At 70.0% G+C, this 113235-nt stretch carries 109 protein-coding genes and 1 pseudogene (1 of these 110 only partly in view); 63 read left to right on the top strand and 47 right to left on the bottom strand.

Annotated elements, in window-relative coordinates; translation table 11 throughout:
- The first annotated feature begins 110 nt into the window (after nt 1–110).
- The 5 genes from pqqA to pqqE all read left to right on the top strand — a co-directional run bounded on the left by pqqA (nt 111) and on the right by pqqE (nt 3220).
- A complete protein-coding gene (gene pqqA, locus GKO32_RS14070) occupies nt 111–206 on the top strand; it encodes a pyrroloquinoline quinone precursor peptide PqqA (protein ID WP_154757309.1) in 96 nt (31 codons plus the stop codon).
- 73 nt (nt 207–279) lie between these two features.
- Nucleotides 280–1167 carry a pyrroloquinoline quinone biosynthesis protein PqqB gene (pqqB, locus tag GKO32_RS14075; protein ID WP_154757310.1) on the top strand — a complete coding sequence of 296 codons (888 nt, stop codon included), beginning with the start codon at nt 280–282 and terminating at the stop codon, nt 1165–1167.
- 4 nt (nt 1168–1171) lie between these two features.
- Nucleotides 1172–1858 (top strand): pyrroloquinoline-quinone synthase PqqC, encoded by a 687-nt coding sequence (gene pqqC, locus GKO32_RS14080; RefSeq protein ID WP_312867906.1) that lies wholly within the window; start codon nt 1172–1174, stop codon nt 1856–1858.
- Nucleotides 1859–1863: 5 nt separating this feature from the next.
- Nucleotides 1864–2148 (top strand): pyrroloquinoline quinone biosynthesis peptide chaperone PqqD, encoded by a 285-nt coding sequence (pqqD, locus tag GKO32_RS14085; RefSeq protein WP_154757311.1) that lies wholly within the window; start codon nt 1864–1866, stop codon nt 2146–2148.
- Entirely contained in the window at nt 2141–3220 is a 1080-nt protein-coding gene (pqqE, locus tag GKO32_RS14090) for a pyrroloquinoline quinone biosynthesis protein PqqE (protein ID WP_154757312.1), read from the top strand. The genes pqqD and pqqE overlap by 8 nt, the downstream gene beginning before the upstream one ends.
- On the opposite strand, the gene GKO32_RS14095 is transcribed toward pqqE, so the two are convergent.
- Nucleotides 3217–4272, bottom strand: a complete 1056-nt coding sequence (locus GKO32_RS14095; protein ID WP_154757313.1) for a sodium:calcium antiporter — start codon at nt 4270–4272, stop codon at nt 3217–3219. The genes pqqE and GKO32_RS14095 overlap by 4 nt on opposite strands.
- A gap of 168 nt (nt 4273–4440) precedes the next feature.
- On the opposite strand from GKO32_RS14095, the gene GKO32_RS14100 reads away from it, so the two are divergent.
- From GKO32_RS14100 to GKO32_RS14110, 3 genes are all read left to right on the top strand, one after another.
- A complete protein-coding gene (locus GKO32_RS14100) occupies nt 4441–4980 on the top strand; it encodes a hypothetical protein (RefSeq protein WP_154757314.1) in 540 nt (179 codons plus the stop codon).
- Nucleotides 4981–5016: 36 nt separating this feature from the next.
- Complete coding sequence (locus GKO32_RS14105) at nt 5017–5244, top strand: hypothetical protein (RefSeq protein WP_208024402.1); 228 nt, start codon at nt 5017–5019, stop codon at nt 5242–5244.
- A gap of 325 nt (nt 5245–5569) precedes the next feature.
- Nucleotides 5570–6271 (top strand): LysM peptidoglycan-binding domain-containing protein, encoded by a 702-nt coding sequence (locus GKO32_RS14110; RefSeq protein ID WP_312867907.1) that lies wholly within the window; start codon nt 5570–5572, stop codon nt 6269–6271.
- Between the two features lie 180 nt (nt 6272–6451).
- Here GKO32_RS14110 and GKO32_RS14115 read toward each other — a convergent pair whose 3' ends face one another.
- Nucleotides 6452–8089 (bottom strand): phospholipid carrier-dependent glycosyltransferase, encoded by a 1638-nt coding sequence (locus GKO32_RS14115; RefSeq protein WP_312867908.1) that lies wholly within the window; start codon nt 8087–8089, stop codon nt 6452–6454.
- Between the two features lie 105 nt (nt 8090–8194).
- The gene (locus tag GKO32_RS14120) at nt 8195–8731 is read right to left on the bottom strand and encodes a VOC family protein (protein WP_312867909.1); all 537 of its coding nucleotides are present in this window, start codon (nt 8729–8731) and stop codon (nt 8195–8197) included.
- Between the two features lie 150 nt (nt 8732–8881).
- On the opposite strand from GKO32_RS14120, the gene GKO32_RS14125 reads away from it, so the two are divergent.
- From GKO32_RS14125 to GKO32_RS14155, 7 genes are all read left to right on the top strand, one after another.
- The gene (locus tag GKO32_RS14125) at nt 8882–10000 is read left to right on the top strand and encodes a sugar ABC transporter substrate-binding protein (protein ID WP_166459544.1); all 1119 of its coding nucleotides are present in this window, start codon (nt 8882–8884) and stop codon (nt 9998–10000) included.
- Entirely contained in the window at nt 10000–11538 is a 1539-nt protein-coding gene (locus GKO32_RS14130; RefSeq protein WP_154757317.1) for a sugar ABC transporter ATP-binding protein, read from the top strand. The genes GKO32_RS14125 and GKO32_RS14130 overlap by 1 nt, the downstream gene beginning before the upstream one ends.
- Nucleotides 11535–12509, top strand: coding sequence for an ABC transporter permease (locus GKO32_RS14135; RefSeq protein WP_166459545.1), 975 nt, complete (start codon nt 11535–11537; stop codon nt 12507–12509). The genes GKO32_RS14130 and GKO32_RS14135 overlap by 4 nt, the downstream gene beginning before the upstream one ends.
- Complete coding sequence (locus tag GKO32_RS14140) at nt 12506–13507, top strand: ABC transporter permease (protein ID WP_154757319.1); 1002 nt, start codon at nt 12506–12508, stop codon at nt 13505–13507. The genes GKO32_RS14135 and GKO32_RS14140 overlap by 4 nt, the downstream gene beginning before the upstream one ends.
- Complete coding sequence (locus GKO32_RS14145; RefSeq protein WP_154757320.1) at nt 13508–14392, top strand: NAD(P)-dependent oxidoreductase; 885 nt, start codon at nt 13508–13510, stop codon at nt 14390–14392.
- A 14-nt stretch (nt 14393–14406) separates the two neighbouring features.
- Complete coding sequence (locus GKO32_RS14150; RefSeq protein WP_154757321.1) at nt 14407–15270, top strand: enoyl-CoA hydratase/isomerase family protein; 864 nt, start codon at nt 14407–14409, stop codon at nt 15268–15270.
- Between the two features lie 65 nt (nt 15271–15335).
- Entirely contained in the window at nt 15336–15851 is a 516-nt protein-coding gene (locus tag GKO32_RS14155; protein WP_154757322.1) for an SMI1/KNR4 family protein, read from the top strand.
- A 55-nt stretch (nt 15852–15906) separates the two neighbouring features.
- Here GKO32_RS14155 and GKO32_RS14160 read toward each other — a convergent pair whose 3' ends face one another.
- From GKO32_RS14160 to GKO32_RS14170, 3 genes are read right to left on the bottom strand one after another with little or no spacing between them, the layout of a single operon-like run.
- Nucleotides 15907–17310, bottom strand: a complete 1404-nt coding sequence (locus GKO32_RS14160) for an aldehyde dehydrogenase family protein (RefSeq protein ID WP_154757323.1) — start codon at nt 17308–17310, stop codon at nt 15907–15909.
- A 24-nt stretch (nt 17311–17334) separates the two neighbouring features.
- On the bottom strand, nt 17335–18036 hold the full coding sequence (locus tag GKO32_RS14165; protein ID WP_154757401.1) for a GntR family transcriptional regulator: 702 nt from the start codon (nt 18034–18036) through the stop codon (nt 17335–17337).
- Between the two features lie 14 nt (nt 18037–18050).
- Complete coding sequence (locus GKO32_RS14170) at nt 18051–18575, bottom strand: VOC family protein (protein ID WP_154757324.1); 525 nt, start codon at nt 18573–18575, stop codon at nt 18051–18053.
- A gap of 207 nt (nt 18576–18782) precedes the next feature.
- Here GKO32_RS14170 and GKO32_RS14175 point away from each other — a divergent pair, with 207 nt between their 5' ends.
- Both GKO32_RS14175 and GKO32_RS14180 read left to right on the top strand, forming a co-directional pair.
- Nucleotides 18783–20933: an alpha-ketoacid dehydrogenase subunit alpha/beta gene (locus tag GKO32_RS14175; RefSeq protein WP_312867910.1), complete on the top strand. Its 2151-nt coding sequence runs from the start codon at nt 18783–18785 to the stop codon at nt 20931–20933.
- A complete protein-coding gene (locus GKO32_RS14180; RefSeq protein ID WP_154757326.1) occupies nt 20933–22195 on the top strand; it encodes a dihydrolipoamide acetyltransferase family protein in 1263 nt (420 codons plus the stop codon). Before GKO32_RS14175 ends, GKO32_RS14180 begins: the two co-directional genes overlap by 1 nt.
- A gap of 24 nt (nt 22196–22219) precedes the next feature.
- Here GKO32_RS14180 and GKO32_RS14185 read toward each other — a convergent pair whose 3' ends face one another.
- Nucleotides 22220–22804: a TetR/AcrR family transcriptional regulator gene (locus GKO32_RS14185; protein WP_312867911.1), complete on the bottom strand. Its 585-nt coding sequence runs from the start codon at nt 22802–22804 to the stop codon at nt 22220–22222.
- Nucleotides 22805–22963: 159 nt separating this feature from the next.
- On the opposite strand from GKO32_RS14185, the gene GKO32_RS14190 reads away from it, so the two are divergent.
- On the top strand, nt 22964–25069 hold the full coding sequence (locus GKO32_RS14190; protein ID WP_154757328.1) for a 2Fe-2S iron-sulfur cluster-binding protein: 2106 nt from the start codon (nt 22964–22966) through the stop codon (nt 25067–25069).
- 167 nt (nt 25070–25236) lie between these two features.
- Here the strand turns inward: GKO32_RS14190 and GKO32_RS14195 are convergent, their stop codons facing one another.
- Nucleotides 25237–26244, bottom strand: a complete 1008-nt coding sequence (locus GKO32_RS14195) for a hypothetical protein (protein ID WP_312867912.1) — start codon at nt 26242–26244, stop codon at nt 25237–25239.
- Here GKO32_RS14195 and GKO32_RS37975 point away from each other — a divergent pair.
- The 4 genes from GKO32_RS37975 (at nt 26207) to GKO32_RS14210 (ending at nt 29011) form a co-directional block, all read left to right on the top strand.
- Nucleotides 26207–26680, top strand: coding sequence for a hypothetical protein (locus GKO32_RS37975; protein ID WP_166459543.1), 474 nt, complete (start codon nt 26207–26209; stop codon nt 26678–26680). The two genes, GKO32_RS14195 and GKO32_RS37975, sit on opposite strands and share 38 nt — an antisense overlap.
- Before the next feature lie 320 nt (nt 26681–27000).
- Entirely contained in the window at nt 27001–27600 is a 600-nt protein-coding gene (locus GKO32_RS14200; protein ID WP_312867913.1) for a ferric reductase-like transmembrane domain-containing protein, read from the top strand.
- Nucleotides 27597–27803: a ferredoxin gene (locus tag GKO32_RS14205; protein ID WP_312867914.1), complete on the top strand. Its 207-nt coding sequence runs from the start codon at nt 27597–27599 to the stop codon at nt 27801–27803. The genes GKO32_RS14200 and GKO32_RS14205 overlap by 4 nt, the downstream gene beginning before the upstream one ends.
- Nucleotides 27800–29011, top strand: a complete 1212-nt coding sequence (locus tag GKO32_RS14210) for an NAD(P)/FAD-dependent oxidoreductase (protein WP_312867915.1) — start codon at nt 27800–27802, stop codon at nt 29009–29011. The genes GKO32_RS14205 and GKO32_RS14210 overlap by 4 nt, the downstream gene beginning before the upstream one ends.
- Here the strand turns inward: GKO32_RS14210 and GKO32_RS14215 are convergent.
- The 15 genes from GKO32_RS14215 to GKO32_RS14285 all read right to left on the bottom strand — a co-directional run bounded on the left by GKO32_RS14215 (nt 29001) and on the right by GKO32_RS14285 (nt 45716).
- Complete coding sequence (locus tag GKO32_RS14215; protein WP_154757330.1) at nt 29001–29621, bottom strand: sugar transferase; 621 nt, start codon at nt 29619–29621, stop codon at nt 29001–29003. The two genes, GKO32_RS14210 and GKO32_RS14215, sit on opposite strands and share 11 nt — an antisense overlap.
- On the bottom strand, nt 29622–30287 hold the full coding sequence (locus GKO32_RS14220; RefSeq protein WP_154757331.1) for a PIG-L deacetylase family protein: 666 nt from the start codon (nt 30285–30287) through the stop codon (nt 29622–29624).
- Nucleotides 30284–31306 carry a methionyl-tRNA formyltransferase gene (locus GKO32_RS14225; RefSeq protein WP_166459546.1) on the bottom strand — a complete coding sequence of 341 codons (1023 nt, stop codon included), beginning with the start codon at nt 31304–31306 and terminating at the stop codon, nt 30284–30286. The genes GKO32_RS14220 and GKO32_RS14225 overlap by 4 nt, the downstream gene beginning before the upstream one ends.
- Before the next feature lie 17 nt (nt 31307–31323).
- Nucleotides 31324–32601, bottom strand: coding sequence for a metallophosphoesterase (locus GKO32_RS40145; protein ID WP_154757333.1), 1278 nt, complete (start codon nt 32599–32601; stop codon nt 31324–31326).
- Nucleotides 32598–33920 (bottom strand): lipopolysaccharide biosynthesis protein, encoded by a 1323-nt coding sequence (locus GKO32_RS14235; RefSeq protein ID WP_154757334.1) that lies wholly within the window; start codon nt 33918–33920, stop codon nt 32598–32600. Before GKO32_RS14235 ends, GKO32_RS40145 begins: the two co-directional genes overlap by 4 nt.
- The gene (locus GKO32_RS40150) at nt 33917–35212 is read right to left on the bottom strand and encodes an O-antigen ligase family protein (RefSeq protein ID WP_154757335.1); all 1296 of its coding nucleotides are present in this window, start codon (nt 35210–35212) and stop codon (nt 33917–33919) included. Before GKO32_RS40150 ends, GKO32_RS14235 begins: the two co-directional genes overlap by 4 nt.
- Nucleotides 35209–36435, bottom strand: a complete 1227-nt coding sequence (locus tag GKO32_RS14245; RefSeq protein WP_154757336.1) for a phosphotransferase family protein — start codon at nt 36433–36435, stop codon at nt 35209–35211. Before GKO32_RS14245 ends, GKO32_RS40150 begins: the two co-directional genes overlap by 4 nt.
- A complete protein-coding gene (locus tag GKO32_RS14250; RefSeq protein ID WP_154757337.1) occupies nt 36432–37871 on the bottom strand; it encodes an RtcB family protein in 1440 nt (479 codons plus the stop codon). The genes GKO32_RS14245 and GKO32_RS14250 overlap by 4 nt, the downstream gene beginning before the upstream one ends.
- Nucleotides 37862–39019, bottom strand: coding sequence for a glycosyltransferase family 4 protein (locus GKO32_RS14255; protein ID WP_154757338.1), 1158 nt, complete (start codon nt 39017–39019; stop codon nt 37862–37864). The genes GKO32_RS14250 and GKO32_RS14255 overlap by 10 nt, the downstream gene beginning before the upstream one ends.
- On the bottom strand, nt 39016–39978 hold the full coding sequence (locus tag GKO32_RS14260) for a hypothetical protein (RefSeq protein WP_154757339.1): 963 nt from the start codon (nt 39976–39978) through the stop codon (nt 39016–39018). The genes GKO32_RS14255 and GKO32_RS14260 overlap by 4 nt, the downstream gene beginning before the upstream one ends.
- An 8-nt stretch (nt 39979–39986) precedes the next feature.
- The gene (locus GKO32_RS14265; protein ID WP_154757340.1) at nt 39987–41480 is read right to left on the bottom strand and encodes a polysaccharide biosynthesis protein; all 1494 of its coding nucleotides are present in this window, start codon (nt 41478–41480) and stop codon (nt 39987–39989) included.
- Nucleotides 41471–42655, bottom strand: coding sequence for a DegT/DnrJ/EryC1/StrS family aminotransferase (locus GKO32_RS14270; RefSeq protein ID WP_154757341.1), 1185 nt, complete (start codon nt 42653–42655; stop codon nt 41471–41473). Before GKO32_RS14270 ends, GKO32_RS14265 begins: the two co-directional genes overlap by 10 nt.
- Nucleotides 42652–43584 carry a glycosyltransferase gene (locus GKO32_RS14275; RefSeq protein WP_246243727.1) on the bottom strand — a complete coding sequence of 311 codons (933 nt, stop codon included), beginning with the start codon at nt 43582–43584 and terminating at the stop codon, nt 42652–42654. The genes GKO32_RS14270 and GKO32_RS14275 overlap by 4 nt, the downstream gene beginning before the upstream one ends.
- Before the next feature lie 5 nt (nt 43585–43589).
- Complete coding sequence (locus tag GKO32_RS14280; protein WP_154757343.1) at nt 43590–44915, bottom strand: GumC domain-containing protein; 1326 nt, start codon at nt 44913–44915, stop codon at nt 43590–43592.
- 72 nt (nt 44916–44987) lie between these two features.
- Entirely contained in the window at nt 44988–45716 is a 729-nt protein-coding gene (locus tag GKO32_RS14285; RefSeq protein WP_154757344.1) for a LuxR C-terminal-related transcriptional regulator, read from the bottom strand.
- Between the two features lie 191 nt (nt 45717–45907).
- Here GKO32_RS14285 and GKO32_RS14290 point away from each other — a divergent pair, with 191 nt between their 5' ends.
- The 4 genes from GKO32_RS14290 to GKO32_RS14305 all read left to right on the top strand — a co-directional run bounded on the left by GKO32_RS14290 (nt 45908) and on the right by GKO32_RS14305 (nt 49070).
- The gene (locus GKO32_RS14290) at nt 45908–46675 is read left to right on the top strand and encodes a hypothetical protein (RefSeq protein ID WP_154757345.1); all 768 of its coding nucleotides are present in this window, start codon (nt 45908–45910) and stop codon (nt 46673–46675) included.
- Nucleotides 46676–46775: 100 nt separating this feature from the next.
- Entirely contained in the window at nt 46776–47447 is a 672-nt protein-coding gene (locus tag GKO32_RS14295; RefSeq protein ID WP_154757346.1) for a sensor histidine kinase, read from the top strand.
- Entirely contained in the window at nt 47447–48103 is a 657-nt protein-coding gene (locus GKO32_RS14300; protein ID WP_154757347.1) for a response regulator transcription factor, read from the top strand. The genes GKO32_RS14295 and GKO32_RS14300 overlap by 1 nt, the downstream gene beginning before the upstream one ends.
- A 157-nt stretch (nt 48104–48260) precedes the next feature.
- Entirely contained in the window at nt 48261–49070 is an 810-nt protein-coding gene (locus GKO32_RS14305) for an esterase/lipase family protein (RefSeq protein ID WP_312867916.1), read from the top strand.
- On the opposite strand, the gene GKO32_RS14310 is transcribed toward GKO32_RS14305, so the two are convergent.
- From GKO32_RS14310 to GKO32_RS14340, 7 genes are all read right to left on the bottom strand, one after another.
- On the bottom strand, nt 49060–49893 hold the full coding sequence (locus tag GKO32_RS14310) for an ABC transporter permease (RefSeq protein ID WP_154757348.1): 834 nt from the start codon (nt 49891–49893) through the stop codon (nt 49060–49062). The two genes, GKO32_RS14305 and GKO32_RS14310, sit on opposite strands and share 11 nt — an antisense overlap.
- Complete coding sequence (locus GKO32_RS14315) at nt 49890–50801, bottom strand: ABC transporter ATP-binding protein (RefSeq protein ID WP_154757349.1); 912 nt, start codon at nt 50799–50801, stop codon at nt 49890–49892. Before GKO32_RS14315 ends, GKO32_RS14310 begins: the two co-directional genes overlap by 4 nt.
- Nucleotides 50798–51910 carry a hypothetical protein gene (locus GKO32_RS14320; protein ID WP_154757350.1) on the bottom strand — a complete coding sequence of 371 codons (1113 nt, stop codon included), beginning with the start codon at nt 51908–51910 and terminating at the stop codon, nt 50798–50800. Before GKO32_RS14320 ends, GKO32_RS14315 begins: the two co-directional genes overlap by 4 nt.
- Before the next feature lie 19 nt (nt 51911–51929).
- Complete coding sequence (locus GKO32_RS14325; protein ID WP_154757351.1) at nt 51930–53549, bottom strand: L-lactate permease; 1620 nt, start codon at nt 53547–53549, stop codon at nt 51930–51932.
- 98 nt (nt 53550–53647) lie between these two features.
- Nucleotides 53648–55111, bottom strand: coding sequence for an FAD-dependent oxidoreductase (locus GKO32_RS14330; RefSeq protein ID WP_166459547.1), 1464 nt, complete (start codon nt 55109–55111; stop codon nt 53648–53650).
- Nucleotides 55112–55157: 46 nt separating this feature from the next.
- Complete coding sequence (locus GKO32_RS14335; protein ID WP_154757353.1) at nt 55158–56093, bottom strand: fumarylacetoacetate hydrolase family protein; 936 nt, start codon at nt 56091–56093, stop codon at nt 55158–55160.
- On the bottom strand, nt 56090–56668 hold the full coding sequence (locus GKO32_RS14340; RefSeq protein WP_208024404.1) for a VOC family protein: 579 nt from the start codon (nt 56666–56668) through the stop codon (nt 56090–56092). The genes GKO32_RS14335 and GKO32_RS14340 overlap by 4 nt, the downstream gene beginning before the upstream one ends.
- A gap of 182 nt (nt 56669–56850) precedes the next feature.
- On the opposite strand from GKO32_RS14340, the gene GKO32_RS14345 reads away from it, so the two are divergent.
- The 6 genes from GKO32_RS14345 to GKO32_RS14370 are packed head-to-tail and all read left to right on the top strand — an operon-like array spanning nt 56851 to nt 63600.
- Nucleotides 56851–57174: a DUF485 domain-containing protein gene (locus tag GKO32_RS14345; RefSeq protein WP_154757355.1), complete on the top strand. Its 324-nt coding sequence runs from the start codon at nt 56851–56853 to the stop codon at nt 57172–57174.
- Nucleotides 57171–58694 carry a solute symporter family protein gene (locus GKO32_RS14350; RefSeq protein WP_154757356.1) on the top strand — a complete coding sequence of 508 codons (1524 nt, stop codon included), beginning with the start codon at nt 57171–57173 and terminating at the stop codon, nt 58692–58694. Before GKO32_RS14345 ends, GKO32_RS14350 begins: the two co-directional genes overlap by 4 nt.
- 28 nt (nt 58695–58722) lie before the next feature.
- The gene (locus GKO32_RS14355; RefSeq protein ID WP_154757357.1) at nt 58723–59673 is read left to right on the top strand and encodes an alpha/beta hydrolase fold domain-containing protein; all 951 of its coding nucleotides are present in this window, start codon (nt 58723–58725) and stop codon (nt 59671–59673) included.
- Complete coding sequence (locus GKO32_RS14360) at nt 59666–60433, top strand: dienelactone hydrolase family protein (RefSeq protein WP_166459548.1); 768 nt, start codon at nt 59666–59668, stop codon at nt 60431–60433. The genes GKO32_RS14355 and GKO32_RS14360 overlap by 8 nt, the downstream gene beginning before the upstream one ends.
- Entirely contained in the window at nt 60434–62731 is a 2298-nt protein-coding gene (locus GKO32_RS14365) for a CaiB/BaiF CoA-transferase family protein (protein WP_154757359.1), read from the top strand.
- Nucleotides 62728–63600 (top strand): MaoC/PaaZ C-terminal domain-containing protein, encoded by an 873-nt coding sequence (locus tag GKO32_RS14370; RefSeq protein WP_154757360.1) that lies wholly within the window; start codon nt 62728–62730, stop codon nt 63598–63600. The genes GKO32_RS14365 and GKO32_RS14370 overlap by 4 nt, the downstream gene beginning before the upstream one ends.
- Here the strand turns inward: GKO32_RS14370 and GKO32_RS14375 are convergent.
- Complete coding sequence (locus tag GKO32_RS14375; RefSeq protein WP_312867917.1) at nt 63570–64574, bottom strand: RNA polymerase subunit sigma-70; 1005 nt, start codon at nt 64572–64574, stop codon at nt 63570–63572. The two genes, GKO32_RS14370 and GKO32_RS14375, sit on opposite strands and share 31 nt — an antisense overlap.
- 92 nt (nt 64575–64666) lie before the next feature.
- Between GKO32_RS14375 and GKO32_RS14380 the strand changes: the two genes are divergently transcribed.
- On the top strand, nt 64667–65581 hold the full coding sequence (locus tag GKO32_RS14380; RefSeq protein ID WP_154757361.1) for an SDR family oxidoreductase: 915 nt from the start codon (nt 64667–64669) through the stop codon (nt 65579–65581).
- 7 nt (nt 65582–65588) lie between these two features.
- Here the strand turns inward: GKO32_RS14380 and GKO32_RS14385 are convergent, their stop codons facing one another.
- The 5 genes from GKO32_RS14385 to GKO32_RS14405 form a co-directional block, all read right to left on the bottom strand.
- The gene (locus tag GKO32_RS14385) at nt 65589–66350 is read right to left on the bottom strand and encodes a trypsin-like serine peptidase (RefSeq protein ID WP_154757362.1); all 762 of its coding nucleotides are present in this window, start codon (nt 66348–66350) and stop codon (nt 65589–65591) included.
- 94 nt (nt 66351–66444) lie between these two features.
- Nucleotides 66445–68151, bottom strand: a complete 1707-nt coding sequence (locus GKO32_RS14390; protein WP_246243700.1) for a N,N-dimethylformamidase beta subunit family domain-containing protein — start codon at nt 68149–68151, stop codon at nt 66445–66447.
- A 142-nt stretch (nt 68152–68293) separates the two neighbouring features.
- A complete protein-coding gene (locus GKO32_RS14395) occupies nt 68294–69154 on the bottom strand; it encodes a class II glutamine amidotransferase (RefSeq protein WP_154757363.1) in 861 nt (286 codons plus the stop codon).
- A gap of 36 nt (nt 69155–69190) precedes the next feature.
- The gene (locus GKO32_RS14400; RefSeq protein WP_154757364.1) at nt 69191–70855 is read right to left on the bottom strand and encodes a tannase/feruloyl esterase family alpha/beta hydrolase; all 1665 of its coding nucleotides are present in this window, start codon (nt 70853–70855) and stop codon (nt 69191–69193) included.
- 10 nt (nt 70856–70865) lie between these two features.
- A complete protein-coding gene (locus GKO32_RS14405) occupies nt 70866–72254 on the bottom strand; it encodes an MFS transporter (RefSeq protein ID WP_154757365.1) in 1389 nt (462 codons plus the stop codon).
- A 144-nt stretch (nt 72255–72398) separates the two neighbouring features.
- Between GKO32_RS14405 and GKO32_RS14410 the strand changes: the two genes are divergently transcribed.
- Together GKO32_RS14410 and GKO32_RS14415 are read left to right on the top strand one after the other, a co-directional pair.
- A complete protein-coding gene (locus tag GKO32_RS14410; protein ID WP_312867918.1) occupies nt 72399–74174 on the top strand; it encodes a helix-turn-helix domain-containing protein in 1776 nt (591 codons plus the stop codon).
- 105 nt (nt 74175–74279) lie between these two features.
- On the top strand, nt 74280–75284 hold the full coding sequence (locus tag GKO32_RS14415) for a lysylphosphatidylglycerol synthase domain-containing protein (protein WP_154757367.1): 1005 nt from the start codon (nt 74280–74282) through the stop codon (nt 75282–75284).
- A gap of 12 nt (nt 75285–75296) precedes the next feature.
- Here GKO32_RS14415 and GKO32_RS14420 read toward each other — a convergent pair whose 3' ends face one another.
- Entirely contained in the window at nt 75297–75527 is a 231-nt protein-coding gene (locus tag GKO32_RS14420; RefSeq protein ID WP_154757368.1) for a hypothetical protein, read from the bottom strand.
- A gap of 200 nt (nt 75528–75727) precedes the next feature.
- Between GKO32_RS14420 and GKO32_RS14425 the strand changes: the two genes are divergently transcribed.
- On the top strand, nt 75728–76585 hold the full coding sequence (locus tag GKO32_RS14425; protein WP_154757369.1) for a universal stress protein: 858 nt from the start codon (nt 75728–75730) through the stop codon (nt 76583–76585).
- A gap of 44 nt (nt 76586–76629) precedes the next feature.
- The gene (locus GKO32_RS14430; protein WP_246243702.1) at nt 76630–77256 is read left to right on the top strand and encodes a CBS domain-containing protein; all 627 of its coding nucleotides are present in this window, start codon (nt 76630–76632) and stop codon (nt 77254–77256) included.
- 217 nt (nt 77257–77473) lie between these two features.
- On the opposite strand, the gene GKO32_RS14435 is transcribed toward GKO32_RS14430, so the two are convergent.
- Nucleotides 77474–79000, bottom strand: a complete 1527-nt coding sequence (locus GKO32_RS14435; RefSeq protein WP_312867919.1) for an AMP-binding protein — start codon at nt 78998–79000, stop codon at nt 77474–77476.
- Between the two features lie 392 nt (nt 79001–79392).
- Between GKO32_RS14435 and GKO32_RS14440 the strand changes: the two genes are divergently transcribed.
- From GKO32_RS14440 to GKO32_RS14470, 7 genes are read left to right on the top strand one after another with little or no spacing between them, the layout of a single operon-like run.
- Nucleotides 79393–80691, top strand: a complete 1299-nt coding sequence (locus tag GKO32_RS14440) for an amidohydrolase family protein (protein ID WP_246243739.1) — start codon at nt 79393–79395, stop codon at nt 80689–80691.
- Nucleotides 80692–80717: 26 nt separating this feature from the next.
- Entirely contained in the window at nt 80718–82070 is a 1353-nt protein-coding gene (locus GKO32_RS14445; protein ID WP_166459550.1) for an MFS transporter, read from the top strand.
- A 14-nt stretch (nt 82071–82084) separates the two neighbouring features.
- Nucleotides 82085–83020, top strand: a complete 936-nt coding sequence (locus tag GKO32_RS14450) for an MBL fold metallo-hydrolase (RefSeq protein ID WP_154757373.1) — start codon at nt 82085–82087, stop codon at nt 83018–83020.
- 12 nt (nt 83021–83032) lie between these two features.
- Nucleotides 83033–83947, top strand: a complete 915-nt coding sequence (locus tag GKO32_RS14455) for an SMP-30/gluconolactonase/LRE family protein (RefSeq protein ID WP_154757374.1) — start codon at nt 83033–83035, stop codon at nt 83945–83947.
- Nucleotides 83944–84891 (top strand): fumarylacetoacetate hydrolase family protein, encoded by a 948-nt coding sequence (locus GKO32_RS14460; protein WP_312867920.1) that lies wholly within the window; start codon nt 83944–83946, stop codon nt 84889–84891. The genes GKO32_RS14455 and GKO32_RS14460 overlap by 4 nt, the downstream gene beginning before the upstream one ends.
- Complete coding sequence (locus GKO32_RS14465) at nt 84888–85415, top strand: cupin domain-containing protein (protein ID WP_154757375.1); 528 nt, start codon at nt 84888–84890, stop codon at nt 85413–85415. Before GKO32_RS14460 ends, GKO32_RS14465 begins: the two co-directional genes overlap by 4 nt.
- Nucleotides 85412–86260 carry an amidohydrolase family protein gene (locus tag GKO32_RS14470; RefSeq protein WP_154757376.1) on the top strand — a complete coding sequence of 283 codons (849 nt, stop codon included), beginning with the start codon at nt 85412–85414 and terminating at the stop codon, nt 86258–86260. Before GKO32_RS14465 ends, GKO32_RS14470 begins: the two co-directional genes overlap by 4 nt.
- Here GKO32_RS14470 and GKO32_RS14475 read toward each other — a convergent pair.
- Nucleotides 86257–87165, bottom strand: a complete 909-nt coding sequence (locus tag GKO32_RS14475; RefSeq protein WP_166459551.1) for a LysR family transcriptional regulator — start codon at nt 87163–87165, stop codon at nt 86257–86259. The two genes, GKO32_RS14470 and GKO32_RS14475, sit on opposite strands and share 4 nt — an antisense overlap.
- 138 nt (nt 87166–87303) lie before the next feature.
- Here GKO32_RS14475 and GKO32_RS14480 point away from each other — a divergent pair, with 138 nt between their 5' ends.
- From GKO32_RS14480 to GKO32_RS14500, 5 genes and pseudogenes are all read left to right on the top strand, one after another.
- Entirely contained in the window at nt 87304–87897 is a 594-nt protein-coding gene (locus GKO32_RS14480; RefSeq protein WP_166459552.1) for a TetR/AcrR family transcriptional regulator, read from the top strand.
- A gap of 1 nt (nt 87898) precedes the next feature.
- Nucleotides 87899–88717, top strand: a complete 819-nt coding sequence (locus GKO32_RS14485) for a LuxR C-terminal-related transcriptional regulator (RefSeq protein WP_154757379.1) — start codon at nt 87899–87901, stop codon at nt 88715–88717.
- An 88-nt stretch (nt 88718–88805) separates the two neighbouring features.
- Nucleotides 88806–89582, top strand: a complete 777-nt coding sequence (locus GKO32_RS14490) for an enoyl-CoA hydratase-related protein (RefSeq protein ID WP_154757380.1) — start codon at nt 88806–88808, stop codon at nt 89580–89582.
- 423 nt (nt 89583–90005) lie between these two features.
- A pseudogene (locus GKO32_RS14495) lies at nt 90006–90933 on the top strand (SDR family oxidoreductase).
- Between the two features lie 83 nt (nt 90934–91016).
- Complete coding sequence (locus GKO32_RS14500; protein ID WP_154757381.1) at nt 91017–91880, top strand: alpha/beta fold hydrolase; 864 nt, start codon at nt 91017–91019, stop codon at nt 91878–91880.
- Between the two features lie 81 nt (nt 91881–91961).
- On the opposite strand, the gene GKO32_RS14505 is transcribed toward GKO32_RS14500, so the two are convergent.
- The gene (locus GKO32_RS14505; RefSeq protein ID WP_154757382.1) at nt 91962–93368 is read right to left on the bottom strand and encodes an MFS transporter; all 1407 of its coding nucleotides are present in this window, start codon (nt 93366–93368) and stop codon (nt 91962–91964) included.
- A 170-nt stretch (nt 93369–93538) separates the two neighbouring features.
- On the opposite strand from GKO32_RS14505, the gene GKO32_RS40155 reads away from it, so the two are divergent.
- The 3 genes from GKO32_RS40155 to GKO32_RS14520 all read left to right on the top strand — a co-directional run bounded on the left by GKO32_RS40155 (nt 93539) and on the right by GKO32_RS14520 (nt 100017).
- Nucleotides 93539–96187 carry a winged helix-turn-helix domain-containing protein gene (locus tag GKO32_RS40155; RefSeq protein WP_166459553.1) on the top strand — a complete coding sequence of 883 codons (2649 nt, stop codon included), beginning with the start codon at nt 93539–93541 and terminating at the stop codon, nt 96185–96187.
- A gap of 66 nt (nt 96188–96253) precedes the next feature.
- On the top strand, nt 96254–98833 hold the full coding sequence (locus GKO32_RS40160; RefSeq protein ID WP_166459554.1) for a winged helix-turn-helix domain-containing protein: 2580 nt from the start codon (nt 96254–96256) through the stop codon (nt 98831–98833).
- Between the two features lie 53 nt (nt 98834–98886).
- A complete protein-coding gene (locus tag GKO32_RS14520; RefSeq protein ID WP_154757385.1) occupies nt 98887–100017 on the top strand; it encodes an AI-2E family transporter in 1131 nt (376 codons plus the stop codon).
- A gap of 14 nt (nt 100018–100031) precedes the next feature.
- Here the strand turns inward: GKO32_RS14520 and GKO32_RS14525 are convergent, their stop codons facing one another.
- A complete protein-coding gene (locus GKO32_RS14525) occupies nt 100032–100463 on the bottom strand; it encodes a DUF7144 family membrane protein (RefSeq protein WP_154757386.1) in 432 nt (143 codons plus the stop codon).
- 138 nt (nt 100464–100601) lie between these two features.
- Here GKO32_RS14525 and GKO32_RS14530 point away from each other — a divergent pair, with 138 nt between their 5' ends.
- Nucleotides 100602–101033 (top strand): DUF7144 family membrane protein, encoded by a 432-nt coding sequence (locus tag GKO32_RS14530; protein WP_154757387.1) that lies wholly within the window; start codon nt 100602–100604, stop codon nt 101031–101033.
- A 5-nt stretch (nt 101034–101038) separates the two neighbouring features.
- On the opposite strand, the gene GKO32_RS14535 is transcribed toward GKO32_RS14530, so the two are convergent.
- On the bottom strand, nt 101039–101602 hold the full coding sequence (locus GKO32_RS14535; RefSeq protein WP_246243704.1) for an HD domain-containing protein: 564 nt from the start codon (nt 101600–101602) through the stop codon (nt 101039–101041).
- An 87-nt stretch (nt 101603–101689) separates the two neighbouring features.
- Between GKO32_RS14535 and GKO32_RS37980 the strand changes: the two genes are divergently transcribed.
- From GKO32_RS37980 to GKO32_RS14550, 3 genes are read left to right on the top strand one after another with little or no spacing between them, the layout of a single operon-like run.
- The gene (locus GKO32_RS37980) at nt 101690–101929 is read left to right on the top strand and encodes an amphi-Trp domain-containing protein (RefSeq protein ID WP_166459555.1); all 240 of its coding nucleotides are present in this window, start codon (nt 101690–101692) and stop codon (nt 101927–101929) included.
- A gap of 3 nt (nt 101930–101932) precedes the next feature.
- Entirely contained in the window at nt 101933–103366 is a 1434-nt protein-coding gene (locus GKO32_RS14545) for a DUF2252 domain-containing protein (RefSeq protein ID WP_312867921.1), read from the top strand.
- Nucleotides 103363–103863, top strand: a complete 501-nt coding sequence (locus GKO32_RS14550; protein WP_154757389.1) for a hypothetical protein — start codon at nt 103363–103365, stop codon at nt 103861–103863. Before GKO32_RS14545 ends, GKO32_RS14550 begins: the two co-directional genes overlap by 4 nt.
- Before the next feature lie 16 nt (nt 103864–103879).
- Here GKO32_RS14550 and GKO32_RS14555 read toward each other — a convergent pair whose 3' ends face one another.
- Together GKO32_RS14555 and GKO32_RS14560 are read right to left on the bottom strand one after the other, a co-directional pair.
- A complete protein-coding gene (locus tag GKO32_RS14555) occupies nt 103880–104116 on the bottom strand; it encodes a DUF8691 family protein (protein WP_154757390.1) in 237 nt (78 codons plus the stop codon).
- Between the two features lie 5 nt (nt 104117–104121).
- Entirely contained in the window at nt 104122–104457 is a 336-nt protein-coding gene (locus GKO32_RS14560) for a DUF7144 family membrane protein (protein WP_154757391.1), read from the bottom strand.
- A gap of 323 nt (nt 104458–104780) precedes the next feature.
- Here GKO32_RS14560 and GKO32_RS14565 point away from each other — a divergent pair, with 323 nt between their 5' ends.
- The gene (locus GKO32_RS14565) at nt 104781–106625 is read left to right on the top strand and encodes a glycoside hydrolase family 15 protein (RefSeq protein ID WP_154757392.1); all 1845 of its coding nucleotides are present in this window, start codon (nt 104781–104783) and stop codon (nt 106623–106625) included.
- Here GKO32_RS14565 and GKO32_RS14570 read toward each other — a convergent pair.
- A complete protein-coding gene (locus GKO32_RS14570) occupies nt 106573–107925 on the bottom strand; it encodes a diacylglycerol/lipid kinase family protein (protein WP_154757393.1) in 1353 nt (450 codons plus the stop codon). The genes GKO32_RS14565 and GKO32_RS14570 overlap by 53 nt on opposite strands.
- A gap of 92 nt (nt 107926–108017) precedes the next feature.
- On the bottom strand, nt 108018–108563 hold the full coding sequence (locus GKO32_RS14575) for a hypothetical protein (RefSeq protein ID WP_154757394.1): 546 nt from the start codon (nt 108561–108563) through the stop codon (nt 108018–108020).
- A gap of 300 nt (nt 108564–108863) precedes the next feature.
- Here GKO32_RS14575 and GKO32_RS14580 point away from each other — a divergent pair, with 300 nt between their 5' ends.
- Genes GKO32_RS14580 through GKO32_RS14600 form a run of 5 tightly spaced genes read left to right on the top strand, consistent with a single transcriptional unit; the run spans nt 108864 to nt 111890 of the window.
- Nucleotides 108864–109325 carry a DUF7144 family membrane protein gene (locus tag GKO32_RS14580; RefSeq protein ID WP_376765960.1) on the top strand — a complete coding sequence of 154 codons (462 nt, stop codon included), beginning with the start codon at nt 108864–108866 and terminating at the stop codon, nt 109323–109325.
- Between the two features lie 14 nt (nt 109326–109339).
- A complete protein-coding gene (locus tag GKO32_RS14585; RefSeq protein ID WP_312867922.1) occupies nt 109340–109564 on the top strand; it encodes a DUF8691 family protein in 225 nt (74 codons plus the stop codon).
- 10 nt (nt 109565–109574) lie between these two features.
- Nucleotides 109575–110939, top strand: coding sequence for a hypothetical protein (locus GKO32_RS14590; RefSeq protein ID WP_154757395.1), 1365 nt, complete (start codon nt 109575–109577; stop codon nt 110937–110939).
- Between the two features lie 13 nt (nt 110940–110952).
- Nucleotides 110953–111363 carry an SHOCT domain-containing protein gene (locus GKO32_RS40165; RefSeq protein ID WP_312867924.1) on the top strand — a complete coding sequence of 137 codons (411 nt, stop codon included), beginning with the start codon at nt 110953–110955 and terminating at the stop codon, nt 111361–111363.
- On the top strand, nt 111360–111890 hold the full coding sequence (locus GKO32_RS14600; protein WP_312867925.1) for a hypothetical protein: 531 nt from the start codon (nt 111360–111362) through the stop codon (nt 111888–111890). The genes GKO32_RS40165 and GKO32_RS14600 overlap by 4 nt, the downstream gene beginning before the upstream one ends.
- Here the strand turns inward: GKO32_RS14600 and GKO32_RS14605 are convergent.
- Nucleotides 111847–112485 carry a TetR/AcrR family transcriptional regulator gene (locus GKO32_RS14605; RefSeq protein ID WP_246243705.1) on the bottom strand — a complete coding sequence of 213 codons (639 nt, stop codon included), beginning with the start codon at nt 112483–112485 and terminating at the stop codon, nt 111847–111849. The two genes, GKO32_RS14600 and GKO32_RS14605, sit on opposite strands and share 44 nt — an antisense overlap.
- Nucleotides 112486–112534: 49 nt before the next feature.
- Between GKO32_RS14605 and GKO32_RS14610 the strand changes: the two genes are divergently transcribed.
- A protein-coding gene (locus GKO32_RS14610; protein ID WP_154757396.1) for an SDR family oxidoreductase crosses the window boundary here: on the top strand, nt 112535–113235 show its 5' portion. The gene runs 232 nt beyond the window's last position; only the first 701 of its 933 coding nucleotides appear in the window; it begins with the start codon at nt 112535–112537; its stop codon lies beyond the right edge, outside the window.

A 113235-nucleotide genomic window follows, 5' to 3' on the forward strand; every position in this document is an offset into this window, starting at 1 on the left:
CCGGCATGCTGGGTGCGGGGCACGGAAGCACCCTGTTCGTCTTCGCCCTCCCGGAAACGTCGTGACCCTTGCTAGGAACCTGCCGCGAGAAAGGCAGAGGAGGTGAATCCATGGAGTCTCAGCTCGCTGTATGGGAGACGCCCGAGTTCGACGAGATTCCCGTCGCGCCCGAGGTGACCATGTACGTCGCTCAGCTGGAGGACTAAGGGGGACGCGGAGGGCGCCAGGACCCCTGGGCCTGGCGCCCTCCGGCGGCTCCGGGACGACCACGGAGGAACGATGTTCGTGCGGGTGCTGGGTTCGGCGGCGGGGGGTGGCTCCCCGCAATGGAACTGCGGTTGCCCGGTGTGCGCCGCGGTCCGCTCCGGGGCCGGCCCGCCGCGCACCCAGTCGTCGATCGCGGTGAGTGCCGACCGGCGACAGTGGTTCCTCGTCAACGCCTCGCCCGACGTTCGCACGCAGATCGAGGCGTTCCCGGGCCTGCACCCGCGTGGCGACCGGACAACGCCGCTGGAGGCGGTGCTGCTCACCGATGCCGAGCTCGACCACACACTGGGTTTGCTGCTGCTGCGGGAGGCCCGCGCCTTGCGGCTCTACGCCACGCCCGCGGTGCACAAGGTGCTGTGCGACGGCTCGGGGCTGGTGCGCACACTGGAGCGCTACTGCTCGGTCGAGTGGCGCCCGGTGGTCCCCGGCGCGGGCGTGTCCCTCGGCGGCGGGCTTTCCTGCCGGGCGTTCGACGTGCCCACCACCAAACGGGACCGCTTCGGATCCGGGGAAAACCACGGCCGCGTCGTGGGCTACCGGCTGACCGGCGAACGCGGTGGCGGGACGCTGGTGTACCTGCCCGGCGTGCAGGCGCTGACACCGGCGCTGCGCGCGGAGATCGAGGGCTGCGACTGCCTGCTGGTCGACGGGACCTGCTGGCGCGACGACGAACTCATCCGTCTCGGCCTGGCCGGCAAGACCTCCCGGGAGATGGGCCATCTGCCCATCGACGGTGCGGACGGCAGCCTGGCCCAGCTGGCGTCGATGGGCGTGCGGCGGACGATTTTCGTGCACCTGAACAACACCAACCCGATCCTGCTCGAGGACACGCCCGAGCGGCGCGTCGTCGAGGACAACGGCATGGAGGTGGCCATGGACGGCCTCGAGGTCGAGGTGTAGAGCCGTGCCGACCACGACGACCGACGGCTTCGTGGAGGCCTTGCGGGCGAACTCCCGGCGGTACCACGACCAGCACCCGTTCCACGTCCGGATGAATGCGGGCCGGCTCAGCCGGCGGCAGCTCCAGGGCTGGGTGGCCAACCGCTTCTACTACCAGGAGAACATCCCCCGCAAGGATGCGGCGATCCTGTCCCAGTGTCCCGATCTCGAGGTCCGCCGGCGCTGGATCCGCCGGATCATCGACCACGACGGCCGGCACCCCGGTGAGGGCGGCATCGAGGCGTGGCTGCGGCTCGGCGAGGCCGCCGGGCTGACCCGCGAGGAGGTCATGGACCACCGCCATCTCGTGCCCGGGGTGCGGTTCGCGGTCGACGCCTACGTGACCTTCGCCCGGACCCGCCCGTGGGTGGACGCGGTCGCGTCCTCGCTCACCGAGTTGTTCGCCCCCGATCTGATGGCGCAACGGCTGGCCGCGTTCGAGCGGTGGTACCCGTGGATCGACCCCGAGGGTCTCGCCTATTTCCGCGCCCGCCTCGAACAAGCGCCCCGCGACAGCGAACACGCGCTCGAGGTGGTCACCGCGCACTGCCTGTCCGCCGAATCCCAGGCACGCGCCGTCGACGCGCTCTCGTTCAAGTGTGACGTCCTGTGGAGCCTGATGGACGCCATCGACCAGGCGTATCCGGAGTGACCACAATGGACTCGATTACACTGTCCACATCGGACCGTCCCAGGCTGGCCCGGCATGTCCGGCTGACGTTCAGTGCGGCCCGGCAGCGCCATGTGTTGCTGCACCCCGAAACAGTGGTGGTGTTGAACACCAGCGGCGCGGACATCCTCGAACTGTGCGACGGGCGGCGTACGGTAGCCGAGATCGAGACCGAACTGCGCTCGCACTACCGGGAAGTCCCCGACGACGAAGTGCGGCGGTTCCTGACCCAGCTCGTCGCCCGGCGTTGCGTGGAGCTCACCGATGGATAATCCCTTCGGGCTGCTGGCCGAACTCACCTACCGCTGCCCACTGGCCTGCCCGTACTGTTCCAACCCGATCAACCTCGCCGGTTACGCCGACGAGCTGGACACGGACGAATGGCGCCGGGTGCTCGTGGAGGCCCGCGATCTCGGGGTGCTGCAATGCCACCTCTCCGGCGGAGAACCGTTGCTGCGGCGCGATCTGGTGGAGATCGTGGCGCAGGCCCACGATCTCGGCCTCTACACCAATCTCGTGACCAGCGCCGTCGGATTCTCGCGACCGAGGGCTGCGCACCTGCGCGCCGCTGGTCTGGACCATGTGCAGGTCAGCATTCAGGCCGACGAGCCCGCGCTGTCCGATGCGATCGCCGGGACCCCGTCCTACGACCGCAAGATCGAGGCCATGCGCGTGGTCAAGGAACTGGGCTGGCCGCTCACCGTGAACGTGGTGCTGCACCGGCGCAACATCGACCGCGTCGCCGAGGTGCTCGCGCTGGCCGAGCAGGTGGGTGCCGACCGGGTGGAGCTGGCCAACACCCAGTACTACGGCTGGGCGTCGCGCAACCGTGCCGCGTTGCTGCCGAGCCGGGCGCAGCTCGACGCTGCCGAGGTCGTGGTGCGGGCCGCCCGGACGCGGCTACGGGATCGCATGGACGTCAGCTACGTCATGCCCGACTACTACAGCCGCTACCCGAAGCCGTGCATGGGCGGCTGGGCCGCGCGGCAACTGACCGTGACACCGAACGGTGACGTGCTGCCCTGTCCGGCCGCCCAGTCCCTGCCGTTGCCGCGGGCCAGCGTGCGCGCGGACTCGCTGGCCCGGATCTGGGCCGACGCCCCGGTGATGACCGCGTTCCGGGGAACGGACTGGATGCCGGAACCCTGCCGTAGCTGCGACCGCCGGGAGCTGGACTTCGGTGGGTGCCGCTGCCAGGCGTTCCAGCTCACCGGCGATGCCGCCCGCACCGACCCGGTCTGCCACCTCTCACCCGATCACGGCCTGGTTGCGCGGGCGGTCGAGGCCGCCAACGCCGGGGCGGCGATCGACGATGCTCCGCTGGTTCCGCGTCCGCACCGTTAGCTGGTTTCGATGGGTGCACCGCCGAAAACGGTGAAGCTGACGGCCCAGTAGGCGATGTAGAGCGCGAGCAACGCGAATCCGTGCCAGCGCTTGAGACGGCCGGTGGTGAGGAAGTACGCGGCGAGGGCCGTCATGCCGATGAGGACCGGGAGGTGCCAGGAGAGCACGTTTTCGTCGACGACGATGCTGCCGCCCGCGAGCACGATGATGCCGAGCTTCGCGGTGACACCGAAAACGACGCTGCCGATGACGTTCCCGACGCCGAGCTCGGGCGCGCCCTTGCGGGTGGGTTCCACGGTCAGGAATATGTCCTCGAGGGTGAGCACGAGGGTGGCGATGGTGGCGCCGAACAACGCACCCTGGATGTGGTAGTCCTCCAGGATGTTCTTCGTGCCGAAGCTGGTGATCCCGGCGCCGGCGACGAGGCCGGCCAGCGCGATGACGGCCAGCGCGATCGCGGCCCACCCGGGGATCGGGCGTTCCTTGTTGAACGGCATCGTCACGGTGAACGGTGGTCTGTCCGTGGGTGGGTCGGCGGGGCCGAGGGCGCCGGCGCGGCCGGAGTCACCGCCGACTTCCAGTTTCTCGAGTATTTCCGCGTTGCGGAAAACAGGGGTGCTCCGCCTGAGTTCGCGGGTGGCCACATAGCCGATGAAGAACACGAACAGCAGCACGAGCACCGCACCGTAAAGCGGGGTGAGGAGCCCGAAGACGAGGAAAGGAATCAGCACCAACGGCGCGGCCGTGAACAACGCCAGGTACGGGCGCGGGATGTTCACCTTCGTCGGGGAAATGATCGCGGCGAGCGCGAGCACTATTCCGATCATCGAGATCGCCGTGCCGAACACGGTTCCGAGGGCGACGTCGCTGAGATCTTCCACGTTCAGTGCGACACCGAGCGCGACGTCGTCGAATTCGATTCCGGTGAAGATGATCGCGAGCAGGAATACCGAGATTCGCAGGCCGGCCGCCGCACCGACGAGGTAGATGATCAGCTTTTCGGCGCTGTAGATCAGTAACGCCGCACCAGCGATGAAAATCAGTATCGACATTGGTACTGGTCTTCCTTTCCGAGAGGGCCGAAAAGGTGAGTCGCTGTCCCCGTCATCCGATGGTCGCACGTCCGAAGACAGCGGGCCCGGCGGAAAAGCGCGGCCGATTCTCCCGGTCTACAATGGACGGGTACGTCAGTTCGCCGCCTCACCCGCTGGAGCGTGCGCATGGCCGACGAGATCGACAACGAGGAAGAACCCGGGGAAGACTACGCCGAAGAGGCGGAACCGGACGTTCTCCTCGACGTACCGCGCCTGGCGGTCGAAGAGATTTCTCTGGATGTCGAAAGTCTGCGCGCACGGGTGTCATTGCAGGCCGAAGTGCTCGATCTGCTCAAGCTCGGGGTAGGCGTGGATGCCGAACTGACGGGACTCCACCTCGAGATCAAAGGGGTGGAAGCGGAGGTTCTGCTGAAGGCCCGGCTGGACAACGTCGCCGACATCATCAACCGGGTGCTGACGACCGTCGACCACAATCCGGACATCGTCGCACGGGCGGCGGGCGCCGCTCTGCCGAGCCAGGACGGGGGAGCGGAACCCGACGCGGTGGAGGGGGGCACCGACGTTGCGGGGGACGCCGTCGAGGGCGTGGGCAAGGTCCTCGACACGTCGGGTCATCTGGTGGACAAGGTTCTCGGTGGCGGCGGTGAGGCGCCGAAAACCGCGCGGCACAAGCGTGTTCGCGGGCGGGACGAGCAGCCGCCGTGAACTCCTGGTGCGCCTGACATCGAGTTCACCGCCACGGTGCGGGCCGGCGAACTGCGGTTCGACGAGAAACCCCATACGGATATCCGGTTCAGCGGCACCCCAGGCCATCAGCCGCTGACGCGCAGCGACCGCACCAACCTCCCGGACCGAGTCGACGCGGGAGTCGAATACCGAGACGTGCGAATCGAATACCGGCTGGAGAACCAGATCACGCCGAGCGCACCGGCAGTAATTGACCATGAGCGGGTCGATGGGAGAAATTAACGATTCTTCTCGTCCGCCGGGAAAATCCGCCGCTGCATTCTCCGGCTTTCGACGCGGTTGAGCCAAGATCTATTGTCGAAGTAAGTGTCCGTGAACGTGACGGACGGTTGTGAGCCCAATACCAGTTTTGATGATCTGTGTCCATTGCCACGGAATCTGTACACCGGTTGTTTCTTCTTCGTAATCTTCTCGCGCTTTTGCGGTGACCTGCGATCTACCCCGAGGATCAGCGGCCGCAAGCCACCGCGAACCCCCGATGGCTGCGGTCCTGAACCGGACGCGCAACGGCTGCCGCGGTGCGAGATGGAGAAGGAGCCCACCCCCCGTGGGACGTCACAGCAAACCCAGCAAGACGGCAGTTGTTCTCAAGCGAACCGGTGCGACCGCGGCTATCGCGGGCGCCACCATCGGCGGTATCGCGATCGCCGGCGGCGGTACGGCCAGCGCCTTCCCCGGGCAGGCCGGCATCGTCAAGTGCGAGAGCGGTGGCAACCCGACGATCGTCAACAACACCGCGGCGGGCCAGGCCGCCGGCCGCCCCGCCGGCCTGTTCCAGATCGTGACCAAGACCTGGCTGGCCAACGGCGGCGGCCAGTTCGCGCCGACCGCGGACAAGGCCAGCCCGGCTCAGCAGCAGATCGTCGCGGACCGCATCTACGCGAAGCAGGGGACCGCGCCGTGGGAGTGCCACGCAGGTGCGGGCCCGGCCAATTTCTCGTCGTTCGCCGGCCAGGGCGGCGGCGGGGCGGCCTCGCCCGAGGCCGCCAAGGTCAAGCCTCAGGCCAAGCCCCAGGCGAAGCAGGCCAAGCCCCAGGCCAAGGGCGGCGAAGTCCGGAAGTCGAGCCCGCAGGCCGCCCCGCGGCCGAGCCACGGCGGCGACTACACCGTCGTCGCGGGCGACACCCTGTCGGGCATCGCGAAGAAGCTCGGCATCCCCGGCGGCTGGCGGCACCTGCAGCAGCTGAACGCGCAGAGCATCCCGAACGCCGACCTGATCCTGGTCGGCCAGGAAATCGCGACGCGGTAAGGCAGCCGAAGACCGCCGTCCGCGCCCGTATCGCTTTCCCCCGGGCGATACGGTCGCGGACGGCGAGCCGCCGGGGATCTTCCGAGGGCCGGTCCGCTCGGGTCCCGTCCCGGAAATCCGGCGGCGAAATCGCGGGGTAGGCGGGGGCCTCGGCGGGAGCACGGCCCGCCTACCCCGCTCCTATGGCCGGTGGTAGATCGTGATGGAGTGGCCGACCTCGTCGATCGGTGTGCTGCCGGTGATCAGCGACGCCAGGTGGTCGTCGGCCTTGGCGATCGCCGAATCCGACACGGCGAGCAGTCCGTGCACCTGGTCCGGGGGCACGGTGAGCGGGTCGGCGGCGTTGATGCCGTAGTACGACGGCAGGCCGCTGCCCTTGTAGACGAGCCACGTCGGCTCGCCCGGGTAACGCTGCCTCAGCCGGTCCGCCAGCCGGCCCAGATCCTGGCCCCAGTCGACGTTCGAGTCGTGCAGGCGCAGGTGGGTCTGTGCCGGACCGCCGAACGCCTCGTTGGAGTAGGGCAGGTAGTACGGGAACGTCCGCAGCGAGCTGACCGCGGCGAACACGACCAGGGCCGCCGCCGCGACGGGTATCCATCGCCGGCGCAGGGCGACCACGCCCGCCGCCGCGACCGCCAGGAACATCGGCACGAAGATCGCGTACCGGACGCCGAGGTCGCGGGAGCCGGTCATGGCCGCGGCCAGCAGCACACCCGCCGGAACGAGTACATAGGGCGCCGCCGGGCGCAGCCGGGGCACCGCCACCATCGCGACGGCACCGGCCGGCCACAGCGCCACCATGCCCAGCGGTGTCTTCACCAGCAGCGCGGCCGGAAGGTAGTACCACAGCGAACCGAGGTACTGCCTTCCGAACAGGAACCCGCCCCACACCTGGTCTTCGAAGCCGAACTGCACACGCATGCCGTCCCGGTATGGCGCCGGGAGCGGCAACCGGCCGGCGAGCGAGCGCAGGCCGTGGAGCGCCGGCAGGCCCGGTGGCGTCGTCCACCGCAGCCCCGGATCCACGGCCAAGTAGGAGGCCCACACCACGGCGATCGCGATCAGCGCCACCCCCGCTGCCGCCGCCGCGCCGAGTCCGAGCCGACGGAGAAACCGATCGTGGCGGGCATACCAGACGGACAGCACGACCAGGAGCAGCAACACCGGAACCGCGGTCAGGGTGCTCATCTTCGTGGCAACGGCCGCGCCGAGGGCAAGCCCCGCCAGGGGGAGATAACGGACAGGACGGCGCCGGGCCCGCCACAACAGCCAGACCGAGGTCAGCAGGAAACCCGCGGCCGGCACGTCGAGCGTGGCCAGCGACCCTTGTGCGATGAGGTCGGGTGAGAACGCGTACAGAGCGAGCGCCGCCGACCCGCCGACAGGGCCGGTGAGGTCCGTGGCGAACGCGAAGACGACCAGGCCGAACAGCAGCGTGAGCACGATGACGGGCAGCCGCGCCAGCAGCATCAGCCGTCCCGGATCGTTGCCCGACTCGTACAGCACCTGCCGGCCGAGCTGTGTCTGATCACCGGCGAAGGCCGGGTCGAGCCGCACACCGGCGAAGGCCACCCCGCTCGCGATGATCAGCTTGCCCAGCGGGGGATGCTCCGGGTTGTACCGCAGGCTGTGCTGCTCCAGGTAGACCACCGCCGTTCCCACGTACACCGGCTCGTCGATGGTCGGGGTCTGCTCCACCGCCGTCGTGATCATCGCGAACGCCATCTGTACGAGAAGCGCGGCTACGACGAGCGCGAAACACCACCGCCGGTGCCGCCGGAGCCAGTCGAACCGGCCCGGCGGACGGTCCACGGTCACCGGCCGCACCTGGTGACCCGGCAGCTGGCTCGTCGAAGGCGGCAACCCGGAGGTCCTTTCCGTGCACAGGGAACACCTATGTCACGGCGTGGCCGCCGGTCGAGTTCACCGCCCGGGCCGTGGCACGAGGGTCGGCGGGACGGTCTGGCCGGGCTGGGGCCAGTTGGCGAACGCTTCGGCGTAGCTGTGGCTCATGATCTCCAGCACGGTGCCCCACGGATCGGTGGCGTAGGCGAGGATCCACGGCCGTCCCGGCACGAACTCGTACGGCGCCGCGATGAGGGTGCCGCCGGTCTCGGTGATGCGGTCGATCGTGGCCTGGACGTCCGGGTGCGTGAGACACAGGTGCCACGGCCCGCGGTCGAGGTAGGGCACCAGCTCGTCCCGCCGGTCATGGGTGGGCGGGTCGATGAACTGGAACAGCTCCAGTCCGACCGAGTTCCCGGCGAGCAGGTGCGCCTGCCACGCCCGGCGGAACCGGGGTCCGAGCACGGTTGCCGCCTCGCCGTGGCCGGCCGCCTCCAGCACCCGCGGGCCCATGATGCAGCGGAAACCGAAGACCTCCCCGTACCAGTCGATCGCGGCATGGACATCGGGGACGGTCAGCCCGACATGGTTGACCGCCAGCGCGGGTCCGGACACGGCTGCCTCACTTTCCAATCCTGGCGAATGGATACGATCGAGCTCGTTTTCGCCGACATCAGTGGGATATCGGCGAGTATTGCACCTCGAATGTATCCAATGCTAGCCTTCGGGCTCCGGCTGGCTGCACTGGTGCAGAAAGGATCAATGATGACCCGCTGGTACCGAGCCGTGCTCCTCGCGGCGGTCACCGCGACCGCCTTCCTCCTATCGGGCTGTGGTGGCGCGGTCGTCGTGCCGGCGAAGGTCACCGGCACCGGAACCGTGGAGGGGAGGGGAGCGACGATCGTGGCTTTCACCATCTCGACGGCCAACAGCTACGTCAACACGGAGATCAAGGCCATGCAGGCCGAGACCGCCCGCCTGGGTTACCGGCTCGAGGTCATCGACAACAACTTCGACCAGACCCAGCAGAACCAGCAGGTCCGGCAGTTCCTCGCGTCGGGCAAACCCGCCGCGGCGTTCGTGTACTGGCCCGCCAACAACGACACCGGGGTCAACTCCGCGCGCCTGCTGGCCGCGCGAGCGCCGGTCATCCAGCTCAACGGCCGGGTGCTGCCGCAGGCCCAGCCCTACATCACCGCCCGCCCCGGCCAGGACAACGAGGCGATCGGCGCCGAGATGGGCACGATGGCGTTGCAGGCGGTGGCCGAGGCGCGGGCCCGTGGCGTCGCTTTCCATGGCCCCGGCGGAAAACCGAATCTGCTGGAGATCACCTATCCGACCGGATACGAAACGGGCGTCGTGCGGCATCAGGCCTTCTTCGGCCGGGTCGGTGACACCTTCAACGTGCTCGCGACCGAGAACGTCAAGAGCCCGGACGCGCAGGGCGGATTCACCGCGGCGAGCCAGGTGCTGTCGAAGTACAAGGCGGCGGGCATCGACATCGTCGTTGCCGGGTCGAACAACATCGGCACCGGCGTGGTCAAGGCACTGCAGCAGGGCGGGCTGCACCCGGGCAAGGACGTCACGGTCGTGGTGGGTGACTTCTCCGGTGATCAGCAGCCGCTGAAGAAGGGGCTGATCTATTCGGCGGTTCTGCAGTCGCCCGTCATCGAAGGGATTCTCGCCGTGCAGACCGCGGCGCGCTACCTCGCCACCGGCAAGGTCGTCGACGGTGTCGACCGCCTGCCCACCGCGGCCGGCCAGCCACCGATGGCCGGCGACGCGCCGGCCCGCTTCACCTACATGCCGAACCCGGCGATCACCCCGCAGAACGTGGACACCTTGCGGGTGTGGGGCCGCAGCATCCAGGAGTTGCAGTTCTGATGGCCACACAACGGGTTCCGCGCCTGGAAGTCGAAGGCGTGTCGAAGAGATACGGCGCTGTGCGGGCGCTCGACGGGGTCCGCCTCGAAGTGCGTCCCGGCGAAGTCATGGCTCTGCTGGGCGAAAACGGCGCGGGCAAGAGCACTATCGTGAAGGTCCTTTCCGGACTGGTGCGCCCCGATTCGGGCGCCGTCCGGGTCGGTGGGCGGACGGTGGAACTGTCGTCGTCGGCGGCGTCGCAGGCGGCCGGAATCGCTGTCGTGCAACAGGAATACAGCACCGTCGGCGCGCTCAGCGTCGCCGAGAACCTGGTACTGGGTCAGCGTGGCGTGCGGCCGTGGTGGAGCGGTGGTTTCCTGCGCCGCCGGGCGGGCGAGCTGTTGTCCAGGGTCGGCCTCGGCTACCTCGACCCGCGCACGCCCGCGGAGGAGCTTTCGGTCGCGGAGCTGCAACTGCTCGAGATCGCCCGGGTGCTCGCGAGATCGGCGACGGTGCTGATCCTGGACGAACCGACGGCGGCGCTGTCCCAAGCGGAAGCGGCCCGTGTGCTCGAGATCGTCCGGTCGCTGGCCGACGAAGGCACCAGCATCCTCTACATCACCCACCGGCTCGACGAAGTCTTCTCGATCAGCGACCGGGTCACGATCTTCCGCAATGGCACCAGTTTCGCCCCGGCCGTCACCGGGGAGCTGACCCCGCAGGAGATCGTGCGGCGCATGCTGGGCCGCGATCTGGGCGAGATGTTCCCCGGACGCGGGGACACCGGCGGCGCGCCGGTGCGGCTGAAGATCACCGGGCTCACCGCCCCGGGTGTCGAGGCTCCGGTTGGTCTGGACATCCGGCGGGGCCAGATCGTCGGGCTGACCGGGCAGGTCGGTGCCGGTGGTTCGGCGTTGCTGCGGGCGCTGGCCGGTTTCGTGCCGTCACTGACGGGCACCGTCGAGCTCGACGGTGCGCGCGTCGACCTCGGCAACCGCCAGGCCGGCATCGCCGCCGGAATCGCTTACTGCTCACCGGATCGCAAGCGGGACGGCATCTTCGCCGGGCTGTCGATCGAACGGAATCTGTCCTCGGCATGGCTCGGGCAGGTCGCCCGGCTCGGGGTGGTGTCGCGGCGCCGGGAACGTGAGGTCGCGACCCGCTCGGCAAGGCAGTTCGCGATCGACGCGGCGCGGTTGACCTCGCCGGTCGGCACACTTTCCGGTGGTAATCAGCAAAAAGTCGTCGTCGGCAAGTGGCTGGGCCGCGCGCCGCGGGTCCTGCTCGTGGACGAACCGACTCGCGGTGTGGACGTCGGTGCGCGTGCCGAGATCTACCGGCAGCTGCGCGCGCTGGCCTACGAGGGCATGGCGGTCGTGGTGTGCTCGTCGGACACCGGCGAGGTCTACGGATTGTGTGACGTCATCGGCACTTTCCACCGGGGAGTGCTGTCCTCGGTGCGGCCGGGTTCGGAATGGACGGAGGAGGCGCTGGTGCGCGAGGTCATGCACAACGGCAGCTCGCGACTCGCGCCACGGAACGAAGAGGTACTGCCATGACCGAGATTTCCTATGCGGTCCCGGTCGCCGGACGCACCGGGACCGCAAGAGCGCTGAGCCGGTGGGCGATGCCGGTCGTCTTCGTGGTGCTGGTCGCCGTCGCGACGGCCACGACCCCGGCCTTTCTCACTTTCGACAACCTGCGCGGGGTCCTGATCAACACGTCGGTGACCGGCATCGCCGCGGTCGGGATGACGACGATCACCTTGTCCGGCAACCTTTTCTCCCTCGGCATGGGGCAGTCGGCCATGCTGGCGTCGATCCTGTTCATGTCGGTCGCCGCGCACGGTGGCTCGCTCGTGGTGGGCGCGTTGCTCGCGCTCGCCGCCCTCGTCGTCATCGGGCTGGCGCAAAGCCTTGCCGTGGCGGCGGGACTGAACCCCGTGGTCACCACGCTCGCCGCGGGAGCGCTGATCTACGGCGTGGTCGCCGCGGTGACCGGTGGTGCCGTCGTTTCGGCCCCGACGTCGAGCGCCGGTGTCCTCGCGGCCACGACCTTGCTCGCGATCCCGTTGCCGGTCTGGGTGTTCGTCGTGTTCACCGGGCTGGTCTGGCTGTTCGCCGAGCGGACGGTGCCCGGGCGCAGGCTCGTCCTGGTCGGGGCGAACCGGCAGACCGCGGTCACCAGCGGTATTTCCGTGCGCTCGGCCACCGCGTGGGCGTTCGCGATCATGTCGATCGGGCTGGCCGTTGCGGGCGTGTTCTCCGCGAGCCAGCTCGGGCAGGTCACGGTGAACAACCTGTCGGATCTGACGGTCGACGCCGTCGCCGCGGTACTGGTCGGCGGCACGGCGGTCAGTGGCGGTGAGGGGTCACCGGTCCGCTCCGCCGCCGGGGCGCTGGTGATCGTCGTGCTGCAGAACGTGTTGCTGCTGCACGGGTTGACGACCGGGGTGCGGGTTCTCGGTGAGGGAATCCTGATCGTCGCGGTGGTCGCCGTGCTGCACCTGGCCCGGAGGTGGGCGTCATGACTTCGCAAACCCTCGGCCGGACCACCCGCGCCTACGGCGTCCAGGCAGGTGTGCTGGTCGCGACGGTGGTGTTCCTCGCGTTGACGGTGCCGGACTTCACCCCCTCGTCGGCGGTGTTCGGCACGCTGGACGGCATCGCGCTCATCGGTATCGCCGGCGCCGGTGTCGCGGTCACGATGATCGCGGGCGAGCTCGACCTTTCGATCGGTTCGATGGCGGCGCTGGCCGGGGTCGTCGCGATCCGGGCCGGCGGACTCGGGCTGGTCCCGGCGATCGCGCTGGGCACCGCGACCGGGCTCGTGTTCGGGCTCGGCCAGGGGTTGCTGATCGCGTGGCTGCGGATCAGCTCGCTGGTCGTCACGGTCGGGTCGCTGATCGGGCTGAGCGGGATCGCCTTGCTGCTGGCCGGTGAACGGCCGATCGGGCTGGCGCAGCTGACCACGACCGATCCGCTGCTGCGCCAGTGGTGGCTGCTCACGCCCGCGACGCTCACCGGTGTCGCCGTGCTCGTACTGCTCGGTGTGTTTCTCGCGTTCACCCGGTGGGGCAGGGAGATCTATGCGATCGGCGGGGCCCGTCAGGAAGCGCGGGCGGCCGGGGTGCCGGTGACCGGTGCACTGACGCTGGCGTTCGGGATTTCCGGGGCGTGCGCGGGACTTTCCGGCGCACTGGCCTGCCTGCAGGGGGCGTCGGCGGACCCGCGTGGGTTCACCACGTTGCTGCTGGGCGCGGTGTCTGCTTGCCTGATTGGTGGAGTCAGCCTGTACGGCGGCCGCGGTAATGCCGTCAACGTCGTGCTGGGTGTGGTGATTCTGGGCGTGGTCAGTGCCGGGGCGACGGCCGCCGGCGCGCCGACCTACGTCACGGGACTGGTGACCGGGGCACTGTTGCTGCTGGTCGTCGGAATGCAGTTCGTCATGGATCGCACGGTCGCGGTGCGGCGCTTGCACGCCGCGCGCGCCCGCAACGCGACGGCATTTCTGGGAGGAGAACAGTAAATGTCCACAAAGGATCAGCGGGTCGGTTTCATCGGGCTCGGTCACATGGGCTCTCCGATGGCGGCGCGCCTGATCGACGCCGGCTACGACGTGACTGTCTGGAGCCGGACGCAGAGCAAGGCCGACGGGCTCGTCGAGCGGGGCGCCACCCGGGCGGCCGCCCCGCAGGACGCGGTCGCCACCGGGGTGGTTTTCTCGATGCTCAGCAACGAGAATGCGATGCGGGACGTCTTCACCGGTGAGCTGCTGCGGGCCGCGCCGGAAGGCTTCACGCACGTGTGCCATGCGACGATCAGCCCGGGCGCGGCCACCGAGTTCGAGGCGCTGGCCGGCGAACACGGCACCCGTTATCTGAGCGCGCCGGTGCTGGGGCGGCCGGACGCGGTCGAGGCGGGACGGATGACCGTCCTCGCGTCCGGTGATCCGGAGGTCCACTCCGCGGTGCGGCCGATGCTCGAAGCGATGGGCAAGCGGGTCTGGGACTACGGGCCGTCCGCAGCCGCGGCGCCCACCGTCAAGATCGCGGTCAACTACCTGATCGTGCACGCCCTGCAGGCGCTGGCGGAATCGGTCACCATCCTGGAAAAGGCGGGCCTGGACACCGGCCGGTTCGTCGAGATGATCAACGACTCGCTCTTTCCCGGCCCGGTCTACGGCGGTTACGGCAAGGCGATCGCCACCGGCACCTATACCCCGCCGGGGTTCACCACCACGCTGGGACACAAGGACCTCATGCTCGCTGTGCGGGCCGCCGAGGACCTCGGCGTCGAGCTGCCCACCGGGCCGGTGCTGCGCGAAGTGTTCGAGCATGCCATCGAGCACGTCGGCGCGGACCTGGACTGGGCCTGCGTCGCCGAGGTCACCAGGCGCCGGGCCGCCCACTGAAACGGAGAACTCTCATGTCACTTCAGGAATTCCTGCCCACACCCGAATTCGACGAGTACAAGGAGCATTTCAAGGATTTCTTCCTGCTCGATCGCCGGGACGACGGCGTGCTGTTCGCCCGCGCCCACACCCGCGGCGATTCGGTCAAACTCAGCGTGGAGAACCATCGCGCGCTCGGCCAGTTTCTCAAGACCGTCGGTGCGGATCCGGAAAACGAGCTGCTGGTCCTCACCGGCAGCGGCCGTGACTGGATGATGGGCTCGGACCCGAAGGGATTCGAGATCGAGGAGCGCGATCTCGAATACTGGGCCTACGAATACGCCTACAAGGACGGCCGGATCAACGTCAGCAGCCTCGTCAACGATCTGGAGATCCCCACCATCGGCCTGATCAACGGGGATGGTTATCACTCCGAGGTGCTGCTGATGTGCGACCTGACGCTGATGGCCGACGACGCGCGTATCTACGACCTGCACTACGGCATCAGCTCCGTGCCCGGCGACGGGATCCACAGCGCTTTCCAGGAGCTGCTCGGCGTCAAGCGGGCCGCTTATGCGCTGCTGACCGGTGAGGCGATCGACGCGGCCACGGCGCTGGAATACGGCATGGTCAACGAGGTCCTGCCGCGCGACGAACTTGTCCCGCGCGCACATGTCATCGCCGACCACATCATGCGGCAGCCACGCACGGTCCGCCGGCTGACCACGCAGATCATCCGCCGCCCGTGGAAGAAGCGCATCGTCGACGACCTCGACGGCGGTTTCGGGATCCAGATGTTCGGTCACCTGGCCAAGGGCAAGGCCGTGCACAGCGACGACCACATCTCCGGCAGCGGCGACTACGTCCGTGAAGGCCGCCGGACACCGTTCGACCAGTAGCCGGTACCGCCACGCGGGTCTGCCAGGATGTCCTCCGGGTATTCACTGTCGAAGGAGTCTCACGCATGCCCTCATCCGCACCGTCGACTGTCGGCGAGTGGCGCGATTTTCTGCGTCGCCACAGCTCGGAGTTCGGCTACGAGCCGGCGAGCGAGGACGCGATCCGTGCCGCGGAAGAGCGCCTCGGGGTGCGGCTGCCACCGGCCTACCGCAACTTCCTGCTCGTCAGCAACGGCTGGAGTAGCAGCCTTAGCGAGCTGTCTTTGCTCGACGTCGATCACATCGGCTGGTTTTCCGAAGCGGAAGCCGATCTCCTCGCGGCTTGGTCCGAGCCGGGCATGGAGCATTTCGCCGAATGGATCGGTGTGCTCGAGCGCTGTCTGCTGATTTCCCAGGGTGAGGGTGGCAGCGGTGGCCATTGGCTGTTGCGGGTGGGCGACCCTGCGGGCGGCGGCGAATGGACGGCATACGAGTGGTGGCCCGGCGACGGGGCAGATCCTGAACCGTACGACAACTTCGCTGTGCTGGTGACGAGTACCTGCTCGGACTCCGCGGAGTCCGATAGCGAGAATCTCCGCTGACGAAAGGAAAAACCGCCGGCCCCCGAGTGCGGGGCCGGCGGTTTCCGTTGTGCGGTCAGCCGATCCAGACCGTCTTGAGGTTGCAGAACTCCCGGATGCCCGCCGCGCCCAGTTCGCGGCCGTAGCCGGAGTCGCGGACCCCGCCGAAGGGGAGTTCCGGGTAGGACACCGACATGCCGTTGACGAACACGGCTCCGGCTTCGAGCGCGTCGACGATCCGCCGTGCCTGGTCGTCGTCGTTCGTCCACACCGCGGAGCTCAAGCCGAACGGCGTGCCGTTGGCCAGCGCGACGGCCTCCTGCTCGTCAGCCGCCCGGTAGAGCACCGCCACGGGGCCGAATGCCTCCTCCAGGAACAGCCGCGAGTCCGGGCCCACGTTCTCCAGCAGGGTGGGCGGGTAGTACCAGCCGGTGCCCTCGGCAGGCGTGGCGGCCTTGGCCAGCACCCGTGCGCCATGGGTGACCGCATCGTCGACCTGTCCGGCGAGCTCGTCGCGGCCACTGAGTGTCGCAAGTGGACCGATGTCCGTGGTCTCCTGCAGCGGATCGCCGACCGAAAGCGCGGCGATCTTCCGGGCGAACAGCGCGGCGAACTCGTCGTACACATCGGTGTGCACGATGAAACGCTTCCCGGCGATACAGGACTGGCCGTTGTTGTTCATCCGCGCCGCCACGGCGGTCTTCGCGGCCTTTTCGAGATCGGCACCGGGCATGACGAGGAACGGGTCCGAGCCGCCGAGTTCGAGCACGGTCTTCTTGATCGCGCGCCCGGCGTGCTCACCGACGCTGCGCCCGGCGCCTTCGGATCCGGTCAGCGTGACGGCCGCGATCCGCGGGTCGGCGATGATCGAGGCGACGGCGCCCGAGCCGATCAGCAGCGAGCTGAACGAGCCGGGCGGGAACCCGCCGCGGGTGAACAGCGAATCCAGATACAGCGCGGACTGCGGGACGTTCGAGGCGTGCTTGAGCACCCCGGCGTTGCCCGCCATGAGTGCCGGTGCGGCGAACCGCATCGCCTGCCAGATCGGGTAGTTCCACGGCATCACCGCCAGCACCACGCCGAGCGGCTGGTACTTCGTGAGCGCCTGGCCGGCGCCGACCCGCTCGGGCGCGGCCAACGGCTGATCCGCCAGGAATTCCTCGGCGTGGTCGGCGTAGAAACGCATGGTTCGCGCGCTCTTGGTGACCTCCGCGCGAGCCTGGACGATGGTCTTGCCCATCTCGGTCACGACGGCGCGGGCCACTTCCTCGCGGTCGGCCTCCAGGAGGTCGGCCGCCCGCCGCATCCAGGCCGCGCGCGTGGCGTAGCCGGTGGCGCGAAGCTGCCGCGCCGCCTCCTGCGCCGTGCGGATACAGGTCTCGATCTCGGCCGGGCCCTGGGTGTCGAACTGGGCGAGCACCTCACCGGTGGCCGGGTTCGTCACGGCGATGGAGCGGGTGGCGGGGGCGGCTGTCGTCATCTGCTGCCTTTCTCATTGCGGGGTTCAGGGTGAGTGGTGAACGGTGAACAGTTCGGGATGGCGCGCCAGTTGCAGCCGGGTCCGGCGGATGTGGCCGGTGGCGACCAGCGCCGCCTGGTCCGCATCGCGTTCCCGCAGCGCGCGCACCAGCATGCGGTGCTCGTCGTGCACGATGGTGTCGCCTTGTTCGAGGAAGACCCGGGTGAACATCAGGCGGTAGTGATGGGTCATGTTCCACATCCGCTGCACGATTTCGTCGAGCACCACGGTTTTCGCGCCGGAATAGGACAGGCTGTGGAATTCCCGGTCCAGCCGGAGGAACTCCTCGGCGCTGTCCGTGCTCGCCATCTGTTCGGCCAGCGACTCCATCTGATCGAAGATCTCGGCCGCGAGGCCGGGCAGGCTCGCGCGCAGCAGCAGCGGCTCGATCTGCTCGCGGATGCGGTAGAACTCCTCGCATTCGGACAGGTCGAACTGCGATACCCAGGCACCGGAGTTGGCGACGAGCTTCACCAGGCCGTCGGCTTCGAGGATGCTGAGCGCGCTGCGGACGGGGATGCGGCTGGCGCCGTAGCGCGCGGCGAGCTCCTCCTGCCGGATCCGGCTGCCGGGCGGCAGCTCACCGGAGAGGATGGCGGCCCGCATCGCGTCGGCGATGCGGCGGCTGGTGTTGCCGATGCCCGTTTTCTCGGCGCCGGGCGCCGGGGTGCCGTTTTCGTCGGTCATGGCGCTCATGATGCCTAACGTGCCGGATCCGCGGGGTGCCACAGGGTCACCGGCGAGTCCGCTTCGTACGCCTTGCCGTGCGGGAAGCTGACCAGTTCGAACTGCATTCCCCACGGGGCAAGGAAATAGACCCAGCGCTGCCCCTTGCTGGCGCCCCGGCTCTCGACGGGCTCACCGAGGATCCGGACGCCCTGGCCGCGCAGATAAGCGACCGCGGTGTCGAGATCGTCGACATACAAGGCGATGTGGTGACCCCCGATGTCGCTGTTGCGTGGCTGCGGTCGCCGGCCGTCGGCCGGCTCCCATTCGAAGACCTCGAAATTGGGGCCGAATCCACAGCGGTAGAAGGACAGCCTCCGCATCACCGACCGGGGGTGCACGCCCAGCTGCGTGCGCATCCACTCGTCGTCGTGCACGAACGGGCCGAGCTGGTAGACGCGTTCACAGCCGAGCACCCCGGTCAGGAAGGCGTCCGCCTCGTCCAGATCCGGGACGGTGAACCCGATGTGTTCCGCGCCCCGCAGGCCGGGCAGTGGCATGGATTCCTCCTCAGATGGTAATTGGATACACTACAACCAGTTCAAGGCGTGTCAAGCCGCGATATGCCGCGAACAGGCTTGTGATTGTATCCGATCGCTGGGTATGGTTGGCGACGCACGGCCCGGCGCGAAGCGCTTATCGGGGATCGACAGCCGCTAGGAAAGCTGATGCCACGACAACGACGTTTAGAACCGATCCGGCCCTGGGTGCAGCTGAGCACCACGAAGGCCGACTGGCAGGAGGCGGATCCCGCCCTGCTGGCCGGGATGCTCGGCCAGCTGCACCTGATCCGGGCGTTCGAGGAGACCGTGCTCGAGCTCGCCTCCGAGGGCCTGGTGCACGGCCCGGCGCACTCGAGCATCGGGCAGGAAGGCGGTGCCGTCGGCTCGGCCATCGCGCTGCGCACCTCGGACGGGATGAACGGATCGCACCGCAGTCACCACCAGTTCCTGGCCAAGTCCCTGACCCATCTCACCGGCGGCAAGGCGGATCTGGGCGCGCTGGTCAGCGCCGACGTGCTCGCCTTGCTCCGCCGCACGCTGGCCGAGATTCTGGGGCTGGCACAGGGTTTCAGCCGGGGCCGCGGTGGTTCGATCCACCTGCAGTGGCTCGAAGCCGGTGCACTGGGCAGCAACGCGATCGTCGGGGGCGGGGTGCCGCTGGCCGCCGGGAACGCGTGGGCGCAGCGCCATTCCGGCACCGATGACGTGACCGTGACCTATTTCGGGGATGGCGCGGTCAACATCGGGTCCGCGCTCGAGACGATGAACCTCGCCGCCGCGTGGGACCTGCCGCTGTGTTTCTTCATCGAGAACAACCTTTATGCGGTCTCGACACAGGTCGCCGAGGCGACCCGCGAGGACCGGCTTTCCGGGCGTGGGCTCGGTTTCGGCATTCCCTCGTGGAAGGTCGACGGGATGGACCCGCTCGCCGTGCACCTGGTGATGCGGGAGGCCGAAGAGGTCATGCGCGCCGGGGACGGGCCGGCCGTCGTCGAGGTCGACGTCTATCGCTACTTCCACCAGAACGGGGCGTATCCCGGCAGCGCGTTCGGCTACCGCACCAAGGAAGAGGAGGACGGCTGGCGTGAGCGTGACCCCATCGCCAAGGTGGCGGGGGAGATGCTGCGTCTCGGGCACCTCGACGAGGCCACCGCGGACGGTGTCCGGGAGCAGGCGCTGGAGGCGATGCGGACGGTCGCCGGCGAACTGCTCGAACGCGATCCGGACGACGAAGGCAAACGCCGGATCCGGCCAGGACTGTGGCCGGACCCGGCGACCGTCGACGAGGGGCTGCGCGGCGACGCCGGCGAGCTCGCCGATGTCCGGACGCTCGACCCGGCCCGATACGACGGTCCCACCACGTCGGCGCGGTTCGTCGATGCCGCGTCCACCGTGCTCGGCCGCCGGATGGAGACCGACCCGCGGGTGGTCGTCCTCGGCGAGGACGTGCACCGGCTCGGCGGCGGCACGAACGGGGTCACCAAACAGGCCCTGAAGGTCGCCGCCGATCGCGTGCTGGGCACGCCGATCAGCGAAAACGCGTTCGCCGGCCTCGGCGCCGGGATGGCACTGGACGGCCGCTTCCGGCCGGTGATCGAGTTCATGTATCCGGACTTCCTGTGGGTCGCCGCGGACCAGGTGTTCAACCAGATCGGCAAGGCGCGGCACATGTTCGGCGGGCACAACAACGTTCCGCTCGTGCTGCGCACCAAGGTCGCGATGGGCACCGGCTACGGCTCACAACATTCGATGGATCCGGCCGGGGTGTTCGCCACCAGTTCGGGCTGGCGCATCGTCGCCCCCTCCACGGCCTCCGACTACATCGGACTGTTCAACACCGCGCTGGCGCTGGAGGACCCGGTTCTGGTCATCGAGCACGTCGACCTCTATCCGGTGCGCGAAGAAGTGCCGGCCGGGGATCTGGACTACTTCCTGCCGCTGGGCAAGGCGGCGGTGCGCCGCACCGGTTCCGAGGTCACGGTGCTGACCTACCTGTCGATGGTGGGCAAATCGGCGGAGGCGATCGAGGCGTCCGAAGTGGACGCCGAGCTCATCGACCTCCGCTGGCTCGACCGTGCCTCGCTGGACTGGGAGACCATCGGCGCCAGTATTCGCAAGACGAACGCGGTGCTCATCGTGGAGCAGGGTGCTCGTGGCACGTCGTACGGCGGCTGGCTCGCCGACGAGATCCAGCGCCGCTATTTCGACTGGCTCGACATGCCGATCCGCCGGGTCACCGGCACCGACGCGAGCCCGAGCATCTCCCGCGTCCTGGAAGCCGCCGCCGTCGCCGGAGTGGACGACATCGTCACGGCGTTGCGCGAATGCCGGACCGAGCTGGGCGGGGGTGCCTGATGCCCGCCGTCATCCGGATGCCCGAACTGCTCGCCGGTGCCGCCGAGGCGGTTTTGCTCACCTGGTATGTCTCGCCGGGCGACGAGGTCACCGCGGGCCAGGCCGTCGCGGAGATCGAGGCCGACAAGGCGACCGTCGACTTCGAGGCCGAGCACAGCGGGGTCGCGGCGGGGCTGCTGGTGGAAACCGGCCAGTCGGTCGCCGTCGGCACTCCCATCCTCGTACTGGCGGGCAACGGCGAATCGGTGGACGAGGCCATGGCCGGTTTCGCTGAACCGGAGGCGGCGGCCATCCCGCCGTCTACAGCACCGTCCACTGTGTCATCCCCTGCACTGTCCACATCGGACAACGGCGCGGTGGCGACGCAACCCGCGCCGCCGGACCGGCAGTTCGCGACCCCGCTGGTCCGCAAGCTCGCCAGGGAACATGGCGTGGAGCTGACCACGATCACCGGCACCGGCCCCGGTGGCCGTGTGGTGCGCCGTGATCTGGAACGTCACCTGGCGCAAGCGCCGACGCCCCCGGAACCCGTTGCGCCGCAGGCATCCCCGCAGCCGGCTCCCGCCGACGAGACCGGCTACGTCGACATCCCGCACACCGGGATGCGCCGTGCCATCGCCCGGAGGCTCACCGAAAGCAAGAACACGGTCCCGCATTTCTATCTCGAGGCGGACTGCCGGGTCGACGCCCTGCTGGAGCTGCGCCGCACGATCAAGAACGACGAGTCGCTTCCGGTCACGCCCTCGGTCAACGACTTCGTGCTGAAGGCGGTGGCGGCGGCCTTCACCGAGGTGCCGGACGCGAACGTGGTCTGGACCGCGGATGCGGTGCGCAAGTTCGATTCGGTGTCCATCGCGGTGGCGGTGGCGATCGGCAACGGGCTTGTCACGCCGGTCATCCGGAATGTCGAGCGGCGTTCGCTCGGCGATATCAGCCGCACCACGGCGGATCTCGCCGCACGGGCCCGGGAGGGCGGGCTCAAGCAGGCGGAGCTGGAAGGCGGTTCGTTCGCCGTGTCGAACCTGGGCATGTACGGGATAGAGCGGTTCTCCGCGATCATTTCGCCGCCACACTCGGGCATCCTCGCCGTGGGCGCGGCGGCGAAACGTCCGGTGGCCAAGGAAAACGGCGAGCTCGGCGTGGCGACCATGATGACCGTGACCCTGTCCGGCGACCACCGTGCGCTCGACGGTGCGCTCGGGGCCCGGTGGCTGACGGCATTCCAGCGGATCATCGAGAACCCGTTGCGGATCCTGGTGTAGCCGGCGCTCCACTGTGGACTCCCGCTACCTGCGCGGCTCCTGATCCCCGCGCAGGTAGCGGGTCACCATGGCGACCAGTTCGTTCTCGAAGGTCTCGACGGGGATGGGCCGTGGATCGGCCATGAACTTGTGCGTGTTGATCTCCACGGTGAGCAGGATGATCTCCGCGGCGATGTCGGCGTCACCGACGCGGACGTCCGGGTGCCGGACGATGACGTCGCGGATCTGGGCCGTGCGCAGCTTCCCGTGCCGGTCGATCGTGTCGCGCAGCTCCTGGGAGACCGGCACCTCCTCGATCATCACCCGGAGCAACTGGGGATCGTCGCTGTGGCTGTCGATCGCGTCGCGGATGAGCGCCCGGACCGTCGCCTCCAGCGTCCCCGGCGAGAAGTCGAGCTCGTCGGCGCCGGTCCACGTGCCGCGGTCGACGTGCCGGATCACCAGTTCGGCGAGGATGGCGTCCTTGTTCGGGAAGTACTGGTACAGCGAGCCGATGGAGATGCGGGCGCGTTCGGCGATGCGGTTGGTGGTGCCGGCGGCGTAGCCGTGCTCGGCGAAAACGTGAGCAGCCGCGGTCAGGATGCGCTCGCGGGTGAGCTCGGCACGCACCTGGCGGGGCTTGCGACGTGGCTCTAAGCGGCGGTCGGCCGAGGGCATCCTGGTCCTCCGAAAGCGAGTGGTCAATACCTGAGTTAATGCTCATAATAGTGCCATGAGCTGCGAAGAAAAGAGTCCGGGCGGTGCCTCGTGAGCCCAGGGGCCCGCCGCATGACGACGGCCGGCGAGATCGAGGCGATCCTCGGGCGGCCGCCGTCGATGATCATGCTCAAGCAGATCAGCGCCCTCGACGAGGGTTGCCGGACCGTCCTGGCGTCCTGCCCGCTCGCGGGCTTCGGCTACCGCGACGCCGATGGCGTCAGCCACACGACGTTCATCGGTGGCACACCGGGATTCGTGCGCGTCCACTCGGCCACGCGGATCTCGTTCACCCTGCCCGATGGTGAGGCGCACGGACCGGTGTCGTTCGTTTTCCTCCTGCCGGGTGTCGGGGAAACGTTGCGTGTCAACGGTTCCGTGGCCAAGCGGAAAGGCGCCGAGACCTTTGTGGACGTTCAAGAGGCGTACGTGCACTGTGCACAGGCCGTCATCCGCTCGCGTCTGTGGCAACCGCCCGTGCCCGCCGGGCCGGTGCCCGAGGTCGAGGGCGATGGCCCGCTGAGCGGACCCGGTGTGGCCGGATTCCTTGCCGCTGCCCCGTTTCTCGCTCTGTCCACTTGGGACACCTTGGGCGGGAGTGACACGAGCCCGCGCGGGGACCGGCCTGTCGTCGCGCGAATCCTCGACAGCCGGACGCTCGTCATCCCGGACCGCAAGGGAAACAAGCGCGCGGACAGCCTCCACAACGTGCTCCAGGACGACCGGCTTTCGTTCGCCGCCCTTGTCCCGGGCCGGACCGGCGTGCTGCACGTCAGCGGCCGGGGCTCGGTCACCGACGATCCCGCGTTACTGGAGACGATGGCGTTGCGCGGGACGCCGCCGCACGCGGCGTTGCTCATCGAGGTCGAGCACGCCGAGCTCACCGCCAGCGACGCCGTGACGCGCTCGCGGGTGTGGACCGCGCCGCGCGCCGCGGTGCCGGACCTGATGGCGCTGGCCGGGGACCACCTCGCCGCGAACATGGCCGAGGCGGAGAAAGGCCCGGGTGCTCGCGTGCTCAAGGCTGTCGCGCGGATCCCCGGCATCAGCCGGGTGGTGCGGCTGGTGATCGACCGCGTTTACCGGTCGGGCCTACGGAAAGAGGGCTACGAGGACGTCGAGGTCGGCCAAGGGAAGCGTGCCGCCGTTGAGCCCGCGGCGCGGAACCCGTTGCGGGAGGTGCGAATCGCGGAGATCCGCCGGGAGACGCCCAGTGCGGTCACTCTCGTGCTGGAAGACGCGGAGCGTTCCTTCGACTTCCGAGCCGGGCAGTTCTTCACCCTGGTCGCGGACATCGACGGCCGGCCGGTGCGGCGCGCCTACTCCGCGTCGTCGGCGCCCGGGGCGTCGCGGCTGGAGGTCACGGTCAAACATGTCGAAGGCGGCCGGTTCTCGACCCACGTCCACCGGAACCTGCGCGCCGGGGACCGGCTGTCGCTGCGCGGTCCCTCCGGGGCGTTCCACGCCGATCCGGGGCACGACGTCGTCCTCGTCGCCGCCGGCAGCGGGGTCACACCAGTGATGAGCATGATCCGCACCCTGCTCGTGGCACCGGGCGCCGGGCGGATTTCGCTGCTGTACAGCAATCACTGCGAGGAGGAGGTCATCTTCGCCGACGAGCTTCGCCGGCTGCAAAAAGAAAACCCGGAGCGATTCGCGGTCACCCATATCCTGACGCAGGAGCGCGGAAGGCTCGACTCCGCGGGTGTGCGCGGCTGGCTCGCCGAACTGCGGCCGTCAGAAGACGCCCGGTACTACCTGTGCGGGCCCGAGGCGTTGATGGACATGGTCCGGGACGTCCTGACCGGGCTCGCAGTGCCGGCCGGCCGCGTACACCACGAGCGCTACACCAGCGGGGCCGACTTGAGCGCCACGCCGACCGCGCCGCAGGAAATGCTCGTCCTGGACGGAGCGCACGAGGTCGGCTCCGTGGTGGTCGAGCCTGGCCAGACGCTGCTCGACGCCGGGCTCGCGGCGGGGCTGCCGATGCCGTATTCGTGCACGGTCGGCAATTGCGGGGACTGCATGGTGAAGCTCCGCGCCGGACAGGTCGCGATGAACGGGCCGAATTGCCTGACGCCGCAACAGAAAGCCGACGGTTACGTGCTGACCTGCGTCGGCTGCCCGCTGTCCGAGGTCACCCTGGACATCACCGAGCCGGACCACCACCCCGTATAACGACGAATACGCCACGGGTAGTGGGGCATCGGTCGCTCCGTGGCTGCGGAGCGACCGATGCCCCTGGGGCGTGGTTCATAAGCGGCGGAGCCGCTTGCTGTGGGCCGTCAGCTTGCGCCGCCACCCGCACCGCCACGCAAACCACATTCGAAACAGCCCCTGGCGGCTCAGCCCTGGCAGGCCAGCATCTGCTGCGCGGCCTGCAGACGCTGCGTCAAGAACGCGGCCAGGCTCATGCCCGCGTCCGGGGATGGGGCCTGCGCGAACAGCCGCTGGTCCGTGGCGAGGCGAGCGGTGCCGATCTTGGCCAGGTTCGTGCAGTACGCCTGGGGGGTATCGGTTCCGGTGTTCACCGCCGGCTGGCCGACGCCCGCCCGGTACAGGTTGGTCTTCGCCACACTCTGCTGCCCGTCGACCTGGGTCATCGGGTCGTTGAGCGGCACGAGCGCGACCGGCGGGCCCTGGTGTGCGGCCGCTTGGAGTTCGTCGAGCGCCAGTGACGTGCCCGGCGCGCCGTTGTTCGTGAGATCGGGCGCGGTGAAGGGCTTACAGCCGAGCGCCGGGTCGATGAAGTTGTCCAGCAACCCGTTGTCGCTCCCGTTGGTCAGCTTGGTGCCGGCGATCGTCCCGGCCTGCGCGGTGCGGCCGTCCGCGGTGGCCACATAGGCGGTCGTCACGTTGTCGCTCTGGTCCTGGTCGACGACCCCGAAGTCCCGCACGGTCGGGCACGCCAGACCGTCCTTGCCGGTGCCGAGCGCGGGCACCGTGAGCTGTCCCTTCGCGATGGCGTTGTTCGCGGCGGTGAAGAACGCCGGAGCGTTGCAGTGCGCGAACTGGCCGAACGGCGATCCATCGGCTCCGTTGACACAGGCCCCGGCGGTGAGTGCGTTGCCTTCGCCACGCAGGGTCAGCGTGTCGCCGTTGAAGCCGAACCAGATACCCACGACCGCGCCGGCCGGCAGGGCGGGCGCGACCGGCGCGGCGGCCGGCTTGGTCCCGCGGTCCACGACGAGCGGCCGGTAGATCGACAGCGCACCGGTGGCGGGATCGACGATCGTCGCTTCGACGAACGCGGACTGGTCGGCGTTCGCCTCATGGCAGGCGCCACCGGGTTCGGTGCCGCTGAGCACATACGGCGTGGCCAGGCCCGCGGCCGACAGCGGGTTCGCCGGCACGGTCAGCGTGCAGTTGGCGTTCGCGGCGGGCGTCGCTTTGGGCGGCTGTTCCGGTTTCCGCGGCTTCTCCGGCGGTGCCGGGGTGCCCGCTGACGGGGACGGCGAAGTGGTGCTCGTGCCCGCGGGCGGCTGCATCGTGGGCTGTGCGCCGCTCGACGGCGTCCCGGTCGGCTGCGCACCGGGTGGCTGCGCTCCCGTCGACTGTGTCCCACTCGGCTGTGCCGAGGTCGACTGTGCCGAACTCGCCTGTGTCCCGGTCGGTGGTGACCCCGCCGGTGGCGAACCGGTCGCCGTGGCGGATGTCACGCCGGGAGCCGGGGCCTGGGTGTTCGCGGCGTCGGCCACGTTTCCCCCGCGGTGCGAGGTCATTCCGGTCCCGGTGACGAACACCACCGCGGCCAGCGCGATGGTGAGCAGCACGGTGCCGAGCAGGTAACGTCGGGCGGCATGGGGCGCACGATGGCGCCCAGGTCGCTGTGCCAAGAGTTTCTTCTCCTCATGGGGTGATCTTGACGGGCGTTTCCCGTCCCCCCAGACGAACGAGGGCGGACGCTAGCACACATAACGTGGCGATAACAGGCCCATAACTCTGTCCTCTGTGGACACACCGGGCGCAGAACGCATGTGAGCTTCTTTTTCCAGATATGAGTACAAGATCGTTGACGCAGCGTGCAGTCATTGTCGTTCGCACGGAGTTCGGTGTACGTTGCCTGCCATTGTCATATCGAGATGTTTTCGTGATCTATAAGGGTTGCCGTGTTGGTTGTCGAGATCGCGTTCGCGGACGCGTTCGAATCCCCGCATGACGCCGGGGTGCACGAGGTCGCCGCGTTGTCGGCGCACGCCGCTTTCGTGTTCCTGTGCCTCGGCCTGTGCTGGGGTGTCTTCACCAGCACCGGCTGGTTGCGCCGGCTCACCGGACGTCAGGCCACCCGCAACAGTCACGTGGTGCTCGTCACGCTCGCCCTGGCCTTCGCGATGTCACACGCCACGGCATTCGTGTTCATGGAAGGCGATCGGCTCGGCCCGCTGGACCTCGCCGTCCCGTTCCGTGCCGGAGATCTCACCGTCGCGCTCGGCATCGTCTCGGTCGAGCTGATGCTCGCCCTCGTTGCGTCCACGCTGGTCCGCCGGCTGCTGAGCCACCGCCGGTGGCTGTGGCTGCACCGGCTCGGCTACCCGGCGGTCGCGCTCGGTGTCGTGCATTCCTTTACCGGGGCGCTCGTCGACGGTCATCTGCGTGCGCTCTGGTTGTTCGGCGTCGCGCTGGTGGTGCCCGTGGCGCTCGTGGCCGGCCTGCGCTTCCTGCCGGCCCGCCTGTTCACCACGGCCGGGCTGCTGGAGGTACGCCAGTGAGCAGGCATCACCTCGTGGTGACCGTCGACAACCATCGCTGTCACCGGTACGGCATCTGCGAAGCCGAGGCGCCGGAGGTGTTCCGGCTCACCGTGGACGGGCGGCTGGACTACCGGCGGCGGCCGTCGGCCGGCAGCCGTGACGACGCGCTGGCCGCCGCCCGCGGCTGTCCCATGCAAGCGATCCATCTGGAGGTGCGGTGAGCCGGCGGCACGAACGCATCGTCATCGCCGGCGCGGGACTGGCCGGGCTGCGTGCGGCGGAACGGGTGCGCGAACTCGGGTTCACCGGCGAACTCGTCATCGCCGGCGCGGAGCGGCATCGCCCCTACCATCGCCCGGCGCTGTCGAAACAATTCCTCGCCGGGGATCTCGGCCGCCGCGAGCTGACCCTGGCCGGCTATGTCGATCTCGACGCGGACTGGCGCCTCGGCAAGACGGTCCGGCGGCTCGACCCGCAACGGCGGCTGGTGCAGATCGGCCGGGCCAAACCGCTTCGCTACGACGGTCTGGTGATCGCGACGGGAGTGCGGGCCAGGACGCTGCCCGGCGTGCCGAGCGATCCCCGGGTGCGGGTGCTGCGCACCATCGAGGACGCCGAGGCGCTGCAACGGTTGTTGCTCGCCGACGACCGGCCCTGCGTCATCATCGGCGGGGGTTTCACCGCGACCGAGCTCGCCTCCACCCTCGCCGAGCAAGGCCGCGACGTCGTGCTGGTGTCCCGGTCCGGCTCGCTGCTCGGCGCGCTCGGCCCGGAGCTCGGCGGGGCAGTGGCCCGGTTGCACCGCGGGCACGGCGTGCGGGTGTGGCTGGAAACCCAGGTGCGCCACTGGATTCCCGGCGAGTGGGGCATCGGGTTGCACCTGACCGGCGGGCGGTTCGTGGCCGCCGGATCGGTCGTACTCGCGGTCGGCGGGGAACCGGAGACGGAGTGGCTCGCCGGGTCCGGCGCCGACATCGCCGACGGGGTGCTGTGTGAGCCGACATGCCATGTCGCAGGCCTGCCGGACGTGGTCGCGGCCGGCGATATCGCGCGCTGGCCGGTCCGGCGCGGGCAGCCCCCGCGGCGCGTCGAACACTGGCTCAACGCGGTCGAGATGGGGCGCGCCGCGGCCGGAAACCTGTTGTCCGGCCGGGCGTCGGCGATCCCGTTCGAGCCGTTGCCGCGGTTCTGGACCGAACAGTACGGACAGCGCTTTCAGGCGGCCGGGGCCGTTGGGCCGGAGTACGAGCGGGTCGCGCTCGAAGGCGACCCGCTCGACGGCGCGGGCGTGCTCGGGTACACCGGCGACGAGGGATTGGTCGGTGTCGTCACGCGGGAACGTCCGCGGGCGATGGTGCGGTGGACGGCCGAACTGTCGGGCCGCGGCGCCGTCGGCCGGCATCGGCTGCTCGAACCGCTCACCGCTTGAGCACGACCCGTGCCGTTCGCGTCAGCAGGGCCAGATCGGCCCGGATTCCGCGCCGGGCCAGATAAGCGAGATCGAGCGCCAGCTTCGGGTGCAGGTGATAGGCGACATAGTGGGCCTCGGGATCGGCCGCCACGGTCAGTTCCTGGCTCTGCGCGGCGGCGAACAGCAGCGCCCCCGGACCGAGCACGCCCGGCCGGACGGTCAGCAGCTCGCGCTCGGCCGGACTGTAGTAGCAGATGAACCGCTCGACCTCCGGGCGCGGTCCGATCAGCGTCATATCCCCGCGCAGCAGGTTGACCAGTTGCGGGAGCTCGTCGAGCCGGGTCGCGCGCAGCCAGCGCCCGACCCGGGTGATCCGGGGGTCCTCGCTGCCGCTCACCACGGGCCCGATGTCCTCGGCGTTCGCGACCATGGTGCGGAACTTCCAGATGACGAACGGACGCTCGTCCCGGCCGACCCTGCATTGCCGGTACACCACGGGACCGCGGCTGGTCAGCCTGATCGCGAGGGCGATGCCGGCGAACAGCGGCAGCAGCGCGATCAAGGCGGTCACGGCGACGATGAGGTCGGCGCCGCGCCGCAGGCGGGTATCGGCCACGATTTCCGTCATTCACGTCACTTCCCGCAGTACCTGGAAGGCTTCCGCGGCGCCGCGGCCCACCCGGCTGCCCCAGTAAGCGGCCCGTTCGCGCAGTGCGTGCAGGGACCGGGGGTGAGGATAGTCACGTAGTTCGCTTTCATAGCAGGACATCGCGTCGAGCTTGTCGTCCAAAGTGGACGTCACATCGACGAAGAGCGCGGGGGAGAACGTGGCACCCTCGACCGGCCAGGCCCATTCGGTGGACGACGGGGTCTCGAACACCGCGAACAAGCGCAGCCCGGGCAGCACATACGGCCGGCACGCGGTCCAGGCCGCCCGTGCCACCACGCCGTGATCCGCGTTCACGTCACCGGGGAAGTGGGTGTAGACGACATCCGGCCGCAGCCGGTCGACGACCTTTTCGACCTCCTGAGTCACTTCGAGCAACGGCATCGTGTCCAGCCGCTGGTCCGGGAGCGAAAGCTGGTGCACCGAAGCGAATCCGAGCACTTGCGCCGCGCGGCGGGTGCATTTCGCGAGCACCTCGGCCATCCCGCTGGCGTACCGGCTCGTCGCCCCGTCGGCGACCAGCAAGGCGTGCACCCGGTCTCCACAGTGGACATGGCGGGCCAGTGTGCCGCCGGCGCCGAGTACTTCGTCGTCGGGATGAGCGGCCACCACGAGCACGGTGTTCATCGCGCGAGCACCTCCGGTCGCGGGCCTTCCCCCCGTGCCCAGCGGGCGAGCGGCGGCGGCACGGGCGCGAACCGGTGCCCTGGCCGGATTCCGCGCCGGGCACACCAGGCGGCCGCGGGCTCGGGCGGTTGGTCCGGTGCAGACATCTCGGTGACCACGACGCTGCCCGGCGCCGTCGCGACCCGGACTCCGGCCGGGTCCACCGCGAGGATCGTGCCCGGTGGACCGTCCGGTTCGGACCGATGCGGCGGGCGGGTGCGCCAGATCATCGTGCGGTGGCCGTCGAGGTCGCTGAACGCGCCGGGGTAAGGCTTCGTGAGGGCCCGCACCCAGTCGTGGACGGCGCGGGCGGGCCGGTTCCAGTCGAGCACTCCCATCTCAGGGGTGCGGCGCGGGAGCACGTCCCCTTCGGTGGCGCGCTGCGGCCGGCGCGGCGCGGTGCCGGCCAGCAGCGCCGGGAGATGCTCGGCGAGCATCCGCGCACCGGCCGCGGCGACGCGCTCGTACACCGTGCCGCAGGTGTCGTCGAGCAGGATCGGTACCGGGCACTGGTCGATGATGTCGCCGGTGTCGGCACCGGGATCGAGGAACAGCATCGTGTTGCCGGTCCGGGTTTCGCCCCGCAGGATGGCCCAGTTGACCGGGGCCCGTCCGCGATGACGCGGCAGCAGGGACGCGTGGAACCCGACACAACCGTGGGCGGGCACCGACAGCAGTTCGGGCCCGAGCAGGCGAGTCCAGCCCGCGACCACGAGCAGATCCGGTTCCAGCGCACGCACCGTGTCCCCCACCGCCGGTGCGTTGATATCGGCGGCCTGCAGCACGCGCACGCCCTCGTGCCCGGCGACCTCGGCCAGGTCGACGGCGCCGGACAGCCGCTTCGCCTGCTCGGCGGGCGGCGCCATCGCGGCGACGACGCGCGCCGCCGGGTGAGTGAGCAATGTGGACAGTACGGGCCGTGCTTCATGGACGGCGCCGACGAAGACGACACGGCCTTGAGTCCATTGTGGACCGGGCATCCCGGAACCTCCCTCGTTCATGACCCGCCCCGGCAGGTGACGTCGCCGTGGTCGCGGACTTGTCCCGACACGTCCTGGAACTGGTAAGTGGCGTGGTCGTCCGACAGCTGCAACTTCAGCGCGCCCGGGTTCGTGCTGTGGTTGTCGAAACCGGCGGCCATCCGCGGATCGGTGCTGATGAACGGGCTGAGCCACTGCCCCGTGGTACCGGCCACGAGCTCCGTCACGCCGGCCGGGTTGACGGAGCCGTCCGCGCCGAGGGGTTGCCAGCGTTGATAGTTGTGCGCGTGCCCGCTGAGAGCGAGCGTCACGTGATTCGCCGCGAACAGCTGCCAGTACGCGTTGTATTCGGTCGCCGGCGGGTCGGCGTCGACGGTGAAGAACGGCCGGTGGTAGTACACCAGCGTGCACGGTGCCGTGTTGCGCGCGAGGTCGTCGGCCAGCCAGCGGTACTGCGGCGAGGTCACCGCGCCCTGGCCGTACTCGGCGGTGTCGTCGAGGCTGACGAAATGCCAGGCGCCGATGTCGTAGCTGTAGTAGTGCGGAATCCCGCCCCAGTAATCGACATACGGTGCGGCGGTACTGCTGAGGGCATATTCGTGGTTGCCGACGGTCGGGTTCGTGATCGGCCGGAACCGGGAGAAGAATGAGCCGTGTTCGCCGTAGAAGTTCAGCATTTCTTCGCTGGACCCGTTGTCGTAGACGTCGCCGAGGTAGAGAAACAGGTTGGGGCGCCACGAATCGATGAGGCCGGCCACCTGTTGCTCCCGCGTCATGCCCGAGGCGCCGTCACCGCCGGCGGCCACCACCAGCGGCGCCCCGGGCGCGGGCGCGGTTCCGGCCGTCGGGGTGAAGGGCGGTGGCGGCGGGGGTGCGGGTGTGTCGGCGAAGGTCACCGGCAGCTCCAGTGGTGGTGAGTCGTAGCCGCCGCTGAAGGACACACGGGCGGACAGGATGTGCGGGCCGGGCGGGAACAGGTAGGTGTGCAACGTGAACGTGTACGGCGATTGCTCGTCGTACAACAGGTAGGACCCGTCGAGGCTGTAGGTGACGCCGTCGACCTCGGGCGCCGCGCCGGCCACGGCCACCCTCGCGTGCACCGTGGCCGGGCCGGGCAGGATCGCGTGATCGGCCGGTGCGGTCAGGCACAGTGTCACCCGGAAGCCTTGTGGCGCAACGGAAAACGAGCACGGCGGGCTCACGCCGGCGACCGGGGGACTGTCGGCACCGGTGAGCCCGAAGACCAGGGCGAGAATGGCCACCAGTGCGGCGGCGAGTGACACAGGGGCGGTCACGCTGGTTCACCGCCTTCCGGGACGGCCACTGCCACGGAGCGCCGGACGAGACCCAGCGTGATGGTGGTGAGCAGTCCGGTGGTCACGAGGTAGGCGATGCTGGAGGCGACGGCCGCACCGACCGCTCCGGCGCGCGGGATCAGCACGAGGTCGAGTGCCACGGTGACCAGCGCGCCCGCGCCCATGCCCCACGAGTTCGCGCCGGGCCGGCCACGGCCGCACAGGTAGGCCGAGGCCACGGCGGCGGCACCCTCGACGGCGAGCCCGGCCAGCAGGATGCAGGCCGGCAGCACGGCCGAACGGAAGGCGGGCCCGTACAGCAGCGGCAGCGTGATCACCGACGCGCCGGCCAGCACCGGCGTCATGGCGGCGGTCGCGGCCACCGCCCGGCGCAGCAGCCGCCGCACGTCCGCGTTGGCTCCTGCCTCGCTGAGGCGGGCGAACCGCGGGTACAGCACGTAGTTCAGCGCCGTCGCCGGCAGGCGCATGAGCTCGGCGAACTTCGACGCGACCGCGTACACGCCGACGACGGCGGGACCGGCGAGCACCCCGAGGACCACGAAGTCCAGCCGGAGGTTCACCAGCATCAGCAGGTTTCCGAGCTGACCGCGGGCGCCGTACCGCATGACGCCGTACGCCAACGGAACGGAAGGCCGTGACCAGCCACGGAAAAACCCCGTGCCGCCCAGCCGTCCCAGCGTGGTCACCGCGGCGGCGATCCCGCCACCGGCCAGTCCGGCCACCACGGCGTCGATGCCCCGCAACCCGGCGAGGCTCGCGAAACCGTAGGCGGGCAGGAACATCAGTTCCTCGCACACGATCACGAGGTTGGCGCCGCGCATGTCCGCCGCGCCCTGGCAGCAGGCCTTGCCCCACACCGTGGTCAGCTGCGTGATCACTGTGACGGCCATCAGCGCGACGAGCCTGGCAGGCATGGCGGTGAACAAGTACCGGTGCAGGATCGGGGTCGCGGCGATCCACAGCAACGCCGCGACACCGGCACCGAGGACCGCGAGCACCGCGAGCGTGGGCCGCAGGCGCGGATCCGCACGGCTTTCGCCCGCGATGAAGAAGGTCGAGGCGACCGGCAGCCCGCAGCTGAACACCACACCGAACAACCACGGCAGCACCCGCAACAGGGTGTACTCGCCGAGCACGGTGGGGCCGCCGAGCCGGCCCACCAGCACACTGGCCACGGCCACGATCAGCAGCGCGGTGCCTTGCGCGGTCAGGTTCCGCACCGCGCCGCGGCGGCCGAGCGGACCGCTGTCGCCGGTGCTCCACCATCGCCGTGCCACCGCCGGGATGCCGGGCTTCACGACGGTCGCCCCACGCGGTCGCCGGCATCCGGCCGCGACGCGAGCACGGCCACGAAGATCAGCAGGATCCACACGAACCGGAAGTGCAGGACCTGGTAGTAGGTCCCGGCCACGGCCATCGCGAGCAGGGCCGCGACCAGCCCGGCCGGGCGCGCCACTTCGGCCGCGAACCCTTCACCGGGCGGCGCACGCAACGCGCGCCCGGCCCGCCAGCCCGCGACCAGCACGAGCATCGCGATCCCGACCACGCCGAACACGCCACGCTCGGTCAGCGCGGCGAGGTAGTCGTCGTGCGCTTCCTTGGCATAGGGGTAGTTCCGCTCGATCAGCAACTGTTTCGTGGTGCGCGGCCCGCTGCCGAGCACCCCGTCGGACTGGTACAGGTCCATCGACTCCTGCACGAGCAGCGTCCGCTGGGAGCTGCTGCCGTTGCTCCGGCCGAGCGAGTTGACCAAATAGGACTGTCCTGATTGGAGCGCCCAGGTCTGCAGCCGGGAAAACGGCACGAGCCACAGCCCGAGACTGACGACGGATGCCAGCGCCAGCACCACTGCCAGCGCGCCCACCACTCCGCGCCGCCGGTAGCAGGCGACCAGCGCGAGGAAACCGAAGGCGATGAGCAGTTCGAGCACGCCCCCGTTGGACTCGGTGAGCACGATGGCCCAGGTCAGCATCGCGTAGCCGAACCAGCGGAGCGGCCAGTGCTTCGGGCGTTTCGCCGCGAACACCATCAGCAGCGACACCACCCAGTAGGCCGATGCGTAATTCGGGTCACCCAAGGTGAACAGTGCCCGGTTGCCTTCGGCCTGGGAGAGTCCCTCCAGCGGTGTGAAGCCCACGAGTGAAGCGACCACGAGAACGGTGGCCCAGACGATCGACGAGTAGGCGAAGGTCGCCGTCAACCACCGCAGCACACCGGGGCGGCGCGCGATGTTGTACAGCGCCACGGCCCACGCGATCAGCACCAGGTCCTGGAAGATCTCCAGCAGGGAGGTGCCGGGCAGGCTGCCTGCCAGCCCGGCGATCCCGCCGGCCACGATCATGATCCCGAACGGCACCACGTACGGGGCGCCGAGCTTGCGCCCGCTCGTCGCCGCCCAGATCACGAAGAACAGGATGGTGGCCGCGGTGAACAGGTCCACCGGGGAGGAGTTGCCCGGTCCCGACGGCCGCAGGATCGGCTGGAACACCATGGCGGTGCAGGCCGCCAGCGCGGTGGCGCGCTCGGCCGTCCCGCGCTGCGGCCGGGGGAGTTCGGCCAGTGGCGCCCGGAGCCCCATCGTCGCCGTCACGCGGGCACCTCCCCGGTGAGTCGCTCGAACACCCGCAGGTGGTGCTCGGCGAAGGTGTGATCGCTCGCTTCGGCCGCGACCGCGGCGATTTCGGCGAGGACGGCGTCACGGGCGCAGGCGGGGGACACGCCGAGCCGGGACAGACCGGTGTGCAGGAAGTCGCGGATCAGCCGTGGGTACCAGCCGTCGCCGTCGAGTGCGTAGGCGACCGCGGCGCCGGGGCGGGCGAGCAATCCGTGATGCCCCCGCACCGGACGGCCGGGCCGGGTGTGCCGGTCGAGATAGTCCGAATAGGACAGTGCGAACCGGGCGAGATCGCGGACCGGGTTGCCCGCGGGGCCGGCCCATTCCCAGTCGACCACGCCGGTGATCGCGCCGCGGTCGGTGAGCAGGTTGCCCGGCCAGAAGTCGCCGTGCACCGCGGTTCGCGGCGCCTGGTGCCGTCGTAACCGGTCCCGCAGCGCGGAAAGCCGGTCTTGCACGGCTTTCCTGGTGGCCGGCCGTTGCCGCAGGGCCTCGCCGACGCCGGGCGCGACATCGAGCGGTGCCGGGTCGCCGGCGGTGGCGGCCTGGAACCGGGCGAGCCAGGCGCCGGCGGCCGTGAGGTCCGCGCGTACGGTCGCGGGCCTGCTCGTGTGCCCGTGCCGGTGATAGCCGACGAGCATGGGGGTGCCGGGTACCGCGGTGGTCACCAGCGCGGGTCCGGGCGCGACCGTGAGGACTTCGGGGATCGATTCACGCAGCGAACCCACTGGCAGGGCGGCAATCCCGCGTAACCGGTCCGCCTCCCGCAGCACGCGCGCTGCGCCCCCTTGTTCGGACGGCACCTTCACCGCCCGGCTCGGCCACCGCGCTCCGGGTCTGAACAAGAGCAGCATCAACCGTGCGTCGGGATCGTGGCTGTGCCGCAGAATCAGCAGCCGGTGCCCGGCCATGAGCTCGCCGAGGGCCCCCGGGCCGCCGGGCGACTGCACATGCGGCACCAGCCGCCACGACACCGGGATGCGCAACGTTTCCCGGGCCGCGGTGAAAACCCAGGCGGGCAGGGAACTCCGGGGTGGCGGGGCGAGCAGCGCCGTCCGGACGTACCGCAGCACCGACGGGTCGTCCTCGGCGATCACCAAGGGCTGCCGGCGGGACGGCAGCGCGACGAATCGCCTGCCGGGCGGCAACATCGCCTGCCACTGGGCCGGTCCTGTGTCCATTGTGGCCGGACTGGTCATGTCAGCACCGCGAAGGGGCGTAACCGGGCGACCGGGCGGACCAGGCCGTTCCCGGTCAGGATGCCGACCGCCGCGTCCACGCCGCGGTCGTCCAGTTGCGGGATCTCGCGGGGCGCCGCGTCGGTGTAGCCGTAACGCAGGGTGCGCCGCCCCGCCGGATCCGAGCCGGAAAGTCCTTTGTGGACAAAGCTGCTGATGATGCTGCCCGTGCCGTGGCAGGCGGTGTACAGGCTGCGCTGCGCCTCCGGCGCCGGCACACACAGGAACGACGAGGTGCGGTTGGTGCCGGGCACCAGCAACGGCTGCCCGGTACCGGCGAAGGCAGGATGCCCGGCCATCAGCTCGGCGGGCCACGCCCGCGCGGCGTTGTGCCGGTGCACGAACGCGGGCCGCCCGTCGACCGTCTCCTCGTAGACCGAATTGTGCGGGGAGTCGACCACCAGCCGCAGCGAAGCGCCGAACGCCTCACGCGCGAAGCTGCGCAGCGCGGCGTAGGTCGCCAGGCGGTAGGCGAACCCGTAGTTCATCGACAGGCGCTGCGCCAGCATCACCCGGCGCCCCTCGTCGCCCTCGATGGGAATGGACGGGCAGCCATGCGAGAAATAGCTGGCATAGCGGCGCCGTGCCTTCGCGATACTGCCCGCGCCGATCAGGTGGGAAAGCGGTTTCTGCACCGCCATCTCGGTCCGCAGCAACCGGGACGCGGCCTTGCGGCGGGCGTACATCTCCCCGATCTGGCCGGTGAGCACCCCGCCCCCGTTGTGGAACTGCATCGTCACCTGTCCACTGTGGACACCGAGACGCTCGGCGATCTCCGGCTCGAACACCTCCTCGACCTGTTGCAGTTCCAGGAAATGCGTGCTCGGGCCGATCGAGCCGAACCGCAGCCGGGCCAGCTGGACGCAGATCCACGGCAGCTCGCGGCGCGCCCGGTGCGCCCCGCCGTATTCCTCCACCGGCAGCCGCCCGAACTCCTCGACCCGGTCGAGATCGGCCCCGTCCAGGCCATAGCGTTCCGCGGCGAAGCCGGCCCCCTCGACGGCGGCACGCAGCACTTCCGCCCTGGACAGCTCGAACCGCCACCCCGGCGGGTTCGGGTAGCGCTCACGCACCCGCCGGTAGAAATCGTCCACCGCGGCAACGGGCGGCAGGTCGATGTCCAAAGTGGCCAGTGCCATGCCGCAGTTGAGGGCCGCGTCGGTGAGCGACGGGCGGATCGCGTCGCGGGTGGCGACCGCGATGCTGGAGGGCATCTCCGACTTCTCCTTGTGGCAGAAGTCCGGCAGCACCACCGGTGGCGCGGCGAGGTCCGCGGTCGCCGTTCCTTCCCGCAACCGGCCCAGCAGTGCCGGATCGGCAGGCGCGTCGGCGCTGTCGAACACGGTCAGGCCGGACCCGGCTTCGCCGGACGGGTGGGTGAAGACTTCTACGTGCACGGGAACTCCTCGCGGTCGACGATGCTGGGCAGAGGCTGGTAAGCGGCTTCGAGCGCGTCGGTGAGGGCGCCGGTGCCGAAGCGGTCGTCGAGCTGTTCCCGCGCGGCGACCGCCAGGCGGGCCGCCTCCCGCGGCCGGTCCAGCAGATACCCGATCGCGCCGGCGAGCAGGCCGGGACGGCACGGCGGAACGAGCAGCCCGGTCTCGCCGGGCCGCACCACATCGGGCACCGCGTTGACCGCCGTCGCAACCACCGGCACCCCGCAGGCCATCGCCTCGACGATCGCCACCGGCAGGCCCTCGTACCTGCTGGGCAAGGTGAACACGTCGAATGCGGGCAGCAGCGCCGGCACGTCGGCCCGTTCCCCGGCCAGCACGATGCGCGCGTCCGGCTCCGCTTCGCGCGCCAGCGCACGCATTCGCGCCGCGAGCTCGCCGTCGCCGATCCACACGCCGGTCACCTCCGGCCGGTGCAGCGCGGTCATCGCGGCGATGAAATGTTCCGGGGCCTTCTGGTAGGACAGGCGGCCGACGGCACCCACGACGGGCGCCGAACCGGGCAGCCGCAACGCATGGCGCGCCCGCGACCGGGCCTGCGGCGACACCGGGCACGCGGCGTCCACGGGCACCGCGATCGTGCGGATCCGCTCCGGCGGAAGCAGGCCGCGCCGGATCGCCTCGACCGCCACCGCGGTGCCCACGCACAGCGCGACATCGGTGATGCGGCCCAGCCGGCGTTCGACCCGGATGTAGGCGTGGCGCCGCGGCACGGACTGGAACTCGTGGAACGGGAAACCGTGGTAGGTGTGCACGATCCGGGGGACCCCGGCGCGGTGCGCGGCCAGCCGCCCGACCGCACCCGCCTTCGCGCTGTGGGTATGCACGACATCGAAGGAGCGCCGCGAAAACAGGGCGGTGAGGCGGCGCACCGCGAGAAAATCATCGCGGGGAACGATCGAAGCGCGCAGCGCGGGCTCCACGATCACCTCGGTCTTGGCCTCGCCGAGTAGCCGGTCACCACTGCCGGCGATGATCGTCACCTCGTGGCCCCGGTCGGCCAGCGCCTCCGCCCCGCGCAACGCCACGATCCCGGCACCGGCCTGCAACCGCGTCACCACCGTCGCCACCCGCAGCCGCCCGGCAGTCATGACGTCACCGCCGGGGTCAGCAACTCGGCGAGCCCGGCACCGGGTTTCGCACCGAGCACGATTTCGCATGCGGGCAACCGGTCCGACAGGATGCCGGCGATCTCGCGGATCGGCGGGTGCACGGGCCCGATGCCGGTCCCCAGCGCCAGCGTCGCGGCGAACGGCCAGTACCGCTGCAACTCCCCGGCCATGTAGGTGCCGGCGATCAACGACTTCGCCGCCGCTTCCGGCACCAGCCGTCCCACCGTGGGGCGGTCGGCACCGTTGCGCCTGAGCACGACGAGACGATCGGGTCGCAGCGTGGGAACCCGGCCCGGGAGCGGGCGTTCCCGGCGGCCGTGCGGCATCCGGCGGCCACCGCCTCCCTCCACGCGCACGGGTTCGACCAGCCCGTACGCCTGGTAGCCATCGCTCACGCAGAGGTTGTCCGAGCAGGCGTGTTCCCCGGCGTTCACCGCGTCGAGCAGCAGTGTCGAGCGGCCGATCCCGCCCGGCCCGGCGAGCAGCGGGACCCCATCGCCGAGCGTCACCGCCGCCGCGTGCAGCGGGACCCGGCCACGGCGGCCCGCCCACCACAGCGCCGGATAGTGCAGCAGCGCCGCCCGCGCGAGCAGATGGAACCGCGATCGCAGCGCCAGCGACGCGAGCCGTTCCCGCTGTGGCGGCCGCCAGCGGGCCTCGATCTGGAACCGGTCGCCGCGGGCCGTCAGCCAGAGATCGAAGCCGCTCCCGCAGGCGTTGAGCAGCACCACCGCCCCGCCGCACCGGTAGGCGCCACGGGTCAAGGGTGTGGCCCCGCCGAGGTGGAACGGTTTCGGCTCGGCGGTCACCGTCAGCTCGATGCCACCGGGCTCGCCGTCATCGGGACCCCAGGCGCCGGGGCAGGCTTCCGCGAGCAGACCGGAGAGCCACCCCGGCGGGCAGTCGGCTCGCAGGCGTTCCCCCGCCTGAATCATCATGGCGCGCATCAGAAATCGTCGGGGTAGAAGGCGTCGAACAGCTCGCGCGCGGTCGGCACGTGGGGGCCGGCCGGTCGGTAACCGGGGATCAGCTTCGCCAGCCAGCGCCCGGCGGCTTCGGCGTCGTTGCGCTCGGCGGCGTCGTACAGTTCGCCGAGCCCGGCGTCCAGGTCGGGCGGCACCGGCCGGCCGCGGGTCGCGAAGATCCGCGGATGCCCGGTCGGGATCCTTTCCTCGGTCTCGCCGAGCAGGGTCTCGCTCAGCTTTTCGCCGGGTCGCAGCCCGGTGAACTTGATCGTCACGTCGGGGACACCGGCCAGCGCGGCGTAGGCCTCGACCAACGACACCAGTTGAACCGGCTCGCCCATGTCGAGCACGAACGTCTCGCCGCACTCGGCCATCGCCGCGGCCTCCAGCACCAGCCCCACCGCCTCCTCGACGGTCATGAAGAACCGGTCGACGGCCGGGTCGGTGATGGTCACCGGTTCGTGTGAGGCGATCTGGTGCGCCAGCACATCGAGGAACGACCCGCGGCTGCCGAGGACGTTGCCGAACCGCACCGACCCGGTGACGATGCGGTCGCCCGTGTGGGAGCGCACGATCAGTTCGGCGAGACGTTTCGTCGCGCCCAGCACCGAGGTCGGTGCGGCCGCCTTGTCGGTGGAGATCAGCACGAACCGGTGCGCACCGTGGGTCACCGCCGCGTCGACGAGGTTCTTCGTACCCTCCACATTGGACTTCACGCCCTCGCACGGATGCCGCTCCAGCAACGGAAGATGCTTGTGCGCGGCGGCGTGGAAGACGAGTTCCGGGCGCAGCGTGGCGAACAGCTGGTTCACCCTGGCCACGTCGCGGATGTCGGCGACGATGAGCTCGTCGGCCTCCAGTAACGCTTCCCCGGTGATTTCGAGCTGGAGCCGGTGCAGGTTCGATTCGTCGTGGTCCAGCATGTACAGCGCTTCCGGCCCGTAGGCACGGATCTGCCGGCACAGTTCGCTGCCGATGGACCCGCCGGCCCCGGTGACGAGCACCCGGCGGCCGCGGATCAGCGCCGGCGTCGCCGGGCGGATCACGTTGATCTCCTCGCGTCCCAGCAACGCGGCGGGGGACACCTCGTAGAGATCACCGGCCCGGCTGCCCCGTTGCACCGCGGCGTGGAAGGACGGCAGGTACCGCACCCGCGCGCCGGTGCGGGTCGCCCGGTGCAGGAGGGTGGCCAGCTGAACCGGGGGCAGTGACGGAATCGCGACGACGACGACCTCGACCCCCTCGGCACGCACCAGAGCGGGCAGGTCGGCGAGGCGGCCGAGCACCGGCAGGTGCGCCGCGTGCCGCTTGCGCAGGTCGTCGTCGAGGAATCCGATCGGCGCCAGCCCGCAGGACGGCGTCTGCTGGAGGTCGTGCGCGAGGGTGCGCCCCGCGTCTCCGGCCCCCACGATCAGCGTGCGTGCCCCGGACACGCTGGTGTCGCGTCGGTGGGAAGGCCAGTGCGTCACGCGCATGGGTCACCTCCGGTTCGGGCGAGGTCGGCGATCTGGTCGCAGACGTAATCGATGTCGCTGTCGGTCAGCCCGGGGTGCATCGGCAGCGACAGCAGTTGCCTGGCCACCCGGTCCGCGACGGGAAGCTGCCGGCACATCTGGGCACCGAGCAGCGCGCGGAAATAGGAGAAGTGGTGCACCGGAATGAAATGCACGGACGTGCCGACACCGCGCGAACTCAGCGCGGCGGCGAGTGCGTCACGGCTCAGCGGGTACGGCGCGGTGATCCGGACCGGATAGAGATGCCACGCGTGCCCGCCGCCGGCCGGGCGGGGCGGGAGCACGACCCCGGGCACCGTCGCCAGCGCGCGGTCGTACCGGGCGGCCACCTCCGCGCGCCGCCGTTGCCACGCCGGCAGATGCGGTAGCTGGGCGCGGCCGATCGCGGCCTGCAGGTCCGTGAAGTTGGCCTTGATCCCGTCGACCGCGACGTCGTAACGCCAGCTCGCGCCCGGACCGTAGCGCCGCCATGCGTCACGGCTCATACCGTGCTGGCGCATCTCGCGAAGCACACCGGCGAGACCAGCGTCGGTCGTGGTGATCGCGCCGCCCTCGCCGATCGGGAGGTTCTTGGTGGCGTAAAAGCTGAAGCACGCCGCGGCGGAGTCCGCGCCGACCGCCCGGCCGCCGATCATGGCGCCCAGCCCGTGTGCCGCGTCCTCGACGACTCGCCCGGCGGGCAGACCGGCCGCGTCCGCGAGGGCCGCGACCCCCACCGGGTAGCCGGCCATGTGCTGCACGATCATCGCCTGGGGCCGGACCTGGCCGGCCGCGGCGGCGACCGTGGCGGGATCGACGGTCAGCGTCCGCTCGTCGGTGTCCAGCAGTACCGGCTGAAGTCCACTGTGGACAATCGCGTGCACCGCGCCGCAGAAGGTGAGGGTCGGCGTGAACACCGGCGCGCCCGGAGGCAGGCGAAGTGCTCGTAACGCCAGTTCGATCGCGGCCGTGCACGAGCTGACGGCGACGGCTTCGCGTGCGGCGAGCCGGCCGGCGAACTCGTCCTCGAACGCCATCGTCTGGGGTCCCGTGGTCAGCCACCCGCTCGCCAGCACGCGCTCGACGGCCTCGTGCGCTTCCGCGACGATGTGGCAGCGCGCGAACGGCACCGTGCGAGTCCGCGTTCCGGCGGTCATGGCCGGCTCCGTGCGGCGGGCGCCCGCCGGGTGGCGAGCGCGCGGTGGTACCCGCTGAGCAGCCCCCGTGCGACCGGGTGCAGCAGGGCCTCGATGCGCTGTCGCGGCGGGCGGGGGGCGCCGCGCGGGAGCACGCCGTCGAGACTGGCCCGGACGCCGGCCGCGATCGCGGCCGGATGCGGGGGGACGACGAAACCAGTGCGGCCGAACCGCACGAGTTCGGCCGCACTGTCGGTGGTCGCCGCGATCACCGGGACCCCGGCGGCGACGGCGGCCGCACCCGGGTTGCACGCCGTCAGCGCGAGCCCGGCCGCGACGAACAGGTCCGCGGCGAGGAGCAGCTCGTCGAACGCGAGCGAGCCACCGGGTTCGTGGCGCATCACCACGACATCGGTCCGGTGCAGCCTGCCGATCGTCTCGGCCCACCCCGGCACACTCTGCCCGGGGCCGTGATCGGCGCCCACGACCAGCACGACCCCGGGTGCGATGCCGAGCCGGTCACGCACGCTCGAGCGGTCCAGCTTGCCGGCGGGCGGTCCCGGCGGCGCCACGAGGGGCAGCCCGTGCACGCGATCACCGTCGACGACGCCCGCCCCGACCAGGACCTGCGCCGCCATCCGGCCGTGGACCAGCCAGGTCCCGGCTCCGCCCGCGAACCGTCGCTGCCGGTGTGCCCAGCCCGCGGTCACGGCCAGCCCCCGGCGGCGAAGCACCACCCGGTCGACGGTGTGCACCCGGTGGGCCGTGCCGGGGCCACGCCATGGTGCGACCTCGCCGACCGTGTGCACCACTTCGGCGGGTTCGTCGGGACCCGCGAGCCGGATCAGCCCGGCGTCGGCGAGCATCCCGGTCGCGGCCTGAAGCACCCTGCCGAGGCCGCCGGCCGTGGCTGCACAGTCCAGCCTGACCCGGGGCGGTTCACCGGACATGACGGTCACGCCGGCCCCCCTTCACGGCTGCTCTCGCGACGCCGGAGAGCTCGCATGCCCAGGACGCCGAGCACCGGCCAGCCCGTGGCGGCGATGAGCGTGCGGATGTCGTCCACTTCGCGGTGGAGCGTGAGGTCGGGAGCCACGACGAGCAGACCGCGCCGCCCGTTCCCGGAGGTGGTGTCGACGTCGGGCAGCGCGCGAACCTCGACGGCCTCGTGCTGCGGCAGCAGCTCCATGACCGGATCGAGGGTGGCCGTGCGGCCGGGGTCGGCGAAGCCGGCAGGCCGTGCGGAAACCCCGTCGGCCGACGGGGCGCCCCCCGTGCCGTGGCCGGGCGACAGGCGGTTGGCCAGCTCCTCGGCGAGCGCGGACAGCCGCGGCGCGGGCAGCGGGCCGGTGACGACCATGGTGCCGGTCCCGGTCCGTGTCACCGTTTCCCGCAGCGCCACCGTTGTTGCGACGTCGATGGTGACCGCGTCGCCACCGTCCGGCGCCGGAGTCAGCCGGCCGAGGTCCACCGTGCCCAGCTCCCGCGCGAACTCACGCGCGCCGGCGACCCGCGGCCGGACGACCTCGAGCACGGTCGCGACCAGCAACCCCGCGATGAGACCGGCCAGCCCGGCGAGACCGAGATCCGTGGCGAGCTTCGACGGCGCCTGGGTGGCGGGTGGCGGCATCGAGATGACCGCCGCGGAACCACCGGTGCTCAGTACCGTCGACTGCAGCTGGCGCAGCGTCGATCCAAGGTCGTTGAGCTGTTGGTCCAATGTGGACAGCTGGGCGGACAGGTTCGCGGTGTCGAGTGGTCCGCTGGCGAGCGCGAGCTTCGCCGCGACCTGCTGGCGTTGCGCCAGCAGATTCTGCTGCTGGCTGGTCAGCTGGGTGACCAGCGCGGTGGTCCGCGGATCCCCCGCGCCGTTGATGAACGTGACCACCTGGGTGGCCAGCGCGCCGGCGAGACCGGTCGCGATCTGCGGGCTCGGGTCGGTGACGCTGACGTTGAACACCGCCGAGCTGCCCAGCCTGCCCACCGCGACGTCGCCGCCGGCCAGCTGGTTCGCGTCGCGGGTGGTGATGCCCGCTTGCCGGAGCGCATCGTTGATCACGGCGGGACTCGTCGCGATTCCTGCGACCCGGTTGAGCACCGCGTCGGCTTCGGTGTCCGTGCCGGGTGGGGTGCTCGATGCCTGGATCCGGCCGGTGGCCACATAGGACGGTGACGACAGTGCGTGCATGACGGCGACGACCAGCAGCGGTACCGCGACGAAACAGACCAGCAGCCGCCAATGGCCGGCGAACGTGCGGCGCAGGGCCTCGTTGAACTCCATTCGACCACCTCGAAGGGGAACGCGGGCGAAACCAGATTTCGACGCTAAGCGCGGGTCGTGGGGTCGTGACTCCTACCGATGAGGTAAATGCGTTACCTCAGATGTGGGGCGGCGGTCCGGCAGCTCGATCACCGCCGCGTCGCCGGGTGGATCCAGGCCGGCGGCGCGCACCTTCTGAACCGCCTCGAGCCGGCTGTGCACCCCGAGTTTCGCCAGTATCGCGCGGATATGGCTGCGTACGGTGTGCGGCGACAGGTACAGCTCCCGCGCGATGCGCGCACTCGACCAGCCGGCGGTCATGCCGGTGAGGACGTCGCATTCGCGAGTGGTCAGCACGTCGAGCAGCCGGCTGTGCACGCGCGCGCGATGGACGTCCTCGCGTAGTTCGTGCAACACGATGCCGAGCAGGTCGGCGGGGAAGAACGCCTCACCGCGGCACACCCCGCACAGCACCTCGACGAAGTATTCGGCGGAGCACTCCTTGCTCACCCACGCCGTCGCGCCGGCTCGCGCCACCTCGAGCGCCTGCGCGGCATCATGCGAACTGGTCAGGACGACGACGTGGGCATCGGGCGTCGCGGCCAGCAGCCGCTCGACCAGCCGCCCAGGCTCCGCCGGCGCGGCGGCGATCTCGACCGTGATCACGTCGGGCCGCAGCATCGCGATCACGGTGGTCAGCTGCGGGTCGCAGCTGGTGCCGTGGCCGACCACGCGCAGCTCGGGGTCGTCGGAGAGCAACGTGGAAAGTGCCTCCGTCAGGACCTGATGGTCGTCCACGAAGAACACCCGCGTCCGCTCCATCGGCACATCCTGAGCGACGGCGGGGGCGGTGTCCTCATCTGTTTGAAGGTGCACGGCACCCCCAAACGTACGAGGCTCGCGTGCCTGCGAGCGGCGATGCTGGCCCGGCGATGAAACGACGTCCCGATTCCGGAAGGGCGGTCGGCCACCTACGCCGGTGTTCGCGTACCGCCGCGGGCCTCGTCGTGATCATGATGCTCGCCACCGCGTGCATGAGCTCCGCGCCGAGCCCGCCGCCGCGTCCTTTTCTGACGGCGGTGCTGGACACCGGGGCGACGAATACCGCACAGTACGGATTTCAGCTTGCCGACGTGACACCGGCCGAGATTTCGGCCGTGCCGCCAGGACAGGAAGCCTTGGTGTGGCTGGGCGGATACGACAACAGCACCTGCACCTTGTCCTGGAGCGACGCCAAGGTCACCGCGCTATTCGCCCAATTCCAGCTCGCGAAAGCCCCCCGTACGGGTGCTTACTTTCTCGCCGACGAACCGAATTCCGCGGGCAATTGCCCCTCGGCGCCCGCCGACCTCCGTGCCCGCGACCGCCTTGTCCGCTCACTTGATCCCGATCCGCGGCACTTCACTTTGGCCAACATCGACGATCCCGCCCAGTTCCGTGCTTTTGCCGGCAGCACCGACGTGATCGGCACCGACCCCTATCCCTGTCTTTCCGGGCGTGCCTGTGACTGGTCGCTGATCCCCGCCTACATCGAGGCACTGCGCGCGGCGGGTGTGCACCGGTATGTGGCTCTGCTACAGGCTTTCGGCGCGGGCATGTACCGCTGGCCGACCGCGCTCGAACTGGAGCACATGATCGCGCAATGGCAGAAATCGGATTGGAGCGGGCAGCTCACGTTCGCCTGGAATTACGCCGGCGGCCGGCTGACTGATCATCCCGATCTGCTGGCGGTACTCCAGCGGCTCAACACAGATCCGTTTTTTCCGTTTTCTCCACCATGATTCTTACCCCGGACCGGACTTCGTAACGTCTCCGCGCATTCCAACGACACAATGACGAACGGGTTAACGGCTAATGGACAGCCGTCCTCGAGGTGGCACGATGAATGCGTTTCCCGACCGGCGGCGGGACAGTGGCAGACGGCAGGCGGACCGGTACGCCGACGATCTCCGGGCGCTCATCCACGACATCGGGCACGCCGTGGCCGCCGCCAGTTATCTGGTGGACGCCGCGCTGTCCGAGGATGTGACCGAGGCGTCCGCGCGGCGGAAGCTCGAACTGGTGCGCGCGCAGACCCGCGCGCTGACCACGCTGATCGAGCAGGCGCTCCAGCCCGCGGTCGGCGGTGAGCCGGTGGCGGTGCGCTCGCTGCTCGCGCAGCTGACCGAACAGGCGGACGCGACGGGGCCGGCGCGGGTCACGCTCGTCGGCGGGCCGGAGCCGGTCACCGACCTCGACGGCGGCGTGCTGTGGCGCATTCTGTCCAACCTGATCGGCAACGCGGCCAGGGCGGCCGGCAGCGGTGGCACGGTTTCGGTCGCGATTACAGAGGTATCTCCCATTGTGGTCGAAATAGCCGACGACGGTCCGGGCATCGGCCTCGGCGAGCCGGGGTGGGCCTCGATGGGGCTGGCGACGGTGACGAGGCTGAGCCGGGCGCTGGGCGTGGACGTGTCCTTCGAAAGCCGCGCGCCGGCGGGGACGCTGACGCGGGTGAGCCTGGACGCCTACGGGGAGCGCAGCGGCGGCACCGCCGCCGGGAGGGATATCTGATGATCAGTGCGGTGCTGGGTGATGATCACGCTTTGCTCGTCGAAGCGATGATCCCGATGTTGACGAAAGCCGGGATCACGGTGGTCGCGTCGGCCTATGACTTCGGGAGCCTCGTGGCGTCCGTCCGTGCTCATCAACCGGATGTCTGTGTGCTGGATCTGCGCTTCGGCGACGACGACCACCACGACGGGGTGCCGGCCGTGCGGGCGGCGAGCCCGGGCACGAAGACCGTTGTGCTCACCGCCGATCCGACGATCGATTCGATGGTCGCGGCCGTGGAGGACGGGGCCGCCGCCTATGTGCACAAGTCGCGCGGATGCGCGAGCCTCGTCGCGACGATCGAGAAGGTCATGCGCGGTGAGCTGGTGACCGACCTGCCGATCCGAAGACGCCGGCGCGAATCCGCCGAAGCCGATCCCGAAGTGCTGCTCGCACGGTATCTGACCGTGCGGGAGCGGCAATGCCTCGAACTCCTTGTCGACGGGCTGCGCACGGACGCCATGGCCAGGCGGCTCGGGGTGTCCGTCACCACGGTGCGCAGTCACGTGCAGGCGCTGATGACCAAGCTGGGCGTCCACTCCCGGCTCGAAGCGGCCTCGTTCGCGGTGCGCCACGACCTGCTCGGCGAACCGGATCGGGCCGCGCTGCGCGGATGAGCGTGCCGCCGCGGCCCCCGACTGCGCGAGTTGCGCGTTCCGGTCGCGCGAGTTGCGCGTTCCGGTCGCGCGAGTTGCGCGTTCCCGTCGCGCGGAACGCACAACTCGCGCGACGGGAAGACTCAACTCGCGCCCAAGGGATCGGCACCATGGAAGGGTGCGTGTTCGGATCGGGTGGCGCGGCATCAGCCCGCGCCGGCGGCTGCTGCTGGCCGCGGTGGCGCTGGTGGTGCTCGTGGGTGCCGTCGCGGCTTTCGTCGCCGCGGGCGGCCGGAGTGCCACGCCGCGCAGCGGAACGCCCGCGCAGGACAAGCCGGGGACGGTGCTCCTGGTCCCCGGTTACGGCGGCGGGCAGGCCGCGCTCGACCAGCTCGCGGACCGGATCCGGCGGGGCACCGGGCAGGCGGCCGAGGTGCTGACCCTGCCCGGGGACGGCACGGGTGATCTCCTCGCGCAGGTCGGCGTGCTCACCGCCGCGGTGGAGCGGGCGTACGAAGGGGGAGCGCCGTCGGTCGACGTGATCGGCTACTCGGCCGGCGGGGTGGTGGCCCGGTTGTGGGTGGCTCGCGAGGGCGGCGAGCATCAGGCGCGCCGCGTCGTGACGCTCGGGGCGCCGCTGCACGGGACGCGGCTGGCGGCAGCGGGCGGAGCCGCCGTTCCCGGTGCCTGCCCGACGGCATGTCAGCAGCTGGCTCCGGGCAGCGCGCTGCTGCGGCAGCTGGAGCAGCAGGCGCTCCCGACCGGGCTGCCGTGGCTGTCGGTGTGGACCGAGCTCGACGAGGTGGTGACCCCGCCGGACTCCGCCCGGCTCGACGGCGCGGTCAACGTGCCGCTGCAGCAGGTGTGCCCGGGTGACCGGGCGGCGCACGGCGACCTGCCCACGGATCCGGAGGTCGTCGCGCTCGTCCTGCGCGCGCTGAGCACCGCGCCGATGACGGCACCGGCTCAGTGTCCGGTCAGCTCGTGATGTCCTTCGTCGTGAAGTTGGCCCAGGCCGCGCCGAAGAACACCACGATGTAGCCGGCCTGCAGCAGCAACCCGTGATCGATGTTGCGCCAGAACACCGGATCACGGAAGAAGTCGATCCAGGACAGCCAGTAGTGGGTCGGCAGGTAGGGCTTCACCGGCGCGGCCGCGTCGAGGGTTTCCAGCACCGAGCTGGTGATCAGCACGGCCAGACCGCCGAGTGCGGCGCCGAGCGCGGAGTCGGTCAAGGTCGACAGGAGCACCGTGATCGCGGCGAACCCGAGCATCGACAGCACGATGTAGGCGACCGCGCCGAGCAGCCGCAGCCCCAGGCCGGACGAGCTGAGCGGCGCGCCCGACAAGGAGATCACGCCGGCCGGCGGAGCTCCTGGGGCCACCGGAGCGCCGGTGCCGAACAGCAGCACTCCCAGCACCAGTGAGGTCAGGACGACGATCACGATGGCGGCGGTGACGTACACGGCGAGCGCGATCAGTTTCGCGGCGAGCAGCCGGGTCCGGCCGACCGGCCGGACGAGCAGGTACCGCAGCGTGCCGCCGGCGGCTTCCCCGGCGACCGAGTCCCCGGCGACGACCGCGACGGCGATCGGCAGGAACAGCGGCAGGACCAGGGCGAGCGCGGCGGCGGGATACAGCGAGCCGTCGTTCACCACGGCCGACAGGAACGCGCCGCCTTGCCCTGGCGGCGGCGGAAAATCCGCGGTCGCCAGGAACACCGCGACGATCGCGGGCAGCAGGCACAGCAGCGCCACGCTCGCCCAGATTCTTGGCCGCAGCAGGAGTTTCCGCAGTTCCACGCCGATCATCGGGCCTCCCCGAAGCGGTCCGATCCGGGTCCGGTGGCGTCGATGACGACTTGTTCCAGCGTCCGTCGTTCGGCGCGGATCGACCGTACGCGCACTCCGGCTCCGACGAGGCGAGCGTTCAGTGCCGCCGGATCGTCGTGCCGGATGACCAGCCGGTCGCCGTCGCGGGACTCGAGCTGCCCGTCCAGGACGGCGACGGCGTGGGCCGCGTCCGGCGTCGCGACGAGGACCCGCCCGGTCGCCGCACGTAGCACGGTGAGGTCGTTCTCGATCACGAGGCGGCCGCGATCGACGATCCCGACCCGCGTGCACAGCTGCTCGATTTCGGCCAGCAGATGGCTGGACAAGAACACGGTGGTCCCATCCTGGTTCAGCGCGGTGAGCAGTTCGCGGATCTCCTTGATGCCCTGGGGATCCAGGCCGTTCGTCGGCTCGTCGAGGATGAGCAGGCGGGGCCGGCTGAGCAGGGCGCCGGCGAGCCCGAGCCGCTGCCGCATACCCAGCGAATAGGTCTTCACCGGGCGCTGATCGACCGTGGCCAGCCCGACGCGTTCGAGCGCCTCGCCGATGCGGCGGCGCCGGGTCCGCCGGTCACCGCGCGGTCCGGCGGCGTCGAGCAACGCGAGGTTGCGCCGCCCGGACAGATGTCCGTACGCGCCGGGGCCCTCCATCAGCGCGCCGACGTCCGGGAGGACCTCGGCGATCCGTTTCGGGACGGGCCTGCCCAGCACCTCGATGTCGCCGCTGGTGGCGTACACCAGGCCGAGCACCATGCGCACCAAGGTCGTCTTGCCTGAGCCGTTCGGCCCGAGGAGGCCGTAGCGGTCGCCCTCGCCGACGTGCAGATCGACGGCGTCGACGGCCGGCGTGTGGCCGAACCGTTTGGTCAGCGCGTGCGTGACGATCATCGGCTGCTCCTGCCCGGACGGGAGAGTTCGTCGCCGGCGGCCTGTAACACCGGGGGCGTGACCAGGCCGGCCAGCAGATAGCCCCTGCGCGCACCATACGGTTGCACGATCGCGAGCGAGAGTGGCGCGATGGACAGGAACACCCCGGTGCCGCCCGCCAGCTTGACGGTCGCTCCGCCCGCCTTGGCCGCCGAGTCGGCCGCGGACCGGGCGATATCGGCACGCACGGCGGCGACGGCGAACGTGGTGAGGCCCGCACCGTACAACGCGGCGCCCTGGACACCGGCGACGTTCGCCGCCCGCATGACGCGGCCGTCGAGCGTCGCGGGCAAGCGGGCCCGGCCCAGTGTTCCCAGTGCGCTCGCGATGTCCGGGGCGTCGGTGACGCTGTATCCGGTGCCCGGCGCGGGCTGTGGCGCGGTGACCAGGGGAGCGGTCTGGTCGACCTCGTCGAACTCGGTGACCAGACCCGGCGCGTGCTGCCCGCGTGCCGTCACTTCGACGCGGACCGGCAGGCCGGTGACCGGGTCCGCCCAGACGTCGACCTGGCCGATGGTGGTGTCCGGGTCGTCGGGGTCGACTCGCAACCCCGACGCCGTGATCCCCGCGACGCGCCGGGGAGGCAACGTGGTCACGGCCTGCGCGGGCGCGGACTGCAGGAGCCACCGGGCAAGCTCCGGCGGCAGCAGATCACTCGCGCGAGGCAGGCGGACGGTCGGCGGGCCCCGAAGCTCGACGAGCGCGTTCGCGCTGTAGTCCCACGTGTACTCGCCCTCGGGCAGGCGGTAGATGTCGTGCTCGCCGGCGGTCGTGAGCACGGCGACGCGGTACCGGTCGGGACCGGCGTACCAGGCGCGCATGCTCGTCGTGCCGGAGAACAATGCCGAGACGTCGGCCAGGTTCGGCAGCTCCGGCAGCCCGAGCGACCCGGTGCTCTGCGCATGCCCTTGGTAGGGCGCGGTCACCGACCGCAGTACCAGCTCACGCAACCGCCCGGGATCGAGGGACTGCGTGGGCGGCCGCACCGCGTCCACGAGCAGCGGCGCGGCCACCAGCAAGGCGGCCGCGACCGCCACCACCGCCCACCGGCGCTGTTTCGCCTGCTGCATCACCGACAAAGCAGGCCGATCAGATTTGCATGGAGTTCGGGAGCAGGAAGTAGAACAGCGCCCCGATCCCGATCAGATACACCAGGATCACCAGTGTCCAGCCCATGTTGTGGCGGATGACATGTCCTTCCTGACGCACGAGGCTGGTCGTGGCCACCCCGACGCTGGCCGTCTGGGGCGCGACGGGTTTGCCGACCTCCGAGCCCACCGAGTTCAGTGCCGGGAACAGCAGGACGGGGGCACCGAGCAGCCGGCCCACCGTGGCCTGGAACTGGCCGAACACCGCGTTGGCCGAGGTGTTGCTCCCGGACAGCGCGACGGCGATCCAGCCGAGGATCGGCGCCAGCACGATGAACGCGGTGCCGACCTTCGAGAAGCCGTTGGCCATCGAGTTCGCCATGCCGGAGAAGTTGAACACCTGCGCCAGCCCGAAGATCAGCGGCCCGACGAGCAGTGCGCCCCACGTCTGCCGGAAGGTGTGGCTGAACACCTCGCGCAGCTGCTCGCGGCGGGGCCGCAGGTACGCGGCGATGAGCAGCCAGCTCACCAGGATGGCGGTGCCGGCGATGAACGGCGCGAAGCTCCACGTGGTGCTCGTCGTCTTACCGGTCAGCGAGGAGATCGCGGAGATCTTGGGCGCGAAGGGGATGTAGTTCGGAAGCGGTGACCACGGTCCGGTCCACGCGACCACGACCGCCACCAGGATCCCGAACGGGATCAGGCCCCGGGCCGCGCCGCTCGAGGGTGCCCTCGTCGCGCCGGGGGCGCTTCGCGGTACCTCCATCTCCGTCGGGGTGAGTTCGCGGCCCCCGAAGCCGAGCTGCACGGAGGGTCGCCAGAACCGCAGCAGGATCAGCAGCGCGCCGAAGCACACCAGGGAACCGATGATGTCGGGGAGGTACGGGCCGAGCCACTGCGACGTCGGGTACTGGCCGGCGATGTAGCCGAACGACCCCACGATCGCCAGCGGCCAGCCGGTGCGGAAGCCGCGCCGCCCGGCGACGAGGTAGATCAGCAGCCACGGTGGGGCCAGCGCGAGCACGGCGACGATCTTGCCGATCGCGGCGGACAGGCTGAGCAGCGGCAGGCTGGTCACCGCGGCGAGCCCGATCACCGGCGCGCCGAGAGCCCCGTAGGACACCGGCGCGTTGTTGGCCAGCGCGGCCACCCGCACCGCGGCCAGGTCCGCGATGCCGAACCCGATCAGCAGCGGCGCGACCACGGCCCACGGGTAGCCGAACCCCACGAGGCCTTCCATCAGCGCGCCGAACGCCCAGGCGATGAGGATCGTCTGCACCCGGATGTCGCCGGTCGCCTGACTCACCAGCCACCGCTTGAACCCGTCGAACGCGCCGGTCACCACGAGCGTGTGGTAGATGATCACCCCCCAGAACACGATCCAGTTGATCGACCAGAATCCGGTCGCCGCGCCGAGCCCGTACGCGGTGAAGGCGTCTTTGGCCGGCGTGTGCCAGATGAAGATGGCCTCGACCAGGGTGACGATGGCGCCGATGATCACCGCCTGCCACGCCGAGAGCCGCACCACCGCCAGCACTACGAGCAGGACCGCAACAGGTACCAGGGCCAGCAACGTACTACCCAGCACGCTGTGCACAGGATCGAGGATCTGAGTGAACATCCCGCATCACCTCGCGTCACGATGAGAGTCACCGGGCTACCCGAAAGTGTTGCTGCTCACACAGTAAACCTCCAGGTGGTTGGCGGGCAGCACTGTGTTCAGGCGCGCTTCGCGAACCAGCGGTCGATCTCGGCGCGGTCGAGGGACCCGGCGGCTGCCGCGGCGATGTGGCCGTCAGGGCGGAGCAGCACCGCGTCGAACCCGGTCAGCGAGTCCGGCATCCGGCGCAGCGGCTCCGCGCGCACCTGGTCCGGCAGTTCGTCGGGCCGTTCTCCGGTGGTGAGGAGCAGGAACCGCTGTTCGCGCAGCCGGTGGAAAAGCGGGACCCCGTCGTCGAGAACGAAATCCCGCAGCCGCCGCCCGACGACCGGCGGAGCGGCCGGGGACGCCGGGAGGTAACGGGCGGAGATACCGGACAGGTTCTCGGCCAGCAGCCGGTTGACGTCGGGGACCGGGATGAGCTCACCCTCGATCATGCGCTTGAGGGCGAGCATCTCGGGGGAGAACTCGAACTGCACGGCGCACTGCCGGCGTACGTCATCGAGCAGGCGCTCGATCTCGGGACGGCGTTCCGCCTCGTAGCTGTCGAGCAGGTCCGCCGCGCCCCAGCCGCGTACGGTCGCGGCGAGTTTCCAGCCGAGGTTGAACGCATCCTGCAGGCAGAAGTTCATGCCCACGCCCGAGGCCGGGTAGTGCACCCGGACCGATTCGCCGACCAGCAGCACACGCCGGTCCCGCATCGCGGCGGCCTGGAACATCGCGTTGTGAAACCGCGAGATCTTCGCCGATTCGATGCCGAAGTCGCGGCCGTAGATCCGCCGCAGCATGTGCTTGGCCTGCTCCAGTGTGACCGGCACGTCCCGGCCCTCGTACGAGGCGACGGCATCGATCAGGCCGAACCGCGTCACGCCCTTGCGGAGCGGGTACGCGAGTCCCCACCCGTTGAGATCGTTCGTGACGGTCACCGGGTCGGGGAAGGGAAAATCGAGTTCGGCGTCGACGTTGACGGCCGTGCGATCGGCTTCCTGGCCGTGCCACCCGATACCGGCCGCGCGGCGGATGGTGCTGTTCGCTCCGTCCGCACCCACCACATACCGGGCCTCGATGGTCGCCGGACCCCCGGTCTGCTCCACCTCGACCCGCACGTGGTCGTCGTGCTGGGTCAGGCCGGTGACGGCGGCCAGCCGCACGATGCGCGCCCCGAGTTCGGTGGCGCGGGCCGCCAGGATCCGTTCGACCTCCATCTGCGCGAACATCAGTACGTAGGGGAACGTGCTGTCGATCCGGTCGAAGCGGACGCCGTGAAAACCGGCCCAGATGCCGACCGTGGCCCGTGGGTCCTCGTGCAGTTCGAAGGCCCTCGTCAGTACCGGGTCGGCCAGGCCGCGGGAGTCGAAGATTTCGAGGACCCGCGAGGCGAGTGTCCCGGCCCTGGGCAGCGCCGGCTCGCCGCGCCGCTCGAGTACGACGACGTCGGCACCCGCGAGGGCGAGCTCGGTGGCGACCATGAGTCCGGACGGGCCGGCGCCGACGACGGCCACGTCACACTGCGCGGGGATCATGAAGGTCTCCTCGGGGTCAGTACCGTCCACAGTGGCCATTTCGGGGTCACGGCCGTGGTGCGTCGCGAGGCCGCAAGGGCAGCACCGCGGCGGGTTTCGTGACCGTGTTGCGCAACTCGCCGAGGCCCTCGATCGCGGCGATGACTTCGTCACCCGGTTTCAGCCAGGGATAAGTGGCGGCGTCGTGACTGCGGGACAGTTCCAGGATGCAGCCGGTGCCGCAGGTGCCCGAACCGATGACGTCACCGGGCCGGACCTCCGTACCGCGCGAGGCGTAGGCGATCATCTCGCCGAACGACCAGTACACATCGGACCACCGGGCGCGGGAGTAGCGGACACCGTTGACGCTGCAGGTCATTTCCAGCCGATAGCCGTTGCCCTCACGGAAGTCGGCGATCTCCTCGGGCGTGACGAAGTAGGGGCCGAGGCTGGTGGCGGTGTCCTTGCCCTTCACGGGGCCCATCGACAGTTTCATCTCGCGCTGCTGGACATCGCGGCCGCTCCAGTCGTTGAGCACGCAGTAGCCGGCGATCAGCTGATCGGCTTCCCGCGCCGACAGATCATGCCCGCCGCGTCCCACCACGGCGGCGACTTCGAGCTCGAAGTCGAAACAGTCCGCTCCCGGGGTCATCGCCACGGGTCCGCTGCCGATCACGGCGTAGGGGTTGGAGAAGTAGAACACCGGAAGCTCGTACCAGTCCGGCTCCATCTCCAGTCCCCGCCAGGCGCGTCCGGCACGGACATGTTGCTCGAAGGCGTAGAAGTCGCGCACGGTCGGTGGCGTGGCGATCGGCGACAGCGGAACCACGCCGGCCAGGGCCACGGCGGCGCCGCCGCGTAGGGCTGCCGCGCCCGCATCGTGCAACTCGCCGGCTTCGATGAGCGGAAGCAGATCTGTCGCGCCCTCGACGACACGCACGCTTTCCCCGTCCACCACACCGACCCGGACAGCGGAACCGTCTGCGTAACGGACGAACTTCATGGCCGTGTCCCCTCGCTCATGACCGTGTCACCGGCGATGCCCTGCTCTTGCGTCCAGGCGCGGTAGCTCTCCTCGGTGAAACCCGCTGCCCCGTTGCGTTCGACCGAAGCCCGGACAGCCTGCAAGAGCTCTTCCGGATCGGTCTCGATGTCGATGTGCTCGACGAACGGCTGACGCGCCAGGAGCCCGGTCTGCCAGTACACCTCACACCGGTTGCCCTCGGGGTCGAAGAAGTAGACGCCGATGGCGTTGCCGTGCGAGACAATCATGTCGAGCCGGACGTCATGTTCGCGGAACCGGCGGTAGAAGCCGAGCACGTCTTCGAACCGCTCGCACCGGAAGGACACCTGCTGGATGAGCTTGGCCTCCGCCGGCACGTTCCGGCCTTCGGCCAGCAGCAGCTCGTGGTGTTCGGTATCCGGCCGTGCGGACAGGAACCAGATGCCGAGCCGCTCGTCGTGATCGGTGACCGTGAGGCCGAGGATCTCCGTGTAGAAGGCCAGTTGGCGGTTCAGATCGTGGCAGCGAAGGCCGATGTGGCCCAGTTCCGCCACGGTGGGCCTTGGGGTGGTCACACCGCACCTCCGTGTTCTGTCCAGCAGACCATATTCTGGAACTTAATCCGCCGAACGGCCCCGCGTCAAACAGCGGCAACGATCTGGCATGACCCTTGACATGGTCTGCGGTGCGGAATCTATTCTCTCGGTCAGAACCGCGCGGATAGGTGATTCCGGTCCGGCGAGCGCAAGGAGGCGCTATGACATCCCCGACTTCGATGCCCTATGACGATGCCGCGATACGGCTCGCGGCCGAGCTGCGCAGGCGACGCCGGCGGCTGGTGGTGAAGCTCGGTCTGCCGTCACTGGCTTGTTACCTCACGTTCCTGGCCCTGATGGCGTTCGGCCAGGGGTTCCTGCGGGCCGGCATCCCGGGCGGGCTCAGCGTCGGCTGGGTCGTCGCGGCGGGAATCCTTCTCCTGCCCTGGATTGTGTGCGCCCTGTTCGCCCGCGGCGCGCGGCGCACCCTGGACAGCCTGCGCGCCGGTGAGGCCGTCGCGGCCCGCGAGGCGGTGCGCCGATGAGCGGGAAAGCGGTCGCCCTCATCCTGTTCACCGTGCTGGTCGTGGTGGGTATGGTGCTCACCTATCTCGCCGGGCGCCGCACCAGGACGGCGGGGGAGTTCTGGGCGGCGGGCGGGGCGATCAGCCCGGCCCGCAACGCCATCGCGACGCTGGGCGACTTCATGTCCGGTTCGGCGCTGCTCGGCGGGATCGGGCTGATGTTCCTCGTCGGCTACGACGCCTTGTTCTATCTGGTGCTCCCGTTGCTGGCCTGGATACCGATCATGCTGCTGGTGGCGGAGCGGCTGCGGAACCTCGGTGAGTACACGCTCACCGACGTGCTGGTCCGCCGCTTCCGTTCCGGGTCGTTCCGGATCGTGCTCGCGATCTCGACGCTGGTCATCACCGGGTTCTATCTGCTGGCGCAGCTGGTCGTCGCGGGCAATCTCTTCGCCTTGCTCTCCGGCATGAACTACACCGCGGCGGTCGTGCTCACCGGGGTGATCATGGTGCTGTACGTGGCGATCGGCGGGATGCACGGCGCGACGGTGATCCAGGTGGTCAAGGCCGTCCTGCTGCTCACTGTCCTGTTTGGACTGAGCGTGCTGCTGCTCGTCCGGTTCGGCGGCGATATCGGGGGCATGGTGTCGAAGGCGACCGCGCCGAACGGAGGTATGGACCCGCTCAAGCCCGGGAACCTGTTGAAGAGCCCGTGGAACATGCTTTCGGTTTCTCTCGCGGCGACGTTCGGCGTGGCCGGGCTGCCCCACGTGATGATGCGGTTCTTCACCGTCCGCGACGCCGTGCACGCCCGGCGTTCGGTGACGATGACCGTCGCGATGATCACCGTGGCGAGCGTGCTCATCGCTTTCGTCGGCCTCGGCGCGAGCGCGCTTCTGCGCCCTGAGACGAAGCAACTCGCGGCGACCGGCGGAAACCTGGTCACGCCCCGGCTTGCCGAGGCGCTCGGCGGCGCGACGACGCTCGGCATCGTGTCCGCCATCGCGTTCGCCACCGTGGTGGCCGTGGTGTCGGGACTGCTCGTCAACGCCTCCAGCGCGGTGGTTCGCGATATCTGGAGCCAGTTCGGCCGGGCCCGGTCGTCCGACCGCGAAGTGGGGCGTGGCCGGATCGCCACGGTGGCCATCGGCATCCTCGTGGTCGCGGTGGCCGTCGCACTCGGACCCGGTTTCAACGCGACCGTGCTCGTCACGCTGGCGTTCGGGATAGCGGCCAGCACGAACGTCCCGGTGCTGCTGTTCACCTTGACCTGGCGGCGGTTCACCAAGACCGGCGCCATCACCGGAGTGCTCACCGGCCTGACGTCGTCGGTCGTGCTCATGCTTCTCGGGCCCACGCTGTGGCCGGGTTCGCACCCGCCGATCAGCCTTTCGGACCCGACGCTGATCGCCCTTCCGCTGGGCATCATCGGCTGTGTCGCCGGCACCCTGCTGTCCCGCCGGCAGGCGGCGGGCGAGTTCGAGGAGATCCAGATCGAATCGGAGCTCGGCCGCAGATCCGTGCCCGCCCACGCCGACTGACCACCACGCGCCGAATCCGAGGTACGCCATGCCGTTGCTGCCCGAAATTGCCGCCTTCCTCGATGAGGTCCAGACCTCTGGCGTGCTCCCCGCCGAACGATATCCCGACGTCGCATCCGCCCGCGAAGCCGTCGCGGAACGCCGGCGGCGCCGGATGATCGACCTCGCGCCGATCGGCGGATACGAGGACACCGTTGTGCTGTCGGAAACCGATGTTCCCGTTCGGATCTACCGCCCGCGAGGGGCCGGACCCCATCCGATCGTGGTGTGGATCCATGGCGGTGGCTGGACTCTCGACGGAATCGAGGGCACGCACCCCGAGGCGGCGAGGGTGTGCCAGGAGAGCGATGCGATCGTGATCTCGGTCGGTTACCGGCTGGCCCCGGAGCATCCCTATCCCGCGGCGCTCGACGACTGCGTGGCCGTCGCCGCATGGGCGGAGGAGCACGCGGCGGCGCTCGGCGGTGACGGTTCGCTCGGCATCGGCGGCGTCAGCAGCGGCGGGAACCTGGCCGCGGCCGTCGCCCTGCTGGCCGCTCGCGCCGGGCGGCCTCGCTTCGCCTGCCAGGTTCTGGTCGTCCCGTGCCTCGACGCCGGATTCGAGTCGGAGTCCTGGAACCGCAACGGGACGGGCTATCTGCTGACCCGGCAGACGTGTGAGTGGTTCATCGCCAACTATCTGGACGACCCACGGCTTGCCGGCGACTGGAGGGTCTCGCCACTGCGGGCGAGCACGTTCGACGGCGTCGCCCCCGCCTTCATCCTCACCGCCGAATACGATCCCCTGCGCGACGACGGCTTTCGCTACGCCGAACGGTTGAGGCAAGCGGGCGTGTCCGTGCACCACACCGATGTCGAAGGGGTGATCCACGGGTTCCTCGGTCAGATCGGGCCCATCGCCCCGTCCGAGAAGGCCTTCGCGGACATCGGATCCGCGTTCCGCCGCCATCTCCGGCACGATGTGGGATCCCATGCCTGACAACGATTTCCGCCCGGCCGGCGCCTCGTCCTTCGCCCCCGGCACGCTCGGCGAAAATCCTGACCGCAGCCGGGACCCGGTCCGCGCGAGAGTGACCGAGACCTATCTGGGCGACGGAACACCGGTCCTGATGGCCGAACCGCTCGGCGTGCCGGCAACCCGGGACGTCGTACTTTCGGCTTCACTGCGCGGATTCACCGGTATGTACACGGAATTGTGCCTGCGACTGGCACAGCGGCATCGGTGGCGAATCGCCGCCCCTGAACAGTTTCCCGGCCTGCAGCACCTCGACGAACAAGCCCGCACGCGGCAGGTGGCGCAGTTCGCCGACGATGCCAAACTCGACGCGCTCGAGGCCGCGGCCAGTCTGCTCACCAGCGGCCCGGTCGCGCTCATCGGCTTCTGCCTTGGCGGGATGTACGCGCTCAAGGCCAGTGGGCGGCCGCGGTTCGACCGCATCGTGTCGTTCTACGGCATGGTGCGACTGCCCGAGCACTGGCGTGCGCCGGGCCAGGCGGAGCCGCTCACGTGCCTGACCCGCACGGAGCGGGTACTGGCGATCGCCGGTGAGCGTGATCCGCTGATCCCTGCCGAGGATCTGGCGCAGCTGCGCGCGTCAGGCGTGCGAACGCTGACCTTCCCTCAGGCGGGCCACGCTTTCGCCCACGACCCGTCGCTGTCGTCCTATCGGACCGCCGATGCGACGACGGCCTGGCAGGCGGCGGTCGCGCAATTGTCCATCGAGACGAAGGAGGACTAGATGGACCTGGCCCCGTTGAGCGGGTTCCGGATCCTCGACTTGTCCGACGGTGTGGCCGGCCAGTTCGCGGCGCGCATCCTCGCGGACCTCGGCGCCGAGGTGCTGCTCGCCGAGCCGCCTTCCGGTAGCCGGGTGCGCACCCTGCCGCCGCGCAGCGCGGTCGGTGACTCGGCCCTGTTCTGGCACCTCAACACGGGCAAGACCGCCATTGCGGCCGGGGAGATCCGGCGCCTGGCCGGGGCGAGTGATGCCGCGATCGTGGACGGCAGCACGGATGCTCAGCTACTCGCGATGCTCGGCGAGGAGCCGGGGCTCGTGCTCTGCCGCGTCACCGACTTCGGCGAGGGGCCCTACGCCGGCTGGCTGGGCAGCGAGATGATCCACCAAGCCCTGTCCGGGCTGATGTTCATGACCGGCCGGGGGGATCGTGAGCCGCTGTACGGGTCGGGCCACCGGGCGTACTACTCGGCGGGTGCGGCCGCCGCCGCTGCGACTCTGGCCGCGCTGCTCGTGCAGCGGCGATCGGGCGTGGGGCAGCGGGTCGAGCTCAGTGTCCACGAGGTGGCCGCGGCCATGTCGCAGAACCTGGTCACCCAGTATTCCTACAACGGCAGCTATCCGACCCGGCACAAGTACGCCGGCGCCTGTGACATCTTCGCCTGCCAAGACGGGTGGGCGGTGCTGTTCTGCCCACCGGGCCGGTGGACGAAACTGTGCCAGGAGCTTGGCGTGCCGGGCCTGGGCGGTGATCCGCGTTTCGCGACCCATGCGCAGCTCGTCGAGCGGTGGGAGGACGCCGCCGCGGGACTCGCACCGGTGCTGAAGGACCGCTACGTGGGAGACGTGCTCGCCGCGGCGAAGCGGGCCAGGGTCATGGCCGCGCCGGTGATGAGCCTCGCCGATGTCCGAGCCTGCGAACACCTGGCGGCGCGCGACTTCTGGCGCAGCGTCGACCATGACGGCCGGGAACGGGCTGTCCTCGGGCCGCTGTTCCGGATGAGCGCCACGCCGCCGTCCGGCCCGCGCCCCGCACCGGACCGTGGCCGGGCGGACCGGGCATTGCCGCTGGCCGGGGTGAGGGTCCTGGAGCTGACCACCGCGTGGGCGGGGCCGATGGCCGCCAGGATCCTGGCGGCGTTCGGCGCCGACGTCATCAAGGTCGAGGCGGCGACCGCACTGGACTCCTGGCGCGGGCCTGCCGCCGGTGGCGAGCCGAACCGCTATCCGGACCTCGACCCTGGCACGCGGCCGGTCAACCGCAACAGCTGGTTCAACACGCAGAACCACGGAAAGCGCTCGCTGGCCCTCGACTTGAAATCCCGAGCCGCCGCACCGATCCTGGCCCGGCTGGCCGCCGGTGCGGACGTCGTGCTGAGCAACTATGCGACCGGCGTGCTGAGCAGACTGGGCCTGGGCTACCCGCAGGCCCGCCGGCTGCGTGAGGACATCATCGTGGTGGAGATGCCGTCCACCGGCGCCGGCGGGCCGCTGACGGACTTCCTCGGGGTCGGGCCGACCATGGAGGCGCTGGCGGGTATGACCTGGCTGAACGGGTACGGCGATGGGGTGCCCGTCCGGACCGGCCCGGCTTATGCGGACCCGATCGGCGCGCTGACGGGGGTCTGCGCGGTGCTGGGCGCGCTGCATGCCCGCGAGCGCACCGGCCACGGTCAGTACGTCGAGTTCGCCCAGCGGGAGGGACTGCTGCACTGGATCGGCGAGTTTCTCCTCGCCGATCCCGCAGCCGACTTCTCCCCGCACGGCAACCGCAGCAGGCACGCCGCACCCCACGACGTCTATCGCTGCGCCGGTGCGGACCGCTGGCTGGCGATCGCCGTGCTCGCCGACTCCCAGTGGCCGGCGCTGTGTACCGCGATCGGCCGCCCGGACCTCGCGTCAGATCCGGGCTTGTCCACTGTGGACGGACGGCTACGCCGGGGCCGCGAGATCGACAGCGCCCTCACGGCCTGGACCGTCAAGTACGACAACGTCACCGCCGCCGGGATCCTCCAGCGGGCGGGTGTGCCGGCGGCGCCCGTGCTCAGCGGCCGGGATCTGCACGACGACCCGCAGCTGGCCGCGACCGGGCTGCATGTCGAGGTGAGCCATCCCGAGGCCGGGTCTCACCGCTACCAGGGACTCCCGTTCCGGTTCAGCGAAACTCCCGCTCGCTACGGTGCGCCCGCCCCGTGTCTGGGCCAGCACACCGAGCAGATACTGCGCGAGGTCGGCCTGGGTGACGACGAGATCGGCGCGCTGGTGCGAGATGGGGCCGCGACCGTCTGGCAGCCCTCATGAACGCGCCTGTGGTCGACGAGGCTCGGTCCTGGCAGGGGTATGAGTCGCCGGAAGTCCCGGTTCGCTGGGACTTACGGGATGTGCTGACCTATGCCGTCGCCGTCGGTGCCGACCCTGCGCGGGATGGTCCCTACCTGGACGAAGCGGCGGGCCCGCTCATCCTGCCGACTTTTGCCACGTTCGCGGCCGGTCCCTGGACTCCTCACCTGCACCGCACGATCTGGGCCGGCCGCCACGGTGCGGCGGCGAGCATCGCGTACCGGGTGCACCGGCCGGTGCCACTGTCCGGCACAGCCACCACCCGGGTCCGCGTCAGCGGTTTCGAGGTCAAGCCGACGGCGCTGCTGGTCTGGCTCACGACGAGCACGACTGGTCCGGATGGTCCGCTGCTCAGCGGCCGGCACAGCGTGCTCTTCCAGGGCGGCGGAGCCCGGCGGACGAGCGGCGACACCGGGCCCTGGGCGGGGCCCGTCCCCGCGACCGGCGCCGAGGTCCTGACCGCCGAAGTGCGGGTGGACCCACGCGCGATCGCCCTGTACCGGCTGTTGCTACCGCTGGTCCCTGGCCGGCAAGGTCCAGACCTGCAGCACGTATCCGCCGAGGCGTCGGCGGCAGCCGGGCTGGGCGCCCCGGCACTACACGGAGCGGCCGTCCTTGGCCATCTCGGGCTCGCGATGACGCGGATACTCGGCGGCCGGATTGGCGGTGTCGGAGGGTTCGGTGCGCGTTTTCGGGCGCCGGTGCGCCCGGGTGATCGGCTCGTCGTGAGCGCATGCCCGCCTGAGCGGGGCGAGGGGTGGGCCGTGCGGGTGAGTGCTGAGGGCCGGACCGTGGTGGATCAGGCGTGGCTGGAGACCAGGTCGTCGTGACGTCCACTGTGGACTCCCGGTGACCCTGTGGAGAGCCGATCGGGGAGGCCGAACAGGCGGAACAGGCGCGGGTCCAGGTGCATGTCGATCGCGGCGATGCGGCCGTCTCGGACGGTGACGAGCTGGATGGCGAAGGCGTGCGGAGGCTGCTGCCCCTGATCGGCGTGGTAGATCGCGAAGGCCGGCGAACCGTTGGCCTTGACCGGTATGGCTCTGGCGCCGCGGCACGGGCTGGCTTCGCGGAGGAACCACCGCTCGAGCTGGGACCGGCCCGCCAGCCACAGTCCGTACGGCGGCATGGACAGCGTCGCGTCGTCGTGCAGCAGTGCGGTCAGGGCCGGGATGTCGTACCGCTCGAACGCGTCGACGAAACGTTCGAGCAGAGCCTTTTGGTCCGCGGTGAGGTCGGCGGCCGGGGCCGGCCTGGTCGCGAGGCGCCGGCGAGCTCGCCGCAGCAGCCCGTTCGCGGCGGCGACCGTGATGCCGAGGAGCGTGGCGGTCTCGTCCGCGCTGAGCTTGAGGACGTCGCGCAGGATGAGGGTTGCGCGCTGCGTGGGGGAGAGGCAGTGCAGGGCCGCGACGAACGCGAGGCGGACCGACTCGTGCAGGACGGCGATCTCAGCCGGGTCTTCGCCGGGCGGCAGGAGCCAGTTGTCGGGTGCCGGCGCGATCCATCGACGGTCGTCTCGCCGGCCCAGCGGGGCGCCGGCGTCTCCGGCAACAGTGACGTCGACCGGCTGTTCCCGCCGGGGCCGCTGCCTGAGCAAATCCAGGCACACGTTGGTCGCGATCCGGAACAACCACACCCGCAGCGATGAGGTCCCGGCGAACCCGTCGTGGCCGCGCCAGGCCCGCATCATCGTCTCCTGGACGGCTTCCTCCGCGTCCAGCGGCGAGCCCAGCATCCGGTAGCAGTAGCCCAGGAGTTCCTGCCGGTGCAGCGCGTCGATCTCGTCCCAGGTCACGGCACGCACAACACGGCGCCACCTCACCGGATTCCCGCCGCGCGGTCAATTCCGCCCGCGCGCTTCGTCTACAGGGATAAGACTCGACGAAGGAGTAACCGATGATCCTCATTACCGGCGCGACCGGGCTGACCGGATCGGCCGTGGTGCGTGAGTTCGTCCGGCAGGGCCGTCCGGCACGCATCCTCGTCCGCGACCCGGCCAAGATCCGCGCGTCCGCACCCGGTATCGAGACGGTCCAAGCCGACCTGCTTGTGCCGGACACTCTCCCCGCGGCGCTGGACGGGATCGACACGGTCGTCCTGATCTCCGGCGCCGATGACCGGATGGTCGAGGCGCAAGGCAACCTGATCGACACGGCCGTCACCCACGGGGTCGACCACATCGTGAAAGTGTCCGGGATGGGCGCGGATCCGCGCTCCCCGTTCCGGTTCGGCCGCTTTCACGCGCAGATCGAGCACCACCTTCAAACGGCCGGCGTCGGCTGGACACTGCTTCGCCCCAGCCAGTTCATGCAGGTCTACTACCGCGAAATCCCGACGATGCTGGCCGACGGGACGCTCGCGCAACCGCTCGGCGACGCCCGGCTGGCGCCGATCGACGTCGAGGACATCGCCAAGGTCGCGTACCTGATCGCGACCGGGGGCAGCCACCGATCGGCGAGCTACGAAATGACCGGGCCGGAAGCGCTGACCATGACCGAGGTGTGCGCGATTCTGACGTCCGTGGTCGGGAGCCCGGTCCGCTATGTCGACATCGCGCCCGAAGACAAGCACCGGCGACTTCGAGCGGCCGGGCTCCCGCCCCGCTTCGCCGACGACCTCGACGACCTGTTCCGCCTTCGCCGGAACGGCGGGCCGGAGTCCCACGTCGCCGTCGAAGTGTTCGAACAACTCGGCCTCCGGCCCACCTCCTTCGCCGAGTTCGCGCAGCGCTCCGCAACGATCCTCCGGGGAACCTCGGCACCGGAGACCTTGTGGGCCTCGGGCTGGCAGAACACGGACGCCGCATCCTGAGGTGGCCTCACCGCACGGCGGCGTCGAACAGGGTGTGGATGTCCTCGTCGAAATAGGCGCTGTAGGAGACATCGGGGGTGTCGCCGCCCTGTTCGTAGCCGCCGATCACCCCGACCACGACGCCGCTCCCGGTCAGCGGGTCGACCGCGGTGAGCCAGGGGCCGCCGCTGGTGCCGTCGGGAAACCCCGGGCAGGCGATTCGCTGCTGGTAGGCGAAAGCCTGCGTCGTGGTGTTACGGCAGATCACCGGCGACGGCGCGTCGCCGGGATAGCCGACGAGGGTGACGTCGTTGGCGAATCCACGGTTGACCCCCAGCTCCTCGCCACCGGTCAGGTCCTGCACCGGCTCCGGGTTTCCGGCCTGCCGCACGGTCAGGAAAGCGAAGTCCAGATCCGGGTCCGCTGTCGCCGTCCAGCCGTCCGGCACCAGCACGCCGGTCACCGTCCACATGCCATACGGCGCGACACCATCGTGGTAGCCGGGTGCGAAGGACAGGTCCGTGCCGGCCTGGACACAGTGCGCGGCCGTCAGCACGAGATCACCGATGGGGCTGTCGACGACGCTCGCGGTACAGAAATGCGCGCCGTCGCGGAAAAGCGCGCCGACCGCGGCGAACGACGGCGAGGACACGACCCCGGTGGTGGTCGTGGTGTTGCGGACGTTGGCCGTGGACACCGGCATCGGGCGGTCGGCGGCCGGGGTGCCGGCCCCGACGAGCGCGACGGCCATCAGCACCACCGCACACGATCGCCACCAGACCTGCCGCATACCCTCCACCTCACCACAGAACCTGGCGGAACCCGGCCGGCCGCCGCTGGTCCACAGGAAAGTCACAGGCGCGCGTCCGGACCATCGGAAGCGGTCACCGGGTGGTGGAGTTGTCCGGTGGCAGCGTCGCTGCCGGATTCGGGGTGGCGCCGGGAATGGTGAGGGCGGCGAGGTTGTCGCGGGCCGGGTGGGTGCGTCCGGTGGGCCCGGCGGCGTAGGCGCGCAACAGACGCAGGGTGATCGCGGTGATGGCCTGGTTCGCCGTCCGGTCGTCGTGGTCGGCGTCGCAGCCCGGACCCAGCGCGCAGATCCAATACTGCGTCCCGGCGGCGAACACCGCGGCGCCGCTGGGTGTGGTGTAGTAGCTGGTGTCCGCGAAGTCGGGCCGGCCCCCACAGGTCAACGGGGAGTGGAACAGCACGTCGATCGGGCGTGGCGTCGGCACCGCGAGGTCGACGCGCTGGTACTCGTTGCCGACCAGCCCGGGCAACGTCTGTCCGTTGTGGACGATCCCGGTGAGCAGCCAGTTGTCTTCGGCGGCCACGCGCAGATCGGCGTGGACCGGGTTGCAGTGATAGAAACCGCCCAGCAGCACGCTTTCCGGGCGCGGGAACGGCGGGGAACGCCATTCCGGGGTGGCCTCGAGCGGATCGCTGAGATGCGCCGGGTCCTCGGCGAACGACTTGTAGTCCACTTCGATCCGGTCGGGGCCCAGCGGGCTGGGCTGGAACCGGATGTGCCGGTAGATCTCGTTGCCGCCGAAGAACGCGACATTGACTCCGCGGTCGCGGGCGGCCGTGACGTTCTGCCGCATCGCGGTGGACCAGTATTCGTCGTGGCCGAGCGTGACGATCGCCGCGGCGCCGTCCGCCAGGTGCGGATCGGCGTGCAGGTCGGCGTCGGTCGCGTAGCCCAGCGGCAGCCCGGCCTGCTCGGCGAAGCGCAGGAAAGGCAGCTCGAAGAACAGAAAATCGCCCGCACCCTGCATGTCCTTGGCTTGGTACGGGCGGTCGAACGACACCGCACGAGACCGCTGGGCTTTCGCTCCGCTGGGCGAGCTGTACAGGCTGTATCCGCCCCACCGGTTGTAGGCCTGCCAGGTGGTGACGGCGTTGACGACCACGATCTTCCCGGCATTGGACGGACTGCGCACGGTCAGCGGGACGAACTGCTGGGCGCCGTTGTCGCCGTCGAGCCGGAACAGGTAGTCGCCGGGCTGCCAGCCGGTGGTCGGCACGGTGAGCGAGGGCTGCCACGGCGCAATCACGGTGTTGGTCGGCGCCTGCACGACGGGCGCCGCTTGCCGGTGACCGGGTTCGGTGGCGGACTGCCACACCCGCAGCGCATCGGAGTCGCGGTAGGCCCCCATCCGGTAGGCGGTGACGGTGTAGCCGGCGGCTGTGGTGCTCACGAACAGGTGCACGTCCTGCCCGGGCAACACCGAAGTGTGGTCCGCGAATCCCTCGATCGCGTGCTCCGGCCCGGGATGGCCGAGCTGCCAGCCCGGGGTGCCCGCCGGAGGCTCGGGTGTGCCTGCGGGGACGGGGGCGGACGAGGGCGGCGTGGCCGGATGAGGGCCGTCCTGCGGTGACGCCGTGCACGCTGTTACCAATCCGACCGAAAGCAGGCAGACCCCGAGCAGCACGTAACCGTTGCCACGCAGGCCGGATAGCCATGACTGTGGTCGGATCAGTAACGAACGGCACAGTATCGCCACGGCGCACAACGCCGCCAAGGCCGCCCGGATACCTCTTGTCACTCCCGAATCTTCCCCGGCGTGGCCGAAATGCGCAGTGTTCATCAGGGTGACTTTCGTCGGGTGAGTTCCCGGCGATTCAATTCGCGATCGCGGTTATCGGCAACATCTTTTTTTTGTTGCAGCGTGCTGTTTCTCGGGCATCCGGCCGAGTTCGTCGCGGCCTGATTCCGGCGCACTCGCCGGATCAGCGCGGGGCCTGTGACGCGGCGGCATGCGCGCCGAGCTCGGCGAGGGTGAGCCGGTGCCGGGGCGGCCGGTCGAGGACGGTGCGTCTGGTGACGGCGAGGTCGGGCCCGACGTGGAGCAGCTCACCGGGCGCGAGGTCCTGCCAGCCCGGGTCTTCGTCCATCCGCTCGCTGGCCACCACAACGGCGGCGTGCTCGACCAGCGCACCGGAATGGGCGCGCAGACGGGTGCCGGCGTGATCCAGATGCCGGTCGCCATGCTGTCCGCCCGGTGCGCGGCGCAGGACGAACAGATCGTGGGTATCGGGGTAGCGCAGCGCCCACAGCTCGGCCGGGGTGGTCAAGACCGCATTGAGCGCGTAGACGGGCAGGTGCCCGGCCACCCACTGGGCAGCGGCGGCGATCCCGGCGCCGACGTCGCCCTGAGCGCCGATGTGCGCGGTGATGAGGGCGAAGAACCGTTCCGAGTCGGTGTCGCCGCGCACCAGATCGCGATGCTCGCCCAGTTCTTGGTCCAATGTGGACAGATCGCCGATGACTCCGTTGTGGGCGAACAACCGGCCCTGTTGCTCGAAGGGGTGCGTGTTGACCGGATCGACCCCGCCGGTGGAGGCGTAGCGGATATGTGCGACGAATGTGGTGGACTCGCAGTCCTTGGCCTCGCGGGTGAACTGTTCGTCCTCGTACGCGGCCAGCGGCTGCTTGCGCAGGTCGGGCCGGCCGTCGGCGGTGAAGATCCCCAGCCCCGTGCCGTCCGGCTCACGGTGGCTCTGCCGGGCCAGGCTGTCCGGCGCGTCCAGCAGCCAGAACGTGGCCCGCACCCGCTCCGGTGCGGCGGACATTCCGAACAAGCGGCACATCGTGCCGGGCTACCCCGGATGATGCGGCCCGACACGTCACCGGGTGCAGGTGAAGCTCGCCGCGCTGTTCGGATCACCCGCGCGATACCGGGGCCAGGCCGGATATTCGCACAGTGGACGGGTGCGGTTGTGGCTCACGTCGGCCACGACCGGGTTCGCCGGTGGCTGCCCGTTTTCCACCCAGCGTTCGAGCGCGGAGAGCGAGTCCCAGCCGGCGGCGAACGCCGGCGTGCCGAAGTTCGCGTGGTTCGCCCCGGGCACGACGTAGTACCGCAGGAAGGCGCGGGTCGGCCCGGCGCCCAGCACGTCGCGGACTCGCTCGTAGTAGTCGCTCGTCGAGCTGGGGGAGACCAGTTCGTCCGCGGCGCCGTGGAGCAGGATCAGCTTGCCGCCGGCACGGGCGAACGGGCCGAGATCCGCGTTGTTGCGGTCCTCGATGGTGGACAGGTCACTGATCCGGTCGAGCCATTTCCCGGGGTTCCGGGGATCCACGCCGAGAGAGTTGTAACGACTGTCCCGGGTCAGGAAATACTTGACCCATTGATCCCAGAATTGCAGCCCATAACCGCTCGTCACCGGCATCGGATCGGCCGGTGCGGTGGTGCCGAACCCGAGGAACGGGGTCCGCATATCCGCCCCGGAGAGGAAGGGGAAACCGGGGTATCCGGTCTCGCCGCTGGCGATCCGATACGGCCACCTGAACGGGGAGGACATCGCGGTCACGGCCGTGATCTGGGCGTCCGACAGACAGGCCGGGCCGGCATCGATACCGCCGATGCAGCGCAACGCGCGAGGATCGAAACGGCAATTGCTCCAGTTCGAGACGACCTTGTCCGTGACCCCGTCCAGACCATCGCATGCGGTGATGACGCTGTTGTAGAGGAGAGTCTGTTTTTCGACGCCGGGAAATGCGCCGGGGCGGGACAGCACCTGCGCCAGATATCCCAGGTCCAGAATTTCACTGAGATTGTTCCAGGCGGGATAGGCGGAGATCACGCCGTCGAAAGCGGTCGGCCACCGTTGCGCTACGTTGAGGGCTTCGCGGCCGCCGGTCGAACCTCCCGCGAAATAGACCTCGGCAGATTTCGTGTGGTAGGCGTGGCGGATGAGGAACAGGCTCGCGTCAAGGGTCTTCTTGAGTGCGTCACCGGCCGCAAAATTGGTCAGCGCCTCGTCGTTCGCCCCGAATGATCCGTCCAAAGTGGGCAGGACCGCCGGGTTCTGCTGGTGGCCGGAGTCGCTGGCGAACGTCGCATAGCGCCGGGCCAGCGGCGCCGGCTGGTCCGCGGGGCCGAACGGGACATTCGAGGTCAGGTCGGGAATCGTGCCGTTGTAGCCGCCGCCACCGAACATCATCGCCTTGCGATTCCAGCCGTAGGGCAGGTCGGCGCGCATCTTGATATCGGGCGCGGCGGGATCAACGGGAAAGAGGTCGGCGTCGATCTGGCAGTACTCGATGGTCTGACCACTGACAACGCTCGTCGTGACCGAGGCCGAGGAGACGCGACCGCCCGATGTCGGCAGGCTCATGACCGATGATGGGATCTCCAGCTGAGCCAATCCGGCGCACCCCGGGTCCGTCGCCGCGGGGGCCGATTCGGCCGCGGGGAACGGAGCCACGCCTGCCAGCACCACCATGGTCGCCAGTACGGCGAGCCGGCGGGTCCTGGCGCCCCTTGCGGCTGTTCTCGCTCTGGTCATGGGAACCCCCTCAGCGGTAGAGCTGCGTGCCCGGGACGGCTTGCGGATCGTCGCGGATCTCCGCGGAGTTCGTTTCGGGCAGGAACCACGCGCTGGCAAAGGTGATCAGCCCCATGAGCATGATGTAGACGGCGACCGGCACGGTGCTCCCGGTCTTCGCGATGAGGGCGGTCATGAGGAACGGCGTGCCGCCGCTGACGATGATGGCGGAGAGCTGGTAGGCCAGCGAAGCACCCGAGTAGCGAACGGCGGGTGCGAACAGTTCGCCGAGGAAACTCGCGATCGGGCCGTAGGTGAGGCATTGGAAGACGAAACCCACCACCACCGCGACGAAGATCAGCGGCAGCGACGCGGTGTCGACGAGCCCGAAGTAGGGAAAGGCCCACACGGCGACGCCCAGACCACCGATCAGGATCAGCGGCCGCCGGCCGACCTTGTCCGAGATATGACCAGACCACGGGATGGTCACCAGCATCGCCACGGAACCGGCCAGCACGACCGCGAGCAGGGGATTGCGCTCGAGTCCGAGAGAACCCGTGCCATAGCTCAAAAGCCCGGAGATGCTGACGTAGAAAAGGCTGTTGGTGGCGGAAAGGAGCCCGCAGCCGAGCAGGATGGTGCCCCACTTGCTTCGGAGCACCTGTGCCAGTGGAGCCCGGACCACCGCGTTCTCCGACCGTGACGCCTCCCGTTGCAGCCGGCGAAATTCCGGGGTGTCCTCCACCTTGGCCTGGATGTAGAGCACCACCCCGAACATCACGACGCTGACCAGGAACGGGATGCGCCAGCCCCAGCTGAGGAAGGCGTCATCCGGCATCAGGCCACTGGCCGCCACGAAGATCAGGTTGGAGATGATCACGGCGACGGGAACGCTGGTCTGGCCGAAGGTTCCGGCGAAACCGCGCCGCTTGGCCCCGGCGGACTCGGTGAGCAGGAGCACGATGCCGCCCCACTGGCCACCGGCCGCGAGCCCCTGGATGAAGCGCAGTGTGACCAGCAGTATCGGGGCCAGCGCGCCGACGGTCGCGGCGCTGGGAAGGCAGCCGATCAGGAACGTCGCGGCCCCCATGAGCGCCAGGCAGGTGACGACGACCGGCTTGCGCCCGTATCGGTCCCCGAGGTGCCCGGCGAGCACGCCGCCGATCGGACGTGCCACGAAGCCTGCCCAGAACGTGCTGAAGGCAAGGAGGGTCCCCGTCAGAGCCGTGGCGTGCGGAAAGAACACATGCGGGAACACCAATGCCGCCGCGGTGCCGTAGAGGAAGAAGTCGTACCACTCGATGGAGCTTCCGATGAGTCCCGCGGCCAGCAGTTTGCGGAAGGCCCGGCGCGGGGCCGGGGACAAGCCGGCCTGAACGTGGCCCGGCTGTCCGTCGGGTTGGGTGAGGGGGGATGCCATGAATGCCGCCTTCGTCGGTAGCGCAGGCAGGTGACGGCGGTCATATTATGGCGCCGGGGCGCTGTGGTTGAGGTGTGTACCATCCACACCTCCCGCTGATTCGGTGGGTCTTTTGCCCACCTGATGCCGAGGAGGGATGGCACTGTGGCCGGCGACCCCGATGGCGAGCTGGAGCCGCACGCCCTCTTGCGCCGACAGCGCGAACTGGCGTCGTTGTATGCGACCGCCAAGTCGCTCACCGCGCTGGGCGGGCTCGATGAGGTGCTGCAGTCGATCGTCCACCACGCGCACGACCTGATCGGCACGGACTTCACGTACCTGTCGCTGGTCGGTGCGGACGGCAGACTGTCGGCCAGAGCATCGGAGGGAACGATCTCTCCCGCCTTCCTCGCCGCGGGTATCCCGGCCGGCGTGGGCCTCGGTGGCAAAGTGCTGGCGTCCCGCAGCCCGCACTGGGTGCGCAACTACGCCGCCGCGACCCTGATCGACCACGATCCGGGTTTCGACCGCCTGGTCGCGACCGAGGCGCTCGTCGCGCTCCTCGGTGTGCCACTGGTCATCCGGGGTGAAGCGGTGGGCGCCCTGTTCGCCGCGGACCGGTCGGAGCGCTCCTTCCGGGCCGACGAGATCGCGCTGCTCACCGCGTTCGCCGATCATGCCGCGGTCGCCCTCGACAATGCCCGGCTCTACGAGGCGAGCCGGAACGCCTTGCGGGAGCTACAGATCGCGTACCGCAAGATCGAGCGCGCCCAAGCAGTCCACGAAGCACTGACCGGTGTGGTGCTGGGCGGCGGCACACCGGGCGATGTGGCGCAGCTGCTCGCCGACCAGCTGGGCGGAAGCGTCACCCTCCTCGACCGGACCGGCGCCGCGCTCGTTCACCGGGACTCGGCGTCGAGTCCGTGCCGGACCCCTCCGGCGACCGAGCCGGCCGATACCGTCAAGGACACACCCCGCACGGCCCGTTGCACGACCTCGGTCGACACCGCCGGAGTCGCCCGCAGTACGGCGTCGATCCAGGCGGGCGACAGCTACCTCGGCGCACTGGTGTGGAGCCGGCAGGCCGTCGCGGATCACGGCGCCCCGGACGAGACGGACCTGCGAACTCTGGAGCGGGCCACCCACATCCTGGGGCTGCTCATCCTCAAGGAGCAGGCCGTCGCCGAGGCCAGTGAGCGGTTGAGCGGCGAACTCCTGACCGAGCTGATGGTCGGCAGCCCCGGGATCAGCCCGGCCCAGCGCACCCGCACCCGGGCCCGCCACATCGATGTCGACCGGCTGAACCTGGTCCTCGTGGCGGATTCTCCCGCGGTGTCGCCGACCGATCTTGCGCGCCATTTGCACGACATCGCACGGGAGCGCGCCGGACTGGCCGGCGAACATCTCGGCAGGGCCACGATGGTTCTCCACAGCACCGGCGACGACCACACCGTCGAGGAGGTCCATCACCGGCTGCGCCGCACGCTCGGCGGCCCCGTCGTCGTCGTGGGAGAACGGGCGGTCGAGCACGACTGGTCACGCGCCTTCTCGCTGGCCAGTCGCTGCGCCGCGGTGATGCGCGCGATCGGGCACACCGATGTGGGCGCCACGACGGGCCGATACGCCCTCTACGCGATGATCTTCGACACCGAACGGGTCGGCGAACTCGACCGTTTCCTCTCCGATTCGATCGGCTCGCTCCTCGACTACGACCGGCGGCGCGGGACCGATCTCGTGGACACCCTCAGTGCCTACTACCTGAACCGCGCCAACGTCGCGGCGACCGCCCGTGCGTTGCACATCCACGTCAATACGCTGCTCAAGCGACTGGACCGGGTGAGCACCGTGCTCGGTGCCGGCTGGCGCACCGAGAACGATCTGGAACTGCAACTCGGCCTCCGGCTGCACCAGCTCAGAACGATCGCGACGGCCCCGTCGTGATGGGGTCAGGTCGACGTTCCCCGGGGCGGAACGGTTTCGAAGGTCCCTGCTATCAGGGACCTCGAACCCTGTCGGTGTGGTGACGTCCGGCGTTTCGTCGTTTCGGTGACGACTCGACCGCCGAAACTGCGCTTGGTCCTCGACCTGGTGCTGGCAGCGGTGGGTATCGGCATCGCGGTCTGGCGGCTGGGCACGGTGACCCACGTCGAGGTGCGGCCGGTCGCCGTGCCGTGGGTGCTGGCCGCCATCGCGGGTGCGGTGATTTCGCTTGTCCTGTACGGCGAACTGCATCGGCGACTGCTGTGGGGCGCCGGGGCACGGGTGCCGGGACGGACCGTGCAGGCGGTCAACTTCGCCGGGAACGCGATCGCGCAGACGGTGCCGTCGGCGGGGACGACAGTGGGGTTGGCTTATCTGGTGGCTTCCCTGCGTGCCCGCGGTGCCGGCACGGCGGTGGCCCTGTGGTCCAGCACGGTCGCCGCCCTGCTTTCGGCCGCGGTGCTCGTCGTCTTCGCGCCCCTCGTTTCGGCCGGAACCGGCTTCCTGAGCTGGCGGGCGGCCGTGGCCCTCGCCGTGTTGATGGCGGGTTTGAGTGTGCTGGTGTGGCGGCTGCTCAGGAAACCTTCCGCGCTGCACGGGATCGCGCGGCACATCGTGGCGCTCGCCAGGCACCTGCCGGTGGTCCGCAGGCAGGACTGGGCGACGGCCGATCCGAACCCGCTCGAGACGCTCGCGGAGCGCGTCGCCGGGTTCCGGTTGCGTCGCCGCACCTGGGCTGCCGCGACGTCCTGCGCGGTGGCCAGCTGGGGAGCGGACTTCCTCGCCCTGGCCGCGTGCGTGGCGGCGACTGCCGACCGCCTGCCGTGGCCGGCCGTCGCGGTCGGATATCTCGCGGTGCAGGCGAGTATCGGGCTCCAGCTCACCCCGGCCGGTGCGGGGGCGGCCGAAGCGGGACTGCTCGCGGCGCTCACCGCGGGCGGACTGGGGGCCCCGGAAGCCGCCTTCGCCGTCGTGCTGTACCGCGCGATCACGTGGATCGGGCTCAGCGCCGCGGGCTGGGTGGTGTTCGCCGTCACCGGTGCGCTGCTGCGTCGCCCCAAAGCCGCGTGAGGACCTTCGCGCTCAGGTGCGGGCCATTTCGAGCAGCGTGTGCAGTTCGCCGATGGACAGATGTGTGCCTTGCCGCCGTGCGGCCGGGACTTCCGGCGGCTGGGGCCAGACCTCGGTGGCCTGCAAGCCGAGCATGTCCAGTAGCTCCTTGAGATCCGTGGCGTCATGGGCGTTTCTCGCGACGGTGCGGACGGCACGGGCGCGACGTTCAGCCTCTGGCATCTTCGGGTCTGGGATGTCCATGTGCCGATGCTCGCAGTGCGAAACACCCGGTCTCGCCTGGCCAAAGTCCGCAGTCGCGGGGACGTTGGGCGCCGCGATGGTCCCCGCGCAGGAGGGACCTTCGGCCCTGGGCGCTGCTACCGCAGTGCCCTTCGCCGGCGGGGTGGTCCGCGCGATGCTCGAGAGCAGCCATTCCTGAACGACAGTGGGGAGGAAAAATCATGAGCGGGGGCATCGTGGCCGGAGTGGATGGCACCCGTGCGTCGCTGCGGGCGGTGGCGTTCGCGGCCGAGGAGGCGGTGCTGCGCCATGAGCCGCTGTTCGTCGTCAACGGCTTCGGCATCCCCGACGCCTTCTACGGCGATGTGCTGCCGCCGAAGGGATGGCTGGACGCGCGGCGCGAGGAATCGCAGACCGTCGTCCGGGATGCGATGGCCGCGGCCGGGACACGGTATCCGGGAATGGAGATCGTGCAGGAGTCCAGTGTGGACGCTCCGATTCCGTTGCTGCTGCGGCATTCGGAGGAAGCGAGAATGGTCGTGCTCGGATCGGCCGGCCGTGGTGTGCTCGGCAACCTGCTGACCGGTTCGACCGCGTCCGCGTTGACGGCCCACGCGAAGTGCCCGGTGGCGGTGGTCCGCGGCGGGGACCGGCCGGACGCCCCGGTGGTGGTCGGCGTGGACGGCAGCCGGGCCGGTGAACCCGCGCTGGCGCTGGCTTTCGAGGAGGCGTCGCTGCATCAGGTCCCGCTGGTCGCTTTCCATGCGCGGCATGACGCCGAACCGGTCCACGGGTTCGCCGAGGCTCGCGGTGCGGAGACCGGCGTGCTGGCCGAAGCGCTCGGCGGGTGGCAGGAGAAGTTCCCGGAGGTGACGGTGGAGCGGGTCGCGGAAAAGGACCGGCCGCGGCATCGCCTCCTGGAGTGGAGTCGCACGGCGCGGCTGGTCGTGGTCGGCAGCCGTGGCCGCGGTGGGTTCGCCGGGCTTCTGCTGGGGTCGACCAGCCAGGCACTGGTGCAGCATGCGCGATGCCCCGTGCTGGTGGCCCGCACCGGATCAACGCCGGAACATCCCGAGTGACAAGGGTTTCCCGGGCCCGATCGAGGAGAGTGTGGAGGTAGGAGATGCGAACGCTGACTGTCGGCGAAGTCATGACGCGCGACGTGTGTGCGGTCCCGCCGGACGCCGAGTTCAAGGATGTCGCCGTGCTGATGGCCCGGCGGCAGATCAGCGCGGTGCCGGTCGTGGGTGCGGACGGCACGCTGCTGGGTGTGGTGTCCGAGGCGGATCTGCTGCCCACCGAGGCGTTGCCGCGGCATGCCCGCCGCGGCCGGCAGCACAAGGCGGAGGCAACACGGGCACGGGAGCTGATGACCGCGCCCGCCCGCACGATCGAGATCGGGGTGTCGCTGCCGGTCGCGGCGGGCGAGCTGGCCGCATCGGGGTTGCGCCGGCTGTTCGTTGTGGACGGTGGGCGGCTGGTGGGTGTGCTGGCCCGGCGGGATCTGCTGGGTGTGTTCCGGCGTGCGGACGAACAGATCAAGGCCGAGATCGAGACCGAGGTGTTCGGGCAGACCCTGCTCGCGTCACCGGACTGCTATTCGGTGACCGTGCGGGGCGGGCAGGTGCTGTTGCTCGGCCGGATCGGTCGCCGTAGCGAGGTCGCGGCCGCCGGCGAACTCACCGCACTGGTGCCCGGAGTCGTCGAGGTATGCAACCGCCTCGACTACGTATGGGACGACGACCGATAGCCACCCACCAGCAGGAGCGCGCGAGTTGCGCGTTGGGCGTGCGCGAGTTGCGTGTTGGGTGTGCGCGAGTTGTGCGTTCCGGTCGCACGGAACGTTCAACTCGCGCGTCGTGAACGTTCAACTCGCGGGGCTCGAACGTTCAACTCGGTCGCACGGAAAGCGCAACTCGCGGGGCTCGAACGCGCAACTCGCGGGGCTCGAACGTTCAACTCGCGCGTTAGTTCACTTTGCGTTCCAGGCCTTGCCAATACGGTTCGCGCAGCTTGAACTTCTGGATCTTCCCCGTCGCGGTGCGCGGCAGCGCGTCGAGGAATTCCACGCGCTTCGGGCATTTGTATCCGGCAAGGTACTGGCGGCAATGGGCGATGACCTCCTCCGCGGTCAGGGGCGAGCCGTCGGTGACGACGATCGCCGTGACCAGTTCGCCCCATTTCTCGTCCGGAATACCGATGACCGCGGCCTCCCGCACCGCCGGGTGTGAACTCAGCGCATCCTCCACTTCGATCGAGGTGACGTTCTCCCCACCGCTGATGATCACGTCTTTCTTGCGGTCCGCGATCGTGAGGTACCCGTCGGTGAACTCCCCGCCGTCGCCGGTGTGGAACCAGCCGCCCTCCTGGACCCGGGCGGTCTCCTCGGGATTGCGCCAGTAACCGTCGAGGTTGTGGTTGGACTGGGCCAGCACCTCGCCGTCGGCATCGACGGAGATCCGCACACCCAGCGCCGGAACGCCGGCCCGGCCCAGCAGACGCGCCTGTTCGCGGTCGTCGAGGTCTGTCCATTCCGAACGCATCCGGTTGACGGTCAGCAGTGGCGCCGTTTCGGTGAGCCCGTAGATCTGGATGAACTCCCAGCCCAGTTCCGCGCGCACCCGCTGGATCGTGCGGGTCGGCGGGGGCGCGCCGGCGACGACGATCCGCACCCGGTCACGTCCGGGAACCTCGCCCTGCCACGTCTTGGCGGCGTCGAGTACGGCCGCCACCACGGCGGGGGCGGCGCACAGCAACGTGACGCCGTGCCGGTCGATCCGGCGGAGGATCTCGGCACCGTCGACCTTGCGCAACACGATGTGCCGGCCGCCGAGGCCGGTCACGGTGTAGGGCATGCCCCAGCCGTTGGCGTGGAACATCGGCAGCGTGTGCAGCAGGACGTCGTTGTCGGTGACCGCGGTGTGCAGACCGAATACCGCCGCGTTGAGCCAAAGATTGCGATGAGTCAGCTGCACGCCTTTCGGCCGGGCGGTGGTGCCGGAGGTGTAGTTGAGCGTCGCGGTCGCCGACTCGTCCCCCGCCCATTCCGCCGGTTCGCCGGTGCTTTCGAACAGGACGTCGTCACTATCGCCGAGCACGTAAGTATGTTTCGCGCTCACAGTCTCCAGCAGCCCCTTCAGTTCGGGGTCCACGAGCAGTACTTCGGAGCCGGAATGCTCGACGATGTAACGCACTTCGGCCGCGGACAGCCGGAAGTTGACCGGGACCAGCACCCTGCCCCAGCCGGACACGCCGAAGAAGGAAGTCAGCAACCGGGCCGAGTTGTGCGACACGATCGCGACCCGGCCGCCCGCCGGCACTCCGAGCGTGTCGAGGTGGGCGGCCTGCGCCCGCGCCCGGCGGGCGAGTTCGCGGTAGGTCAGCGCACCCCACGAAGCCGCGGGCTGATCCGGTTCGTCGACCACGCCCACCCTGTCCGGGTACACCGTTTCGGCCCGGTCGAGGAAGTCACGTATGCCCAAATCGAAGAACACGGCTCGCTCCGTTGTGGTCGGTCCGGCAGGGGGTCTTCCGGGTGATCCGAGCATAACGCCCCGAAGAAAATTGCGGAAGACTATTTTCCGGAATGCGCGGAAAGTGTATTCCTTTGAGGAATAAGCATATCGCTCATTGGCATTTGAGTCCCTCTTCTCCGGGCTGTTAGCCTTGCGCTGCCGCCGGATCGGCGTCCACGGACGGGCGGCAATGTTTCGGGCATCGGGGCCCGAATCCATCGAATCGAGGTTTCATGAGCGCTGATGCGAATTCTGCGCCTGACGCAGCCGCGGCCCACCGTTTCCAGGCGCTTCTTGAGGAGCATGCCGGTGGCGGCCCAGCGGGGGGCACAAACCAGCAGATCCTCCTCCGAGGTGGATCCGTGCTGTCGATGGACAGCGCGGTGGGCGATTTCGCGACCGGTGACGTCCTGATCGTCGGCGACCGCATCGCCGAAGTCGGTGCCTCGATCTCCGCGCCGGAGGCCGTCGTCGTCGACGCGCGAAACCACATCGTCATGCCTGGCTTCTGCGATCCGCACATCCACTGCTGGGAAGGATCGCTGGGCCGGCTCATCCCCGAGAACATCCCGCAGACCACCGAGGATGCCATCGGTGGGGCGCCGGAGTCAGGGCGCAGTTACATGTACAGCGCCCACCGCCTGTTCGCGCCGGCGTGCCGGCCCGAGGACATCTACGCGGGCACCCTGGCCACCCTGCTGGCCGCGCTCAACGGCGGGATCACCACCGTCGTCGACAACATGCACAACGCGCGCTCCCCCGAGCATTCGGACGCGGGCGTCGAGGCGCTGCTCGAATCCGGGGTGCGCGGTATCCACGCGGTGGGCCGTCCGCGTTCCGGCGAGTGGGCCGGCACATTCCCGGCGGACGCCCGCCGGCTGCGGGACCGCTATTTCCGCGGCGACGACCAGTTGTGCACGATGCGCCTTTACGCGCCCGGATCCGACGATCTCACCGAGCTTTTTCCCGTTCGCAAGGAACTCGATCTGTGGTTCTCCTTCGACAGCGGAATCGAAAAGCAAAATCTCGCCGCGCTGTACGAGAATGGATCGTTCGACGGGCGGGAAGCGATCAACCACGCCAATTTCCTCTCGGCCGGACAACGGCAGATCGTGGTCGACAACGGCGCTCACGTCAATGTCTGCCCACGCATCGAATCGCAATTCCGGTACGGCCGGATCCCGTACGGTGAGTGGGTCGAGCAGGGGCTGCGTCCGGGCCTGAGCAACGACAACCCGATGACGTATGCGATCGACATGTTCGCCGAGATGCGGGCGCTCTACCAGTTGCAGCGGGTGGACCAGCACCGTTCCGGGTCGGCCGCGGCGTCGTTGCGCGAGATTCTGTTGTCCGCGACGCAGCAGGGCGCGAACAACTGCGGGGTCGGCGATATCGCCGGCTCGCTCACGCCGGGCAAGAAGGCCGACGTCGTCCTCGTCGACACGCTCAGGCCGCACCTGTTCCCGCGGAACAACGTGCTGGCCACGGTGGTCCAGGGCGCCGGCGTGGAGTCCGTCGACGCCGTCCTGGTCAACGGCCGGATCGCGAAATGGGACGGTCGCCTGATCGGCGTCGACCTGAACCGCGCCCTGCGCCGCGTGCAGGAATCTCACGACTACCTGATCGGCGCCGTCAACTGGCCCTACGCCGCCGTGGACTTCGAGGACTAGTTACTCATCAGAAGGATGTGCTCGCAATGACGCAGTCATCTTCACCCGAGGCGGCCAGGAGAGCCAGGCGGAACGTCCGCTTGGGCTCGCTGGGCGCCGCCCTGGAGTACTACGACTTCGTCGCCTATCTCTACGTGGCGACCCTGATCGGAAAGGCCTTCTTCCCGGCGGACCTTTCGCCGACCGTGCGATTGGTCCAGACCCTTGCTCTCTACTCGACCGGGCTGCTGATCAGGCCGGTGGCCGGGATCATCATCGCCAGGGTGGCCGACCGGGTCGGACGGAAGCGGCTGTTCATCTTCACCGTCGCCCTGATGTCGGTGGCCACCTTGCTGATCGGGGTCCTGCCGACCTACGACCAGGTGGGCTGGCCGGCGCCGGTGCTGCTCCTGCTCCTGAGGCTCGCCCAGGGATGTGCGGTCGGCGGTGAGCTGCCCGCCGCCGCGGTGTTCGTCACCGAGCACGCTCCGCCGGGCGGTGTGGCGCGGGCGGGCGCGTTCCAGCAGATGACGGCCTACAGCGGCTTCCTCCTCGGCGCCGGGGCGGGGTTCTTCTCCGGCCTGGTGGCGACCCACCTGACCCCGGGCGCCCCGTCGCTCGCGTGGCGCCTCCCGTTCATCATCGGCGGCGTCCTGGGGTTCGTGTCCCTCTACCTGCGCCGCCGGCTCGACGAGACGCCCGAGTTCGTCCGCGAGCAGGGCGAAGGAGCGCGGCGCCCCTCGGCACCGGTCCGTCAGGTGCTCGCCGAACACCGGCCCGCGGTGCTGTTCGCCGTCCTCGTCGTCTTCGCCTTGACGCTGGTGAACGTCACGTACTTCAACTACTGGCCGACCTACCTCCAGACCACGCTCCACTACCCGGCGACGACATCGCTCGCGGCCAGTCTCGTGGCGATCGCGGGGGCGATGGCGGCGATGCCGGTCTGGGGTCTTGTCGCCGACCGGTACGGCTGGCGCACGATGCTGCTGTGGGCCGGCCTGTCGTCGGCGGCGACCACGGTGCTGCTGCTGGTCGTTCTGCCCGGGCTGCCACCGGGATCCGGCCTCGCGGTGTGGATCCAGCTGCCCGCGGCGATGACGGCTGGCGGGATCGCGGCGGCCGTCCCGAGCCTGATCTCGGCGATCTTCCCGACCGAGGTGCGCCAGACCGGCTATTCGGTGCCCTACAACATCGTCGTCGCGCTCCTCGGCGGTTTCCTCAACCTGATCCTGGTGTGGCTGGTGGCGACCGTCGGCACCGGCGCCCCGATGTACGTCGTGCTCGCCGCCTGCGTCCTGACGGTCGCCGCCGCCCTCGTCGTCGGTGGGATCCGCCTCTACCTCGGCCGGGGAGCCCGGCCGGCGCAGGAAATCCCGGTCCGGGCGGGGCTCGAACAGTGAGGGAAGGGGACGCGATGGCCTGGGTGCCGTATTCGCGAGGGCTGCACCACGTGGCCGAGGGCTGCTGGGCGTGGCTCGAACCGCCCGGTACCTGGGGGATGAGCAACTCGGGTCTGGTCACGATCGGGGGCGAGACGCTCGTCGTCGACACGCAGATCGACCCGCCCCGGGCGCGTGCTCTCCGTGCGGCGGCCACCGGCGTCGCCGAGGAGATCACCACGGTCGTCAACACGCATGACGACGGCGACCACTGGTTCGGGAACCTCGTCTTCGAAGACGCCCGGATCCTCGCGACCACGGCGGCATCGGACGCGATGCGGACGATGCCGATGGACCCGCGGCGACTGGGCGAAATCGGCGGCGAAGGGACGGCGCTGCGCCGCTGGTCCCAGTGGCGCGCAGAGGTCTACGACTACGAGGGCTGGCGGCCGGCCTATCCGACCGAGACGTTCGACGGGTCCCTCACGGTCAAGCTCGGTGACGGCACGGTCGAACTCCACGAGGTGGGGCCCGCCCACACCCGCGGTGACGCCATCGTGCATGTGCCGGCCGCCGGTGTCGTCTTCACCGGCGACATCCTGTTCCACCGGGCGACGCCGATCGTGTGGGCGGGGCCGGTGTCGAACCACATCGCGGCCTGCGACGTGGTGCTCGGGCTCGACGCCGCGGTCGTGGTCCCCGGGCACGGACCGGTGGCGAGCGGGGCGGCGGTCCGCGAGACCCGGAACTACCTTGTCCACTTGCTGGAACACACCCTTCGGCACGTCGAAGCCGGTGCGCCGCCGGAGGTCGCATACCGCACCTTCGACCCCGGCGAATACCGGCTCTGGCCCCACACGTCCCGTGCCTTCCCGACGATCCAGGCGATCTACGCCGAGCACCGGCCGGATCTCGCCGGCTTGTCGTGGGCGGAGACGATGGAGATCGTGCTCGCCGGAGACGCCGAATGAAGGGGGACTGACATGACCGAGTTCGACGTCGTGCTGCCCGGGCGGTCCTTCCTCGAAGGGGCGCGGTGGCGAGACGGACGGATCTGGGTCGCCGACTGCTATGCCCGCGAAGTGGTCAGCGTCCGCGAGGACGGATCGGACCAGCGAGTCGAGGCGATCGTCGAGGGACAGCCGTCGGGTATGGGGTTCCTGCCCGACGGACGCCTGCTCGTCGCCTCCATGCTCGACAACCGCATCGTGCGCCGGGAGTTCGACGGCTCGCTGGTCACCCATGCCGATCTGAACGGGCCGGCGAAGAGCGAGATCAACGACATGGCGGTCGACCCGCTGGGCCGCTGCTGGGTGGGCTGCTTCGGATTCGACCTGACGAACGGGGCGGCCTACGAACCGGCGCCGCTGATCCGGGTGGATCCGGACGGCGCGGCGGCGGTCGTAGCCGACCGGCTGGGCTTCCCGAACGGGGTCACCTGCGACGGGAAGGTCCTGGTCGTCGCGGAGACCTTCGCGGCCAGGCTCACCGCGTTCGACGTCCTGGGCGACGGTTCCCTAGGCCGGAGGCGAGTGTGGGCGAAGTTCGGCGAGGAGCCCGAAGGCACTGACGGTTTCGCGAGGTTCAACGCCGTGGACGTGGCGCCCGATGGGGTCGGCGAGCCCGACGCGGAGGGCGCGATCTGGGTCGCCGACGCCACCCATCACCGGGCGCTGCGGGTCGGCGAGGGCGGTGCCGTGCTCGACGAGGTCGTGGTCGGCGACGCGCAAGTGTTCGCCGTCGCGCTCGGTGGGGCTGACGGCCGGACCCTGTTCCTCGCCGTCTCGCCGAACCACTTCAAGACCGAGCGCGAGCACACCCGCGACTCGATCCTGCTGTCGCGACGGGTCGGCGTGCCGTTGGCCCGGACGGTGAAGAAACTGGAGGAGAAGTTGTGAAGTGGGTTAGTTACGAGGCCGGCGAGGGCGTCCGCACGGGGGTGATCGACGGCGAGTCCGTGCGCGGGCTGGCCGCGGGCACGACCCTGGAGGCGCTCATCGAGGGCGGGAGCCTCGCCGAAGCCGGGGACGATGCGCGCCACGCGCCGGCGGAAGTCCGTGCGCTGGACGAAGTCCGGCTGCTCGCGCCGCTGCGCCGTCCGCCTTCGGTGCGGGACGGCCTGTGCTTTCTCGAGCACCTCCGCAACTGTTATCGGGCGCTCGGCAGGGACGGCGCGCTGCACCCGGTGTGGTCGCACAGCCCGACGTTCTACTTCGCCAACCGGGACGCGATCGCCGGGCCGTACGACGACGTCCCGATCGCCCCGGGCTCGACGATGTTCGACCTGGAGCTGGAGGTCGGGGCGGTGATCGGCCGCGGTGGCCGGGACCTGCACCCGGATCGCGCCGAGGAGCACATCGTCGGCTATACGCTCTTCAACGACTGGACCGCGCGGGACCACCAGGTCGTGGACCTGACGCAGGGCATCGGCCAGGCGAAAGGCAAGGACTGCGCGATCACGCTCGGCCCGGCGCTGGTCACGGTCGACGAACTGGAGCCCTATCGCCGTGACGGGAGGCTCGCTTTCGAGCTGTCCGCGACTGTCAACGGCGAGGAGCTGACGCGCGGCACCCTCGACCAGATGGACTGGACCTTCGGCCAGCTCCTCGCCTATGCGTCGCGGGGGACCGAGCTCACGCCGGGTGCGGTGATCGGGTCCGGCACCGTCCCGCGCGGCTGCCTGCTCGAGCACGTCGACACCCCGGATCCGGCCGATTTCACGCGCTGGCTCCAGCCGGGAGACGTGGTGAGCCTGCGCGGCGAGGGGCTGGGGGAGACCCGGCAGACCGTGACGAAGGGGATCGACGTCATCCCGCTGGGTCCGCCCCGGGTGGTCCGATGACTTTCCGCTTCCGGCGGGTCGTGACCGGCCATTCCGCCGAGGGGAAGGCCGTCATCGGATCGGACGAGGTGGTCACTTCGGAGCCGCGGCTGCCCGGTTACGAGGCGAAGGTTGTCTGGTGCACGGGCCGGTTTCCCGCGAGCAACGACGAGGACGGCGACGGCACGCCCGGTCCGAAAGGCTCGCGCGTGCTGTTCCGCATCGCGGAGTTCGATCCCGCCGAACCCGGGCAGCCGAACATGCATCGCACCGAGACCCAGGATGTCGCCGTGGTGCTCTCCGGGCAGCTCGACATGGTGCTCGACAGCGGTGAGGTGGTCGAACGGCTGAAACCCGGTGACGTGCTCGTGCAGCGGGGAACCATGCATTCGTGGGTGCCGCGCGGCGAGGAACCGGTCCGGGTGCTGTTCGTGCTGATGGACGCGGTCGGCGTCCGGATCGCCGGCGACGTCCTGCGCGAGGATCTGTCGGTGTTCGGCGGGCAGGTGTCGCCGATGCCGCCGGGTGGGCAGGAGCCGGAGTGAGTCCCGTGCCCTACACCGCGGTGGACATCCACGCCCACCACGTCGGACCGGACGTCCGGGCGCGGCTGGGCGAGATGGACCGGGTGGGCCTGTCCCACCAGGTGATCTCCCCGGTACCGGCGGCCATGGAGCAGGCCTGGCTCGACGATCCCGGCTACGCCCGCGCCGTCAACGACTCGATCGCGGAAGCCTGTGCCGCCGCGGGAGGACGGCTACTGGGCCTCGGCTGCCTGCCCGCGGCCGATCCGGTTGCCGAGCTGGACCGGTGCCTGAGGATGGGGCTTCGCGGTGTGGAGATCGGCACCCGGATGGGAAAGTCCAGTTTGGACTCCCCGGAGCTGGCCCCGGTGTGGGCCGGCTGCGAGGGCGCCGGCGCGAGCGTGTTCGTCCATCCGGTCGCCCGGGGCCGGGGTGTGCTGTGCCGTGCCGATCCGGCGCTCGAACTCGGACTGGGCATGCCCGTTGACACGGCCGCCGCGGCGTCCGCCCTCGTCTTCGGCGGAGTCCTGGCGCGCCATCCCCGCCTGCGGATCGCCCTCGCCCACGGCGGTGGCGCCTTCCCGGGCATCTACCCGCGCCTGCGGATGGTGACGGGCGGTCCTCCCGAGCAGTGGGACGAGCTGGTCCGGCTGCTCTACATCGACACGCTCGTCCTCGATCCCGGGCTGCTCCCGGTCCTCGCGCATCGCTTCGGCACGGACCGGCTGCTCCTGGGAACCGACAGCCCTTTCCTGCCGGACCGGCTGGACGAGGCCGTGCGGATCGTCACGACTGGTCTCCCGGATACGGCGGACATGGCGGTGCGCAACGCGCTCGCCTACCTCGGCCTCGCCGCGGCGGTTTAGGCCGGATGACACCGCCGCAGCTCGGTGAACTCGCCGAGCCGCTCCCGGACCATCTCGACGACGGACCGGACCGCGGGCGGGAGCCGCCGTCCCGCGCGGGTCGCCGCCACGAGCTTCCGTTCCAGGATCGGGTTGAACCCCACCGCCGCCAGTACGCCGCGGTCGAGGTCCGCCTGGATGAACGTGTACGGCAGCACCGAGCAGTACTCGCCGCGCGCGACGAGATCCCGGACCAGGTGCAGGGAGTCGATCCCGGACCCGCTGTGCTGGGCGACGCCCGCGAACTCCGGCCTGCTGTGCAGGAGGTCGCGGAACCCCGGCGTCAGTGCGAGCCGCAGCGACCCGATCGTGTCCGGGGTGGCGTGCTCACCGACTCCGGCGAGGGTGGCCTCGGTCCCGGCGAGCAGCATCTCGTCGGAGCCGACTTCGACGGCCGACAGGTGCCGGGTCGCATACGAGGACAGGGTGAACACCCCGAGGTCGAGCCGGTCCTCTTCCAGCCATTCCGCGAGGAACATGGGCAGGGCCTCGACGATCTCGATCCGGGTGTGCGGGAACTCGTCGGCGAACCGGCGCTCCAGGTGCCCGGCCAGCGCGGGAACCAAGGACGGCGAGAGGCCGAGGGTGACCGTCTCCGTCTGCGCCGCGGCCGCCTCCCGGACAGCCGAGCCGATGTCCTCCACGTAGCCGAGGAAGGTATGGGACATCTCGTCGAGACGGCTGCCGGCGAGCGTGGGCCGGACGCCCTCGGGGAGCCGCACCAGCAGGTCGACCCCCAGCTCACGCTCGAGCGCCTTGATCTGCTTGCTCAATGCGGGCTGGCCGATGTGCAGCTTGCGGGCGGCCCGGCTGAAGCTCCCCTCCCGAACGATCGCCGTGAAGTACTGGATCTGCCGGATTTCCATCCCGCCACCTCGGTTTCGCAAAGACGAGTGCATCAAGGATCCTCCGCGATGAAGGGTGGGCGGGAGAAGCCCTGGAGCCTGCGGTCTCCCATTTTGCGCTACGATGCAGAAAGTGGTTCGCGAAGGGAGCCGTTCCGGATGACGACGGCGGGGGCGCTCGACGGGCAGACCCGGCGCCGCCTCGCGACCCGCGAACGGTTGTACGAGGCCGCCGTCGCGCTGGTGACCGAGCGGGGATACGAAGCCGCCACGATCGACGAGATCGCGGTCCGGGCCGGGACTTCCCGGCGCACGTCCTTCAACCACTTCCCGGCCAAGAGCGAGATCACGCTCGAATGGGCCCGTCGCCGGCGAGCGGAAGCGGCTGCCGCCGCCGCCAAGGCCGCGGACTCGCGAAGCGATGTACTCGACCGCGTCCGTGCCTACTTCCGTGCGCTTGCCGCCATCACCGAGGAACGGCCGGCCGAGACCCGCGAAATGCTGCTCGGCTACCTGCGGGCCTGCGGCCCGGTGTCGCAGCCGACACCGATGAGCGCGGAGCTGGCCGCCTTGCTCGCCGGCGACCGGGGCGACAGCGAGAAGTTCCGGCTTGCCGGTGAGATCCTTTACGACGTCTACGCAGGGGTGCTCTGGCGATGGATGCGCGATCCCGCCCCACGGCAAGGCGCGTTCACGAAGGAACTGGTCGCGACCATCGAGGTCGCGCTGCACGGCATCGCCGGGCTCCACTGACATGGCCGGCACGGTGAGCGGCGAGACGGCGCGGCGCATCCAGGCCGCGCTGGTTCGCATCCGGGAGCGGAGCGGAGTCTCCCTGGCCTACGCGGGAGAGCTGAACCAGGACCACAAGATCGTCCTCAACCGCTTCGACGGCCCCGTCGCGGGCCCGCTCCGCACCGCGACGCTCGAGATCGGATACGGCCTCGGCGGCCAGGTCGTCGCCCGGCGGCGGCCCGTCACGGTCGACGACTACTTCCGGACCACGGACATCACCCACCACTACGACCGGATCATCCGGGCCGAGGGCCTGCGCGCGGTATCGGGCGTCCCGGTGATCGTCGGGCGCAGGGTTGTGGCGGTCCTTTACGGGGCGCTGCGCACCACGGGAAGCATCGACGACCGCGGGCAGGAGGTGCTGGCCGACGAGGCGCGGGCCCTCGAACAGGACCTGGTGGTGCCGGCCCGCCGGGGCCACGGCGAACGAGACGACGCCGCCGAACTCCGGGCGCGGATCCGTGCCGCGCATCTCCGGCTGCGCATGGTCGCCTCCCGGATCGGGTCCCCGGAGGTCCGGGACGAGCTGGATGCGGCCGTCGCGGAGCTCGTGGGGCCGGTGCCGCCGCCGGCCATCCCGGTCGGCCGGCTGACCGGTCGCGAACTCGACGTCCTCGGTCTGATCGCCGCGGGCCGCACCAACCCAGCCGTCGCGGCAACCCTCGGCCTCACCACCCATACCGTCAAGAGCTACGTCAAATCCGCGATGCGCAAGCTCGGTGCCGAGACGCGGCTGGAGGCGGTCGTGCTGGCCCGCCGCACCGGTCAGCTCCCCTGACCGTGCCCCCGCTTCGGCGGGTGGCGCCGCGGCCCGCGGTCGGGCAGAGTCGCCGCACGATCACCTCGCAGAGGGGAAGTGGGAGTCGATGGCGCGTCGTGAGGACCACCGGGTCGATGTCGAACGCAGGGGTGACGTGCTGGTCATCCGGATGGTGCGGCACGCGAAGCGCAATGCGGTGGACGCGGCGATGGCGCACGCCCTCGACGCGGCGTTGAACGAGCTCGACGACGACCCGGGCCTGCGGGCCGGCGTGCTGACCGGTGGTCCGGACATGTTCTGTGCGGGGACCGACCTGACGGACGGGCCGGGGGAGCCGACGCCCCGGGGCGGACCGTACGGCCTCATCGCGCGCCGCCGGTCCACACCGCTTATCGCGGCCGTCGAGGGCGTGGCCTACGGCGGTGGTTTCGAGATCGTGATGGCCTGCGACATCGTGGTGGCGGGGCGCTCGGCACGATTCGCCCTCCCGGAGGTGTCCCATGGCCTCGTCGCCAACTGCGGCGCGCTGTTCCGGGGCCAGCGGGTGCTTCCGCCGATGGTGGCGCGCCAGCTGCTCCTCACGGGAAGGCCGGTCACCGCTGAGCGCCTGTACACGCTGGGGCTGGTGTCGGAGCTGGTCGAGGACGGCCGGGCGGAAGAGGCGGCGCTGCTGATCGCCGAAGCCGTGGCCGCCAACTCGCCGGCCGCCGTGACCGCCACCCTGCACGCCGTCGACGACGCGGCGGGCGTGCACGACGAGCTCGGCTGGGACCTGACCCGGCGGGCCGACGCCGCCATCGACGCCAGGGACGAGAAGGCCGAAGGATTGGCGGCGTTCCGCGAGAAGCGCCAGGCGGCCTGGTCGGTTCGCCGCCCGCGCTGAACGTCATGCGTCGCGCCGTAGTCGCGGCCTTCTCGACACCGGTCTCACTGGAGATACTCGACGAGCCCGATCCCCGGCCACGTGGATCCGGCCGTCGCCGCCGGCGCCATCGAGAATTACTCCACGATGCTGTTCGCGGTGCGATACCGGGTCCCGCTCGCGCCGGGGCGGGGCTGATGTCGTGATCGATCCGGTCGGTGGCGCCGCCGCCGAATCCGCATTGCGGGCGCTTGCACCGGGCGGGCGGCCGAGCACAACGAGGCGGGCCGCGAATTGCGGCCACCGAAACCGGCGGAAATCCATTCTGTGCAGGAATGTTCGCCATGCCGAATCAGATTTGGATCACCGGCTCGGCTGCTGTTAGCGTGGGATGTATCGGAACTTCTTCGTTCGGGTGTGCGAAATAATAGTGGAGGTGTTGTTGTGCGCGTGTTCGTCACCGGGGCATCGGGATGGATCGGCTCCGCGGTCGTCCCCGAGCTCGTCGGCGCGGGGGCATGAGGTCACGGGACTCGCCCGGTCGGACGGCTCGGCCGCCATCGTCGAGGCGCGGGGCGCCGCAGTCGTTCGCGGCTCGGTCGAGGACGTCGCCCTGCTGCGCGAGGCCGCCGCGGCGGCGGATGCCGTCGTGCACCTCGCCTTCCGGCACGACATCGCGTTCAGCGGGCGCTTCGCCGAGGCCGTCGCGTCGGACGCCGCCGCGATCGAGGCTCTGGGGTCGGGGCTGCCGTCCGGCGGCGCGATCACTATTGCCGCGGGCATGCTCGGGCACGCGCGGGACGGGGTCCCCGCGACAGAGCGCGACCTGCCGGTCCCGGGCGGCGTGAGCGAGGCCCGGCAGCCCTCGTCGACGGCTGCTTTCGCGCTCGCCCGGCGCGGCGTGCGGCCGTCGGTCGTGCGGCTGTCGCCGACCGTCCACGGAGAAGGCGATGGCGGCTTCATGGCCACCCTCGTCGAAATCGCCCACAAGCACGGGATTTCCGGTTATCCGGGCGATGGGGCGGCGCGCTGGACGGCGGTGCACGTCCGCGATGCCGCGCGCCTGTTCCGGCTGGCGATCGAGGTGGCACCGGCGGAATCCGTGCTGCACGCCGTAGCCGACGAGGGCATCCCGGTGCGTGCCATCGCCGAGGTCATCGGCCGTCATCTCGATGTCCCGGTGCGTTCGATCCCGGCCGGGCAGGTCGACGAGCATTTCGGTTACCTCGGGATGTTCCTCGGTATCGACGGCCCGGCCACGAGCGCCATCACCCGCGAGCTGACGGGCTGGGTTCCGCGCGAGCCGGGCCTGCTCGAGGACCTGGACCAGTGGCACTACTTCGCGCCCGGCGCCGGCAGCAAGTGGGGGTGAACCTAACCCCTTTCGTAACGTTGACAGGTCAGGCGCTCTCTGCTTGCCTCTAACTACCGTTATTCACTTCGGAGGTTAGAGAGATGCCCGACGTCCACCACCGATACGCCACCGTCCAGGGCCGCCGGCTGTTCTACCGGGAAGCAGGGCCCGTCGACGGGCCGGCGATCGTGCTGCTGCACGGCTACCCGACCAGTTCGTTCATGTTCCGCAACCTGATCCCGTCTCTGGCCGACCGCTACCACGTCATCGCGCCCGACCACCTCGGGTTCGGCCTGTCGGACGCTCCGGACGTCGAGGAGTTCGACTACACCTTCGACGCGCTGGCGGAACTGACCGCGGGACTGCTGGAGCAGCTCGGTGTGTCCCGATACGCCGTGTACGTCCAGGACTACGGCGCCCCGATCGCGTGGCGGCTGGCGCTGCGGGATCGCAGCGCGGTCACCGCGATCGTCACGCAGAACGGGAACGCCTATGACGAGGGGTTCGTGCCGGACTTCTGGCAGCCGATCTGGGACTACCACCGGGAACAGAATGCGGAAACCGAAGCAGCGTTGCGCGTGGCCCTGACCGAAGACGCCATCAAATGGCAGTATGTCTCGGGCGTGCGCGACGAGAGTCTGGTCAGCCCCGATACGTGGCGCCACGACCACCGGTTCATCTCGCGCCCCGGCAATGACAAGGTGCAGCTCAAGCTGTTCCTCGACTACGCGACCAATCCGCCGCTGTATCCGGTGCTGCACCGGTATCTGCGTGCCGAGCAGGTCCCGGTTTTGGCTGTGTGGGGCGAAAACGACCCCATCTTCGGGCCGGACGGTGCGCGCGCCTTCGCCCGCGATGTGGACGACGCAGAGATCCACCTCTTCGACGGCGGCCACTTCCTGCTGGAGAGCAGCTTCGACGAGGTCGCGAAACTCATCCACGACTTCCTCGACAAGCGCCTCTGACGCGGAGCGCGTGGGCATATCTTCGCCCAGTTCTGACACGCGGGCCGCAACTCGCAGCGGAGGTACCGGGGGATACACCGACTACTCGCGATATGCCGGGTCATCCTGAGGGTTGGTGCCCGCGACCTGTCCGCGGGGGAGCCGGGCGGCGGCGCCAAGACCGATCAGCCCGATCCCGGCGAGCGTGATCACCGCGGCGGCGTAGGCGTGCGACGTGAGGCCGATGACGAGGATCGTGCCGGCGATGGCGGTGCCCAGCGATGAGCCCAGGTTGGACACGCTGCGCGACAGTCCGGAGATCTCGCCCTGCTTGGCCTCGCCGAAGCTGGATTGCACCACGTTCACCGACGGGGTCAGCATCGCCCCGAGCCCCAGTCCGATCAGCAGCAGCCCAGGACTCGAGGCCCACGGGCTGGGCAGCCACCAGGCTGTCACCAGCAGGACACCGGCGCCGAGAATCGTCACCGCGAAGCCCGCGACGATGAGTGTCCGCTGCGAATAGCGCTTGGCCATCGGCCCGGCGGACAGTGACGACGCGAGCAGTCCCACCGTGGCGGAAGTGAAGATCACGCCGGTCGCGATCGCGCTGTAGCCCTTCACGACCTGCAGATAGGTCGCCGCCACGAACGAAGTGCCCATGAGCAGCAGCCACTGGATGTTCTGCGTGACCATGCCGAGGTTCGCGGTGCGGTTGCGGAACAGCCCGATCGATATCAGCGGTTCGCGCCCCGCCCGTTCCTTCGCCCGGATCCACAGGAAGAACCACAGCATCACGAGCCCGCCGGCGAGCAGGAAGGCGAGCATCAGCCAGACGTTGACCTTGGCCAGCAGGATCCCCATGACGATCAGCACCAGCCCGGTGGCCGACAACACCGTGCCGCCGATGTCGAGCCGTCGCGAGGGATTGGGCGGCAGGGGATCGCCGATCTTCCGGCTGAAGACGATGATCACCACGATGACCAGTGCCTGGAAGACGAACGCGGCCCGCCAGCTGATGGCGGAGGTGATGAGGCCACCGATCAGCGGACCGGCGGCGCCCCCGACACCGGCCATCGCCATGATCGCGCCGAACGCGCGAGCCCGTCCGGCGAAGTCGGTGAACAGCAGCGTCGTGAGGATGTACACCGGCGGGATGAGCAACGCCGTGCCGACGCCTTCGAAGATCGAGTTGCCGAGGATGAGCACGCCGAGGCCTGGTGCGACCGCGCTCAGCACCGCTCCGATGCCGTAGAGAACCAGCCCCGCCAGGAAGCAGCGCTTGCGGCCGTAGCGGTCGGTCACCTTGCCGCCGGGGATCATCAACGCGGCCATGACGAGCAGGAACAGCGTGATCGAGATCTGCACACCCTGCACGGTGGTGTGCAGGTCGTGGCTGATGTCGTTGATCATCACCGTCATGTTCGACCCGGCGAAGCTGCAGATGAACTGCGCGAGGGCGAGTGGCACGAGCACTGTCCGCAGCGAAGCGGGGGTGGGCGGAGCAGCCATCCGCGCATCGTGTGCGACGCCGGCCGGGCGTGGCTCACCCGTAAAGGACGGGGTTCTCCCCTCGACTGATGAAATGCCGCCCAAGCGCTGGCCGCGTGGCCCGGCCCGATGTCACAGTGGGTGCGGGGTGGCAGATGGTGGACAGAAGCCGGGGTGAGGCGAGACGGCGAGTGCCCAGGGCCAAGGTCGTGGTGCCCGACGTCCCACCTGGTTATGTTTCCCGGCCACGCCTACTGTCCGCATTGGATCAGGCACAGGACGCCACCGCGATCGTGGTGAGTGCCCCCGCCGGTTCCGGCAAGACGTTGTTGCTGGCCGAGTGGGTGCGGCTGCGCCATGCCGAGGACACCGCCTGGGTCTCGCTCGACCCGGACGACAACGACGATCGCCGGTTCTGGTCGGGGATTCTCAAGGCACTCGAGTATTGCCGGGGCGTGCCGCCGGGCAATGCCGTCCACCATCTCCCGGTGCCCGCACGCCCGAGCCGCGACCTCGATTTCACCGGTGCCGTGGTCAACGCGCTGGATGAGCTGCCGCACCCGGTGTGGCTGGTGCTCGACGACTTGCACGAGATCGACGGGGACGGGCCGCTGGAGGGCCTGGAAACCGTGCTGCGGCAGCACTCGCCCGCGCTGCGGCTGGTGCTGATCACCCGGCGCGATCCGCCGCTGTCGCTGGCGAAGCTCCGGCTCACCGACCAGCTCGCCGAGATCCGCGCCGACGATCTGCGGTTTTCCGGGCCCGAGGCTTACAAACTGCTCGCCGCCGCCGGAGTGGAGCTCAGCCCCGACCAGCTCGCCGAACTCGTCCAGCAGACCGAAGGCTGGGCCGCGGGACTGAGACTGGCCACGTTTTCCCTGCGCGAGACCGAGGACCGCGGCCGGTTCCTCGCCGAGTTCGCCGAGAACGACCGGGCGATGGCGGACTACCTGCTCGACGAGGTGCTCTCCCGGCTGCCGCCCGAACTGCTGGAGTTCCTCCGCGCGATCAGCGTGCCGGACGAGGTGACCGTAGAGCTGGCGCGCACCCTGTCCGGACGCGATGACGCCGGTGTCATGCTCGACGTCCTTGAGCGGACCACGTCGCTGGTCATGCGGGTGAGCAGCCGCCGGCGGTGGTACCGGGTGCACGCGCTGGTGCGGTCCTACCTGCTCGCCGGCCTCAACCGGCAGCTGCCCGGTCAGGCGGCGGTGCTGCACCGGCACGCGGCGGCCTGGTTCGCCGAACACGGCCGCCCGATCGAGGCGCTCGCCCAGCTCATCCAGACCCGCGACGCGGACCACGTCGTGGCGGCGCTGCGGCGGCTGGCCCTGCCGCTGGCGCTGGCGGGCGAGCACGACCTGCTGGCTCGCGCGCTGGCTGTGCTCGGCGAAGACGTCGTCGTGGCCGACAGCCTGCTCGGGCTCGTCTCGGCGTTGCTGCATCTGGAAGAAGGTGAGGCGACCAGCGCCGAAGTCGATCTGGCCCACGCCGAGGCCGCCTGGGCCGTGCCGGCCCCGGCCGAGGCCGAGCAATTGCGCGTGCTCGTCAAGGCCCGGATCGCCGAGCTCGCCGGCGACGTCGGCGACATGCTCCGCAGCACTGACGGGTTCCAGCGCGGCGAAGCGGAGCAAGTCCTGGACCCGCTCAGGATGCTGCATCGAGGCACCGCTTTGATCGCCGCGGGACGGCGCGAAGCCGCGCAACACCAGCTGGAGGCCGCCCTCGGCGGCGCTCGGGAGAACGAGCAGGACTACGTGGCGCTGCAATGTCTCGCCGCGCTGAGCGGCGTCGCCGCGACCGCCGGGGACTTCCGGCTGATGGGCCGGCTTTCCGCGCAGGTGCTGCGGGAGGCCGAGGACAAGGGCTGGCAGCACACCATGGCCGCGGCCACCGCGTCGGCCATGGTGGGGTACCGGGAGCTGCTGCTCGGGCGGCCCGCCGAGTGCCGGCGGCACGCGGAACACGCCATGCGCCTGGTCGACGGCAGCGTGCCGCCCGCCAGCCATGGTTTGTCCGTGCTGCTCGGTGCCCTCGCCGGCTCGGCCCGCTTCGAAACGGGGGAGTGGACCGAGGGCCTGACCCAGCTGGCCGAAGCCAGGACGAGCGCCCGTGCCGGCGGCCGGCTCTCCGTGGGGCAGGTGGTGCTCAGCGCGGTGCTGGAGCATCGGGCGGCCGTCCGGTTCGGCTGGACGGAAGCCGCGCGGGAAACCGTGGCCTGGGTCCGGGCCGCGGCGCCCGACTGTGGCGAGCTGACGCTGATGCGGGCGAGGACCCAGTTCGCGCTGGGCCGTCCGATGGCCGCGGACGCACTGCTCCGGCCGCTGCTGGACGCCCCGGAAACCTTGCTGCTGCCGTGGACGATCATCGACGCGTGGCTGCTCGGCGCCGAAGTCTCGCTGTTCACCGACGACGAAACGAGCGCCCACCGGGCACTGCGGAAAGCACTGTCGCTGGCCGGGCGCCTGGATGCGTTGTACCCGCTCGTTTTCGCGTCACCGGTGATCACCGATCTGCTGGTCGGCCGGCTCGGCAAGCTGGGCGGCTTGCAGGACGTGGCGGCGCGGGCGCTCGAAGTCCGGCGTGCAGAGCGGATTCCGGTGATTCCGCTGCCGTTGACGGGGCGCGAACGTACCGTGCTGAGCCTGCTGCCCACGTTGCGCTCCTTCGAGGAGATCGCCAAGGATCTGACCATTTCCTCGAACACCGTGAAAACACATGTCCGCTCGATCTACCAGAAACTCGGGGTACGGCGACGTCGTGACGCGGTGACCGTCGCGATGGCACGCGGATTGCTGGAAAGTGCGGCCGAAGTGACCAATGGCCCTGGGCCGCGGTGATTCGCCCGAATAATCTCGCCGGGTATGAGGCGGACGGGCCGAGATGGTGAAGGGGCCCGGCGAAGCGTGGCCGAAATACCCCATCCGAAGATCGCCGTACCGCACGTTCCCGCGGGGTTCGTCAGACGGGAAGCGTTGCTGGGCCGGCTCGAACATGCCGCGGAGGCGCCGGTCACGACGGTGTGCGCGCCGGCCGGTTACGGAAAGACCCTGTTACTGGCGGACTGGTTCACCGCCTGTGCCACCCCCGCCAAGGCGTGGGTGTCGCTGGACCACACCGACAACACCCCGGTACGGTTCTGGGCCGCGACGTTGCATGCGTTGCGCGAACACGGGATCCTGCCCGCCGACGGTCCACTTCGGACAGTTTTTCCCCACCCGGACGACATTGCGGGATTCCTTGCCGAGCTCACCGACGGGCTCGAGGCGCTGACCGAGCCGTTCTGCCTCGTGCTCGATGATTTCCACGAGATCGTCGACCCCGAGACGTTGCATGGGATCGCCACCCTGATCCGGCATCAGCCCGGGCCGCTGCGGCTGGTGCTCTCCAGCAGGCTCGACCCGCCGTTGCCGCTGGCCCGGTTGCGGTTGCAGGAACGCCTTCGCGCGCTGCGTGCCAGCGACCTCCGCTTCTCCGAACCCGATGCGGCGGCGTTGCTCGAGACGAGCGGCGTGCGCTTGACCGGGCGTCAGTTGCATCGGCTCGTGGAGCAGACGGACGGGTGGGCGGCCGGACTCCGGCTCGCCGCGCGGTCGTTGCGCCGGACGCCGGACCGTAACGCCTTCCTCGACGACTTCGCCTGCGACGACCGGGCCGTCGCCGACTATCTCGTCTGTGAGGTATTGGCGGACCTGCCGGCGGGAACCAAGGATTTCCTGGCGGCGGTGAGTGTGTGCGACGAGGTGGCGCCCTCGCTCGCGGCCGAGTTGTCCAGCCGCGAAGACGCCGGAGTGATTCTCGACGAGCTGGAGCGCGAAAGCTCGCTGGTGATGGGCATCGGAAGCGAACGGCACTGGTATCGCGTGCATCCCCTGCTGCGGGCGTACCTGCGGGGCGACCTGGACCGGCGGCTGCCCGACCGCGCGGTGGAACTCAACCACGCGGCGGCCACCTGGTTCGCCGCGGAAGAGCTGCCGCGGGCGGCCGTTGCCCATGCGACGAAGGCGGAGGAGACCGACACGGTCATCGCGCTGCTGCGTGATTACGCTGTGGGCCTGCTGCTCAACGGCGACCACGACATCGTCGGGCAGGCACTGTCCGCGGCGGGTACCGCGGTCGTCGACGGAGACCGGCGGCTGACACTCATCGCGGCACTGACCGACCTCGAGCGAGGCGAGGTCGAGGCCGCCGGCACACACCTGGCGCACGCCGGCACGATGCCGGAACCCGACGGCGCGCCAGATCCGTTGCGCGGCCTGGTCGGATCGACGTACGACGTGGTGCGGGGCGAACCCCGTCAGCCGGCGGTGCCCGGCTGGTCCGGTGTCGTGACCGGGCACGACCAGCCGGGGCTGGAGATGTGGGCACGCCTGCTCGGCGGCTGGACGTCCCTGTGCGCAGGCAACCGGGATGCGGCACGGGGGGAGCTGGACGTGGTCCAGCAGATCGCCCGTGGTCTCGGCCTGGACTACCTCACGCTGCATGTGCTGCTTGCCCGCGGCACAGCGGCGGGGCTCGACGGGGACCTGAGCGGTCTGACCGAAGCGGCCACCGAGGCCGTCGCGATCGCCGACGCGAACGGCCGGCCTTCCTCGCTGTGCCTGGGCATCGCGCAGCTGATGCTCGGATTCGCTCACTTGCAGCGCCTCGAGCCCGCGGCCGCCGTCGCGGAGACCAACGCCGCGAAGGACGCGATCGGCCGGGCCGGACCCCGCCTGTCGTACCTGGCCGCGGTCGTCGAGGGCGGCGCCCGGTTCGACCTGGGCGACCGCCATGGCGCGCTGGAACTCATCGGCCAGGCGCGGCGGACGCTCGCCGATCGCTCCCTGCTGCCGGAGTTCGCCGCCGCGGGTGCGCTCGTCGAGTATCGGTGCGCGCTGCTGCTCGGGCAGGACACGACCGTGGGCGAGGTCTTGCGGTGGACGCAGCGGCGGGCCGGGACGACGGGGGAAGCGGCCCTGATGACGGCGTGGTCGCAGTTCGCCCGGGGCAGCCTGGGCCGCGCCGTGCGCACTCTCGACGAGAGCGGACCCGCGTTGCTCACCGAAACGGTGGTCGAGGGTCATCTGCTGCGCAGTGCCGTGGCGATGTGCTCGGCACAGCGCACCATGGCCCGCGCGGAGCTGGACGCCGCGCTGCGGCTCGCGGAGCCGGCCGGGCTGGTCCGGCCTTTCCGGTGGGCCGACCCGCTGGTGCGCCGGTTGCTCGTGGACCAGATCGGGAGCTTCGGCGCCGCGGACGCCTTCGCTGCCCGGGTCCGCCGTGCCGTCGCCACGACCGGCGAGGAACAGGAAGGATTGCTGACCCGGCGGGAGCACGTGGTGCTGTCGCATCTCGGCGCGCAACGTTCACTGGACGAGGTAGCCACCGACCTGGCCGTCTCGGTGAACACCATCAAGACGCATGTCCGTGCCATCTACGCGAAACTCGGCGTGAACAGCCGGCGCGCGGCGGTGCTGACCGCACGGGAGCGCGGCCTCGCCTGACCTCCTCGTCTTCGGGTGAGGTGCGGCGCCGCGGCGTGGTTAGCGTCCCCCTGATGACGGACCGACAGCTGAGGGTCCACACCTTCACCGAGGCCGGCGGGCGCGGCGGACCGGGCCTGCCCCGGGCCGTGGTCATCTTGCTGGGCCTGGCCGCGGCGACCGTCACGGTGGCCGGCATGCGGGCGACGGCGTGGCTGCTCACGCCGGTTCTGCTGGCCCTCGTGATCGTCATCGCCGTCGCCCCGGTACAGCGGGCACTCCGGCGGCGCGGGTTCCCGGCGTGGTCGGCCACGTTGGTGCTGTTGGTGCTCGTCTATGGCTTGATCATCGGCTTCGGCCTGGTGGTCTTCGTGTCGCTGGGGAAGCTGGTCACGCTGCTGCCGCAGTACGCGGGCCGGTTCGACGAACTCGTCGCCAGGGCCACCGATGCGCTCGCGCGGGCCGGCGTCGGCATCGAGCAGGTGCGCGACGTCGCACGGTCACTGGACCTCGCCAAGTTGGCGCCGTATCTCGGCTCCGTCCTGAGTGGACTGACCGGCGTGCTGAGCGACCTGATCTTCGTGCTGGCACTGTTGTTCTTCCTCAGCGCGGAGGCCGGTGGGTTCGGCGACCGGATGACCGCCCTCACCCGGGAACGCCCGGCGACCGGGGCGGCGCTCATCGGGTTCGCGACGCGCACGCGACGCTATCTGGTGGTCACCACCGTGTTCGGGTTCATCGTCGCCGTGCTGGACACGACCGCACTCGCGATCATCGGGGTGCCACTGGCGGTGCTGTGGGGACTGCTGTCCTTCGTCACCAACTACATCCCCAACGTCGGGTTCCTGCTGGGGCTCATCCCGCCCGCGCTACTCGCGCTGCTGGACGGCGGCTGGCGCCCGATGGTCGCCGTCATCGGCGTCTACTGCCTGTTCAACCTGGTGATCCAGTCCCTCATCCAGCCGTACTACGTCGGGGATTCCGTGGGGCTGTCGGCGACCGTGACGTTCCTCGCGCTCGTGTTCTGGTCCTGGGTACTCGGGCCGCTCGGCGCGATCCTCGCGATTCCGGTGACGCTCTTGGTGCGGTCGGTCCTGCTGGACATGGATCCTCGGACGAGGTGGCTCGCCGGGCTGTTGCACCTGTCCGTCGACGATGCCGGCCGCCCCCGGCGTAGCGGGAACGGCCGGCACCTTTTCCGGTAGGCCGGTGGGCCGGTTCAGCGGAGCCGCAGCTCTCGTCCGTGGGCGACGATCGCGTAGATCACGATGAAGTCCACCGCGATGACCACGATCGACCAGACCGGGTATGCCGCGACGAAGCCGAGGTTGACCAGCGCGCTCAGGCCGGCGAGAACGATGGCCGCGACGCGCGCGGCAGCGTTGCCGAAGAGGACGCCGATCCCGGCCAGTACGGCCACCACGCCGAGTCCGATGTGGACCCAGCCCCAGACGTTGTAGTCGACGTGGACCACCAGGCCCGACGAGCTCACCAGGTAGTAACCCCGGTCGTACACGGCGACGATGCCCTGGATGGCGTGGAAGAAGCCGAGCAGGATCAGCATCACCCCGCCGAAGGCGACCCAGCCGGTCCACGTGCCGAGGTGCTTCGTCGTGGTTCCCGTCCGGTCGGTCGCTGACGTCTGTGCCATCTCCTCCTCCTTGGGCTCGGATCTCCACCAGCGTGCCTCACCGGTCGCGGCGCTCATCTCATCCGCCAGTGATGAACCGAAGGTGCCGGCCAGTGGCTGATCCTCGCGGGAGTCGATCCCAAGCGCAGGGAGGATGTCATGACTGACGCCTATCACGACAACACGATCAAGGAACCGACGCGGACCGGCTGGACGGGCTGGGTCGCGTTCGGCGGGATCATGCTGGTCCTGCTCGGCCTGTTCCACGCGATCGAAGGTCTCGTCTCCGTGTTCGACCACGGCTACTACCTGGTCAGCTCGTCGGGCCTGGTGGTCAACGTCGACTACACCGTGTGGGGCTGGGTGCAGTTCGGGCTGGGCGTGCTGGCCGTCATCGTCGGTATCGGGCTGCTGACAGGCAACACCGCGGCGCGGGTGGTCGGTGTCATCCTCGCCGGCATCTCCGCGATCGTGAACCTGAGTTTCATCGCGGCGTATCCGGTGTGGTCGATAGCGATCATCGCGCTCGACGTCCTGGTCATCTACGCGATCGTCGCGCACGGGCGCGAGATGAAGCTGCCCGAGGACTGAGCCGGTCAGACGGGCTGCGTCACCGGCGAGGCCAGCTGGTGCCGCACCCGCCCGATCGCCGCTGCCCGCGCTTGGAGGCCACCGGAGTCCAGGGCACGCACGACGGACGAGTCGCCTCCGTGCCGGGCGCGGATGTCGGCGATGCGCTGTTCGAACGTGACGGGCTCCCCGCTGGCGTTCACGGACATGTCGCAGTACCACAACGTATCGCGCAGAGTCGTCGCCTCGTCGGGAAATTCCGCGAGCTCGTCGGCGAGACCTCGTAACCGCGCCACGGCCGCGGCGCCGGAGTGGTGTGCGACCAGTGCGCACAGCCGCGGCGGCGCCCCTGAGCGGCGCAGGAATCGCGCGCCGTCGAGCGGATGGAACCCGGAAACCACCAGTGGCCGGGCATACCCGATGTCATGCAGGATTGCCGCGGCGACAAGCAGATCGCATTCCTCGCCGGCCAGGAGCCGGGAACCGATCCGCCAGGCCACGCGGGCCGTCGCTTGCACGTGCGCCCATCGTTGCGGCAACGCGCGAGCCAGGTACCGGTGGGAGAGTGTGCGTGCCGATGCCATATCCATGAGGGGCATTGGCGGGCGCCCTGGGCTTGCGCGCCTCATCCGCCGCGGGTGAGGCAGTCGGGTCCGGGCCGGCGTTCGCTTCGGGGCATGTCCACACTCGAAGTGACACGCGAAGAGCTGCTGACCCGGGAAGAGGCCGCCCGCCGGTTGTCGACCCTCGCCGCGGCGCTGGCCGACGGCGAGAAAGTCGTGGTTTCCCTGGGCAGCAGCAATGTCAAGATGCACGTGCCCGATCACGTCCGCTGCGAAATCGAGCTCGAGGTCGACGGCGACGAAGTCGAGCTCGAGGTCGAACTGAAGTGGTCGACGGCCCGGCACGAGGGCTGAGCCGTGGCCACCTCGATAAGGGAAGCCGCCGCCGCTGTCCGGCGTGACGTGGTGACGCCGGCGGAACGGGCCGCACGGGGGAAGAAGGCGCGCTCGGCTCTACCGCGCTCCCGGCACGCCGAATACGACCGGGATCCCACGGCGCCGGCTCCGCTGGAGCTGCTGTCCAGGCAGGGTGCCAGCCGGGTGCCGGAGCTGTTGCCCATCCGGGACGAGCGGATGGCGCTGTCACCGTTCAGCTATTTCCGCGGGGCGGCGCTGCCGATGGCCAGTGACCTGGCGGGCAGCCCGCGGACCGGCTTCACCGTGCAGGCCTGCGGCGACGCGCATCTGTCGAACTTCGGCTTGTTCGCCTCGCCGGAACGGCGCCTGGTGTTCGACATCAACGATTTCGACGAGACGTTGCCAGGGCCGTGGGAATGGGACGTCAAGCGGCTCGCCGCGAGCCTCGAGATCGCCGGGCGCGATAACGGCTACACGCGTAAGCAACGGCTGGAGATCGTGACCGGGGCCGTCGCGGAGTACCGGCTCGCGATGCGCGAATTCTCCGGGTGGCCCGTGCTGGAAGTCTGGTACGCCCACGCGGACGTGGACACCGTGCGGTCCACCTATGCCCGCCAGTTGAGCGCGGCGCGCCGGAAGAAACTGTCGCAGACCACCGCGAAGGCGCGTGCGAAAGACAACCTGGGTGCGTTGCGCAAGTTCACCGAAGTCGGCGGCGGGCAACCGCGGATCGCCTCCGATCCGCCGCTGGTCGTCCGGGTGGAGGACCTCGGCTTCCCCCGCGAGCGGGCGACGGCGGTGATCGCGGAGCTGCAGGAGATGCTCGCGATGTACCGGGAGACCCTGGAACCGGATCGGCGGTTGCTGCTGGACCGGTACCGGGTGGTCGATTTCGCGCGGAAGGTCGTCGGTGTGGGCAGTGTGGGCACCCGCTGCTGGATGCTGCTCCTGCTGGGCAACGACGACCAGGACCCGTTGTTCCTCCAGGCGAAGGAAGCGGGCCCGTCGGTGCTGGAGGCCTATCTGGGCCCGAGTGCGTTCGGCAACTCCGGTGAGCGCGTGGTCGTGGGGCAGCGTCTGATGCAGGCGGTCGGCGACATCTTCCTGGGCTGGGTGCGGGCCACCGGCCTGGACGGTGAGATCAGGGACTTCTACGTCCGGCAGCTGCGGGACTGGAAGGGATCGGCGGACATCGAGACGATGGACCCGGTGGGGATGCGGGCGTATGGCCGGTTGTGTGGCTGGACCCTCGCCAGGGCCCATGCCCGTACCGGGGATGCCATCGCGATCGGCTCGTACCTGGGCTCCGGACCGTGTTTCGACCGGGCGATCGGCGAGTTCGCGCGCGTGTACGCCGACCAGAACGAACGCGACCACGCGGCATTGGCCGACGCGGTGCGGGACAGGGCGACTTCCCCGGGCGGCGGGAAGTGAGTGCCGTGGTTGCGAGCGGGCGGCGGGTGACGGCGGCGGTGCTGGCCGGGGTGGTGAGCCTTGTCGTGGCCGCCTGTCAGTCCGGCAACGGGGGCACGGCCACTCCGTCCCCCGCCCCCGCGGCGACGAGCGCGCCGCCAGCTCCGGCGACTTCCCCGACCCGGCCGGTATGCGCGGACCTGGTGGCCAGCGGGCAGGCATTGGCCACCACCGTGGGCCAGCTGATCCAGGGCACCGCGTCCCGGGACCAGGTGCGCACGGCCGCGGCGCAGATGTCGAGCGCCATCGACTCCGCCCAGCAGGCCGTCGGGGCGCAGGCCGGCCCGCGGCTCAACGACGCCAAGGCCGCGCTGCAACGGGTGGTCGACGCGGCCGGGGCGCAACCACCGGACGTGGCGGGGATGCGAGCGGGTGCCAACGACCTGCTGGCCGCACTGCGTGACGCCGCGGCCAGCTGCCAGGTCGCCGCCACCCCGACCGCGACGACCGGGGGATGACGCCGCGTGCGGCCGGCTACCGCACGCCTCGCGGATCGGGGACCCGTTGCACGGACAGGACGCGCAGGCCGAGTTGTTCGCACAACCGCAGGATCGCGCGCAGGTGCAGCACGTCGGGCGCGCGACTGTAGATGAGGGTTTCCGGAGGGGCCGCTACGATCCGCATCTCGCTGAAGTCGGCCACGATGCCGCAGATCCGCTCGGAAAGCTCGCCGTTGACCCGGAACTCGTAGGTTCCTTCCGCCGCCGCCACGCCGCTCAGTGCTCCGTGCCGGGTCGGCCCGACAGGACGACGGCGGCCACCACCGCGAGATCGAGCGCGATGATCGCGAGCCACCGGGAGTCGGCCGGCACCAGCGTCGCGTGGGAGAGCGCACCGGCCAGTGCCAGCACAACCGTCGCGACCCGGCCCCACAGCCGCCGCGTCAGCAACGCGAACGCGGCGGCCAGCGACACCACGACGGTGAGCGGCCGGACATGCCCGGCAAGCAGGACCTCCGCGATCAGCAAAGCGGTGGGGCACAACCAGACCAGCCCGGTCGCGACGGACCTGCGGCCGCTGCGTTCGCCTTCCTGGCTCGGTAGGTCGGTCATCATCGCACTCCAGCTGCCAGGCTGCCGACGGCCGTGGCAGCGGTGGAGGCCAGGATTGCTTGCCGGCCAAAGGTTTCCTTCGCCTGTCACGGGTGAGACGTCGCGAGTTGTGCGTTCCCGTTCTGTGAGTTGCGCGTTCCGGTCGCATGAGTTGCGCCTCCCCGTCGCACGCAACGCGCAACTCGCGCGCCTGGAAGGTGCAACTCGCGCGCACGCAACGTGCAACTCGCGAGGCGTCGCGGTTCGTCTGTCCGGGGTGATGCGTCACGCCATGCTCGCGGGTGCGCTTGCCACAGACCAGTGAGTCCATTGTGGAGGTAACGATGACCGAGACGGCGATCGCCGACCACGGGATGATCGGGGATCTGCAGACCGCCGCGCTTGTCGGCACCGACGGCTCGATCGATTGGTTCTGCTGCCCGCGTTTCGATTCGCCGAGCGTGTTCGGTGCGTTGCTCGACGAGGACCGTGGCGGGCACTTCCGGGTCCGCCCTGCGGGGGCGGGGTATGTCACGAAGCAGATGTACTACCCGGATTCCGCCGTGGTGATCACCCGGTTCCTGTCCGAACAAGGGGTCGGCGAAGTCGTGGACTTCATGCCGCCTGCCGGTGAGGTCGCCACCGGCCGTCACCGGCTCGTGCGCATGCTCCGGTGCGTGCGAGGCCGGATGAGCTTCGACATCGACGTGGCGCCCCGGTTCGACTACGGTCGTCGCGCGCACACCGCGAACCTCACCGAGCAGGGCGCGGTCTTCGCGACCGACCAGCTGGCACTCACCTTGCACACCGTGCGGGAGCCCGACGACGAGCGGCTGGCCCGGGTCAGCGTCGAGGACGGCGACCTGCACGCCACACTCGACCTCGTGGCCGGGCAGGTGCGCGGCATGGTCCTCGAGTCGCAAGCCGACGGCCCGCCGCGCGAGATCCGGGTGGCGGATTTCCAGCGCCTGTTCGACGAAACGGTGGGCTACTGGCGGTCGTGGCTCGCCCGGTGCACCTACCGCGGACGGTGGCGCCAGGTGGTGGCCCGGTCCGCCATCACCTTGAAGCTGATGACCTACGCCCCGACCGGAGGCCTGGTCGCCGCGCCGACGATGGCGCTGCCCGAACAGGTCGGCGGCGAACGGAACTGGGACTACCGGTACACCTGGATCCGGGACGCGTCCTTCTCGGTGTATGCCTTGCTGGCGCTCGGTTTCGTCGAGGAGGCGGAGCGGTTCGGGTTCTGGCTCGGCGACCGGATCCGGGAGCACGTCGGGGGAGAAGGCGGACCGCTGAACATCATGTACCGCGTCGACGGCTCCTCGGACCTCAAGGAGGAGATCGTCGAGCACTGGTCGGGCTATCGCGGGTCGCGCCCGGTACGGCTGGGCAACGGTGCGGCGGAACAGCTCCAGCTCGATATCTACGGTGAGGCGCTCGACAGCGCGTTCGTCGGCGACCGGGCCGGGCTCACGGTGCCCTACCGCGGCTGGCAGGCCATCCGGGAGGTCCTCGACTGGGTCGCCGAGCACTGGGATCAACCGGAGGAGGGCATCTGGGAAACCCGCGGCGGCAGGCAGCCCTTCACCTACGGCCGGTTGATGTGCTGGGTCGCGCTGGACCGGGGTATTCGGCTGGCGATGGCGCACGGGCGCCCGGCACCGCTCGAGCACTGGACACGCGAGCGGGACGCCATCTACGACCAGGTGATGCGGCACGGCTGGAGCGAGAACCGGCGGGCGTTCGTGCAGCACTACCACACGGAAGTCCTCGACTCCTCGCTGCTGCGGATGCCGACGGTCGGGTTCGTCGCGCCGCGCGACCCCCGCTGGCTGTCCACATTGGACGCGATGGATGCCGAGCTGGTCACCGACAGCCTCGTCTACCGCTACGACCCGGACGCCTCACCCGACGGGCTGCGTGGCACGGAGGGCACGTTTTCCTTGTGCACCTTCGCCTACGTCTCCGCGCTCGCCAGGGCGGGCCGGCTCGAGGAGGCGCGGCAGGCCTTCGAAAAGATGCTCACCTACGCCAACCATGTCGGCCTGTACTCTGAGGAAATCGCGCTGAGCGGCGAGCAGATCGGGAACTTCCCGCAGGCGTTCACCCACCTGTCGCTCATCGACGCGGCGCTCACTCTGGACCGCGCACTGGACGATCGCGCAGGACGCGCCACAGGGCTGTGACGGCCGCGGTGGAGTGGACCGGTGGCGCGGCGGCAGCGGCGCCCGCATCGACGGGAGTCCGCACCCGCAGCGCCCCGGGCAAGGAGCGGAAGCGGAGTGGCGGTGGCAGCCGCAGCGCCTCGCCGTCCACGCCGACGTCGAGCAGCGGCTGCCCGGAACCGATCTCGAACTCGCGCGCCGTCCAGTCGTGGTAGCCACGGAAGCGGCCCGGTTTTCCCGCGGCCTCCGCCGACAGGAGGGCCGGAACGTCGCGGGCCCGGTCCACGTCGAGGGTCACCACGCCCAGCACCCCGGCCTCGAGGCTGGTCCGGGTGCCGAGTCCGGCAAAGCTGTTCAGGTGGTAGACGCCGTTCGAGACCAGCACGACGTCGGCGGTCCGCGCGTGGGAGCCGTCAGGGCGGGCGAAACGCAGGTCGAAGCCCGGCGCGTCCGGGCCGAGCAGTTCGGGCAGTATCTGGGTGGTGGTCGCCAGCTTGGCGTCGCGATAGGCGGCGGACTGCACGACCGTCGCGTACACACCGAGCGAAACGTTGTTGACGAACACCCGATCACCGAGCAGGGCCAGATCGACCCGCCGCTCCACGGCATCCCCGAACGCGGCGAGCGCGGCCGGCACGTCGTCGCGGTCGAGGCCGAGGTCGAGCGCGAAGTGATTGCGGGTCCCGGCCGGCACGCACACGAACGCCACCCCGTGCTGCCGCGCCACGTCCGCGGTCAGCGCCTGTGACCCGTCGCCGCCGGCCATGCCGAGCACATCGGCGCCGTCAGCCACCGCCTGTTCGGCCAGTTTCCGCAGGTCGTCGCCGCGTTGCAGCACGATCGGAGTGATCCCCAGCTCGCGGGCCTTCTGTTCGAGACCGAAGCGCACGACCTTGCCGCCGCCCGACTTCGGGTTCATCAACAGGACCCCGTGGCGGGCGGGACCGACGGCATGCCCGTTGGTCGCCGGCGCGAGGTCACGGGCGATCGCGAACTTGGCCGCGGCGGCGGCGAGCACGGTCAAGCCCGTGACCGCGGCGAGCACCACCACCACGCGAGCCTCGGGCAACGCGGTGGTCGCGGCCAGCGCCACCACCGCCGCGACGGTGGCCAGCAGCCGGGAGATGCCGTGGTGGACGAGCGCGGTCCAGGCGGCGAGCACCGCGACGACGACCAGCGCCAGCCCCAGCGCGAGCTGGAGCGGGCTCCGGACGAGACTCCACACCACCGCGGCGACCGCCGCCGGCAGGCAGAGCAACGCGATCGCGGCGGCCACGCGGCGCGACGGGGAGTACCCCTCGCCGGGCACGCGGCCCGCCATGGTCAGAAGCGCCGGCGCGCGACGCGCCGCGCCGTCCGCCGGGACGTGCGGCGAGCAACCCTGCGAGATCCGAACATGGTGCTACCTCCTTCTCAGGTGTGGCTGGGCTCGGCTTTTTCGAACTCGTGCAACTGCTTTGCTTCCTCCGCGGTGACCAGACCGATGCCGATCAGGTCCAGTGGGCTGATGAATCCGTCCGCGAGGCGGAAGCCGCCGGCCGCCGCGATGGCGTCGCGCAACGGGATGGCCCAGCGGTGCTCCAGCAACAGCAAGGCGGCAGCGGAACCGTCCGGGATCTCCGACAGCACATCCCAGGCCTCTTCGTCGGAGAACACATCGACGCCGTCGGCGGCGGCTTCCGCACCGGCCAGCGCACCGGCCTCCATGCCTTCTTCGCCCTCGATGCCGAGCCCGATCAGCGCGCCGATCTTGGTGCCGAGCTCGATCGCCTCCTCATCGCTGATGTTGCTCAGGTGCGCGACCTCGATCGCGCCGTCGCCGTTCTTGTGCACCGCCAGCGCGTCGATCACGCGGATGGTGTCGGTCTCCCGCAGGCGGTCCAGTTCCGCGATGATCGCGCCGTGGAAATCCGGCTGCGGAAAACCGAGCACGACGAGCTGTACGGGTCCGATCGTCATGGGTGTCCCTCCGTTCCGCACGGCATACGGAGCCGCGCGCCGCGAGCATCCGCATCCCGGCCGGGCGCCGGCGTCATCTGCGGGAGGTGAGCTTTCCGGCCCCGCCAGGCAGCAGATCGACGCGCTCGTGACACCGTTGCCCGCCCGCACCGACGTCGCCCCCGGGTACGCAGGCCAGGCGGGCCGCGCAAGCAGCACGCTGACCGGCATCTCATCCGCTATGGGCGAAGAAGCCGCGCGCCCATCCGCCGCAATGTTGACCATCGTGCCAAAGCGTCGATCCGGAAGTGGGAAACGAAAATGACTCAGCACGCCTACCCGCCGCCCGGCACGGCCGAAGCCAGGGAGATGCCGCCACCACCGCGCACCGCACCGGTCAGTACCGAGTACCCCCGGAGCGGGAAGCTGATGTTCGGCGGCGTGATGATGATCGTGGCCGGGCTGTTCAACGTGATCATCGGTCTCGTCGCGCTGTTCAACAGCGCCTACTACGTGACAGGCCCCTCCGGGGTGCTGGTGCTCAACCTCACCGGCTGGGGCTGGCTGCACCTGATCCTGGGTGCGCTCGTCGTCATCACCGGTGGCGCGCTGTTCACCGGAGCGACCTGGGCACGCGTGATCACCGTGCTGCTGGCGGGGTTCAACGCGCTGGCGAGCCTGGCGTTCGTCTCGGCGTATCCGCTGTGGTCGATCATCGTGATCGCGCTCGACGTCCTCGTGATCTGGGCGGTCATCACGGCGGACGCCGAGGCGGAGGCCTGACGAGGACCGCAGTCGTGACTGATCAACAGTACGAAGTACGGGTCGACGGCCGGCTGTCGGAGCGCGCCCAGCAGGCCTTCGGTGGGTACGAGGACGTGCGGATCGTGCCGGCACCGGCCGAGACGGTTCTGTACGTCGCCGTCACCGACGAGGCGCACCTGCAGGGGATCCTCGCTCTGCTCGCCAACCTCCACCTGCAGGTCGTCTCGATGAAGCGCATACCGGAGCTGCCCCGATAGGAGACCGATCGTGTCCGACACGGTTGCGGGCAATCCCGACCCCACGGTCGTGCCGCCACTTGGCGACGACGAGCGGGCCGAACTGCTCCGCTTGCGCAAAGAAGTCGAGTCACTGCGTCAGGCGCCGCGGCGCCGGCGGATGCCGAACTGGAAGTCCGTCGTGGCCGGCTTCCTGATCGTTCTGGGTTGCGTGCTGGCGCCCCTGTCGCTGCTCACCGTCTGGGTGCACAACCAGGTCACGAACACCGACCGGTTCGTCGCGACGATGAGCCCGCTGATCGAGCAGCCATCGGTGCAGGCCGCGGTGACCGACCGCGTCACCGAGACGATCTTCGGGTACGTCGACGTGCAGGCGTATGCGAATCAGGCAGTGGACGTCCTTGCCGCGCAAGGAGTTTCGCCGGTGGTCGCCGACCGGCTGCGTTCGCTCACCGGTCCGCTCGCTTCGAGCGTGCAGGGCTTCGTGCACGGCCAGGTCGCCACCCTCGTGGCGAGCCCGGAAGTGCGGTCAGCCTGGGACCAGGCCCTGCGGGGTGGCCACCAGCAGCTCAACGCCGTCCTGTCCGGCAATGCCTCCGCGATCAGCATCTCCGGCGACAAGGTGCAGCTGGACCTCGGCCCGGTCATCACCGCCGCGAAGCAGCGGCTGGCCGCGGGCGGGTTCACCGCCGTGAATGCCGTACCCGACGTGCATCCCACCCTCGCGGTAGGCGACGCGAAGACCCTGATCAAAGCGAGGTCCGCGTACAACACGCTGGACACGGTCGCGACCTGGCTGCCGTGGGTCACCCTGGTGCTGCTCGCGGCGGGTGTCTATCTCGCTCGCCAGCACCGGCGTGCGCTGCTCAACACCGGGTTCGGGATCGCCGCGGGCATGGTGGTGATCGCGGTGGCGCTGTTCGTCGTCCGGGGCGTGCTGATCAGCAATGTGCCCAGCCGTTCGGCGGCACCCGTGAGCGACTCCTACGACCTGCTCGTCCGGTTCCTGCGGGACGGGTTGCGGGTGTTCTTCGCGGTCGGCGTGCTGATCGGTCTCGGTGCCTTCCTCGCGGGCCCGTCCGTCACCGCGGTGCATATCCGGGCCGCGTCGGCACGGATGATCGCCTGGCTTCGCCGGAGCGGTGCGAAGGCCGGGCTGCGGACCGGGAAGGTCGGCGGCTGGGTGTATGACCATCGCACTCCGCTGCGTGCCGGCGCGGTCGGCGTGGCCGTGCTCGTGTTCATCCTGCTCAGCCCGCCCAGCGGCCTGGCGGCGCTTGTCATCGCCGTGGTCCTGGTCGTCTGTCTCGGGGTGATCCAGTTCCTAGGCGGCGAGCCGCCCGCCCCAACGGGACCTGCGGCGGCACCGGGCCGCCAATCAGCAGCAGACCGGTGATCGGAGGTATCTCGTGTCGAACTATCCGTTGCTCAACCTGTTTCTGACCTTCCTGTGGTTCTTCCTGTGGGTCTTGTGGTTCATGCTCCTGTTCCGGGTGATCGCCGACATCTTCCGCGACGATCAGCTCGGCGGCTGGGGCAAGGCAGGCTGGACGATTTTCGTCTGCATCCTGCCGTTCCTCGGCGTCTTCGTGTACCTCATCGCGCGTGGCCGCAGCATGGGGGAGCGTGAGCTGGCGCGGGCCAGGCGCCAGGAGCAGGACTTCCGGTCCTACGTGCGGGAAGCGGCGCAGTCGCCCGATCCGTCGGCAGCCGCGCCCGACCGGGTCAGTGAGCTGGAGCGGCTGGCCGGACTGCGAAACCACGGTGATCTCACCGAGGACGAGTACCAGCAGGCCAAGTCGAAGCTGCTCGCCGTGTGACGAAGCAGGACGGCGGACAAGCTCCGTCCAAAGTGGACCCGTCGGCGAAGCGTCGCGGCAGGCTGCGCGCCGCTGGAATCTACGGCGTGATCGTGACCGCGGCGATCCTGACGGCCGCGGGCAGTCAGCTGTCCACCGTCGCGCTCACGGTCGCGGTGGTGGTCACGCTGCTCGTGTACTGGATTGCCGAGGAGTACGCGCATCTGCTCGGCGAGCAGGTGACAGCAGGGAAATTGCCCGGGCGACGGCAGATCCGCGCTGAGCTCACGGCGACTTGGCCGATGGTGAGCGCGTCGTTCGGGCCCCTGCTGGCGGCGGTGCTGGCGCGTCTCGCCGGTGCCTCGAGTCTCGCCGCGGCGAATGCCGGTCTCGCCGTGGCCGTCGTGCTGCTCGTCTGGCATGCCTGGTCGGCCTGCCGCGCGGCCCGGCTCCGGGGATGGCCGCTGGTCGCGCTGACGAGCGTCGGGGCGCTGCTGGGAATCGTCATGATCGTGCTGAAGAACCTGGTGCTGTTGCACCTTCATTGAGCTGCGAGTCCTCGAGCGTGGCGAGGAAGGTCTCCGCCGCGTCTTGGACCCGGTCTCGCTCGCCGGTCGCGAGCAGGTCGAGCAGGAGCCCGCGGATCGTCGCGATCACCAGCGTGGCCGTGCGCCGGGCTGTTGCCGGGTCGGTGCCCGGTCCTTGGGCGTCGCACAGGGCGTTCCTCCAGTCGGCCACCACATGGTCGAGGAACTCCGCGAACTGGTGCGGCGCCTGGAGAGCGCGTCCGTAGACCGCGAAGAACAGCCGGAACTCCGCCTCCCGTCGCGGATGGGAGGTCCGCGTCCACACTTCGCGCGCCGCCGCGGCCAGGCCGTGACGCGCGCCGTCCCGGGCGCTCGTGGCCTCGGACATGCGCTCCCGCAAGCGTCCGAGGACAGCCACGAGCATCTGCTCCTTGCTGCCGAAATGGTGTACCAGCGTCGTCGCCGACACGCCGAGGGCGGTGGCGACGGGCCGCCACGACAGCTCGGAGAACCCGCGCTCGACCGTGTAGTCGACCACCGCATCGAGCAACTCGGCCCGTCGCCGATGATCGACCGGTCGCCCCGCCATCGCCGCCTCCACCTGGTGGTCCGCCATTCCTAGAACGAGTGTACTATTAATGGCAGCCGACCATGGAGGGTTTCGCATGCACGTTTTCGTCACCGGAGCGTCGGGCTGGATCGGCCGCGGGCTCGTCCCCGAACTGACCATCGCCGGCCACACGGTCACCGCGCTCGCCCGCTCCGATGCCGCCGCCCAGGCCCTGCGGCGCGCCGGGGTCGAGGTCCGGCTGGGGTCGCTGGACGACCTCGGCACCCTGCGCGACGCTGCCGCCGCGGCCGACGGCGTCATCCACCTCGCGTTCAAGCACGACATCGCCTTCGCCGGCGACTATGCCGGTGCTGCCGACGCCGACCGCGCGGCGATCGAGGCCTTCGGGGAGGCCCTCGCCGGCAGCGGCAAGCCGTTCGTCATCGCCTCCGGCATCCTCGGCGTACTCGGGGTCCCGCCCGGAGTCGTCGCGACCGAACGCGACGGGCTGGCCGTGGCGGCAGGGGGTCAGGGTCCGATCAGTGGTGGCGGCGGGCGCATGGCCAACGCCCGCTACGCGCTGGCGCTCGCCGGTCACGGGGTTCGTTCCTCGGTCGTGCGGCTCCCGCCCGCCACCCATGGCAAGGGGGACAACGGGTTCATCCCCGCCGCGATCCACTTCGCCCGCGAGAAAGGCGCCGCGGCCTACGTCGGCGACGGCACGAACCGCTGGCCGTCGGTCCACCGCGACGACGCCGCACGCCTGTTCCGCCTCGCCCTCGAATCCGCGCCGGCCGGCTCGGTGCTGCACGCGGT

This window comes from Amycolatopsis pithecellobii, from assembly GCF_009707865.1.
Classification (GTDB): domain Bacteria; phylum Actinomycetota; class Actinomycetes; order Mycobacteriales; family Pseudonocardiaceae; genus Amycolatopsis_E; species Amycolatopsis_E pithecellobii.

Excerpts from the sequence above, each read along its gene's own strand:
- pqqA (WP_154757309.1), top strand. The coding sequence starts at position 111 with ATGGAGTCTCAGCTCGCTGTATGGGAGACGCCCGAGTTCGACGAGATT.
- pqqB (WP_154757310.1), top strand. The coding sequence starts at position 280 with ATGTTCGTGCGGGTGCTGGGTTCGGCGGCGGGGGGTGGCTCCCCGCAA.
- pqqD (WP_154757311.1), top strand. The coding sequence starts at position 1,864 with ATGGACTCGATTACACTGTCCACATCGGACCGTCCCAGGCTGGCCCGG.
- pqqE (WP_154757312.1), top strand. The coding sequence starts at position 2,141 with ATGGATAATCCCTTCGGGCTGCTGGCCGAACTCACCTACCGCTGCCCA.
- GKO32_RS14095 (WP_154757313.1), bottom strand. The coding sequence starts at position 4,272 with ATGTCGATACTGATTTTCATCGCTGGTGCGGCGTTACTGATCTACAGC.
- GKO32_RS14100 (WP_154757314.1), top strand. The coding sequence starts at position 4,441 with ATGGCCGACGAGATCGACAACGAGGAAGAACCCGGGGAAGACTACGCC.
- GKO32_RS14125 (WP_166459544.1), top strand. The coding sequence starts at position 8,882 with ATGACCCGCTGGTACCGAGCCGTGCTCCTCGCGGCGGTCACCGCGACC.
- GKO32_RS14130 (WP_154757317.1), top strand. The coding sequence starts at position 10,000 with ATGGCCACACAACGGGTTCCGCGCCTGGAAGTCGAAGGCGTGTCGAAG.
- GKO32_RS14135 (WP_166459545.1), top strand. The coding sequence starts at position 11,535 with ATGACCGAGATTTCCTATGCGGTCCCGGTCGCCGGACGCACCGGGACC.
- GKO32_RS14140 (WP_154757319.1), top strand. The coding sequence starts at position 12,506 with ATGACTTCGCAAACCCTCGGCCGGACCACCCGCGCCTACGGCGTCCAG.
- GKO32_RS14145 (WP_154757320.1), top strand. The coding sequence starts at position 13,508 with ATGTCCACAAAGGATCAGCGGGTCGGTTTCATCGGGCTCGGTCACATG.
- GKO32_RS14150 (WP_154757321.1), top strand. The coding sequence starts at position 14,407 with ATGTCACTTCAGGAATTCCTGCCCACACCCGAATTCGACGAGTACAAG.
- GKO32_RS14155 (WP_154757322.1), top strand. The coding sequence starts at position 15,336 with ATGCCCTCATCCGCACCGTCGACTGTCGGCGAGTGGCGCGATTTTCTG.
- GKO32_RS14160 (WP_154757323.1), bottom strand. The coding sequence starts at position 17,310 with ATGACGACAGCCGCCCCCGCCACCCGCTCCATCGCCGTGACGAACCCG.
- GKO32_RS14165 (WP_154757401.1), bottom strand. The coding sequence starts at position 18,036 with ATGACCGACGAAAACGGCACCCCGGCGCCCGGCGCCGAGAAAACGGGC.
- GKO32_RS14170 (WP_154757324.1), bottom strand. The coding sequence starts at position 18,575 with ATGCCACTGCCCGGCCTGCGGGGCGCGGAACACATCGGGTTCACCGTC.
- GKO32_RS14180 (WP_154757326.1), top strand. The coding sequence starts at position 20,933 with ATGCCCGCCGTCATCCGGATGCCCGAACTGCTCGCCGGTGCCGCCGAG.
- GKO32_RS14190 (WP_154757328.1), top strand. The coding sequence starts at position 22,964 with ATGACGACGGCCGGCGAGATCGAGGCGATCCTCGGGCGGCCGCCGTCG.
- GKO32_RS14215 (WP_154757330.1), bottom strand. The coding sequence starts at position 29,621 with ATGACGGAAATCGTGGCCGATACCCGCCTGCGGCGCGGCGCCGACCTC.
- GKO32_RS14220 (WP_154757331.1), bottom strand. The coding sequence starts at position 30,287 with ATGAACACCGTGCTCGTGGTGGCCGCTCATCCCGACGACGAAGTACTC.
- GKO32_RS14225 (WP_166459546.1), bottom strand. The coding sequence starts at position 31,306 with ATGCCCGGTCCACAATGGACTCAAGGCCGTGTCGTCTTCGTCGGCGCC.
- GKO32_RS14245 (WP_154757336.1), bottom strand. The coding sequence starts at position 36,435 with ATGACCAGTCCGGCCACAATGGACACAGGACCGGCCCAGTGGCAGGCG.
- GKO32_RS14255 (WP_154757338.1), bottom strand. The coding sequence starts at position 39,019 with ATGACTGCCGGGCGGCTGCGGGTGGCGACGGTGGTGACGCGGTTGCAG.
- GKO32_RS14260 (WP_154757339.1), bottom strand. The coding sequence starts at position 39,978 with ATGATGATTCAGGCGGGGGAACGCCTGCGAGCCGACTGCCCGCCGGGG.
- GKO32_RS14265 (WP_154757340.1), bottom strand. The coding sequence starts at position 41,480 with ATGCGCGTGACGCACTGGCCTTCCCACCGACGCGACACCAGCGTGTCC.
- GKO32_RS14270 (WP_154757341.1), bottom strand. The coding sequence starts at position 42,655 with ATGACCGCCGGAACGCGGACTCGCACGGTGCCGTTCGCGCGCTGCCAC.
- GKO32_RS14275 (WP_246243727.1), bottom strand. The coding sequence starts at position 43,584 with ATGTCCGGTGAACCGCCCCGGGTCAGGCTGGACTGTGCAGCCACGGCC.
- GKO32_RS14280 (WP_154757343.1), bottom strand. The coding sequence starts at position 44,915 with ATGGAGTTCAACGAGGCCCTGCGCCGCACGTTCGCCGGCCATTGGCGG.
- GKO32_RS14285 (WP_154757344.1), bottom strand. The coding sequence starts at position 45,716 with ATGGAGCGGACGCGGGTGTTCTTCGTGGACGACCATCAGGTCCTGACG.
- GKO32_RS14290 (WP_154757345.1), top strand. The coding sequence starts at position 45,908 with ATGATGCTCGCCACCGCGTGCATGAGCTCCGCGCCGAGCCCGCCGCCG.
- GKO32_RS14295 (WP_154757346.1), top strand. The coding sequence starts at position 46,776 with ATGAATGCGTTTCCCGACCGGCGGCGGGACAGTGGCAGACGGCAGGCG.
- GKO32_RS14300 (WP_154757347.1), top strand. The coding sequence starts at position 47,447 with ATGATCAGTGCGGTGCTGGGTGATGATCACGCTTTGCTCGTCGAAGCG.
- GKO32_RS14310 (WP_154757348.1), bottom strand. The coding sequence starts at position 49,893 with ATGATCGGCGTGGAACTGCGGAAACTCCTGCTGCGGCCAAGAATCTGG.
- GKO32_RS14315 (WP_154757349.1), bottom strand. The coding sequence starts at position 50,801 with ATGATCGTCACGCACGCGCTGACCAAACGGTTCGGCCACACGCCGGCC.
- GKO32_RS14320 (WP_154757350.1), bottom strand. The coding sequence starts at position 51,910 with ATGCAGCAGGCGAAACAGCGCCGGTGGGCGGTGGTGGCGGTCGCGGCC.
- GKO32_RS14325 (WP_154757351.1), bottom strand. The coding sequence starts at position 53,549 with ATGTTCACTCAGATCCTCGATCCTGTGCACAGCGTGCTGGGTAGTACG.
- GKO32_RS14330 (WP_166459547.1), bottom strand. The coding sequence starts at position 55,111 with ATGATCCCCGCGCAGTGTGACGTGGCCGTCGTCGGCGCCGGCCCGTCC.
- GKO32_RS14335 (WP_154757353.1), bottom strand. The coding sequence starts at position 56,093 with ATGAAGTTCGTCCGTTACGCAGACGGTTCCGCTGTCCGGGTCGGTGTG.
- GKO32_RS14345 (WP_154757355.1), top strand. The coding sequence starts at position 56,851 with ATGACATCCCCGACTTCGATGCCCTATGACGATGCCGCGATACGGCTC.
- GKO32_RS14350 (WP_154757356.1), top strand. The coding sequence starts at position 57,171 with ATGAGCGGGAAAGCGGTCGCCCTCATCCTGTTCACCGTGCTGGTCGTG.
- GKO32_RS14355 (WP_154757357.1), top strand. The coding sequence starts at position 58,723 with ATGCCGTTGCTGCCCGAAATTGCCGCCTTCCTCGATGAGGTCCAGACC.
- GKO32_RS14360 (WP_166459548.1), top strand. The coding sequence starts at position 59,666 with ATGCCTGACAACGATTTCCGCCCGGCCGGCGCCTCGTCCTTCGCCCCC.
- GKO32_RS14365 (WP_154757359.1), top strand. The coding sequence starts at position 60,434 with ATGGACCTGGCCCCGTTGAGCGGGTTCCGGATCCTCGACTTGTCCGAC.
- GKO32_RS14370 (WP_154757360.1), top strand. The coding sequence starts at position 62,728 with ATGAACGCGCCTGTGGTCGACGAGGCTCGGTCCTGGCAGGGGTATGAG.
- GKO32_RS14380 (WP_154757361.1), top strand. The coding sequence starts at position 64,667 with ATGATCCTCATTACCGGCGCGACCGGGCTGACCGGATCGGCCGTGGTG.
- GKO32_RS14385 (WP_154757362.1), bottom strand. The coding sequence starts at position 66,350 with ATGCGGCAGGTCTGGTGGCGATCGTGTGCGGTGGTGCTGATGGCCGTC.
- GKO32_RS14390 (WP_246243700.1), bottom strand. The coding sequence starts at position 68,151 with ATGAACACTGCGCATTTCGGCCACGCCGGGGAAGATTCGGGAGTGACA.
- GKO32_RS14395 (WP_154757363.1), bottom strand. The coding sequence starts at position 69,154 with ATGTGCCGCTTGTTCGGAATGTCCGCCGCACCGGAGCGGGTGCGGGCC.
- GKO32_RS14400 (WP_154757364.1), bottom strand. The coding sequence starts at position 70,855 with ATGACCAGAGCGAGAACAGCCGCAAGGGGCGCCAGGACCCGCCGGCTC.
- GKO32_RS14405 (WP_154757365.1), bottom strand. The coding sequence starts at position 72,254 with ATGGCATCCCCCCTCACCCAACCCGACGGACAGCCGGGCCACGTTCAG.
- GKO32_RS14420 (WP_154757368.1), bottom strand. The coding sequence starts at position 75,527 with ATGGACATCCCAGACCCGAAGATGCCAGAGGCTGAACGTCGCGCCCGT.
- GKO32_RS14425 (WP_154757369.1), top strand. The coding sequence starts at position 75,728 with ATGAGCGGGGGCATCGTGGCCGGAGTGGATGGCACCCGTGCGTCGCTG.
- GKO32_RS14430 (WP_246243702.1), top strand. The coding sequence starts at position 76,630 with ATGCGAACGCTGACTGTCGGCGAAGTCATGACGCGCGACGTGTGTGCG.
- GKO32_RS14440 (WP_246243739.1), top strand. The coding sequence starts at position 79,393 with ATGGACAGCGCGGTGGGCGATTTCGCGACCGGTGACGTCCTGATCGTC.
- GKO32_RS14445 (WP_166459550.1), top strand. The coding sequence starts at position 80,718 with ATGACGCAGTCATCTTCACCCGAGGCGGCCAGGAGAGCCAGGCGGAAC.
- GKO32_RS14450 (WP_154757373.1), top strand. The coding sequence starts at position 82,085 with ATGGCCTGGGTGCCGTATTCGCGAGGGCTGCACCACGTGGCCGAGGGC.
- GKO32_RS14455 (WP_154757374.1), top strand. The coding sequence starts at position 83,033 with ATGACCGAGTTCGACGTCGTGCTGCCCGGGCGGTCCTTCCTCGAAGGG.
- GKO32_RS14465 (WP_154757375.1), top strand. The coding sequence starts at position 84,888 with ATGACTTTCCGCTTCCGGCGGGTCGTGACCGGCCATTCCGCCGAGGGG.
- GKO32_RS14475 (WP_166459551.1), bottom strand. The coding sequence starts at position 87,165 with ATGGAAATCCGGCAGATCCAGTACTTCACGGCGATCGTTCGGGAGGGG.
- GKO32_RS14480 (WP_166459552.1), top strand. The coding sequence starts at position 87,304 with ATGACGACGGCGGGGGCGCTCGACGGGCAGACCCGGCGCCGCCTCGCG.
- GKO32_RS14485 (WP_154757379.1), top strand. The coding sequence starts at position 87,899 with ATGGCCGGCACGGTGAGCGGCGAGACGGCGCGGCGCATCCAGGCCGCG.
- GKO32_RS14490 (WP_154757380.1), top strand. The coding sequence starts at position 88,806 with ATGGCGCGTCGTGAGGACCACCGGGTCGATGTCGAACGCAGGGGTGAC.
- GKO32_RS14500 (WP_154757381.1), top strand. The coding sequence starts at position 91,017 with ATGCCCGACGTCCACCACCGATACGCCACCGTCCAGGGCCGCCGGCTG.
- GKO32_RS14505 (WP_154757382.1), bottom strand. The coding sequence starts at position 93,368 with ATGGCTGCTCCGCCCACCCCCGCTTCGCTGCGGACAGTGCTCGTGCCA.
- GKO32_RS14520 (WP_154757385.1), top strand. The coding sequence starts at position 98,887 with ATGACGGACCGACAGCTGAGGGTCCACACCTTCACCGAGGCCGGCGGG.
- GKO32_RS14525 (WP_154757386.1), bottom strand. The coding sequence starts at position 100,463 with ATGGCACAGACGTCAGCGACCGACCGGACGGGAACCACGACGAAGCAC.
- GKO32_RS14530 (WP_154757387.1), top strand. The coding sequence starts at position 100,602 with ATGACTGACGCCTATCACGACAACACGATCAAGGAACCGACGCGGACC.
- GKO32_RS14535 (WP_246243704.1), bottom strand. The coding sequence starts at position 101,602 with ATGGATATGGCATCGGCACGCACACTCTCCCACCGGTACCTGGCTCGC.
- GKO32_RS37980 (WP_166459555.1), top strand. The coding sequence starts at position 101,690 with ATGTCCACACTCGAAGTGACACGCGAAGAGCTGCTGACCCGGGAAGAG.
- GKO32_RS14560 (WP_154757391.1), bottom strand. The coding sequence starts at position 104,457 with ATGACCGACCTACCGAGCCAGGAAGGCGAACGCAGCGGCCGCAGGTCC.
- GKO32_RS14565 (WP_154757392.1), top strand. The coding sequence starts at position 104,781 with ATGACCGAGACGGCGATCGCCGACCACGGGATGATCGGGGATCTGCAG.
- GKO32_RS14570 (WP_154757393.1), bottom strand. The coding sequence starts at position 107,925 with ATGGCGGGCCGCGTGCCCGGCGAGGGGTACTCCCCGTCGCGCCGCGTG.
- GKO32_RS14575 (WP_154757394.1), bottom strand. The coding sequence starts at position 108,563 with ATGACGATCGGACCCGTACAGCTCGTCGTGCTCGGTTTTCCGCAGCCG.
- GKO32_RS14580 (WP_376765960.1), top strand. The coding sequence starts at position 108,864 with ATGACTCAGCACGCCTACCCGCCGCCCGGCACGGCCGAAGCCAGGGAG.
- GKO32_RS14605 (WP_246243705.1), bottom strand. The coding sequence starts at position 112,485 with ATGGCGGACCACCAGGTGGAGGCGGCGATGGCGGGGCGACCGGTCGAT.